The sequence below is a fragment of the Cryptosporangium minutisporangium genome (assembly GCF_039536245.1).
Classification (GTDB): domain Bacteria; phylum Actinomycetota; class Actinomycetes; order Mycobacteriales; family Cryptosporangiaceae; genus Cryptosporangium; species Cryptosporangium minutisporangium.
The window spans coordinates 167290-282168 of the sequence record NZ_BAAAYN010000011.1 but is presented as its reverse complement, the minus strand read 5'-3'; the positions used below and the strand labels follow the sequence as shown (position 1 = coordinate 282168).

General features: G+C 71.5%; 100 protein-coding genes and 2 pseudogenes (2 of these 102 cut by a window edge). 59 read left to right on the top strand and 43 right to left on the bottom strand.

The genetic code is table 11. The features are described from left to right. The 7 genes from ABEB28_RS09530 to ABEB28_RS09500 all read left to right on the top strand — a co-directional run. A protein-coding gene (locus tag ABEB28_RS09530) for an alpha/beta fold hydrolase (protein WP_345727618.1) crosses the window boundary here: on the top strand, nucleotides 1–571 show its 3' portion. It extends 230 nt beyond the left edge of the window; only the last 571 of its 801 coding nucleotides appear in the window; its start codon lies beyond the left edge, outside the window; its stop codon occupies nucleotides 569–571. 62 nt (nucleotides 572–633) lie between these two features. Continuing rightward, a complete protein-coding gene (locus tag ABEB28_RS09525) occupies nucleotides 634–1296 on the top strand; it encodes a TetR/AcrR family transcriptional regulator (protein WP_345727617.1) in 663 nt (220 codons plus the stop codon). A gap of 158 nt (nucleotides 1297–1454) precedes the next feature. Further along, entirely contained in the window at nucleotides 1455–2984 is a 1530-nt protein-coding gene (locus tag ABEB28_RS09520; RefSeq protein WP_345727664.1) for an MDR family MFS transporter, read from the top strand. A 194-nt stretch (nucleotides 2985–3178) separates the two neighbouring features. Then, nucleotides 3179–6328: an efflux RND transporter permease subunit gene (locus ABEB28_RS09515; protein ID WP_345727616.1), complete on the top strand. Its 3150-nt coding sequence runs from the start codon at nucleotides 3179–3181 to the stop codon at nucleotides 6326–6328. Nucleotides 6329–6436: 108 nt separating this feature from the next. After that, nucleotides 6437–8662: a TRAP transporter permease gene (locus ABEB28_RS09510; RefSeq protein WP_345727615.1), complete on the top strand. Its 2226-nt coding sequence runs from the start codon at nucleotides 6437–6439 to the stop codon at nucleotides 8660–8662. Then, nucleotides 8659–9675, top strand: a complete 1017-nt coding sequence (locus ABEB28_RS09505; protein WP_345727614.1) for a TAXI family TRAP transporter solute-binding subunit — start codon at nucleotides 8659–8661, stop codon at nucleotides 9673–9675. The genes ABEB28_RS09510 and ABEB28_RS09505 overlap by 4 nt, the downstream gene beginning before the upstream one ends. A gap of 486 nt (nucleotides 9676–10161) precedes the next feature. After that, nucleotides 10162–10578 (top strand): RpiB/LacA/LacB family sugar-phosphate isomerase, encoded by a 417-nt coding sequence (locus tag ABEB28_RS09500; protein ID WP_345727613.1) that lies wholly within the window; start codon nucleotides 10162–10164, stop codon nucleotides 10576–10578. 150 nt (nucleotides 10579–10728) lie between these two features. Here the strand turns inward: ABEB28_RS09500 and ABEB28_RS09495 are convergent. Then, nucleotides 10729–11280, bottom strand: a pseudogene (locus tag ABEB28_RS09495) (EamA family transporter); the annotation flags it as partial. Between the two features lie 385 nt (nucleotides 11281–11665). Here ABEB28_RS09495 and ABEB28_RS09490 point away from each other — a divergent pair. Together ABEB28_RS09490 and ABEB28_RS09485 are read left to right on the top strand one after the other, a co-directional pair. After that, the gene (locus ABEB28_RS09490) at nucleotides 11666–12559 is read left to right on the top strand and encodes a LysR family transcriptional regulator (RefSeq protein ID WP_345727612.1); all 894 of its coding nucleotides are present in this window, start codon (nucleotides 11666–11668) and stop codon (nucleotides 12557–12559) included. A 12-nt stretch (nucleotides 12560–12571) separates the two neighbouring features. After that, a complete protein-coding gene (locus tag ABEB28_RS09485; protein WP_345727611.1) occupies nucleotides 12572–13267 on the top strand; it encodes an adenylate kinase family protein in 696 nt (231 codons plus the stop codon). On the opposite strand, the gene ABEB28_RS09480 is transcribed toward ABEB28_RS09485, so the two are convergent. Both ABEB28_RS09480 and ABEB28_RS09475 read right to left on the bottom strand, forming a co-directional pair. After that, nucleotides 13262–14011 carry an SDR family NAD(P)-dependent oxidoreductase gene (locus ABEB28_RS09480; RefSeq protein ID WP_345727610.1) on the bottom strand — a complete coding sequence of 250 codons (750 nt, stop codon included), beginning with the start codon at nucleotides 14009–14011 and terminating at the stop codon, nucleotides 13262–13264. The genes ABEB28_RS09485 and ABEB28_RS09480 overlap by 6 nt on opposite strands. A 5-nt stretch (nucleotides 14012–14016) precedes the next feature. Beyond that, nucleotides 14017–15549: a long-chain-fatty-acid--CoA ligase gene (locus ABEB28_RS09475; RefSeq protein WP_345727609.1), complete on the bottom strand. Its 1533-nt coding sequence runs from the start codon at nucleotides 15547–15549 to the stop codon at nucleotides 14017–14019. 156 nt (nucleotides 15550–15705) lie between these two features. Here ABEB28_RS09475 and ABEB28_RS09470 point away from each other — a divergent pair, with 156 nt between their 5' ends. Further along, nucleotides 15706–16392, top strand: coding sequence for a TetR/AcrR family transcriptional regulator C-terminal domain-containing protein (locus ABEB28_RS09470; protein WP_345727608.1), 687 nt, complete (start codon nucleotides 15706–15708; stop codon nucleotides 16390–16392). Nucleotides 16393–16431: 39 nt separating this feature from the next. On the opposite strand, the gene ABEB28_RS09465 is transcribed toward ABEB28_RS09470, so the two are convergent. Next, the gene (locus tag ABEB28_RS09465; protein WP_345727663.1) at nucleotides 16432–17238 is read right to left on the bottom strand and encodes a TetR/AcrR family transcriptional regulator; all 807 of its coding nucleotides are present in this window, start codon (nucleotides 17236–17238) and stop codon (nucleotides 16432–16434) included. On the opposite strand from ABEB28_RS09465, the gene ABEB28_RS09460 reads away from it, so the two are divergent. Genes ABEB28_RS09460 through ABEB28_RS09450 form a run of 3 tightly spaced genes read left to right on the top strand, consistent with a single transcriptional unit; the run spans nucleotide 17209 to nucleotide 20558 of the window. Next, on the top strand, nucleotides 17209–18366 hold the full coding sequence (locus ABEB28_RS09460) for an acyl-CoA dehydrogenase family protein (protein ID WP_345727607.1): 1158 nt from the start codon (nucleotides 17209–17211) through the stop codon (nucleotides 18364–18366). The two genes, ABEB28_RS09465 and ABEB28_RS09460, sit on opposite strands and share 30 nt — an antisense overlap. A 45-nt stretch (nucleotides 18367–18411) precedes the next feature. Further along, a complete protein-coding gene (locus ABEB28_RS09455; protein WP_345727606.1) occupies nucleotides 18412–18783 on the top strand; it encodes a DUF2203 domain-containing protein in 372 nt (123 codons plus the stop codon). Between the two features lie 11 nt (nucleotides 18784–18794). Further along, nucleotides 18795–20558, top strand: coding sequence for an acyl-CoA dehydrogenase (locus tag ABEB28_RS09450; protein WP_345727605.1), 1764 nt, complete (start codon nucleotides 18795–18797; stop codon nucleotides 20556–20558). Here ABEB28_RS09450 and ABEB28_RS09445 read toward each other — a convergent pair. Continuing rightward, nucleotides 20555–21220 carry a DUF6308 family protein gene (locus tag ABEB28_RS09445; RefSeq protein WP_345727604.1) on the bottom strand — a complete coding sequence of 222 codons (666 nt, stop codon included), beginning with the start codon at nucleotides 21218–21220 and terminating at the stop codon, nucleotides 20555–20557. The two genes, ABEB28_RS09450 and ABEB28_RS09445, sit on opposite strands and share 4 nt — an antisense overlap. Nucleotides 21221–21372: 152 nt before the next feature. On the opposite strand from ABEB28_RS09445, the gene ABEB28_RS09440 reads away from it, so the two are divergent. Next, nucleotides 21373–22377, top strand: coding sequence for a glutathione S-transferase family protein (locus ABEB28_RS09440; protein WP_345727603.1), 1005 nt, complete (start codon nucleotides 21373–21375; stop codon nucleotides 22375–22377). Between the two features lie 15 nt (nucleotides 22378–22392). Here ABEB28_RS09440 and ABEB28_RS09435 read toward each other — a convergent pair whose 3' ends face one another. After that, nucleotides 22393–23328, bottom strand: a complete 936-nt coding sequence (locus ABEB28_RS09435) for a lytic polysaccharide monooxygenase auxiliary activity family 9 protein (RefSeq protein WP_345727602.1) — start codon at nucleotides 23326–23328, stop codon at nucleotides 22393–22395. A gap of 318 nt (nucleotides 23329–23646) precedes the next feature. Between ABEB28_RS09435 and ABEB28_RS09430 the strand changes: the two genes are divergently transcribed. Continuing rightward, nucleotides 23647–24693, top strand: a complete 1047-nt coding sequence (locus tag ABEB28_RS09430) for a LacI family DNA-binding transcriptional regulator (protein ID WP_345727601.1) — start codon at nucleotides 23647–23649, stop codon at nucleotides 24691–24693. Nucleotides 24694–25192: 499 nt separating this feature from the next. Here the strand turns inward: ABEB28_RS09430 and ABEB28_RS09425 are convergent, their stop codons facing one another. The 9 genes from ABEB28_RS09425 to ABEB28_RS09385 all read right to left on the bottom strand — a co-directional run bounded on the left by ABEB28_RS09425 (nucleotide 25193) and on the right by ABEB28_RS09385 (nucleotide 35837). Beyond that, nucleotides 25193–26131, bottom strand: a complete 939-nt coding sequence (locus ABEB28_RS09425; RefSeq protein ID WP_345727600.1) for an MBL fold metallo-hydrolase — start codon at nucleotides 26129–26131, stop codon at nucleotides 25193–25195. Between the two features lie 225 nt (nucleotides 26132–26356). Continuing rightward, the gene (locus ABEB28_RS09420) at nucleotides 26357–27196 is read right to left on the bottom strand and encodes a hypothetical protein (protein ID WP_345727599.1); all 840 of its coding nucleotides are present in this window, start codon (nucleotides 27194–27196) and stop codon (nucleotides 26357–26359) included. A gap of 228 nt (nucleotides 27197–27424) precedes the next feature. Further along, on the bottom strand, nucleotides 27425–28744 hold the full coding sequence (locus tag ABEB28_RS09415) for an SRPBCC family protein (protein WP_345727598.1): 1320 nt from the start codon (nucleotides 28742–28744) through the stop codon (nucleotides 27425–27427). After that, a complete protein-coding gene (locus tag ABEB28_RS09410) occupies nucleotides 28744–30117 on the bottom strand; it encodes a vWA domain-containing protein (protein ID WP_345727597.1) in 1374 nt (457 codons plus the stop codon). The genes ABEB28_RS09415 and ABEB28_RS09410 overlap by 1 nt, the downstream gene beginning before the upstream one ends. Continuing rightward, nucleotides 30110–30985, bottom strand: a complete 876-nt coding sequence (locus tag ABEB28_RS09405) for an AAA family ATPase (protein WP_345727662.1) — start codon at nucleotides 30983–30985, stop codon at nucleotides 30110–30112. The genes ABEB28_RS09410 and ABEB28_RS09405 overlap by 8 nt, the downstream gene beginning before the upstream one ends. 98 nt (nucleotides 30986–31083) lie before the next feature. Continuing rightward, nucleotides 31084–32091 (bottom strand): XdhC family protein, encoded by a 1008-nt coding sequence (locus ABEB28_RS09400; protein ID WP_345727596.1) that lies wholly within the window; start codon nucleotides 32089–32091, stop codon nucleotides 31084–31086. Beyond that, the gene (locus tag ABEB28_RS09395; protein WP_345727595.1) at nucleotides 32091–34487 is read right to left on the bottom strand and encodes an aerobic carbon-monoxide dehydrogenase large subunit; all 2397 of its coding nucleotides are present in this window, start codon (nucleotides 34485–34487) and stop codon (nucleotides 32091–32093) included. Before ABEB28_RS09395 ends, ABEB28_RS09400 begins: the two co-directional genes overlap by 1 nt. Next, nucleotides 34484–34957 carry a (2Fe-2S)-binding protein gene (locus tag ABEB28_RS09390; protein WP_345727594.1) on the bottom strand — a complete coding sequence of 158 codons (474 nt, stop codon included), beginning with the start codon at nucleotides 34955–34957 and terminating at the stop codon, nucleotides 34484–34486. Before ABEB28_RS09390 ends, ABEB28_RS09395 begins: the two co-directional genes overlap by 4 nt. A 1-nt stretch (nucleotide 34958) precedes the next feature. Next, nucleotides 34959–35837, bottom strand: a complete 879-nt coding sequence (locus tag ABEB28_RS09385) for an FAD binding domain-containing protein (protein ID WP_345727661.1) — start codon at nucleotides 35835–35837, stop codon at nucleotides 34959–34961. A 104-nt stretch (nucleotides 35838–35941) separates the two neighbouring features. On the opposite strand from ABEB28_RS09385, the gene ABEB28_RS09380 reads away from it, so the two are divergent. Next, complete coding sequence (locus ABEB28_RS09380) at nucleotides 35942–36901, top strand: LysR family transcriptional regulator (protein WP_345727593.1); 960 nt, start codon at nucleotides 35942–35944, stop codon at nucleotides 36899–36901. A gap of 60 nt (nucleotides 36902–36961) precedes the next feature. Here ABEB28_RS09380 and ABEB28_RS09375 read toward each other — a convergent pair whose 3' ends face one another. Together ABEB28_RS09375 and ABEB28_RS09370 are read right to left on the bottom strand one after the other, a co-directional pair. After that, nucleotides 36962–37525 carry a DUF3558 family protein gene (locus ABEB28_RS09375; protein ID WP_345727592.1) on the bottom strand — a complete coding sequence of 188 codons (564 nt, stop codon included), beginning with the start codon at nucleotides 37523–37525 and terminating at the stop codon, nucleotides 36962–36964. Between the two features lie 156 nt (nucleotides 37526–37681). Then, on the bottom strand, nucleotides 37682–38527 hold the full coding sequence (locus ABEB28_RS09370; protein ID WP_345727591.1) for a dioxygenase family protein: 846 nt from the start codon (nucleotides 38525–38527) through the stop codon (nucleotides 37682–37684). An 88-nt stretch (nucleotides 38528–38615) separates the two neighbouring features. Here ABEB28_RS09370 and ABEB28_RS09365 point away from each other — a divergent pair, with 88 nt between their 5' ends. Continuing rightward, the gene (locus ABEB28_RS09365; protein WP_345727590.1) at nucleotides 38616–39116 is read left to right on the top strand and encodes a MarR family winged helix-turn-helix transcriptional regulator; all 501 of its coding nucleotides are present in this window, start codon (nucleotides 38616–38618) and stop codon (nucleotides 39114–39116) included. Nucleotides 39117–39203: 87 nt separating this feature from the next. Here ABEB28_RS09365 and ABEB28_RS09360 read toward each other — a convergent pair whose 3' ends face one another. Both ABEB28_RS09360 and ABEB28_RS09355 read right to left on the bottom strand, forming a co-directional pair. After that, nucleotides 39204–39488 (bottom strand): metal-sensitive transcriptional regulator, encoded by a 285-nt coding sequence (locus ABEB28_RS09360; protein ID WP_345727589.1) that lies wholly within the window; start codon nucleotides 39486–39488, stop codon nucleotides 39204–39206. A gap of 36 nt (nucleotides 39489–39524) precedes the next feature. Next, nucleotides 39525–40502 (bottom strand): peptidase associated/transthyretin-like domain-containing protein, encoded by a 978-nt coding sequence (locus ABEB28_RS09355; RefSeq protein ID WP_345727588.1) that lies wholly within the window; start codon nucleotides 40500–40502, stop codon nucleotides 39525–39527. Between the two features lie 209 nt (nucleotides 40503–40711). Here ABEB28_RS09355 and ABEB28_RS09350 point away from each other — a divergent pair, with 209 nt between their 5' ends. Both ABEB28_RS09350 and ABEB28_RS09345 read left to right on the top strand, forming a co-directional pair. Next, entirely contained in the window at nucleotides 40712–41146 is a 435-nt protein-coding gene (locus tag ABEB28_RS09350; RefSeq protein WP_345727587.1) for a DUF2243 domain-containing protein, read from the top strand. After that, entirely contained in the window at nucleotides 41143–41925 is a 783-nt protein-coding gene (locus tag ABEB28_RS09345) for a cytochrome c oxidase assembly protein (protein ID WP_345727586.1), read from the top strand. The genes ABEB28_RS09350 and ABEB28_RS09345 overlap by 4 nt, the downstream gene beginning before the upstream one ends. Here ABEB28_RS09345 and ABEB28_RS09340 read toward each other — a convergent pair. Beyond that, nucleotides 41910–42509 (bottom strand): sulfite oxidase-like oxidoreductase, encoded by a 600-nt coding sequence (locus ABEB28_RS09340; protein WP_345727585.1) that lies wholly within the window; start codon nucleotides 42507–42509, stop codon nucleotides 41910–41912. The genes ABEB28_RS09345 and ABEB28_RS09340 overlap by 16 nt on opposite strands. 141 nt (nucleotides 42510–42650) lie before the next feature. On the opposite strand from ABEB28_RS09340, the gene ABEB28_RS09335 reads away from it, so the two are divergent. From ABEB28_RS09335 to ABEB28_RS09325, 3 genes are all read left to right on the top strand, one after another. After that, a complete protein-coding gene (locus ABEB28_RS09335) occupies nucleotides 42651–42944 on the top strand; it encodes a hypothetical protein (protein ID WP_345727584.1) in 294 nt (97 codons plus the stop codon). Next, on the top strand, nucleotides 42941–43453 hold the full coding sequence (locus tag ABEB28_RS09330) for a GAF domain-containing protein (protein WP_345727583.1): 513 nt from the start codon (nucleotides 42941–42943) through the stop codon (nucleotides 43451–43453). The genes ABEB28_RS09335 and ABEB28_RS09330 overlap by 4 nt, the downstream gene beginning before the upstream one ends. A 63-nt stretch (nucleotides 43454–43516) precedes the next feature. Further along, nucleotides 43517–45613: a sensor histidine kinase gene (locus tag ABEB28_RS09325; RefSeq protein WP_345727582.1), complete on the top strand. Its 2097-nt coding sequence runs from the start codon at nucleotides 43517–43519 to the stop codon at nucleotides 45611–45613. Here ABEB28_RS09325 and ABEB28_RS09320 read toward each other — a convergent pair. Continuing rightward, nucleotides 45579–46748: a saccharopine dehydrogenase family protein gene (locus ABEB28_RS09320; protein WP_345727581.1), complete on the bottom strand. Its 1170-nt coding sequence runs from the start codon at nucleotides 46746–46748 to the stop codon at nucleotides 45579–45581. The genes ABEB28_RS09325 and ABEB28_RS09320 overlap by 35 nt on opposite strands. 136 nt (nucleotides 46749–46884) lie before the next feature. Further along, nucleotides 46885–48627, bottom strand: coding sequence for an MDR family MFS transporter (locus ABEB28_RS09315; RefSeq protein WP_486323377.1), 1743 nt, complete (start codon nucleotides 48625–48627; stop codon nucleotides 46885–46887). A 367-nt stretch (nucleotides 48628–48994) separates the two neighbouring features. Between ABEB28_RS09315 and ABEB28_RS09310 the strand changes: the two genes are divergently transcribed. The 5 genes from ABEB28_RS09310 to ABEB28_RS09290 all read left to right on the top strand — a co-directional run bounded on the left by ABEB28_RS09310 (nucleotide 48995) and on the right by ABEB28_RS09290 (nucleotide 55718). Then, nucleotides 48995–50968, top strand: a complete 1974-nt coding sequence (locus ABEB28_RS09310; RefSeq protein WP_345727660.1) for an MDR family MFS transporter — start codon at nucleotides 48995–48997, stop codon at nucleotides 50966–50968. 154 nt (nucleotides 50969–51122) lie between these two features. Continuing rightward, complete coding sequence (locus ABEB28_RS09305; RefSeq protein ID WP_376981542.1) at nucleotides 51123–52217, top strand: sugar ABC transporter substrate-binding protein; 1095 nt, start codon at nucleotides 51123–51125, stop codon at nucleotides 52215–52217. Between the two features lie 69 nt (nucleotides 52218–52286). Beyond that, nucleotides 52287–53069, top strand: coding sequence for an ATP-binding cassette domain-containing protein (locus ABEB28_RS09300; protein WP_345727578.1), 783 nt, complete (start codon nucleotides 52287–52289; stop codon nucleotides 53067–53069). Between the two features lie 8 nt (nucleotides 53070–53077). After that, nucleotides 53078–54502 (top strand): sugar ABC transporter permease, encoded by a 1425-nt coding sequence (locus ABEB28_RS09295; protein ID WP_345727577.1) that lies wholly within the window; start codon nucleotides 53078–53080, stop codon nucleotides 54500–54502. A 7-nt stretch (nucleotides 54503–54509) separates the two neighbouring features. Beyond that, the gene (locus ABEB28_RS09290) at nucleotides 54510–55718 is read left to right on the top strand and encodes an ROK family protein (protein ID WP_345727576.1); all 1209 of its coding nucleotides are present in this window, start codon (nucleotides 54510–54512) and stop codon (nucleotides 55716–55718) included. A 32-nt stretch (nucleotides 55719–55750) separates the two neighbouring features. On the opposite strand, the gene ABEB28_RS09285 is transcribed toward ABEB28_RS09290, so the two are convergent. Further along, nucleotides 55751–56731, bottom strand: a complete 981-nt coding sequence (locus ABEB28_RS09285) for a TIM barrel protein (protein WP_345727575.1) — start codon at nucleotides 56729–56731, stop codon at nucleotides 55751–55753. Nucleotides 56732–56888: 157 nt separating this feature from the next. Between ABEB28_RS09285 and ABEB28_RS09280 the strand changes: the two genes are divergently transcribed. From ABEB28_RS09280 to ABEB28_RS09230, 11 genes are all read left to right on the top strand, one after another. Beyond that, nucleotides 56889–57767 carry a transketolase gene (locus tag ABEB28_RS09280; RefSeq protein ID WP_345727574.1) on the top strand — a complete coding sequence of 293 codons (879 nt, stop codon included), beginning with the start codon at nucleotides 56889–56891 and terminating at the stop codon, nucleotides 57765–57767. Then, a complete protein-coding gene (locus ABEB28_RS09275; RefSeq protein WP_345727573.1) occupies nucleotides 57764–58726 on the top strand; it encodes a transketolase family protein in 963 nt (320 codons plus the stop codon). Before ABEB28_RS09280 ends, ABEB28_RS09275 begins: the two co-directional genes overlap by 4 nt. Beyond that, nucleotides 58710–60233 carry an FGGY family carbohydrate kinase gene (locus tag ABEB28_RS09270; protein ID WP_345727572.1) on the top strand — a complete coding sequence of 508 codons (1524 nt, stop codon included), beginning with the start codon at nucleotides 58710–58712 and terminating at the stop codon, nucleotides 60231–60233. Before ABEB28_RS09275 ends, ABEB28_RS09270 begins: the two co-directional genes overlap by 17 nt. Beyond that, entirely contained in the window at nucleotides 60230–61003 is a 774-nt protein-coding gene (locus tag ABEB28_RS09265) for a DUF2291 family protein (protein WP_345727571.1), read from the top strand. Before ABEB28_RS09270 ends, ABEB28_RS09265 begins: the two co-directional genes overlap by 4 nt. Next, nucleotides 61000–62562, top strand: coding sequence for a sugar ABC transporter ATP-binding protein (locus ABEB28_RS09260; RefSeq protein WP_345727570.1), 1563 nt, complete (start codon nucleotides 61000–61002; stop codon nucleotides 62560–62562). The genes ABEB28_RS09265 and ABEB28_RS09260 overlap by 4 nt, the downstream gene beginning before the upstream one ends. Further along, on the top strand, nucleotides 62559–63683 hold the full coding sequence (locus tag ABEB28_RS09255) for an ABC transporter permease (RefSeq protein ID WP_345727569.1): 1125 nt from the start codon (nucleotides 62559–62561) through the stop codon (nucleotides 63681–63683). The genes ABEB28_RS09260 and ABEB28_RS09255 overlap by 4 nt, the downstream gene beginning before the upstream one ends. A gap of 61 nt (nucleotides 63684–63744) precedes the next feature. Beyond that, on the top strand, nucleotides 63745–64734 hold the full coding sequence (locus tag ABEB28_RS09250) for a D-ribose ABC transporter substrate-binding protein (RefSeq protein WP_345727568.1): 990 nt from the start codon (nucleotides 63745–63747) through the stop codon (nucleotides 64732–64734). A gap of 64 nt (nucleotides 64735–64798) precedes the next feature. After that, nucleotides 64799–65785, top strand: coding sequence for a sugar-binding transcriptional regulator (locus tag ABEB28_RS09245; protein WP_345727567.1), 987 nt, complete (start codon nucleotides 64799–64801; stop codon nucleotides 65783–65785). An 89-nt stretch (nucleotides 65786–65874) separates the two neighbouring features. Next, the gene (locus ABEB28_RS09240) at nucleotides 65875–66270 is read left to right on the top strand and encodes an ATP-binding protein (protein WP_345727566.1); all 396 of its coding nucleotides are present in this window, start codon (nucleotides 65875–65877) and stop codon (nucleotides 66268–66270) included. A gap of 54 nt (nucleotides 66271–66324) precedes the next feature. Beyond that, entirely contained in the window at nucleotides 66325–67092 is a 768-nt protein-coding gene (locus ABEB28_RS09235; RefSeq protein ID WP_345727565.1) for an MBL fold metallo-hydrolase, read from the top strand. 173 nt (nucleotides 67093–67265) lie between these two features. Next, entirely contained in the window at nucleotides 67266–67688 is a 423-nt protein-coding gene (locus ABEB28_RS09230; protein WP_345727564.1) for an SHOCT domain-containing protein, read from the top strand. Here the strand turns inward: ABEB28_RS09230 and ABEB28_RS09225 are convergent. Further along, nucleotides 67685–68086 (bottom strand): nitroreductase/quinone reductase family protein, encoded by a 402-nt coding sequence (locus tag ABEB28_RS09225; RefSeq protein ID WP_345727563.1) that lies wholly within the window; start codon nucleotides 68084–68086, stop codon nucleotides 67685–67687. The genes ABEB28_RS09230 and ABEB28_RS09225 overlap by 4 nt on opposite strands. Before the next feature lie 462 nt (nucleotides 68087–68548). Here ABEB28_RS09225 and ABEB28_RS09220 point away from each other — a divergent pair, with 462 nt between their 5' ends. Then, entirely contained in the window at nucleotides 68549–71314 is a 2766-nt protein-coding gene (locus ABEB28_RS09220; protein WP_345727562.1) for a hybrid sensor histidine kinase/response regulator, read from the top strand. Here ABEB28_RS09220 and ABEB28_RS09215 read toward each other — a convergent pair. From ABEB28_RS09215 to ABEB28_RS09175, 9 genes are all read right to left on the bottom strand, one after another. Next, complete coding sequence (locus ABEB28_RS09215; RefSeq protein ID WP_345727561.1) at nucleotides 71311–71670, bottom strand: hypothetical protein; 360 nt, start codon at nucleotides 71668–71670, stop codon at nucleotides 71311–71313. The genes ABEB28_RS09220 and ABEB28_RS09215 overlap by 4 nt on opposite strands. A gap of 64 nt (nucleotides 71671–71734) precedes the next feature. Continuing rightward, nucleotides 71735–72379 (bottom strand): nitroreductase family protein, encoded by a 645-nt coding sequence (locus ABEB28_RS09210; RefSeq protein ID WP_345727560.1) that lies wholly within the window; start codon nucleotides 72377–72379, stop codon nucleotides 71735–71737. Nucleotides 72380–72425: 46 nt separating this feature from the next. After that, on the bottom strand, nucleotides 72426–73511 hold the full coding sequence (gene galT / locus ABEB28_RS09205) for a galactose-1-phosphate uridylyltransferase (protein WP_345727559.1): 1086 nt from the start codon (nucleotides 73509–73511) through the stop codon (nucleotides 72426–72428). A 19-nt stretch (nucleotides 73512–73530) separates the two neighbouring features. Further along, nucleotides 73531–74331: a DeoR/GlpR family DNA-binding transcription regulator gene (locus ABEB28_RS09200; RefSeq protein WP_345727558.1), complete on the bottom strand. Its 801-nt coding sequence runs from the start codon at nucleotides 74329–74331 to the stop codon at nucleotides 73531–73533. Then, nucleotides 74321–75496 carry a galactokinase gene (galK, locus tag ABEB28_RS09195; protein ID WP_345727557.1) on the bottom strand — a complete coding sequence of 392 codons (1176 nt, stop codon included), beginning with the start codon at nucleotides 75494–75496 and terminating at the stop codon, nucleotides 74321–74323. Before galK ends, ABEB28_RS09200 begins: the two co-directional genes overlap by 11 nt. Before the next feature lie 23 nt (nucleotides 75497–75519). Further along, nucleotides 75520–77589, bottom strand: coding sequence for a beta-galactosidase (locus ABEB28_RS09190; RefSeq protein WP_345727556.1), 2070 nt, complete (start codon nucleotides 77587–77589; stop codon nucleotides 75520–75522). Nucleotides 77590–77667: 78 nt separating this feature from the next. After that, complete coding sequence (locus ABEB28_RS09185; protein WP_376981548.1) at nucleotides 77668–78600, bottom strand: carbohydrate ABC transporter permease; 933 nt, start codon at nucleotides 78598–78600, stop codon at nucleotides 77668–77670. Beyond that, the gene (locus ABEB28_RS09180) at nucleotides 78597–79571 is read right to left on the bottom strand and encodes a carbohydrate ABC transporter permease (protein ID WP_345727555.1); all 975 of its coding nucleotides are present in this window, start codon (nucleotides 79569–79571) and stop codon (nucleotides 78597–78599) included. Before ABEB28_RS09180 ends, ABEB28_RS09185 begins: the two co-directional genes overlap by 4 nt. A 5-nt stretch (nucleotides 79572–79576) precedes the next feature. Continuing rightward, complete coding sequence (locus ABEB28_RS09175) at nucleotides 79577–80887, bottom strand: ABC transporter substrate-binding protein (RefSeq protein WP_345727554.1); 1311 nt, start codon at nucleotides 80885–80887, stop codon at nucleotides 79577–79579. Between the two features lie 420 nt (nucleotides 80888–81307). On the opposite strand from ABEB28_RS09175, the gene ABEB28_RS09170 reads away from it, so the two are divergent. Then, complete coding sequence (locus ABEB28_RS09170; protein WP_345727553.1) at nucleotides 81308–82840, top strand: AMP-binding protein; 1533 nt, start codon at nucleotides 81308–81310, stop codon at nucleotides 82838–82840. A 279-nt stretch (nucleotides 82841–83119) separates the two neighbouring features. Here ABEB28_RS09170 and ABEB28_RS09165 read toward each other — a convergent pair whose 3' ends face one another. Next, complete coding sequence (locus tag ABEB28_RS09165; protein WP_345727552.1) at nucleotides 83120–83767, bottom strand: alpha-ketoglutarate-dependent dioxygenase AlkB; 648 nt, start codon at nucleotides 83765–83767, stop codon at nucleotides 83120–83122. Between the two features lie 157 nt (nucleotides 83768–83924). On the opposite strand from ABEB28_RS09165, the gene ABEB28_RS09160 reads away from it, so the two are divergent. Both ABEB28_RS09160 and ABEB28_RS09155 read left to right on the top strand, forming a co-directional pair. Further along, nucleotides 83925–84749, top strand: a complete 825-nt coding sequence (locus tag ABEB28_RS09160; protein ID WP_345727658.1) for a class I SAM-dependent methyltransferase — start codon at nucleotides 83925–83927, stop codon at nucleotides 84747–84749. Next, entirely contained in the window at nucleotides 84746–86059 is a 1314-nt protein-coding gene (locus ABEB28_RS09155) for an MATE family efflux transporter (protein ID WP_345727551.1), read from the top strand. The genes ABEB28_RS09160 and ABEB28_RS09155 overlap by 4 nt, the downstream gene beginning before the upstream one ends. A gap of 31 nt (nucleotides 86060–86090) precedes the next feature. Here the strand turns inward: ABEB28_RS09155 and ABEB28_RS43080 are convergent, their stop codons facing one another. Continuing rightward, entirely contained in the window at nucleotides 86091–87026 is a 936-nt protein-coding gene (locus ABEB28_RS43080; RefSeq protein WP_425558927.1) for a WD40 repeat domain-containing protein, read from the bottom strand. Nucleotides 87027–87033: 7 nt separating this feature from the next. On the opposite strand from ABEB28_RS43080, the gene ABEB28_RS43075 reads away from it, so the two are divergent. Further along, nucleotides 87034–87693, top strand: coding sequence for a pentapeptide repeat-containing protein (locus ABEB28_RS43075; RefSeq protein WP_425558926.1), 660 nt, complete (start codon nucleotides 87034–87036; stop codon nucleotides 87691–87693). 185 nt (nucleotides 87694–87878) lie between these two features. On the opposite strand, the pseudogene ABEB28_RS43070 reads toward ABEB28_RS43075, so the two are convergent. Beyond that, nucleotides 87879–88691 (bottom strand): annotated as a pseudogene (locus tag ABEB28_RS43070) (Hsp70 family protein); the annotation flags it as partial. Between the two features lie 378 nt (nucleotides 88692–89069). Between ABEB28_RS43070 and ABEB28_RS09145 the strand changes: the two are divergent. From ABEB28_RS09145 to ABEB28_RS09130, 4 genes are all read left to right on the top strand, one after another. After that, on the top strand, nucleotides 89070–90008 hold the full coding sequence (locus ABEB28_RS09145; protein WP_345727549.1) for a DMT family transporter: 939 nt from the start codon (nucleotides 89070–89072) through the stop codon (nucleotides 90006–90008). Between the two features lie 222 nt (nucleotides 90009–90230). Continuing rightward, nucleotides 90231–91781, top strand: a complete 1551-nt coding sequence (locus ABEB28_RS09140; protein ID WP_345727548.1) for a DHA2 family efflux MFS transporter permease subunit — start codon at nucleotides 90231–90233, stop codon at nucleotides 91779–91781. Nucleotides 91782–92093: 312 nt separating this feature from the next. After that, the gene (locus ABEB28_RS09135) at nucleotides 92094–93278 is read left to right on the top strand and encodes an acyl-CoA dehydrogenase family protein (protein WP_345727547.1); all 1185 of its coding nucleotides are present in this window, start codon (nucleotides 92094–92096) and stop codon (nucleotides 93276–93278) included. Continuing rightward, entirely contained in the window at nucleotides 93275–94414 is a 1140-nt protein-coding gene (locus ABEB28_RS09130; RefSeq protein ID WP_345727546.1) for an acyl-CoA dehydrogenase family protein, read from the top strand. The genes ABEB28_RS09135 and ABEB28_RS09130 overlap by 4 nt, the downstream gene beginning before the upstream one ends. Before the next feature lie 143 nt (nucleotides 94415–94557). Here the strand turns inward: ABEB28_RS09130 and ABEB28_RS09125 are convergent, their stop codons facing one another. Beyond that, nucleotides 94558–95559 carry a toprim domain-containing protein gene (locus tag ABEB28_RS09125; protein ID WP_345727545.1) on the bottom strand — a complete coding sequence of 334 codons (1002 nt, stop codon included), beginning with the start codon at nucleotides 95557–95559 and terminating at the stop codon, nucleotides 94558–94560. A gap of 85 nt (nucleotides 95560–95644) precedes the next feature. Between ABEB28_RS09125 and ABEB28_RS09120 the strand changes: the two genes are divergently transcribed. Next, a complete protein-coding gene (locus ABEB28_RS09120) occupies nucleotides 95645–96499 on the top strand; it encodes an acyl-CoA thioesterase (RefSeq protein WP_345727544.1) in 855 nt (284 codons plus the stop codon). Between the two features lie 161 nt (nucleotides 96500–96660). Further along, nucleotides 96661–97284, top strand: a complete 624-nt coding sequence (locus ABEB28_RS09115; protein ID WP_345727543.1) for a hypothetical protein — start codon at nucleotides 96661–96663, stop codon at nucleotides 97282–97284. Nucleotides 97285–97293: 9 nt separating this feature from the next. Here ABEB28_RS09115 and ABEB28_RS09110 read toward each other — a convergent pair whose 3' ends face one another. After that, nucleotides 97294–97764: a nitroreductase/quinone reductase family protein gene (locus tag ABEB28_RS09110; protein ID WP_345727542.1), complete on the bottom strand. Its 471-nt coding sequence runs from the start codon at nucleotides 97762–97764 to the stop codon at nucleotides 97294–97296. A gap of 49 nt (nucleotides 97765–97813) precedes the next feature. On the opposite strand from ABEB28_RS09110, the gene ABEB28_RS09105 reads away from it, so the two are divergent. Then, nucleotides 97814–98290, top strand: a complete 477-nt coding sequence (locus ABEB28_RS09105; protein ID WP_345727541.1) for a MarR family transcriptional regulator — start codon at nucleotides 97814–97816, stop codon at nucleotides 98288–98290. A gap of 31 nt (nucleotides 98291–98321) precedes the next feature. On the opposite strand, the gene ABEB28_RS09100 is transcribed toward ABEB28_RS09105, so the two are convergent. Further along, nucleotides 98322–98798, bottom strand: a complete 477-nt coding sequence (locus tag ABEB28_RS09100; protein ID WP_345727540.1) for an Lrp/AsnC family transcriptional regulator — start codon at nucleotides 98796–98798, stop codon at nucleotides 98322–98324. A 93-nt stretch (nucleotides 98799–98891) separates the two neighbouring features. On the opposite strand from ABEB28_RS09100, the gene ABEB28_RS09095 reads away from it, so the two are divergent. The 3 genes from ABEB28_RS09095 (at nucleotide 98892) to ABEB28_RS09085 (ending at nucleotide 102315) form a co-directional block, all read left to right on the top strand. Next, nucleotides 98892–100559, top strand: coding sequence for an alpha-keto acid decarboxylase family protein (locus ABEB28_RS09095; protein WP_345727539.1), 1668 nt, complete (start codon nucleotides 98892–98894; stop codon nucleotides 100557–100559). 127 nt (nucleotides 100560–100686) lie between these two features. Continuing rightward, nucleotides 100687–101838, top strand: a complete 1152-nt coding sequence (locus ABEB28_RS09090) for an MFS transporter (protein ID WP_345727657.1) — start codon at nucleotides 100687–100689, stop codon at nucleotides 101836–101838. A gap of 69 nt (nucleotides 101839–101907) precedes the next feature. Next, nucleotides 101908–102315: a PPOX class F420-dependent oxidoreductase gene (locus ABEB28_RS09085; protein WP_345727538.1), complete on the top strand. Its 408-nt coding sequence runs from the start codon at nucleotides 101908–101910 to the stop codon at nucleotides 102313–102315. On the opposite strand, the gene ABEB28_RS09080 is transcribed toward ABEB28_RS09085, so the two are convergent. From ABEB28_RS09080 to ABEB28_RS09070, 3 genes are all read right to left on the bottom strand, one after another. Continuing rightward, nucleotides 102316–103053, bottom strand: coding sequence for a glutamine amidotransferase (locus tag ABEB28_RS09080; protein WP_345727537.1), 738 nt, complete (start codon nucleotides 103051–103053; stop codon nucleotides 102316–102318). It abuts the gene before it with no gap. Between the two features lie 72 nt (nucleotides 103054–103125). Then, on the bottom strand, nucleotides 103126–104373 hold the full coding sequence (gene ilvA, locus ABEB28_RS09075) for a threonine ammonia-lyase IlvA (protein ID WP_345727536.1): 1248 nt from the start codon (nucleotides 104371–104373) through the stop codon (nucleotides 103126–103128). A 42-nt stretch (nucleotides 104374–104415) separates the two neighbouring features. Further along, nucleotides 104416–106062: an FAD-binding dehydrogenase gene (locus ABEB28_RS09070; RefSeq protein ID WP_345727535.1), complete on the bottom strand. Its 1647-nt coding sequence runs from the start codon at nucleotides 106060–106062 to the stop codon at nucleotides 104416–104418. Nucleotides 106063–106309: 247 nt separating this feature from the next. Here ABEB28_RS09070 and ABEB28_RS09065 point away from each other — a divergent pair, with 247 nt between their 5' ends. Continuing rightward, nucleotides 106310–107326 carry a 2-dehydropantoate 2-reductase gene (locus tag ABEB28_RS09065; protein ID WP_345727534.1) on the top strand — a complete coding sequence of 339 codons (1017 nt, stop codon included), beginning with the start codon at nucleotides 106310–106312 and terminating at the stop codon, nucleotides 107324–107326. Between the two features lie 231 nt (nucleotides 107327–107557). Here the strand turns inward: ABEB28_RS09065 and ABEB28_RS09060 are convergent, their stop codons facing one another. Next, nucleotides 107558–108109, bottom strand: coding sequence for a MarR family winged helix-turn-helix transcriptional regulator (locus ABEB28_RS09060; RefSeq protein WP_345727533.1), 552 nt, complete (start codon nucleotides 108107–108109; stop codon nucleotides 107558–107560). Between the two features lie 58 nt (nucleotides 108110–108167). On the opposite strand from ABEB28_RS09060, the gene ABEB28_RS09055 reads away from it, so the two are divergent. From ABEB28_RS09055 to ABEB28_RS09035, 5 genes are all read left to right on the top strand, one after another. Beyond that, nucleotides 108168–108953: a helical backbone metal receptor gene (locus ABEB28_RS09055; protein ID WP_345727532.1), complete on the top strand. Its 786-nt coding sequence runs from the start codon at nucleotides 108168–108170 to the stop codon at nucleotides 108951–108953. Between the two features lie 102 nt (nucleotides 108954–109055). After that, nucleotides 109056–112307 (top strand): fused isobutyryl-CoA mutase/GTPase IcmF, encoded by a 3252-nt coding sequence (icmF, locus tag ABEB28_RS09050; protein ID WP_345727531.1) that lies wholly within the window; start codon nucleotides 109056–109058, stop codon nucleotides 112305–112307. Between the two features lie 58 nt (nucleotides 112308–112365). Next, entirely contained in the window at nucleotides 112366–113646 is a 1281-nt protein-coding gene (locus ABEB28_RS09045) for an NsdA family TPR-like regulatory protein (protein ID WP_345727530.1), read from the top strand. A gap of 204 nt (nucleotides 113647–113850) precedes the next feature. Further along, a complete protein-coding gene (locus ABEB28_RS09040; protein ID WP_345727529.1) occupies nucleotides 113851–114501 on the top strand; it encodes a toll/interleukin-1 receptor domain-containing protein in 651 nt (216 codons plus the stop codon). Continuing rightward, nucleotides 114498–114879, top strand: partial view of a hypothetical protein gene (locus ABEB28_RS09035; protein ID WP_345727528.1) — the 5' end (the start) only. Its footprint extends 1949 nt past the window's final position; the window shows 382 of its 2331 coding nt (coding positions 1–382); the start codon lies at nucleotides 114498–114500; its stop codon lies beyond the right edge, outside the window. The genes ABEB28_RS09040 and ABEB28_RS09035 overlap by 4 nt, the downstream gene beginning before the upstream one ends.

Here is a 114879-nt window from a genome sequence, read left to right as displayed (position 1 = left end):
CGACATCGCCGCGCTGATCGCGCACGCCGGGGGCCACGCAGCGCTGTACGGCATGTCGTCCGGGGCCGCGCTCGCGCTGGATGCCGCGGCGCGCCGTCCGGCGGTCGCCCGGGTCGCCGTCTACGAGGCGCCCTTCATCGTCGACGACACGGCCCGGCCGCACCCCGATGACCTCCAACCCCGGTTGGAGCGACTGGTCCTGACCGACCAGCGCGACGGCGCCGTCGAGCTGTTCCTCACCGAGGCGGCCGGAGTGCCGCGCGAGGCCGTGGCCGGCATGCAGCAGGCGCCGGGTTGGGCCGCGATGGAGAGCGTCGCGCACACGCTGGCGTACGACATCGCGCTGCTGGAGGGCACCACCACCGGGGAGCCGCTGTCGCCGCAGCGCTGGGCCGCGGTGACCGTCCCCGTGCTGGTGCTCGACGGTGGCGCCAGCCCGCCGTCGATGGCGAGCGCCGCGAACGCGCTCGCCGGTGTTCTGCTCGACGCACGGCGGCGCACGCTGCCGAACCAGACCCACGACGTCGACCCCGAAGTCCTCGCCCCCGTCCTGCGCGAGTTCTTCCGCTGACCTGACTTATTGCAGACGATAAAGATTTGCAGTGTCTGCAAGTTCGGCCTACCGTGGGTTGCATGAACGCCGCCGACGACAGCCCCGCCTCCACGGGGCTCCGTCTGCGGAAGAAGCAGCAGACCCGAACGGCGCTGGCCGATGCGGCGCTGCGCCTGGTCGCCGAGCGGGGCCTCGACCACGTCACGGTCGAGGAGATCAGTGCCGAGGCCGACGTCTCGGCCCGCACGTTCTTCAACTACTTCGCGACCAAGGACGACGCCGTCTTCGGGTCGATGCTGGAGGGCGGCGACCGGATCCGGGACTCCGTCGTGGCGGCGCCGCCCGAGCTGGCGGTCTGGGCCGCGGTCTGGTCGGCGTACCGCGACGAGGCGGCGCTGCTCGAGACCGATGCGGAGCGCCTGCGGCTCCGGATGACCGTCTGCAGCCAGAACCCGCCGATGCTGGCGCGGCTGGTCGAGGGCGGCGCGGCCGCCGAACTCGCGCTCGCCGAGGCGATCGCCGGTCGGCTCGGCGTCGACCCGGCCGTCGACGGGACCCCGCTGCTGATCGCCGCGACGGCGGGCGGCGCACTCCGGGTCGCGATGATGCGTTGGGCTTCCGGAGCTGGCGACCGTCCCCTCACCGCGCTCGTCGACGAGGCCTTCCAGGCCCTCGCCGCCGGCCTCGCCCCGGCACCGGCCGGCGGCGCGGCGTCCGCTGACGACCTCGCGGCCGGGCGCTGACCGGCCCGGCCCACTTCCCGCCCCACCAGAGCCCGACGTGGCCGCGAGCCACCCACCGGACGAGAGAGAAACGCGTGACCACCACCAGCCCGCAAGGGCACGCTGACCCCGTCACCCCACCGCCGGACGCCCCGGAGTTAGCCGCCGGAACCGAACGCATGTCCCGGCGCGGGATCCTGCAGGCCCTGTCCGGCCTGATGATGGGCCTGTTCGTCTCGATCCTCGCGTCGACGGTCGTCTCGAACGCGCTCCCGCGGATCATCGCCGACCTGGACGGCAGTCAGTCCGTCTACACCTGGATCGTCACCACCGAGCTGCTGGCGATGACCGCCACCGTGCCGCTCTGGGGCAAGCTCGCCGACCTCTACAGCAAGAAGCTGCTCATGCAGCTGTCGCTGGTGATGTTCGTGGTCGGCTCGCTGGTCGCGGGCCTGACGCCCAACGTCGAGGTGCTGATCTTCAGCCGGGTGATCCAGGGCATCGGCGCCGGTGGCGTCACCGCGCTCGCCTTGATCGTGATGGCCGCGATGATCCCGCCGCGGGAGCTGGGCCGCTACTCCGGGATCTTCGGCGCGGTGTTCGGCGTCGGCACGATCGCCGGACCGCTGATCGGCGGTCTCCTGGTCGACACGTCCTGGCTGGGCTGGCGCTGGTGCTTCCTGATCGGGGTGCCCTTCGCCGCGATCGCCATCGTGCTGCTGCAGCGGACGCTCGACCTGCCGGTGGTCAAGAAAGACGTGAAGATCGACTACCTCGGCGCGTTCCTGATCACCGCCGGCGTCTCGACGCTGCTGGTCTGGTCGACGCTGGCCGGTGACAAGTTCGCGTGGGCCTCCGCGTGGACCGCCGGGCTGGTCGCGCTGGCGCTCGTACTGCTCGCCCTGTTCGTGCTGGTCGAGTCCCGGGTGCCCGAGCCGATCATTCCGCTCGGCGTGTTCCGCAACCGGACGGTCACGCTCACCACGGTCGCGAGCGCGCTGGTCGGCGTAGCGATGTTCGGCGGGACCGTGTTCCTCTCCCAGTACTTCCAGATCTCGCTCGGTAAGTCGCCGACCGTCGCGGGCCTGATGAGCCTGCCGCTGATCTTCGGTCTGCTCGGGTCGTCGACGATCGCGGGCGGCCTGATCACGAAGTACGGCAAGTGGAAGATCTACCTGCTGATCGGCGGCGTCGTGATGGTGGCCGGCATGGGCCTGCTCGGCACGATCGGGGCGGACACCAGCGTGCTGCTGCTCTCGGTCTACATGTTCGTGCTCGGCGTCGGTGTCGGTCTCCTGATGCAGAACCTCGTCCTGGCCGCGCAGAACGACGTTCCGGCCCGCGACCTCGGGGCCACCACGTCGGTCCTGACGTTCTTCCGCAGCCTCGGGGGTGCGATCGGCGTCAGCGCGCTCGGGGCGGTGCTCGCCAACCGCGTGAGCACGCTGTCGGCCGAGAAGCTCGGCCCGGCGGCGTCCGGCGGCGACGGGGCCGCCGAGGTCCCGGACCTCACGACGCTGCCGCCCGCGGTGTTGACCGTGATCCAGGACGTCTACGGGGAGGCGACCGCCGACATCTTCCTCGTCGGCGCGCCGATCGCGGCGTTGGCGCTACTCGCCGTAGTGTTCGTCAAGGAGAAGCCGCTGGCGACGCTCAGCGGCGACGAGCGCCTCGCACGGGAACAGGCCGGCGTCGGCGCCGGGCACTGACCCGGTCCGGAGCGTCCGAGCCACAGGCCGGGCGCTCCGGCCACGCCGCGTAGCCCGCCTCCGCGGGCTGTGGCTGACTACCGGCCGGGGCCTGCTGACGTCCATTGCAGGGCGGAAGCAGACTCCGACCGCCGGAGCAAGGCCCGGCGCGTCCGGGATCCCATTTGTCGTGTGCCGATCGGAGAAGCACCGCCATGTCCTTCCTGGCCAGGTTCAGCCTCGCCAACCGGGCTCTCATCGCGTTGATCACGATCGCGGTCACCGCGTTCGGGCTGATCGCGATCCCGGCGCTCAAGCAGCAGCTGCTGCCCTCCTTGGAGATCCCCGCGGCGTTCATCACCGCGCAGTACAGCGGTGCCTCCCCGGACGTCGTCGAGAGCCAGGTCACCGAGCCGATCGAGGACGCCGTACGCGGCGTCGCGGGAGTCACCGGGACCACGTCGAACTCGCTGGAGGGCTTCGCCACCGTCCAGGTGGAGCTGGAGTACGGCACCGATATCGGGGCGACCGTCAACAAGCTCCAGCAGGCGCTCGACCGGGCCCAGCTGCCGGCCGACGTCGATCCGTCGATCCTCTCCGGGGGCACCGACGACCTGCTGCCCGCGGTTGTGCTCTCGGCGTCCGGCGGCGACACCGCAGCGTTGGCGCAGAAGCTGCAGAAGACCGTGCTGCCGGAGCTCAACGGCATCGACGGCGTCCGTGAGGCGTCGTTGACCGGCGCACCGGACAAGACCGTCGTGATCCGCCCCGACCTGACGAAGCTGGCCGCCGCCGGGCTGACGCCGCAGGCGATCAGCGCCGCGATCAGCGGCGGTGGCACCGCGGTCCCGGCCGGATCGGTCGCTTCGGGCACCCAGGCACTGACGGTTCAGGTCGGCGGCGCCTACTCGTCGCTGGACGACCTCGAGAATCTCTATCTCACGCCTACCTCGGGCTCGGGCACCGGGACCGACGCGGGCTCCGGGACGACGCCGGCCGCATCGGTCAAGCTGGGTGACATCGCGTCCGTCGAGTCGGTCGAGACCCCCGCGACGTCGCTGACCCGGACGAACGGCAAGGAGAGCCTCGGCATCAGCGTGACGATGACGCCGGACGGCAACGCCGTCGACATCTCGCACGCGATCAGCGACCAGCTCGACGACTGGACCGAGGCGCTCGGTGACGGCGCCGAGCTGACGATCGTCTTCGACCAGGCGCCGTTCATCGAGAAGTCGATCAGCAGCCTGGCGACCGAGGGCGGCCTCGGCCTGGTGATGGCCGTCATCGTCATCCTGGTGTTCCTGCTGTCGGTTCGGTCGACGCTGGTGACCGCGGTCTCGATCCCGCTCTCGGTGCTGATCGCGCTGATCGTGATGTGGGCCGACGGCCTCTCGCTCAACGTCCTGACGTTGGGCGCGCTGACGATCGCGATCGGCCGGGTCGTCGACGACTCGATCGTGGTCCTGGAGAACATCAAACGGCACCTGGGCTACGGCGAGGAGAAGGTCACCGCGATCTTCAACGGCGTCCGCGAGGTGGCCGGCGCGGTCACCGCGTCGACGCTGACCACGGTCGCGGTGTTCCTGCCGATCGCGCTCGTCGGCGGCTTGGTCGGCGAACTGTTCCGGCCGTTCGCGATCACCGTGACCGTCGCGCTGCTGGCCTCGCTCGTCGTCGCGCTGACGATCGTCCCCGTGCTCGCCTACTGGTTCCTGCGGCAGCCGGCCAACACGTCGGACGCTGAGGCGGTCCGCGCAGCGGCCGAGGAGAAGGAACGCCGCGGGCTGCTGCAGCGGATCTACGTGCCGGTCATCGGCTTCGCGGTCCGACGTCGCTGGACGACGATCGCGATCGCGATCGTCGTGCTGATCGCGACGCTCGGCATGGTGCCGTTCCTCAAGACGAACTTCCTCGACCAGTCGGGGCAGAACACGCTCAGCCTCACCCAGACGATGCCGGTGGGCACCGGCCTGACCACCACCGACGCCGCTGCGAAGAAGGTCGAGGCGGTGCTCGCGGACTTCCGCGCCGACGGCGACCTGGAGTCCTACCAGGTGACGATCGGCGGCGGTGCGTTCCCGGGGGTCGGCGGCTCGGGTAACCAGGCGAGCTACCAGCTCACCGTGAACGAGGACGAGGACACCGCAGAGGTCCAGGAGGAGATCGAGGAGAAGCTGAACGCGCTGTCCGACGCCGGTGAGATCGAGGTCGGCAGCGCACAGTCCGGCGTCGGCGGCAGCGAGCAGCAGGTCGTCGTCCAGGCGGCGGACGAGGCGGCGCTGCGGACGGCCACCGAGGCCGTCACGAAGGCGATGGAGTCCGTCGACGGGCTGGACGACGTCAGCAGCGACCTCGCGGAGAGCACGCCGCGGGTCGACGTGTCGCTCAAGGACCAGGTCGCGGCGCGGTACGGGCTCACCGAGGGCACGCTCGGCCAGATCGTCGCGGCGGCGTTCCGCGGCACGCCGGCGGGTCAGGTCGTGATCGAGGGCGTCGAGCAGCCGATCACGGTGCTCGCCGCGGCGCCGCCGGCCACCGTCGAGGCGGTACGGGCGATCCAGATCCCGACCGCAGCGGGGGCCGTCCGGCTGAGCACGGTCGCGGACGTCCGGACCGAGCCGGGGCCGGTCGAGATCACCCGGATCGACGGCGCCCGCAGCGCGACGGTCAGCGGGACGCCGAGCGGCGACAACCTCGGGACGATCACCGCGGACCTGCAGAAGAAGCTGGACGCGCTGGACCTCCCGGCGGGCGCGAGTTACACGCTCGGCGGCGCGTCGGAGGACCAGGCCGAAGCGTTCCAGCAGCTCGGGCTCGCAGTGCTGGCGGCGATCGCGATCGTCTTCATCGTCATGGTGGCGACGTTCCGCAGCCTGATCCAGCCGCTGATCCTGCTGGTGTCGATCCCGTTCGCGGCGACCGGTGCGCTGCTCCTGCTGCTGGTCAGCGACACCGCGCTGGGCGTCCCGGCGCTGATCGGCATGCTGATGCTGGTCGGCATCGTGGTCACCAACGCGATCGTCCTGATGGACCTGGTCAACCAGTACCGGCGCGACGGCATGCCGGTCGTCGAGGCGGTCGTCGAGGGTGGGCGGCACCGTCTGCGCCCGATCCTGATGACCGCTGCCGCGACGATCTTCGCCCTGATCCCGATGGCCCTCGGCCTCACCGGCGAGGGCGGCTTCATCTCGCAGCCGCTGGCGGTCGTCGTCATCGGTGGTCTGATCAGCTCGACGCTGCTGACGCTGGTGCTGGTGCCGGCCCTCTACACGCTCGTCGAAGGCCGTAAGGACCGGAAGGCCGAGAAGCGTCGTCGGAAGGCGGAGGCCGCCGCCGCGCGGGAGCCGGAGCCCGCGCACTCCTGAGGGCGCCGCTACCCCGCCGTCGACCGGTCGGCGGGGTAGCGCTTTTCCGAGCAACTACCGTCGAAACAAGACATCCGCGTAGATGTCCGTAGTTGGTAGGGTCCCGGCATGGCCGCCCCTCCGACCGCGGCGCCGGAGCTCGTCGTGCGCGACGAGGAGCAACCGGCGCGGCGTCTGGCTGGACGGCTCGGCCTCGCGGTGTCGGCCGCCAGTGCTGCCGTCACGCTGTTCGCGGTCTACCAGGCGCTCCGGCCGCTCCCGCAGGGTGGCCAGTTCTACTTGATCCTCTTCCTCGCGGCCGTGCTGCCGCTGGTGTTCCTCTCGTACCGCAGCCGTGCCCGAGCCACCGGGGACCGTCCGTCCGTTCCGGACTGGGTACTGGCCGCGACCGCGCTCGTCGTCGGGGCCTACCCGGTCCTGGTCGGCTACGACGCGTTCCTCGACCGCCAGGGCCTGCTCGATCCGCTCGACGTCGCTGCCGGCAGCGTCCTGCTCGTGCTGCTGCTCGAAGCCTGCCGGCGGACGACCGGATGGGTGTTGCCCGCCGTCTGCCTGCTGGCGCTGGGGTACTGCTACTACGGGGGATACCTGCCGCAGTCGTGGTCGATCGCCCACGCGGGGCTCGACGCCGACCAGATCATCGACGCGCTCTACAACTCCGGCAGCGGCTTCTACGGCACCCCGCTGGACGTCGCCGCCACCTACATCGTGCTGTTCACGCTGTACGGGGCGGTGCTCAGCCACTCCGGCGCGGGGCGGTTCTTCGTCGACCTGTCGGTGGCCGCGTTCCGCCGTTCGCGCAGTGCGGCCGGGCGTACCGCGGTGGCGGCGGGGTTCCTGCTCGGCACGGTCTCCGGGAGCGGCACCGCGACCGCGGTGAGCGTCGGCGCGGTCACCTGGCCGATCCTGCGGCGGGCCGGCTATCCGGCGGAGCACGCCGGCGGCATGCTCGCGGCGGCCGGGGTCGGCGCGATCCTCTCCCCGCCGACGCTCGGCGCGGCCGCGTTCATCATCGCCGAGTACCTCGACGTCTCGTACCTGGCGGTGCTGGGTTGGGCCACGGTGCCGACCCTCCTCTACTACCTGGGGATCCTGCTCGCGGTCGAGATCGACGCCCGCCGGTTCGGCGTCCGCGCGGTGGAGCTGGCCGCCCGATCGCCGTGGCGCCTGCTGGCCCGGTTCGGGTATCACTTCGCGTCGCTCTTCGTCATCCTGCTGTTGCTGTTCCTGGGCCGGCCGGTGACCGAGGCGGTGCTGATCGCGACCGCCGTGGCGTTCGGCCTGTCCTTCCTCGACCGGTCGGCGGCCCTGACGCCGCGGCGGCTGTCCGCCGCCTTCGCCGAGGGCGGCCGGGGCGTGCTCACGGTGACCGTGGTCTGCGCCGCCGCCGGGATCATCACCGCGACGATGACGAAGACCGGTCTCGCGGCGCAGACCGCGTCCCTCCTGGTGGACGGGGCACGGTCGATCGTGGACGACCCCGTCGCGACGCTCGCGCTCACCGCCGTGCTGGCGGCGGTCGCGCTGGCACTGTTGGGGCTGGCGGTGCCGGTCACCGCATCGTTCATCATCGGCTGGGTCGTGATCGGACCGGCGCTGCTGGAGCTGGGCGTCCCGGCCGCGGCCGCGGCGATGTTCGTCTTCTACTACTCGGTGCTCTCCGAGGTGACGCCGCCGACCGCGCTGGCTGCGGTGGGCGCCAGCGCGGTGACCGGCGGGTCGGCCATCCCAACGATGTGGCAGGCGCTGAAGTACGCGCTGCCGGCGTTCCTGGTGCCGCTCGCGTTCGTGCTGACCGACGCGGGCGAGGGGCTGCTCGGCCTGGGCGGCACGCTCTCGGTCGTGGTCGCGACCGCGGTCGCGGCGCTCGGTGTCACCGCGCTGGCGGCGGCGACCGGCGGGTGGGTGCTGGGCGTCGGCCCGGTGGGCCGGGTCGGCCGAGGGCTCGCCGGGCTCGCCGCGCTGCTGCTGCTCTACCTGCGACCGGTGCCGGTCGCAGTCGGCTCGGTACTGCTCGCCGCGGCGGTGGCTGCGGCGCTGGTGACCCGCCGTCGTGCTTCTGCTCCCAGTTCGGCGGACGCTGTTCCGCGCGCGTCCGTGGGCACGGGCGCTGCGGCGGGGGGCGAGGTGCCGGCGGGGGACGCGGTGGCGGGTGACGCGGTGGCGGCGGAGGCGTCGGCCGTGAGGTCGGGGGACGCCGTGGAGCGTGCGGCGGCTCCCGCGCCTGGCGGGTCCAGCGGGGCGGCGCAGAGTGCGGCGTCGTCCGGGGCGGCGTCGGCAGAGTCGGGGGACGACGGGTCGGACGACGGGCGCAGACCAGGAGGCGTGGCATGAAGCGACGATGGATTCGGCTGGTCGGGAGCGCGGTGGCGCTCAGCGTCGGCGCGGCGAGTTTGGCCGGTTGCGGCGGGCGGCGGGACGAGGCGACGACCGACGACGCGGACGCCCCGGTGACGTGTGAGGTCGAGAAGGACACCCGGATCAGCATCGCCACCGGGAACGCGACCGGCGTGTACTTCGCGCTCGGCAACGCGTACGCCGCGCAGATCGCGTCCGCGACCGGGGGCCGGGTGAAGGCCACCGCCGCGGAGACCGGAGCGTCGGTGCAGAACATCCAGCAGCTGGTCCGCGGTGACTACCAGGTCGCGTTCTCGCTCGCCGACAGCGCCGCCGATGCGGTCGCCGGCGAGGGCGCCTTCGACAGCGGACCCCAGCCGATCCGCGCGCTGGCCCGCATCCACACCAACTACACCCAGGTCATCGCCCGAACCGGCACCGGCATCTCCCGGGTCGAGGACCTCCGAGGGAAGCGAGTCTCGACCGGCTCGCCGAAATCCGGCACCGAGGTGATCGCCAACCGGCTGCTGGAGTCCGCGGGCCTCGACCCGGCGAAGGACGTCCGGGCGCAGCGGCTGGACCTCGCCAAGACCGTCGACGCGATGAAGAGCGGGACGATCGACGCGATGGTGTGGTCAGGTGGGCTCCCGACGCCCGGCGTCACCGACCTGTTCACGACCGCGCGGGACCGGGTCACGTTCGTGGACATCACCCCGCTGCTGCCGGCGATGCGGAAGATCAGCCCGGAGTACGAGCAGGCGTCGATCCCGGCCGCCACGTACCGGACGCCCGCTGCGGTGCCGACGATCGCGGTGCCGAACCTGCTGCTGGTCGAGGAGACGCTCGACGCGAACCTGGCGTGCGTGCTCACGAAGGCACTGTTCGACAAGCTGCCCGCGTTGGTGGCGGCGAACAAGGCCGCCGAGGACATCACGCTCGAGTCCGCACGGAGCACCGAGCCGGTGAAGCTGCACCGTGGCGCCCAGAAGGCGCTGGACGACCTGGGCTGAGCAGATTTCCGGGAAGTCCGCCCCCCGCCGCGCTCACCTTCGCCTGGGAGGACGTTCACACGCGCCCTGCCGGGTCGCCGCCGAGGTGACTGCGGTTCTGCCGGCTCGCGGCTGGCAGGGGCGGCCGGGGTCAGGCGAATGCACCCACACTCTTCCTGCTGGACGACCTGCCTACGGGTCCCACTGCCGTGCTGAACAGCCGTCGGGGCGGTGCCCCAGCGTGCCACGCGGGGGAGGGCTGTTGCCGGAGGCACGCATCGGGGGCCCCGCCACGCCTACGGCACCCACGCCGCGCAGCGCGGAGGCGGAGCAGCGCGGCGGACTTCCCGAAAGGCGGCTCGCGCGGGTCACGGCGATCCGTGGGTGGCGTTCGGTGGTGCGAACGTGGCGCAGCTGGTGGGGCTGCGTCCGCGGGCCAGCGCTGGGCTTCCCGGAAATCCGTGATCGGCGGCGGCGTCGACGACTGGCCCGAACTAGTCTCAGATCATGCGGATCGCGTTCGCGGCGGACGACACCAACGAGTGCGTAGACGCCGTCCGGGACTTCCTGGCGAAGGACCACGAACTCGTCACGATCGAGGACTCGTGGCCGGTGATGTCACGCCGGGTCGCCGAGGCGGTCGTCGCCGGGCACGCGGACTACGGCGTCCTCATGTGCTGGACCGGCACCGGAACCGCGATCGCCGCGAACAAGGTTCCCGGGGCGCGGGCCGCCACCGTGGCGGACGCGTGGACGGCCCGTGGGGCGCGACTCTGGAACGACGCCAACGTCGTCGCGCTGAGCCTCAAACGGTTGGCGCCGGACGTCGCGGTCGAGTGCGTGACGGCGTTCCTCTCCGAGCCGGAGCCGGATCCGGACGAGGCGGCGAACATCGCCCTGCTCCACGACCTCCCCGACGCCTGACGCTCCGGCCGCCCCGGTGGCTGCGCCCACCCCCGCTGGTCGCCCGCCCGACGACACGGGCCGCGGCGCCGGGCGGCCCGTCGACGCGGGCATCCCGGACGCCGCACGTCCCGGCCGCGGCTCGGCGGTGACGCCGACGCCGGCGAGCACCACCAAGCCGATCGCGAGCACTTGCGGAAGCGTCAGCGCCTGCCCCAGCACCAGCCACCCGGCCAGCGCCGCCACGGCCGGTCCCAGGCTCATCAGCACGCCGAACACGCGCGGCGGGAGACGACGCAGCGCGAGCAGGTCCAGCGCGTAGGGCAGCGCGGACGACAGCACCCCGACCACGCACCCGAGCGCGAACGCCGTCGGCTCGAACCCGGTAGCGACTCCGATCGGCCCGACCGCGATCGCCGCCACCACCGCGGAGAGGGCCAGCCCGGACAGCCCTCCGCCGTCGGCGTCCCCGAGCCGTCGGTTGAGCACGATGTACCCGGCCCAGCACGCCGCGGCCACCAGCGCGAGGAGGATCCCGACGGCGTCCGGGTCGCCGAGGCCACCACCCAGCAGGACCACGCCGGCGAGCGCGCAGGCCGCCCATCCGGCGTCCCGCCACCGCCGGGACAACGCCAGCGACAACCCCAGCGGACCGAGGAACTCGATCGTGATCACCGCACCCAGCGGGAGCCGGTCCAGCGCCAGGTACACACACGTGTTCATCGCGGCGGTCAGCAGCCCGAACGTCACGGGCGTCCGCCATCGGCCCAGACCGGACGCGCGCCCGCCGTCCCGGGCCCCGCCCGCCGCCGAGGCGCTCCCACCGCGCCCCGCCGCGGATGCCTTTCCGCGCGCCACCGCCCGCGCGACCCCCGCCGCGATCCCGAGCGCCGCGGCGGCCCCGACCAGCCGGGCGGCGACCGTCCCCAGCGGCCCCAGCGCTCCGAACAGGGTCGCGGCCAGCGCGGCCCCGAACTGCAGCGAGCACACGGCCGCGAGCACCAGCCCGACCCCTTCGCCCGTCGTCCGTCGTGTCATGCCGCCGACGCTGCCAGCACGGGACCTCGGTCCGGAAATACCTTTTCGGCAGCACTTATGCTCGGCCGGCATGGACGTAGAACTGCGTCACCTGCGTGCGCTGGTCGCGATCGTCGAGGCGGGCACCGTCACCGCCGGCGCGGCCCGGCTGGGGATCGCCCAGCCCGCGCTCTCCCGGACGCTGCGCCAGTTGGAGAACCGCGTCGGCGCGACGCTCGTCGACCGCTCGACCCGTCACCTGGAGCCGACGCCCCGCGGGCAGGCGCTCTACGACCGGGCGCGGGTGATCCTCGCGGCGGTCGACGACGCGCTGGCGGAGGCGGTCGGGTCGCGTCCGCTGCGCTTGGGGTACGCCTGGGCGGCGCTCGGTAGCCACACGACGCCGCTGCTGCGCGCGTGGCGCGACGCCCATCCGGACGTCCCGGTCGAGGTTCATCGGGTGGACACGCTGACCGCCGGGCTCGAACGCGGGCTGGTCGACGTCGCCCTGCTGCGGTCGCGGCCGGAGGACGCCGGCGTGCGTGGGTATCCGCTCTACCGCGAGCCACGGCTGGCCGCGCTGCCCGACGTGCACCCGCTGGCCGGCGCGGGCGTTCTGGAGCTCGGCGACCTGAGCGACCAGACCATCGCACTCTGCCCCCCGATCGGCACGACGAGCCTCGACCTGTGGCCGGCCGACCGGCGTCCGACGGCGGTGGTCGAGGTGGGCAACGTCGACGACTGGCTCAACGTCATCGCGTCCGGAGGAGCGGTTGGCGTGACCGCGGCCGGAACCCGGCACACGCACCCGTACCCGGGCGTCGTCTACCGGCCGCTACGCGGGGTCGAACCGATCACGGTCTACGTGGCGTGGGCCGACGGCCCGGCCCACCCCGCGCTGGCCGACTTCCTCACTCACGTGCGCGACGTCGTCGCGCAGCCCGAGCGAGCGGCGCGCACGCTGGCGGTCCTCCCGCCGGGGTGAGAAGGTCCGACCATGCGCAAGTACGTGATCATGGGAGTCCAGGGCAGCGGGAAAGGCACCCAGGCGACGATGCTCGCCAACGATTTCGACCTGGTCCAGGTCAGCGTCGGCGACATGCTCCGGTGGCACGTTCAGCACCACACCAAGATCGGGGCCCAGGTACGCCGGACCGTAGCCACCGGTGAGCTGGTCAACGACGACCTGGTGGGTTCGCTGGTCCGGAACCGGCTGGAGCAGCACGACTGGAACTTCGGCTTCATCATCGACGGGTTCCCGCGTAACCGGCCGCAGGCGGAGTTCTTCCTGGAGAGCTACGACATCGACGGCGTGATCCACCTGGAGCTGCCCGACGACGAGGTGCGCCGCCGGGTGCTCAACCGACGGCTTTGCACCCGCTGCGGGATGGACTACAACCTGATCGCCCACCGACCTCAGGTGGAGGGCCGGTGCGACGTCTGCGGGGGCGAACTGGCCACTCGCGAGGACGACGCCGAGCACGCGTTGGAGGCCCGGCTGCGCGACTACCACACCAAGACGAATCCCGTGCTCGAGCTGTTCCGCCGCAAGGAGTTCGTCGTCTCGATCGACGCGCGGCCGGACAAGATCATGGTCCAGCGGCAGATCCGGACCGAACTGGGCCTGCCGATCACCCGCGGTCCGGAGAACCGGCCCCGCAACGTGGTGGAGAATCCGCCGCAGAAGTCATGACCCCTCCGGGTCGTGGCCGAGCGCGGTGCGTCCACCGTCGACCGGCAGCACGACCCCGCTGACGAAGCCGGCGTCCGGACCGAGCAGGAACGCGACCGCGGCGGCCACCTCCGAGGCCCGCGCCACCCGGCCGAGCGGGTGCAGCCGGGCCATCTCGGCCTCGACCTCCGGGTGGGCGGCGACGTACTCCCGGTAGCGCGCGGTGTCGACCGACCCCGGCGCCACCACGTTCGCCCGAATGCCCTCCGGGCCGTACTCCACCGCGACCGCCCTGGTCAGGCCCTCGATCGCGGACTTCGCGGTGACGTAGGGCAGCGAACCGGGGACGGCGAGCCGCGCCTGCCAGGACGAGATGTTCACGATCGAGCCGCCGGCTCCGCCGAGCCGGAACCGGCGCACCGCGACCGTCGAGCCGACGACGACCAGGTCGACGTTGCGTCGGATCGCCGCCGACACGTCCTCGGTGGACGCCGCGTGCAGCGACAGGTCGCGGAACACCGCCGCGTTGTTGACCCAGCCGGTCAGCGTCCCGAGCTCGGCCGCGACGTCGGCGGCCCGCTCCATGGCGAGCTCGTCCGACGCGTCGGCAGGCACCGCGACCGCGCGCGGGTGCTCGGCGGTCCACTGCAGCGCGACGGCGTCCCGGTCGACGGCGGCTACCGCGCCGCCGTCGTCCAGGAGCCGTTCGACGATCGCCCGGCCCAGGCCCTGCCCGGCGCCGGTCACCACAAAGGAGTCCGTCATGCCTCTCAACGGTACTGCTGGCGCAACTCCCGCTTGAGCACCTTCAGGCTCGGGCCCAGCGGCAGCTGGTCGACCACCTCGACGCGGCGCGGGTACTTGTGCCGTCCGAGGTGCTCCTTCGCGAACTCGACCAGAGCGTGGGTGTCGAGCGGCGTCTCGGTCGCCGGGTCGGCGACCACTACCGCGCAGATCTCCTCGCCGTGCACCGGGTCGGGCACCCCGATCACCGCGGCCTCGGACAGCCCGGGGTACCGGAGCAGCACCTCCTCGACCTCCCGCGGGTACACGTTGAACCCGCCGCGGATGATCAGGTCCTTCTTGCGGTCGACGATCGTGATGAAGCCCTCGGCGTCCTTGGTGCCGAGGTCGCCGGTGCGGAACCAGCCGTCGACGAGCGCCGCCGCGGTCGCCTCCGGGTTGCCGAGGTACCCGCTGAACACGTTGTGCCCGCGGATCACGATCTCGCCGAGCTCGCCGGTGGGCAGCAGCTCGATGCGTTCGTCGATCTCGGCCCGGGCGATCTCCACGTCGATGCCCCAGAGCGAGTGCCCGACCGAGCCGGCCTTGGTGCCGAAGTGCGGCTGGTTCACCGACGCGGTCGGCGACGTCTCGGACAGCCCGTAACCCTCGTAGACCGGCGTGCCGAACGTCTTCTCGAACGCTTCCAGCACCGGGACCGGCAGCGACGCGCCACCGGAGACCGCGATCTTGAGCTGGGGCAGCTCGGGCAGGTCGCGCGCCACCTCCACCAGCCGGACGTACATCGTCGGCACGCCGTGGAACGTGTTGACGTTCTCCCGCCGCATCAGCGCGATCGCGTCCGCGGCGTCGAAGCGGGGGAGCAGCACGACCGTCGCGCCGACCCGCCACATCGTGTTCAGGCTGACCGTCTGCCCGAACGAGTGGAAGAGCGGCAGCGCGCCCAGCGCGATGTCGTCCGGCCGGGCGTCGTTCGCATCGAACGCGTTGACGGTCGCGTTGAGCACCATGTTCAGGTGGGTGAGCACGGCGCCCTTCGGGCGGCCGGTGGTTCCGCTCGTGTAGAAGATGACCGCTGGGTCGTCCGCCTGCCGGCTGAGGTGCAGCGGTAACGGCTCGGCGTCGAGGTCTTCGAAGCGGGGGACGCCGTCCAGCTGCGGCACCGCTGGCCCGAGGGTGAGCGTCCGGACGCCGACCGCGGCCCCGGCGGCCAGCCCGACCTGCGCCACCGCGACGTGGCAGAGCAGCAGCGTCGCCCCGGAGTCGCGCAGGACGTGCTCGACCTCCTCGGCCGAGAGGAGCAGGTGCACCGGGACCACGACGCCGCCCGCGGCGAGGATCGCGTAGTAAGCCCGGGGGAACTCGGCGGTGTTCGGCGCCATCAGTGCGACCCGGTCACCGGGGCGGACCCCGGCCTCCACCAGCGCGGCGGCCTGCGTGCGCACCTGCTGCCACATCTGCGCGAAGGAGATTCGCTGCTCGCCCTCGATCAGCGCGAGGTGATCGGGACGGCGGCGTGCCGATTCGGCCAGGATGCTGGCCAGCGAGAGGGTCGTCATGAATCGGAAGTTAGCAGCGCTAGTTTCTCGTCGGACGTTTTCCCGCCGAACTGCCCTGCAAAGATGGGGTCCATGGCTCCCGCTTCGCGGGGCCATGGCCCGATCCTGCTTCGGCTGATGTCGGTCGGCAGATCCACCGGCGCAGAGGAGTTGCCTATGGCGCGCCCCCGCCGACCGCTGCTGAGCCGCGAGCGCATCGTCGCCGCTGCGCTCCTACTGGTGGACGCGGAAGGCCTGGACGCGCTCTCCACGCGACGGCTGGCCGGCGAACTGGGGGTCAGCGGACCGTCGCTCTACAACCACCTGGCCACCAAGGAAGAGTTGCTCGACGCGATCGTCGACACCGTGGTCGGCGAGGTGGACATCTCGATGTTCGCGACGCTGGCCGCGCCCGGCGGCGGGGTCGGCTGGCGGGCCGCGCTGCACGCGTGGGCCCACTCGTACCGGGCAGCGCTGGCCGCCCACCCGAACATGGTCCCGGTGCTGGCGCAGGGGCCTGGGCACCGCCCGAACGCGCTCCGGCTCGCCGACGCCGTGTTCGGCGGGCTGGTCGACGCCGGGTGGCCGCGCGGTCAGGCCACCCGGATCGGGGCGCTGATGCGGTACTTCGTCACCGGCTCGGCTCTGGGCTCGTTCGCGCGCGGTTTCCCGGACGACGCTCGGGTGTACGCGGGTCGGTACCCGCACCTCTCCGAGGCGCACCTGCTCGCCGACCACCAGCGCGCGATCGACGACGGCGCGTTCGAGGCAGGTCTGGAAGCGCTGCTCGACGGCCTCGAACTCCGCTACTCCCGCCTGGTCGGCGCCCGTCCGCCCGCCGCCGCGCCCGGCAGCGCCGACTGACGCGCCACCCGAGGGGCGACCCTGGAGTGCAGCTCTGCGTCAAGCGGTGGTGCTGTGGGGGCCCGGTCGGCGGTAGCGGCGCGGGCGGTACTCGACGACCGTGAGCGCGATGCCCACGTACCGGTCGATAAGCTCGGTCAGCGGCACTGGGCCGTCGGGGCGGTACCACTGGGCGACGGCATTGCAGGCCGCGATGATCGTGCGGCGCGCGTCGTCGGGCTGCGGCGTGCGGAACAGCCCCTGTGCGACGCCGTCGGCGATGACCTCCCGGAATCGGCCGGTGGCCTCCGCCTGCCGCGTGCGCAGTGCCGCGTGCTGCTCGGCGTTGAGGCTCCGGCCCTCGGTGAGCTCCAGCTGGCTACTCCCGCGTGGCCCGCTGCGGAACCGGATCAGCGCCTCGACCAGAGCCTCCAGCCGCTCGGCTGGATCGTCGCCGACGCGCGCCAACGCGTCGAGGCAGGCCTGGTCGTAAACCTCCATGCCCTCGTCGAGCAACGCGTAGAGCAGCTCCTGCTTGCCGCCGTAGTAGTGGTACAGCGCCGACAGGCTGACCGCGGCGCGCTGCGCGATGTCGCGGATCGATGCGCTGCCGTAACCGCGCTCGGCGAACTCCACTCGGGCGGCGGCGAGCAGCGCTTCGTGGCCGGGTGGCCGGAGCGGGGTGGTGGGCAGGGTTACCTCCTGATTGCGGACGGTCAGCCTAACGCTTGTTCGCTCACTCGGGCTTTTCCAGTGCCTTCGTTCCGCTGGACAGCGCCTAGTACCCGGAAGTAACTTAACGAACGTCCAGCGGGTTACCTGAGAGGACGACGCGCCGTGCGCCGAACCGTATTCAACGAGGACCACGAGGCGTACCGCGCCACGATTCGCGACTTCATCCAATCCGAGGTCGTGCCGGTCTACCCGACGTGGGAGGAGGCCGGCCACCCGCCGCGCGACTTCTACCGGCGCCTCGGCGAGCTGGGCGTCTTCGGCATCGAGGTGCCCGAGGAGTACGGCGGCGCGGGCGAGCACAGCTTCAAGTTCTCCGCGGTCACCAGCGAGGAGCTGGCCAAGGCCGGGGTGAGCTTCGGCGGTTCCAGCGTGCACACCGCACTCTGCCTGCCCTACCTGCTGGCCTACGGCAACGACGAGCAGAAGAAGCGCTGGCTGCCGGGCTTCGTCAGCGGCGACATCATGACCGCGATCGCGATGACCGAGCCCGGCACCGGCTCGGATCTCGCCGGCATGAAGACCACCGCCAAGCTCTCGCCGGACGGCACCCACTACGTCCTCAACGGTGCGAAGACGTTCATCACCGGTGGTGTGCTCGCCGACCGCGTCCTCGTCGTCTGCCGGACCGCCCCGGCGACCAAGGAGGACCGCCGCGGCGGCTTGAGCATCCTCGTCGTCGACACCAAGAGCGAGGGCTACCAGGTCGGCCGCAAGCTGGAGAAGCTCGGCCTCCGCACGTCCGACACCGCCGAGCTCTCCTTCACCGACGTCAAGGTGCCGGTCGAGGACCTGCTCGGCGAGGAGGGCAAGGCGTTCTCCTACCTGACGCACAACCTCCCGCAGGAGCGGCTCGGTATCGCGGTCGGCGCGTACGCGCAGGCGGCGGCGGCCGTGGGGTTCGCGCTGGCGTACGTCCGCGAGCGCACCGTGTTCGGCCAGCCGGTGGCCGGCTTCCAGAACACGAAGTTCGTGCTCGCCGACTGCCAGACCGAGGTGGAGGCCGCGCAGGCGGTCGTCGACCGTGCGCTGGACGCCCACGACCTCGGTGAGCTGACCGCGGCCGACGCCGCGAAGGCGAAGCTGTTCTGCACGGACGTGGCGTCCCGGGTGATCGACAAGTGCCTGCAGTTGCACGGCGGCTACGGCTACATGCTCGAGTACCCGATCGCCCGCCTCTACGCCGACAACCGCGTCAACCGCATCTACGGCGGCACCAGCGAGGTCATGCGCACCATCATCGCGAAGTCGCTGGGGCTCTGAGGGCACGGCCCAGGCGCCTGAGGCGCCTGGGCCTAGGCTCCGTGCATGAGTCTGTTCACGCCTGCCGAAGCGCGCGAGGAGCTGGACCGGTTGCTGCCGGTGCTCGACGAGATCGTCACGCTCCGGGCGGACGCCGCTGAGCTGGCGGCCGCCGTCCAGCTGAACGGGCCGCCCACCGACCTCGGCGGGCTCCCGGAGTTCAAGGCGGCGCAGGCCCGGCTCGACGAGCTGATGACGACGGTGCAAGAGACCGGTGCGGAGCTGAAGAGCCTCGCGCCGCTGTTGATCGACTTCCCGGCCGACCTCGACGGCGTGCCGGTACTGCTCTGCTGGCTCGAGGGCGACCGCAGTCTCGCCTGGTACCACCGCACGGATCTCGGATTCGCGGGCCGGAGGCCCCTACCTCCCGACGACTAAGGAGATCGCCGATGGCGTCGCTGCTGCTGTCGAGGCGTGACCTGGACTTCCTGCTCTACGAGTGGCTGGACGTCGAAGCGCTGACCAAGCGGGCGTACTACGCCGACCACTCGCGGGACACGTTCGACGCCGCGCTGGACCTGGCGCAGGAGGTCGCGACCGAGCACTTCGCGACCCACAACAAGCGCGCCGACGCCGAGGAGCCGCAGTTCGACGGCGAGCGCGTGACGATGATCCCCGAGGTCAAGCAGGCGCTCGACGTCTTCGCAGAGACCGGGCTGCTGGGCGCGGCGCTCCCGGGCGACGTCGGCGGCGGGCAGCTGCCGGGCGTCGTCGCGCGGGCGTGCTTCGCCTGGTTCCAGGCGGCGAACGTCGGCACCTCGGCCTACCCGTTCCTGACGCTCGGCAACGCGAACCTGCTGCTCACGTACGGCAGCCCGGAGCTGGTGGACCGATACGTCCGCCCGATGCTCTCCGGCCGCTTCCACGGGACGATGTGCCTCTCCGAGCCGCAGGCCGGCTCCTCGCTGGCCGACATCGTGACCCGCGCCGAGCCCCAGGACGACGGCACCTACCGGCTGTTCGGCAACAAGATGTGGATCTCCGCCGGCGACCACGAACTGGGCGAGAACATCGTCCACCTGGTGCTGGCGAAGATCCCCGGCGGGCCGGCAGGCGTCAAAGGCATCTCGCTGTTCGTCGTGCCGAAGTTCCTCCCGGACGGCGCGCGGAACGACGTCGTCCTGGCCGGTCTGAACCACAAGATGGGCTACCGGGGCACCACCAACACGATGCTCAACTTCGGTGAGCAGGGCGCCGGGGCCGTGGGGTACCTGGTCGGGGAGCAGCACCGCGGCCTGACCTACATGTTCCACATGATGAACGAGGCGCGGATCGGCGTCGGAGGCGGCGCGACCGCGCTCGGGTACACGGGGTACCTCAAGGCCCTCGACTACGCGCGCAGCCGTCCGCAGGGTCGTCCGGTCGCGGCGAAGGACCCGCAGGCCCCGCAGGTGCCGATCATCGAGCACCCGGACGTCCGGCGGATGCTGCTGGCGCAGAAGTCCTACGTGGAGGGCGCGCTCGCGCTCAACCTCTACTGCGCCCGGCTGCTGGACGAGGAGCGGACGGCTCCGGAGACCGCTGACCGGGAGCGGGCCCACCTGCTGCTCGACGTCTTGACGCCGATCGCGAAGAGCTGGCCGTCCCAGTGGTGTCTGGAGGCCAACAACCTGGCGATCCAGGTGCACGGCGGGTACGGCTACACCCGGGAGTACGACGTCGAGCAGCACTACCGGGACAACCGCCTGAACCCGATCCACGAGGGAACGCACGGCATCCAGGGCCTCGACCTGCTCGGCCGGAAGGTCGTCATGCAGGGCGGCGCCGGCCTGGGACTGCTCGGCGCGACGCTGGGGGAGACCGTGGCGCGCGCCGTCGCGGCCGGTGGTGAGGCGGCAGCGCTGGGCACTGCGCTCGCGGCGGTCGCCGAGCGGATCGGGACGGTGACGGCCACGCTGTGGGGGACCGGTGACCCCGAGGTCGCACTGGCCAACGCGTCGATCTACCTCGAGGCGGTCGGGCACACCGTGGTGGCGTGGATGTGGCTCGAGCAGTTCCTCGCCGCGGACGGGCAGGAGGGCGCGTTCTACGACGGCAAGCGCCAGGCCGCTCGGTACTTCTTCCGCTACGAGCTCCCCAAGACCGCCCCTCAGTTCGGCCTCCTGGCGTCCCTGGACCGCACCACCCTCGACACCGACCCCGCCTGGTTCTAACTGGCGGCCTCCACCGTGTCCTCGTAGCCGTGCATCCAGACCGCGGCGTCGAGGATGCGCAGCAGGCTGATGTCGGAGACGCCGCCGATCTCGTCCCGGATCGAAGCCAGCGACTTCGCCCGCTCGGGGTCCTGGTGGAACCACGTGTGCAGGCAGTGGGTGATCTCCCGCGGCTTACCCAGCACGCGCGCCACCACGATGTCGTAGCAGGGCAGCAGGTGCGGCCGCTTCCGGGCCAGCAGCTTGGTGGCGGTCATCCGGCCCAGGTGCGGGAAGTCGTCGCTGAGCAGCATGCTCGCGAGCGTCCCGGCGGCGGAGGCCGCGTCGATCTCCGATTTCGGGGCCTCGTGGAGCGGGGTGTGCGGGATCCGTCGCAGCAGCGCGGACAGGCGGTTGGCGTGCGTCTCCAGGATCGCGATCGCGGACACCGGCTTGATGTCGGTCCCGAGGCAGCGCACCGCAGTGAGGTCGGCCGCGGTGAACTGATGCGCGACCTCGGGACGGTCGCCGCCGCCGTCGAGGCGCTCGAACCGGGCGCCGGTGTACAGGTCGGTGTTGAAGTACCGGCCGACGTTGACGATCGCGGCCGCGCGGAGATCTCCGTAGACGAACCGGTCCAGGGTGTGGTGCGCGAACTGGTAGTCGGGTGAAGTCTCGGACACGCTGTCACCTGCGCTCTCGGTACTGAACCGGTCCGGGCCGGCACTCACGTCCAATATAAGTGTGTATTTCCGTTTTAGGCGAGACGTAGCGGATGCGAGGCGCACCGACGGCGGCCTACGGTCGCGGCAGAGCGACGAGGAACGGAGCCCTCATGAGCACCACCGGAACGCAGGAGAAGGAGTTCGAGCGCGCGCCGAACCATTTCACCGACCGGGTCGGATCTCCCGATTGGCCGCTCGAGCCCGGGCGGTACCGCCTGGTCATCAGCCGGGCCTGCCCGTGGGCGAGTCGCGCGGTCATCGTCCGGCGGCTGCTCGGGCTCGAGTCGGCGCTCTCGATGGCGATCGCCGATCCCATACAAGGCAAGCACGGTCAGGACGAGCGGAGCTGGCGGTTCACGCTGGATCCGGACGGGCGGGACCCGGTGCTCGGCATCGAGTTCCTCGGCGAGGCGTATTTCGCGCGGGAGCCGGAGTACGACGGCGGTATCAGCGTTCCGGTGATCGTCGACGTGCCCAGCGGCAAGCTGGTCACGAACGACTATCCGCAGATCACGCTGAACCTGGAGATGGAGTGGGCCCCGCTGCACCGACCGGGCGCGCCCGACCTCTACCCCGAGCCGCTGCGGGACCAGATCGACGAGGTCAACGACGCGGTGTTCCGGGACGTCAACAACGGCGTCTACATGGCTGGCTTCGCCACCCGCCAGCGGTCCTACGAGCGGGTCGCCAACCGGCTGTTCGACCGCCTCGACGCACTGGAGGAGCGGCTAGCGGCCCGCCGGTACCTGGTCGGCGACACGATCACCGAGGCGGACATCCGGCTCTGGGTGACGCTGGTCCGGTTCGACGCGGTGTACCACGGCCACTTCAAGTGCAACCGCCGCAAACTCACCGAGTACCCGGCGCTCTGGGCGTACGCCCGCGACCTGTTCCAGACGCCGGGCTTCGGTGACACGGTCGACTTCGACCACATCGCCCGGCACTACTACCAGGTCCACCGGAACATCAACCCGACCGGGATCGTGCCGATCGGCCCGGACTTGCGGCTGTGGCTGACGCCGCACGGCCGGGAGGAACTCGGTGGCCGGCCGTTCGGCGACGGAACACCGCCCGGCCCGGTACCGCCTGGCGAGACGGTGCCTCCGATCGGCTGACCAGGGCGAACGGCGTCACCCACGGCGGTGGCGGGGGCGCGGGCGGTAGTACAGCGCGAGCAGGCCGATCGTCCCGATGACTCCGAGCGTCGCCGCGATACCGGCGATCAGCGGCCATCGGGACCCGCCCGCCTCCGCCGCCGGCTCCTGCGCGGCGACCGGCGACGGTTCGAGTTCCTCGGCGGCGTCCGGCACGCCGCCGGCGGCCGCGGTCGGTTCGTCGCCGTCGCCGGCGCTCCCGCCGTCGGCCGCTACCGCGGTGGGGCTCGACGCTTGCTCGCTCGGACGGGCCTCGGTGGTCTTCTCCGTGCCGATCGACGGCTGGAAGACGACGTCCGAGCAGGAGTAGTAGGTGTCCGCCGTGCTGGAGTTCTGCCAGATCGTGTAGATGACGTGGCGCCCGGCACGTCCGGCGGGCAGCCGCCCGGGCAGCACGTAGGCGTTGCCGGTGCGGCGCGGGTCGGTGACCGAGAGGAACGGCGCGGACTCCAGGTCGGCCCAGCGCAGCCGCTTCCCCGGCTGGTATCCGGGCTTGGTGACGTAGAGCCGGAACGTCCCGGCGTGCGGGATCGTCGTGCGGTACCTGAACGTGAACGCGGCGCCCGGCGTCACCTGCGTCGCCGGCCAGTCGACGCGGGGCAGGTCGAGCCCGGCGTACTGGGCCAGGCCGCCGCTGCAGAGCTTGCCGTTCGGGATCCTCGCGCGGTCCCGGCCGTTCACGCCGGCCACCCGCAGGTTGTCCCAGGCCGCTGCGGCGCCCGGCTCGCTGGCCGCGATCGCGGCCCGGCACGCCGCCGACCGAGCGGCCTTCCCGCCCTCGGTGCCGCACGCAGCGGCCCGGGAGACCGGAGCGGTGAGTGCGCCGTGTGCCGAGGCCGCGCCGGCCGGCAGGGACAGCGCGATCAGCACCCCGAGGAGCGCGCCGACGGCGGCCATCCGGAGCTTGTTCACCGGTGAACCCTCCTCCACCAAGGCAGCCACCACCGGAACAGGCGGTCGCCTACTCTGGGTACGCGCCGGGGCTACGAGGGGTTCACCGAGTCCGCGGCCGGCTCCCGGCGGAGCCCCATAACCCGTGGTATTGACAGCGACCTCCCACGTGCGCGGTACTGTGTCGTCGACATTGAGAAAGCGCTCTCTCTGAGCCTCGGTGCGGTGCTGGGCGGCTGTAGTCCCGGATCTGTCGCAAAGAGACGGTTGGGCGCACCTCGGATCCTCGGCCGCTGTGGTCAGGGCGTTCCGGTGGGCGTCGGAGATCGGGGGTGACGGGTGGCGAACGGGGTGCGCTCCGGCTGGGGTCCGCGGCCGACGCTGGACGCGGTGGCCGAGCTCGCGGGGGTGTCGCGAGCGACGGTGTCCCGGGTGGTGAACCAGTCTTCGAAGGTGGGCCCGGAGGTCAGGGCGCGAGTCGAGGACGCGATCCGCACGCTCGGATACGTGCCGAACCCGGTCGCCCGCAGCCTGGTGACCCGCCGGACCGACGCGGTGGCGCTGGTGGTCGGTGAGCCGTCGAACCTGGTGATGACCGACCCGTGGCTCTCCCGGTTGATCCTCGCCACCAGCCGAGAGCTCGGCGACGCCGGGCGTCAGGCCGTGCTACTGCTGACGGGGGGCGACGACGATCACGACCGGATCGCGCGGTACCTCGCCGGCGGACACGTCGACGGAGCGATCGTGCTGTCCGTGCACCGCACCGATCCGCTCTTGACGGCGCTGCGCGACCTCCCCGTCCCGGTGATGTTCGGCGGGCATCCCTGGGTCGACGACCTCGGAACCGCCGGATCGATCGACGTTGACCAGCGCGACGGCGCGCGACGTGCGGTCGAGCACCTCGTCGGCCTGGGACGCCGCCGGATCGCGACGATCACCGGGTCCCTCGACCAACGTGCGGCCGTCGAACGTCTGGACGGCTATCGCGGCGTGCTGGAGGGGTACCGGGAGTCGCTCGGCGAGCCGGACCCGGCGCTGATCGCGCACGGCGACTTCACCCGCGCGGGCGGTGAGCGCGCGATGGCCGAGCTGCTGGACCGTGCGCCCGACCTGGACGCGGTGTTCGCGGCCAGCGACCTCACCGCGGCCGGCGCACTCGGGGTACTCCGGCGCGCGGGTCGGCGGGTTCCCGACGACGTCGCGGTGATCGGCTTCGACGACCTGGAGGAGGTCGCGGCGTGGACCGAGCCGCCGCTGACCACCGTGCACCAGCCGGTCGGGGGGTTCGGGCGGCGGCTCGTCGAGGCGCTGCTGGAGATGTTGAGTGGTGGCGAACCGGTGCGGGAGGTTCTCCCCGTCCACCTAGTACTCCGCGCCTCCGCCTAGTGGGCGGTGGGCGGCCCGGTGAGGACGACGCTGCCCGCCGTCTCGCTCGGTTGTGACCAAAGCACGGTCACGGCCCTTGTGGGCGGCCCGGTGAGGACGACGCTGCCCGCCGTCTCGCTCGGTTGTGACCAAAGCACGGTCACGGCCCTTGTGGGCGGCCCGGTGAGGACGACGCTGCCCGCCGTCTCGCTCGGTTGTGACCAAAGCACGGTCACGGCCCTTGTGGGCGGCCCGGTGAGGACGACGCTGCCCGCCGTCTCGCTCGGTTGTGACCAAAGCACGGTCACGGCCCTTGTGGGCGGCCCGGTGAGGACGACGCTGCCCGCCGTCTCGCTCGGTTGTGACCAAAGCACGGTCACGGCCCTTGTGGGCGGCCCGGTGAGGACGACGCTGCCCGCCGTCTCGCTCGGTTGTGACCAAAGAACGGTCACGGCCCTCGCTGCGACGGAGGGGCAGCGCCGCCCTCACCGGGCTCCAGGTCCGTAACGCCGCTGGCGGGCTAGGCGTAGCAGGTCAGGGGCTTGCCGCCGTTGAAGGTCACCATGTCGCCGAGGACCTGGGGGATGTCGAGCGGCGTGCCGAGCGGGAGCCCGTCGAGCTCGGCGTAGGCGCGGTGCAGGTTGCCGACGATGCGCTCGCTGTCGGTCCACTCGGCGTACCGGCCGAGGTCGGTCTCCCGGGCGGCGTCCAGCGGGGAGAGCCCCGCGTCCTTCGCCGCCCGGGCGGTGTCCTGGACGAAGTGGAGGTACTCCAGCACGGTGCCGACGATCTCCGGGCCGCACACCGGCCCGTGCCCGGGGACGATCGTCGTCGCGCCCAGCGGGGCGATGACCTCGCTCAGCACGCTGATCGACCCCGCCACCGAGCCGGACATCAGGAACGGCGTGCCGCCGTTGAACACCAGATCGCCGGCGTAGAGCACCGATCGCTCCGGCACCCACACGATCGAGTCGTTCGTGGTGTGCGCCGGGGTGCCGACGTGCCGCACTTCGCAGCGGAGGTCGTCGACCCAGAGCGTCACCCCCTCGCGGTAGGTGAGGAACGGCGCCGCGGTCGGGAGCGTGCCCATGTCGAACGGCTCCCAGACGGCCTGGACCGGGGGCAGCCCGCGGAGCACCTCGTCCCGGGTGGCCTCGTGCGCGACGATCGCCGCCTCCCGGAACAGGGCGTTCCCCACGGTGTGATCGGGGTGGCTGTGGGTGTTCACCAGGACGCGCATCGGCTGGTCGGTCACCGACGTCACCGACTCGCGGAACGCGCGGGTGCGGCGTTCGGTCGCGCACGCGTCCACCAGCGTCACGCCGTCACGGCCGACGAGGAAGCCGGTGTTGTTGATGAACCAGCTGCCGTTGGGCTGCACGTACGCGTACAGCCCGCCGCCGAGATCCTCGATCCGGGCCGCGTCGATTCCGACGTGGTCGTGCGGTGACGTGCTCACTCCCGCTCCCTCCGGTTGCGGTGGAGCCGGCCGGACCCGGCTCCACCGCTGGCACCGTAGCGACCGCCGAGCCGGCCGTGCCCCGGAAACGCTCCGGGTCGCTCCGCGAGGGCCGGAGGCGAGACACGCCGCCGCAGGTGACGGTTCGTTTCGCCGCCCTCGGAGCGGCTCATCCCACAGTCGCCGGGGGCGGCTCGCTTCGCCGTGGCCGGGTTACCAGGCGCGTCACACGGAGGCCCGGTCACCTGCCAGGCTCGCCTCCTCCTCGGCGGGCCGGGCGCGAACGCCGGGGATCTCGCCGGCGGTGTCGGGGTGGCCGAGACCGTAGGCAGCGGTGTCGAGGCCGCGTCCGACCAGGCGCCACCGTGCCGGTGGGAGCGACAAGCGGCGCGCCGCCGCGGTGGATCGGTGGGTCGCGGTGAGCCGCTCCAGCGCCATCGCGGCCGCACCCCGGCTCGAGTGGACGCTGATGTGGTCGGACACCGTGCCGTATTGGTCGACCAGCCCTTCGATGGTCAGCACCCACACCGCCGAGCGGTACTCGTCGCGGGCGACCAGGTACCGCGCCTCCAGATCGCCGCCGGGAGTGCAGCCCAGCCGGTCGACGGTGTCGAGGACGCTGTGCGACAGCCGTAACTGGACCAGGCGGCGATGGGTGTGCAGTTCGGTGGCGCCGACGGTGGCCGCCAGTTCGCCCAGCGGCGTGCTGCGGCGCCAGGCCTCGATGAGGATCGAGTCGGCCGCCGGCGTCCAGTACGTGCCATTGCTGTGGGCCCGCCGGGACGCCCGCCAGTCGTACGCCGGGGTGCTGGTGAGCTGTTCGCGGAGCCAGTTCTCGGCGGCCGCCCCGCGCAGCGCGAGAGCGGGCGGGGTCAGCAGGCGCAGCGCGCCCCGGACGGCGCCCGTCGTGCGTTGGAGTTCTTCGGCGATCTGATCGACGCTCGAGCCTGCGGCCAGCGCGGCGACCACGGTGGAGTACTCCTCGTCGGTCCAGGGTTCGCCGGAACGCCGGGCCAGCACGCGGATCGGGGTCGCCTGGTCGTTGACGGTGCCCTGGGGAGTCATGAGTGTCGTCCCTCCGTCGTGGGATCAGCGACCGCCGAACAGCGGCCACTGACCTCTACGTTAGAACAGGGGTACGACAAAAACGCGGCCGTCGCCGGGGCGTCGCGAACCTCGTTGGGTGGTCCGGTGTGGAATTTCGACGACGCACCGGCGCCGTTCACCGAGGTCGTCCGGTCCGGACCGGAAGGGCGGAGAGGCCCGGCCGGCGATCGGCCGGGCCTCCCGGGGTCAGCTCGCTCGGCGACCGCGGCGCTTGCCGAGGAGGTAGGCGAGGAAAGCAACGATCGCCAGCAGTCCGAAGGCCTTCTTGGGCTCGCGGAGCTGGGCCTCCGCGATCGCCCGCGCGAGTGCGAGGGCGTCCAACGCGTTGTCGTCCGCCGCGGGTGGCGTGAACGTCGCGGCGGGACGGCTCGGTGCGGGGTCGGCCGCCGGCGGGCGCGCCGCCACGCCGACCGCGGCCGGGCGGCTCAGCGTGGTCGCGCCCGATGCGGGCTCGGCCGCAGTCGAGTCGGTCGGGGTGGTGCCGGCCGGGGCCGGGCCGCCGTCCGCGGCGATCGGCTCCGCGGGGGTGGCCCGGGGGAAATCGCCCGCGATCTCCGCCGCCGGTGCGTCCGCAGCGGCGGCGGCCGGGGCCGGGGAGCCGTCGGCGGCCACGGGCGGGCTCTCCACCACGCTGCCGTTGGCGGAGGTAACGTCGCCGTGCGCGGTCGCCTTCGCGGCGGCGCGCTTCCGCGGCGCGGCCTTCTTCGCGGGCGTTCCGCTCGGCGTGGCATCGCTGCCGGATCCCGCCCTCGGGGCCTCCGGAGACGCTGCGGCCGTGGACCCCGTGTCCTCCGAGGGGGTGGCGTCCGCTCGGGCGGACTTCGCAGCCGGGGCCTTCGGCGCCGCGGTGTCCGAGGTGGTGGCCTTGCCGGCCTTCGCCGCGGTGGACTTCGCGGCTGTGCTCTTCGCGCCCGTGCCCTTCGCGCCGGTCGTCTTCGCGGCGGCAGGCTTCGCGGTGGTCTTCCTCGCCGCGGTGGCGCCCGCGGCCGTGTCGGAGGGCGCGGCGGTGCCCGCCGTCGCGGTGCTGGAAGCTGCGGTGGCAGCCGTGGCCGGGGCGTCGCCGGCGGCGAGCATGGCCTGTAGGTTCGTCGCGAACTGCGCCATCATCTGCTCGGTGACGGTGTTGATCACGCCCTGACCCATCGCCGCCGCCCGGCCGGACAGGTTCACGTTCGCGGTCACAGTGCCGTGCGTCGTGGTGCCGTCGGAGGTCAGCGCGAGCTGCGCGGTCGCCTCCGCGGTGCCCTGCCCGCGGGCCTCCTTCGCCTTGCCGCGCAGCGTCGCCCGGTGCTCTTCCGGGTGCCGCTCGACCACCTCTAACTGGCCCTTGTACTGCATGGTCACCGGACCGAGCTTGATCTTCATCCCGACCTGGTAGGCGTCCTCGGAGAGCGTGTTGAGGACCTGCGCACCGGGCAGGCATGCCGCGACCCGCTCGAAGTCCATCAACGTCGACCAGACCTGGTCGATCGGGGCTGTCACGTCGAACGCGCTGTCGAGCTGCATCAGCGATATCCCTTCTGGAGGTTCGGTCCAGGCCGGCTCGGGGAGCGGGGGCCGCATGCGGCGACCGCGGCGGCAACCTCGTTCAGTGCGGCCAGGCTATGCCCGCTCACGAACGCGTCGCAGTACGGGAGCGCCGCGGCCATGCCACCGACCTTCGGTGCGTAGCCGGCGGCGGCCTTCCGCGGATTCACCCAGACGATCCGGTGCGCGACCCGGCGTAACCGTGCCATCTGCGCGGCGACGTCGGCGGGCTCGTCCTGGGCCCAGCCGTCGGAGAGTACGACGACGACCGCGCCGCGCGCGAGCCCACGGCGTCCGTGGTCGTCCAGGAACCGCCGCAGGGCCTCGGCCAAACGGGTGCCCCCGGCCCAGTCGGGCGCGGCCTCGGCGGCGCGCCGCAGCGCGAGATCCGGGTCGCGAGCGGCGAGTGACCGGGTCAGCCGCGTCAGCCGGGTGGCGAACACGAACGCCTCCGCTCGTGCCCCGGCCACCCGCCTTCCGCCGAAAACACAGCCGTGCAGCAGCGCGAGGAACACCCTGGTGTAGGGCTCCATCGACCCGGAGACGTCACAGAGCAGCACGAGCGGCCGCGGGCGGCGCCTACGGCGCCGATGCACGAGTGCGACCGGATCCCCACCGGTCTTCCGGGCGGCCCGTACGGTGCGGCGGACGTCGATCCGCTCGCCGTTCTTGGTGGACGCCCGGGAGCGGCGGGTCCGGCGGAGCGGCGTGGCGAGGACGAGCCGCCGGACGAGTTGCCGGACGGCGTCCACCTCGTCGGCGGTGAGCTCGGCGAACGCCGTGTGCTGGAGCCGCTCGGTCGCCGAGGCCAGCGCAGGCACAGCACGGGGCTCCCCGGGTTCGTTCCCGGCGGACGACGAGCCCGCACTTGCCCCGGACGGTGCCGGCTCCGCGGGACGGTTGTCCGGGGGCGCCGGGCGGGTCTCCGGCGTGGTGTCGGGCAGCGGCGGTGCGTTCGGGTCGCCGCGCGAGTCGGCCAGGTCCACCGGCGGAGCGTCGTCGCCGAAGACACCGGCGAACACCGCGTCGAACGCGGCTACCTGGGTGGCGTCGGACACCAGCGTGGTGCGCGCCGTCCAGTAGAGACGGTCCCGGGACGACGGCGGCACCAGCCGGAGCGCAGCCGCGAACCGGGCGGCGCGGTCGGTGCCCGCCGGGACGCCGCCGCGGTGCAGCGCGTCGACGAACCGGACCGCGAGCGCTGCCGGCTCCACCGCGAGACCGCCGGGGACGACGCGCGTCCCGCCGGCCGCGGGCACCTGCCCCGGGCGGTGGTCACCGGACGTGCGGACCTGCCCCGGGCGGTGGTCACCGGACGTGCGGTGGTCGCCCCGGGGGTCCCGGTCAGGCACGGGACGACCCGGTGAGCCAACCCAGGCCCTTGGCGCGGACCAGCTCGAGGTCCTCGCGGCTCTTGAGCACCGACCCGAGCGTGGTGACGGCCAGTTCCGCCGGGACCGCGTCCAGCCGGGGGACCCCGAGCAGCGTCAGCGCCGCGACCCAGTCCACGGTCTCCGCGATCCCCGGCGGCTTCTCCAGGTCGAGGCCGCGCATCCGGACGACCGCCGCGGTGGCGTCCAGCGTGAGCGGCAGCGCGCTGTCCGGCACGCGGCGTCGCACGATCTCAGCCGCCCGATCCGGAGCGGGGTAGTCGATCCAGTGGTAGAGACAGCGCCGTTTCAACGCGTCGTGCAGGTCCCGGGTGCGGTTGGAGGTCAGCACGACGATCGGCGGGTGGACGGCGGTCACCGTGCCGAGCTCGGGGATCGTGACGGCGGCCTCGGCGAGGAGCTCGAACGTGAACGCCTCGAAGTCGTCGTCGGCCCGGTCCAGTTCGTCGATGAGTAACACCGCAGGGCGGGGCCCCGGGTGCTCCAGCGCCGCCAGCAGCGGACGTCGCAGCAGGTAGTCGCGGGTGAACAGATCGTTCTCGGCGAGCCGCTCGTCCCGCGCCTCGGCCATCCGGATCGCCAGCAACTGCCGGGGGTAGTTCCACTCGTAGAGCGCCTCGGCGGCGTCGATGCCCTCGTAGCACTGGAGCCGGACCAGCGGCGTGTCCAGCGCGCGGGCCAGCGCCTTCGCCGCCTCGGTCTTGCCGACGCCCGGCTCGCCCTCGAGCAGCACCGGCTGCGGTAGCCGCACGGCGAGGAAGAGCGCGGTCGCCAGCCCGGGATCGACCACGTAGTCGGCGGCATCGAGCGCGCCGATCAGCGAGTCGATGTCGGGGAACGCGGCCGCGACCTCCGGGGCGGCGCCGGCCCGCGCGGCCCCGGAGTGCGGTGGGACGCTCGCGTGCGGCCCGGACCCCGCGCCGGCCGTCACCCGCGGTCCGCCTGGGCACCGGCGCTCGCGACGTACCGCCGCCGGCAGCCCTCGGCACAGAAGTACACGGACTCGCCGTCCGCGCTCGCCGCCCGGAGGGCGCCCGGCACGACCGCCACGGTCATCCCACAAACAGGATCGATCGCCGTTGGTGCTTCCGACTCCAGCACCGCGAGCGGGACCGTGCCCGGCGGCACGACCGGCGGCGCGCTTCCGGAGTCCGCGGTGCTGGGCACGGCACTGCCGGTTGCGGTGGTTCGCGGGGCGGCGTCGATATCGGGATGAGCAACCACGACGGCGGGAGAGGCGGGCCGCGACCGGAGTGCGACGATCTCGGCGAGGATCGAGAGCGCGACCTCGGGCGCGGTCCGACCGCCGAGGTCGAGCCCGGCGGGCGAGTGCACCCGGGCGCGCTGCTCGTCGGTGACCTCCAGCGAGGCGATCACCGTCGCACCGCGCTTGCGCGAAGCCACCAGGCCGACGTACGGGACGCCGGCCCGGAGGGCGCTCTCCATGGCCGGCTCCTCGTCCCGCCCGTGCGACGCGACGACCACCGCCGCCGCATCGTCGGGCGAGCCTCCGAACTCCACGGCGAACCCCAGCGGCGTGCCGAGTTCGGCCAGCGCCGCGCCGATCGGCGTGCGACCGACGACGACCAGCCGCGGCGCCGGGCGACGCGGCTCCAGGAAGATCTCCAGGCTGCCGCCGGACAGGCACGGGTTCGCGACCGTCACGGCACCGTCCTCGACCCGGGTGTCCGGAGCGCCCGGCTCGATCCGCAGCAGCAGCGGGTCGCCGGTGCCGAGCGCCGCCAGCGCGTGCACCCGGACCGACGACTCGGCGCAGGACCCGCCGACGAAGCCCTCGATGGCTCCGTCGGCGCGGACCAGCGCGGTGTCCCCGGGGTGCGCGCTGGCCGGCTTGCCCGCGCGCACGACGGTGGCTTGGACGAACGGTTGCCGTGCGCGAGCGAGCTCGGCCGCACGTTCTGCGATGGACGGCATCAGATCGGCGGCGTGGCCCGGCCCTGCATCGCCGCCCACACCCGGTCCGGCGTGCACGGCATGTCCAGGTGGGTCACCCCGTACGGGGCCAGCGCGTCGACCACGGCGTTCACCACGGCCGGCGGCGAACCGACGGTCGCGGACTCGCCGATGCCCTTGGCGCCGATCGGGTGGTGCGGCGACGGGGTGACCGTGAAGTCGGTCTCCCAGTCCGGCACCTCCATCGCGGTCGGGATCAGGTAGTCCATGAACGACCCGCCGAGGCAGTTGCCCTGCTCGTCGAAGCCGATGAACTCCATCAACGCCATGCCGACGCCGTCGGTCAGGCCGCCGTGCACCTGGCCCTCGATGATCATCGGGTTGATCCGGGTTCCGCAGTCGTCCACCGCGATGAAGCGGCGCACCTTCACGTGCCCGGTGCCGGGGTCCACGTCGACGACGCAGATGTAGGCGCCGTACGGGAACGTGAGGTTCGGCGGGTTGTACGTGACCTCGGCGTCGAGGTTGCCGTCGATGCCTTCGGGCAGCTCGACGGTGCCGTGGGCGCCCATCGCGATCTCCGCGATCGACTTGCCCTGCGACGGGTCGCCGGTGACGAACCAGCGGCCCTTCTCCCACTCCAGGTCCTCCGGGCGGACCTCGAGCATCGCGGCGGCGATGTGCTTGGCCTTCTCCCGCACCTTGCGGGTGGCGAGCGCGACCGCACCGCCGCTGACCGGCGTCGACCGGCTGCCGTAGGTGCCCAGCCCGAACGGGGTGTTGTCGGTGTCGCCGTGGACGACCTCGATGTCCTCCGGCGGGATACCGATCTCCTCGGCGACGATCTGCGCGAACGTCGTCTCGTGGCCCTGTCCCTGGGTCTGGACGGAGAGACGCACGACGGCCTTACCGGTCGGGTGCACCCGCACCTCGGCGCCGTCGGCCATGCCGAGACCGAGGATGTCCATGTGGCGGCGAGGGCCGGCGCCGACGGTCTCGGTGAAGAACGAGATGCCGATGCCCATCAACTCGCCGCGCTCGCGCTTCTCGGCCTGCTCCCGGCGCAGGTCGTCGTAGCCCGCCCGCTCCAGCGCGACCTGCATCGTCTTCTCGTAGTCGCCGGAGTCGTACTCCCACCCGGTCTTGTTCGCGTAGGGGAACTGCTCGGGCCGGATGAAGTTCTTCCGCCGCAGCTGAGCCGGGTCCATCTGCAGCTTCGCGGCGAGCACGTCGACCATGCGCTCGATCAGGTACACCGCCTCGGTAACCCGGAACGAACACGCGTAGGCGACGCCGCCCGGCGCCTTGTTCGTGTAGACGCCGGTGACCTTGCAGTACGCGGCCTGCAGGTCGTAGCTGCCGGTGAAGATGTGGAAGAACCCGGCGGGGTACTTGGTCGGGTTCGCGCTGGCGTTGAACGCGCCGTGGTCGGCGATGACGTTCGTGCGGACCGCGAGGATCTTGCCGTCCTTCGTCGCCGCCACGTCGGCCTGCATGATGTAGTCCCGGGCGAAGCTGGTCGACATCAGGTTCTCCGACCGGTCCTCGACCCACTTCACCGGCTTGCCGGTGACGATCGAGCCGACGACGGCCAGGATGTAGCCGGGGTAGATGCCGACCTTGTTGCCGAAGCCCCCGCCGATGTCCGGGCTGATCACCCGGATCTTGTGCTCGGGCAACCCGGCGACGAGCGCGAACAGCGTCCGGTGGGCGTGCGGCGCCTGGGTGGTCTCGTAGAGCGTCAGCTTGCCGTCGATCTGGTCGTAGTCGGCGATCGCGCCGCAGGTCTCCATCGGCGCCGGGTGCACGCGCGGGTAGACGACCTCTTCGCTGACGACGACGTCGGCGTTCGCGAAGACCGCGGCGGTCTCGTCCTGGTCGCCCGCTTCCCAGTCGAAGATGTGGTTGTTCGTCTTGTTCTCGAGGTCGTCGCGGATCACCGGCGCGTCGGCGTCCAGCGCCTTCCGGACGTCGACGACCGGCTCCAGCACGTCGTAGTCGACGTCGATCAGCTCGAGCGCGTCGCGGGCGGCGTACCGGTCCTCGGCGATGACGAACGCGACCTCCTGGCCCTGGAAGCGCACCTTGTCGGTGGCGAGCACGGCCTGGACGTCGTAGGAGAGCGTCGGCGCCCAGGCCAGGTTGAGTCCTTCGAGGTCGGTGCCGGTGATCACCGCCAGCACCTTCGGGTGGGCCAGCGCCTCGGTGGTGTCGATCGAGAGGATCTTCGCGTGCGCGACCGGCGAGCGCAGGATCGCGCCGTGCAGCATTCCGGGCAGCACGATGTCGTCCAGGTAGCGGCCCTTGCCCCGGATGAACCGGGGGTCCTCCTTGCGCTGGAGGCGGCCGAAGCCGATCGGGCGGCTCTCGTCCCCGGCGGCGGGGTTGGTCTCGCGGGGCTGTTCCAGGATCGTCATGCCTGCGCGCCTTCCTGGTTCTTGGCCGCCCACTGCACCGACCGGACGATCGTCGAGTAACCCGTGCAGCGGCAGATCTGACCGGAGATCGCGCTCCGGATCTCGGTCTCGTCCGGGTCGGGGTTGCGGTCGAGCAGCGCGCGGGCGGTCATCATCATGCCGGGGGTGCAGAACCCGCACTGCAGGCCGTGCTCGGCCATGAAGCCCTGCTGGACGGGGTCGAGCGTGCCGTTCTGCGCCAGGCCCTCGACCGTCCGGATCTCCCGTCCGGCGGCCATCGCGGCGAGCACCGTGCAGGACTTCACCGGCTCGCCGTCCATCAGCAGGACGCAGGTGCCGCAGTTGCTGGTGTCGCAGCCCCAGTGCGTGCCGGTCAGCCGGAGGGTGTCGCGGACGAAGTGCACCAGCAGCGTGCGGGGCTCGCACTCGGCGGTGACCTCGGTGCCGTTGACGGTCAGTGTGATCTGCATGTCAGCCCTCCTCGCCCGCGGCGCGCTCGGTGGCCCGGCGGAGCACCCGCCGGGTCAGTTCCGCGGCGAGGTGCCGCTTGTAGTCGACGGGGCCGCGCTGGTCGGCGACCGGGTTGCAGTCCTCGGCGGCGATCGCGGCCGCCGCGTCGAACAGCTCGTCGGCCGGGCGCTGCCCGAGCAGGCGTTCCTCGGCGCGGGTGGCGGTACGACCGTCCAGGCCGACCGAGGTCAGGCCGATCGCGGCGTGCGTGATCGTCCCCTCGGGGCTCAGCGTGATCGACGCTCCGGCGGCGGCGATCGCCCAGTCACCGACCCGCCGTTCGACCTTCTCGTACGCGCTGCCCGACCGGGGGAGCACCGGGAAGCGGATCTCGGTCAGCAGCTCGTCCTGGGCGACCGCGGTCTCGTACGGGCCGCGGTGCATCTCGGGCATCGTCAGCACCCGTTCGCCGTCGAGTCCGCGGATCACGACCTCGGCGCGGAGCACCTCGCAGACGGTGGAGAGGTCCTCGGCGGGGTCGGCCTGGCAGAGCGAGCCGCCGATCGTGCCGCGGTTGCGGACGATCGGATCGGCGATCACCTTCTCGGCGTCGGTCACGATCGGGAAGAGCCGCGCGATCAGGTCGGAGGCCAGGAGGGTGGCGTGCCGGGTCAGTGCTCCGATCCGGACGGTGCCCCCGTCCTCGACCAGGTAGTCCAGCTCGAACAGGTCGTTGATGTCGATCAGCCACTCGGGCCTGGCCAGGCGCAGCTTCATCATCGGCAGCAGGCTGTGCCCACCGGCGATCACCCGCGACTCGGGGCCGTGTCTCTGTAACAAGGAGAGGGCGTCCTCGACGCTCTCGGCCCGGGCGTAGTCAAAGGGAGCCGGAACTTGCACCTGGGTGCCTCCACATCGGGGGATGGGGTTTCCGGGGCCGACCTTGTTACCGGCGTTCACGAGTGTCAAGGTCGTCATAAGCGAATGGTTAAGAGGTGTCGCCGATGACCCTGAGCCAGCTGCGTACCTTTGCGTTGGTCGTCCGGCTCGGATCGCTGCGGGCGGCCGCGGCCGAGCTCGGGGTCAGCGAACCGGCCGTTTCAGCAGCGGTGGCAGCACTGCGGCAGGAATTGGGTGATCCGCTGTTCGTCCGGTCCGGCGGCGGTATCGCGTTCACCCCTGGCGGGCGTCGGCTCGCCGCGCACGCGGAGGAGATCGTCGGCCTGGCCGAGCAGGCTCGGCGCGAGGTGGCCGAGACCCGCACCGCGACGACGTCCCTGCGGACGGCGGCGACCAGCGACTTCGCTGAGCACGCCGCGGGCGCGCTGCTCGACGCGTTCAGCCGGCGGCTGCCGGACTGTGCGGTGGACCTGGCGGTGTCCGACGGTGCGGCGCTCGCCGACGCGCTCAACCGACGGGCCGCCGACGTCGTGCTCGGTCCCCGGCCGCGGACCGGTGGGGACGGTGGTCTGGACGCGGTGCCGTTCCTGCGGTACCAGCGGATCCTGGTCGCCGCGCCGGACCATCCACTGCACGACGAGACGCCGTCGCTGGCGGCGGCGCTGCGGCACGTGTGGCTGACCGGGCCGGTCGGCCTGGAGGAGCTGGCCGAGGAGGGGCGCTGGCTGGCTCGCCAGTCGGCCTGGCCGGACCTGGTGCGGTTCCCGACCGAGACCGAGGCGGTGGCGGCCACCCGGGCCGGTGACGGGGTGATGCTCGCGCTCGGGCACGTCGTCCGCGCCGACCTCCGGCAGGGGACGCTCGTGCGGGTGCCCGTCCCCGGAACACCGGTGCAGGGACTCTGGTACGCCACCGTGCTGGGGCGTGGGCGGGCGAGTGCGGCGGCGCGGGCGCTGCAGGAGTTCGTGACGACGCCGGGCGCGACCGCCGCGATGCTCGCGCCGCCGGGAGGGACGCCGTCGGCCCCACGCCGCCCCCCGGTGCACGTCGCGCTCTGGAGCTAGCGGCGAATGAACGCGGATCGGGCGGCCGGTAGCGCGCCCGATCCGCGTTCGTTCCGGGCGTCAGAGCTGGTTGATGATCTTTTCGGCGGTGGCGGTCGCGACGGTCTGGTTGCCGGCGTCGTCGGTCGAGCCCGTCGCGTAGACGTCGATCGACAGCTCGCCGGTGCGGACGAACAGGTGGCCGGAGGACGTGTACGCCTCGTCCCCGATCCCGTCGACGTCGACCGCCTCGGGGTCGCGGATCGCGAAGTCATCGGCGGTGGTGGGCGCGAGGAACACCGCGAGCACGCCCTCCTCCAGCTGCCACTGGCAGGTCCGGGTCGCTCCCGAACCGGCGTTGTCGCGGTCGATCTGGGTGATCTCCCGGGACGTCAGCGCGTTGACGTCGGCCGGAGTCAGCAGCTCGCAGGGGTTCGGGACCTGCCCGTCGTCCGCGGCCGGGGCGGCGCTGGCCGTGGCCTCGCCGGTGGGCTGTGTCGACGAGGTCGTCGGACCGGAGGACGTCGGCCTGGGCGACGGCGGTGCGTCGTCGGTGGAGACGTCGATCGAACCGCACCCGGTGAGCGCGAGCAGTCCGGTGGCGGCAGCGGCGGCGAGCAGAGTGCGGAGGGTCCGGGGGGTCATCGTGCGTACTCCTTCGGAGTATGGATGGCGGCCTCGGAGTGCTGCCGGCCGGTACGCACAGGTTCCCGTTCTGCGCCGCCGGGGACGATTGGCGAAGCGACGTCCGGACTGTTCGTCGGATGACATAACCGCCCATCCGTCTCGGGAGTAACAGCCTCAGGCGGCCTGGAACGACCGTTTGGCCAGGCCCATGAAGTAGCCGTCGACGGTCGTGGTCACCGGCGCCTCCGGGTCGTCGGCCGCGCCCAGCGCGACGAAGAGCGGTGTGAAGTGCTCCGGCGTGGGGTGCGCGTACGGCATCCCCGGCGCACGGTCCCGGAACGCCGACAGCTCCTCGACGTCGCCGCGGCCGAGCGCGTCCGCGGCCCAAGCGTCGAACTCCGCCGACCAGCCGGGCGCCGTGGCGTCCAGGCGGTAGTCGCGGAGGAACCGCAGGCCGTGCGTCATGAACCCGGACCCGATCACCAAGACCCCCTGTTCGCGCAGCGGGCGGAGCCGCTCGCCGAGCGCGATCAGCCGCGCCGGGTCGTGCGTCGGGATGCTCATCTGGAGCACCGGCACGTCCGCGTCCGGGTACATGACCTTGAGCGGAACCCAGGCCCCGTGGTCGAGCCCACGGTCGCGGTGCTCGTGGACGGTCTCGGTGTCGGGTAGTACCGAGAGCAGCCGGGTGGCCAGGTCGCTCGCGTCCGGGGTGTCGTATCGCATGCGGTAGTACCGCGGGTCGAAGCCGCCGAAGTCGTAGACCGGTGTGGTGTGGGCCTGCGTGCTGCTGACCGAGAGCGGCGCCAGCTCCCAGTGCGCCGAGACGATCAGGATGGCCTTCGGCTTCGGCAGCGACCGGGCCCACGTGAACATCTCGTCCATCCACGTGGCGTCCTCGAAGAGCGGTGGTGCGCCGTGGCTGAGGTAGATCGATGGCAGGGCGCCGTCCTCGGGCGTCCACAGCCGGTGCGGCCCGGCCGCTGCGGCGTTCTCCAGGTGAGTCGCGAACGGGTGCATGGCGGGGCCTCCGACAACAGGTAGTTGATCTCTCAACTAAGTTACCGCAGTAAAGTTGAAGCATCAAGTTATGACGTACACTGGGGCCGTGACCAGCTCGCCCGACCCCACCGCGACGCCGCCGTGGCTCGACCCCGACCAGCAGCGCACGTGGCTGCGGCTCGCGGGGCTTCTGATCAAGCTCCCGGCCGCGCTCGACGCGCAGCTCCAGCGCGACGCGGGCCTGAGCCACTTCGACTACATGGTGCTCTCGCAGCTGTCCGAGGCGCCGAATCGCACGCTCCGGATGAGTCAGCTGGCCGAGCTGGCCAACGGGTCGCTGTCCCGGCTGTCGCACGTGGTCAAGCGCTTGGAGCAGCGCGGCTGGGTGCGGCGGCAGCCGTGTCTCGAGGACGGCCGGGCCACGAACGCGATCCTCACCGAGGACGGCTACGAGAAGGTCGTGCAGACCGCGCCCGGGCACGTGGCGACGGTCCGCTCACTGGTCGTCGACCCGCTCACCCCCGACGAGCTGGCGCGGTTCGGCGATCTGGTCGGCACGCTGCTGGCGCGCGTCGATCCGGACGGCGACTGCCCCGGCCAGGACTGAGCGCGACGGGCGTGGTTGTCGGATCCTCGCTCTCCGGGGGTCCACGATGCGACAACCACAAGGCGCTGCGGGCAGCGGCGCTCGGCGTCAGGATCGGACGAGACGCGCGATCGCGTCGGAGGCCTCCCGGACCTTCGCGTCCGCCTCCGGGCCGCCGTTGCGGGCGGCGTCCACCACGCAGTGCGCCAGGTGCTCGTCGAGCAGGCCCAGTGCGACCGACTGCAGCGCTTTGGTCGCCGCCGACACCTGGGTGAGGATGTCGATGCAGTACTCCTCCTGATCGACCATCCGCTGCAATCCGCGGATCTGCCCCTCGATGCGGCGCAGTCGCTTGAGGTAGGCGTCCTTGTCGGCGATGTAGGCGTGTGCCACGGCCGCCGTCCCTTCGTCGTCCGGTTCGATCGCCCCCTACTGTACCCCCCCAGGGTACTGACCGCCCGAGGCCGGCCCGGCCGCGCCCGGCGGGACGTCGAGCAGGTCGACGGCGAGGTTGATCGCGCCCAAGTAGGCGTCGCCGTAGCGGGCGAGCGTCAACAGTGTGGACTGCTCGAACAACGCGTCGGACGCGTTCCGCGTACTGCGGGCGTCGCGGGGCCGGTACGGTGCCGCCGCGTAGACCCGGTCACTCACCGCGTCGTCCAGGAACAGCTGCGTACTGAGCACGGTCCGCCGGTCGCGGTAGACCTTGGCGTGCAGATGCGGCGCCCGCCCGACGTACCAGCCGGGGTAGATCGTCGTGAAGCGCACGACCCCGCTCCGGTCCGCGATCTGGGCGCCACGCAGGTACGTGCTCTCGTCGCCCGGCTGCGCCTCGGCGTCGCCGCGGCTGTAGGACCCGTCCGACGTCCGGTTCGCGTAACCCATCGGATCGGCGGTCGGGTCACCGGCCGGCAGTTCGACCCCGAGCGGATTGGGCCAGCCCAGCGGCGGGCCGGGCGGCGCCGGCCGGGTCGGCGGTGCCGGTCGTCCGGGCCGCGTCTGCCCTTCGACGCTGCGGCCCGCGCCCTCGAACCCCGAGTACCGGCCGGTCGCGTCGCAGTTCCACACCTCCACGACCGCACCCGGCACCGGCCGGGCTCCGCAGCCGGCACCGTCCACGACGCGCAGCGCGAGTTGGAGCGTCGTGCCCTGGCGGCTCTCCCGGATGTCGCTGCGCAGCCGGTCGACGTCGAACCAGTACGGGCCCTGGGCGAGCTGCCGGGACGGGCGGCAGGTCCGCGCGGCGCCCAGCAGCGCGAGCGTCGCCGCCTCCACCGGGATGTCGGTCGGGGGTAGCCGCGTCTCGCCGCGTCCACCGGCACCGCATCCGGCCAGCCCGGCCAACCCCGCCGTGCCGGCGCCGGCCAGCCCGAGCGCACCGACGGTGAGCGCTCGGCGTCTGCTCATCCGGCGACGGAGATCCTGCCCCATGTGAAAACCCCCAGTCTGACGCGTCTCCGGCGAAACGAGATATGCCGGGAGAATTCGGCCGCGCTGGGGGGAGTGTGGCCGAAGTGACCCACTTGGCGCGGCCCCGTGCGGTGTCCCGTTTGCGGACGTTCGCAGGGGGAACCGGAACCGGACCACACGCCCGCCGCCGGAAGAGAGGGTGACCGTTGGACCGCAACGTGCTGTCGGGAGCGCTGCTCGGCTTGGGAGTCGCCGCGTTCGTCGACGAGACGGTGTTCCACCAGCTGCTCCACTGGCACCACTTCTACGACAAGTCCACGGCCGCGGCCGGACTCGTCTCCGACGGCCTGTTCCACGCGGTCAGCTGGTTCGCCACGGTTGCCGCGCTGTTCCTGCTCGCCGACCTCCGGCGGCGCCGGGTGTTCGCCGCGCGGCGCTGGTGGGGGGCTCTGCTCGCCGCCGCCGGAGCGTTCCAGCTCTACGACGGGACGGTCCAGCACAAGCTGCTGAAGCTCCACCAGATCCGGTATCACGTCGACGTGGCGCCGTACGACTGGGCGTGGAACGTGATCGCGGTGCTGCTGCTCGGCGCCGGTGCCTTCCTGCTGGTAACGGCCCGCCGTACCCACTCGACGACGTGACGCACCACGATCCGGCCTCGGTGACCGGCCTGCTGCTGCTCGGCTCCGCGCTGGCGCTACCGCTGCTCTGTTACCGGTTGGCGGTCGGGGAGGCGAATCGCCGCCACGGCCACTGGCCTGGCCGGCGCAGCGGGTGCTGGGCGGCCGGACTCGCGACCCTCGGGCTGGGCGTCGCCGGTACCGGACTGCTGTCGGAGCACGGGTTCGTCCCGCACATGGTGTCCCACCTGCTCGTCGGCATGGTGGCGCCGCTGCTCCTCGCGCTCGCCGCGCCGGTGTCGCTCGCCCTCCGGGCGCTGCCGGTGGCGCGGGCCCGCACGCTGGTGCGCGTGCTGCGCTCGGCCCCGCTGCGGACGCTCGGCCACCCGGTCACGGCGGCGGTGATCAACGCGGGCGGTCTCTGGCTGCTCTACGCGACGCCGCTCTACTCAGCGGTCGGCAACCATCCGCTGCTCCACGTCCACCTGCTGGCCGCCGGTTACCTGTTCGCCGCCGCGATCCTCGGCACGCATCCCCGGCCGGCCGGCTTCCCGCTCCGGGCCGCGGTCCTCGTCGGGTACCTCGCCGCGCACGACATCCTCGCGAAGTACCTGTACGGGCACCCACCGGCCGGAGTGCCGACGGCGGACGCGGAGCTCGGCGCCCAGCTCATGTACTACGGCGGCGACGCGGTCGACCTCGTGCTGATCGTGCTGCTCTGCCGCGCCTGGTTCCGGACGCTCGCCCGCCGCGAGCAGCGGGCGCAGCAGGTTCCCGAGCGGGCTCAGTCGCCGTCGTAACGCTGCTCGCGCCACGGGTCGCCGTAGTCGTGGTAACCGGCGCGCTCCCAGAAGCCCTTCCTCTCGTCCGCGAGCAGCTCGAGCCGGGTCACCCACTTCGCCGACTTCCAGAAGTACAGGTGCGGTACGAGCAGCCGGGCCGGCCCGCCGTGCTCCGGCGTGAGCGGCTTCCCGTCGTAGGAGAACGCCACCCAGGCCTTGCCGTTGCGCAGGTCGGCCAGCGGAAGGTTCGTCGTGTAGCCGCCGTACGAGTGCACGAGGACGTGCGACGCCGACGTCCGCACGCCGTCGAGCAGCGTGTCGAGCGACACGCCTTCCCAGGTCGTGCCGAACTTCGACCACTTCGTGACGCAGTGGATGTCGACCGTCGGGGTGGCCCGCGGAAGTGCCCGGAACTCGTCCCAGGACCAGCGGTGGCGCTCTCCGGACTCGGTGCTGATCGTGAACTGCCAGGTGTCCGTCGACACCCGGGGCGTCGGCCCGGCGGAGAGCACGGGGAAGCCGTCGGTGACGTACTGACCGGGCGGGAGCAGGCCGTTCGCGGGCCGCCGTCGCCCCTGGAAGCCGGGAGAGAAGATCGCCACGCGGAGCTCCTGTCGTAGGCGGGTGGGGGACCTCAGTCTGCTCCTCCGCGTGCGCCACGTCTTCGGTCGGATGACTGCTCAGTTCGCCCGGTCCGCGGTCGACAGGGAGGAAGGCGTCAGACGGGGGAGAGGCAGCACCGCATGACCACGAACGCGAGCACGGTGGCCGGTCTGACCCGCCCCGATGTCGCCGAGGCCCGCCGCGCGGTGGACCGCATCTACGGCTCGCAGGCGGCCGGGATCTGGGCGGAGCTCCTGGTCGCCGCCGGGCTGGACGGCACCGAGACGGATCCGGCCGCGATCGACCGGCTGCTCGACGCGATGCGCTCGGCGGCTCCGGTCACCGCGCTCTGCGGGGAGGCACTGGCCATCCGGGTGGTGAGCTACGACCGGCTCGCTCAGGCGCACGAACTCGAGCGGAGCACCACCTCGTGAAGCAGCTCACCGACGCCGACCTCGACGCGTTCGCGTCCCTCGACCGGCTCCGGGCGCTCGCCGCCTACGACCTCGCCCACCCGGACCTGATCGAGGAGCTGGACGCGATCGCCGCGCACACCGCCGAGCAGATCTGCCAGCCGATCGCGTTGACCAACCTCGTGCTCGACACTGCCACGCTGGTGAAGGGTAGCTACGGGCTCGACGAGTACGGCGGCGCGCCCGGCGCGCCGATCGAGTGGTCGCTCTGCGTCCGCGCGGTACGCCCCGGCGGTGACTGCGTGATCCCGGACCTGACCCTCGACCCGGAGGAGCACGACAACCCGATGATCGCCATGGGGCTGCGCAGTTATGCCGGCACCCCACTGCGCACGCTGGACGGGCACGTGATCGGCGCCCACTGCGTCCTCGGCACCGAGGCTCACGACTTCACCGCGTCCGAGCTCGCGGTGTTGAGGACGGCGGCCGACGAGGTGGTCACCACGCTGGAACGGTACGGCCGGGACTGATTGAGCGCTAAAAGTGCTTTCCGGGCATTTCACTGATTAACTCGAGTGGTGAAGGGTCGAACGATGTCCGGGGCATGGGCCCGGACGCGCGATCTCCTGCTGCCGACCGCCGTGTGGCTGGTGCTCTGCGTGGTCGGTGTGGCGGCGCTGTCCTGGGCGCAGCGGTCGAGCCGGGACGACCTGGTGCAGCGGTTCGACATGCGGACGTCGCTGGGCAGCCAGTTCGTCGCCAGTTACGTCCAGGACGTGCTGGCGCGGGAGCGCACCCAGGCCGAGACCTTCCTGTCCGCGAAGACCGTCAGCGCCGCCGACTTCCGGCGCTCGGTAGCCACGTTCGGCTACCCCGCCGCCGTGCTCGTCGACGCCCAGGGACGGCTGCTGCACGTCGAGCCCCCGAACCCCGCGCTGGTCGGAACCAACGTCCTCGGGAAGTACGCGCACCTCCGGACCGCCACGCTCACCGGCGTTCCCGCGGTCTCCGCCGTGGTTCCGTCGGCCAGCGAGCGCGTCCCGGTGACCGCGTTCGCGATGCCGTTCGAGACCCGGTACGGGCGGCGGGTGTTCTCTGGTGCGGTCGAGGTGGCCCGCAGCCCACTCTCGGCCTACCTCGCGAAGGCGCTCACGATCCCCGACAACCGGGTGTACCTCGTTGACGGCGTCGGCCGGGTTGTCGCCTCGAATCGGGCGGTGACCAGCCAGAACAACAGTTTGGGCCGAGCCGAGCCGGCGCTAGCCCAGGCGCTGGGCCACCACTCGTCGGGGCGGGCCTCCGGCTCCTACCCGAGCGCGGGCGGCCACTGGACGTTCAGCAGCTACCCAGTGAGCGGTACCGGCTGGCGGCTGGTCGCGACCGTGCCGGACGTCTCGCTCTACGCGCCGCTCACCGGCGCGACGACCGGGGGCCGGGCCGGTCTGCTCACCGCGGCGGTCGTCGGCCTGGTGGCGGTCGTGATCGCCGCCCGGGGCGCACGCAGCCGCCGTGAGCTGCGGCTGAGCGAGGAACGTTTCCGGACGGTGTTCGACCGTTCGCTGGTGGGCATGGCGCTCGCCGACCTCACCGGCCGGTTCCGCCAGGCCAACGAGGCGTTCTGCGCCGTGCTCGGCCTCTCCCGGGAGACGATCGGGCAGCTCACCGTCGCCGACGTCACCCACCCGGACGACCTCCCGGCGACCGAGACCGCGATGCGCGAGACGCTGTCCGGGGGAGTACCCGGATTCACCTTGGAGAAGCGGTACCGGCACGCCGACGGCCACGCGGTGCACGCGGCCACGACCGTCACCCTGCTCCGCGACCTCCGGAACCAGCCGGTGCGGTTCGCGGTGCAGGTCGTCGACATCACCGACCGGAAGCGGCTGGAGGACGAGGAGGCCGCCGCCCGCGCCCAGCTGGCCCGCCACGCCGGCGAGCTGGAACGGATGAACGGCAACCTGACCGCCGCCCGCGACCGGATGACCGACTTCGTGGCGATGCTCTCGCACGACGTCCGGCAGCCGATCACCGGCATCCTCGGGTACGCCGAGACCCTCACCGACGACTGGGACCGCCTGCCCGACGCGCGCAAGCAGCAGTACCTGTTCGGGATCGCGGCGGCGGGTCAGCGGCTGAACCGCCTGGTCGAGGACATCCTCACGGTCGCGCAGCTGGACGCGGGTGTGCTCCTGCCGAAGACCACCACCGTCGAGCTGCGCGCGGCCCTGCACGATGCGGTGCTGACGCTCCCGCCCGACCAGGCCCTCGACGTCTCGGTCTCGGTGCCCGAGGGGCTGCTCGTGGAGGTCGACCCCGGCCACCTCCACCAGATCGTCACGAACCTGCTCGGCAACGCGGTCAAGTACGGTGCCCCGCCGTTCGACCTCGCCGCCCGCTCGCTCGGCCGCACGGTCGAACTCGTCGTCTGCGACCACGGCGAGGGCGTGCCCCCGGACTTCGTCCCGCACCTCTTCGACCGGTTCAGCCGGGCCGACACCGGGGTCGCGACGACGAAGCGCGGCACCGGGCTCGGCCTCTACATCGTCCGGACGCTCGCCGAGGCCGGGCAGATCGGGCTCGCGTACCGGCCGAACCGGCCCACCGGCGCCTGCTTCCTGCTGGACCTGCCCGCCGCCGCGACCGTGCGCTCCGGCGTCAGTCCTGCCACCGCCCACGGACGCGGAACGTGATGCCCGCGGCGTCCAGCCGCTCCACCAGCCGGTCACCCATCGCCACCGCGGTGGTGACCTGACCGGCGGTCTCCGGCAGCGTGTCGGTCGCCAGGCAGAGCGTCGCCTCGGCCAGCATGACCGCGGTGGACGCGTACCCCGGGTCACGATCGCCGCGGACCTCGGTGAGCACCCGCTGCCCGCCGCCGACGCCGGTGAACCGGAGCGAGAACCAGCCGGCCTCCCGCTGCTCCTCGGTCGGTCCCTCGCCGGACGTCCAGCGCTCCAGGATTCGCTTGCGCAGCGCCGGAACCTGCGCGGCGGCGACCAGCGCGCCGGTACCGGCGACCACCGCCGCCGCGTGCACCGGGGAGGGGAGCGCCAGGTACTGCGCGTAGCGGAAGTCCGGGCCGTAGCGGTCGAGTGCCGTCGCCGAGCGCGCGACGACCTGCGGGTCGAGTGTCGGCAGCGGCACCGTCCAGACGCTCACCGGGTGCGTGCGGGGCAGCGGACCGGTGAGGTGCACCCGACGGCCGTTCCCCCGGCTCTCGCGGCGTCGTCGTTCGCGGAACGCGCGTTGGGCCGCAGGCAGGTCGCCGACGGCTTCGACCAGCGAGTGCACGGTCCCGGCCGACGGTCGCCCGGATGCCTGCAGGAAGCTCTCCACCTGCAGCGGGACACCCTCCGGTAACTGCCCGACGGTGAAGTACGCACCGAGGTCGGCCGGGATGGAGTCGAACCCGCAGGCGTGCACCAGCCGGGCCCCAGTGCGCAGCGCGGTCTCGTGGTGGCGCAGGTACATCTCGTCGACGAAGCGGGGCTCACCAGTGAGGTCGGTGTAGTCGGTCCCGGCCGCCGCACACGCCGCCACCAGCGGCTCGCCGTACCGGACGTAGGGGCCGACGGTGCTGGCCACCACCCGCGTCGACTCGGCGACCGCGCGCAGCGACGCCGCGTCCGTCACGTCCGCCGGTAGCAGTTCGAGTTCCGCCCCGGCCGGACCGAGCCGGTCGCGCACCGCGGCGAGCTTTGTCATGTTCCGCCCGGCGAGGGCCCACCGGAGGCCCGCGGACGCGGAGGCGGCGAGGTACTCCGCGGTCAGGCCGCCGGTGAAGCCGGTGGCGCCGAACAGGACCAGGTCATACGAGCGTGCCATTGCCGGAGGGTATCCACAGTCCGGTGGTTTCGCACCGCGAAGGCCGACCCCGCGTGCGGGGCCGGCCTTCACTGCTTGCTCTCGACGCCCGGCACGGCACCGGAAGCGTCCGGCGCCGTATCGGCGCCCGGCCCTCCTACGGGCGGTCGTGCTCGGCCTTGCGCCGGGCCCCGCGCCGGGTCGCCTCGTGCCGTCCGGCCTCGTGCCGACCGGGCCGACGAGAGGTCCGCCGCGGAAGCGTGCTCACCGCCGCCGGAGCCGGAGCGGCGGCGACGCCCACGGGTCGCGGCTCGTCGGCGACGATCGGAGCCCGTACCGGCGCCGGGTCCGCCCCGTTCTCGACCTCGCTCGCGGCGGCCGGAGCCGCCGGGGTGGGGGCCGGAACCGGCTCCGCGTTGCTGGTGCGCAGTGCGACCTCCCGGATGAACAGCACCGCGACGAACGCGAGCAGCGCGAACGGGGCGGCGACCAGGAAGACGTCGCCGGCCGCGTGGCCGTAGGCGTCCATCACGACCGTCCGGACCGGGGCCGGCAGCGCGTCCAGGTCGGGCAGGCTGCCGCTGTCCCCGCCGGTCGACGTCACGCCGATCGCCCGGAAGCCCTCGGCCAGGTAGTCGGTGACCTTGTGGCCGAGCACCGCACCGAGTGCCGAGACGCCGACCGCGCCGCCCAGGCTCCGGAAGAACGCCACCGTGGAGCTCGACGTGCCCAGCTCGCTGACCTTCACCGTGTTCTGCACGGCCAGCACCAGGTTCTGCATCGTCATGCCGAGACCGACGCCGATCAGCGCCATGAAGAGCGCCAGGTGCCAGTACGGGGTGTCGGCCCGGGCCGTTCCCATCAGCGCGAAGCCGACGGTGACCAGGAACGCGCCGGCCACCAGGAACCGCTTCCACTTCCCGGTCGCGGTGATGATCTTCCCGGAGAGCGTGGACGCGAGGAACAGCCCGCCGATCATCGGCAGCGTCATCAACCCGGACGCGGTGGGGGAGTTGCCCCGGGCGATCTGGAAGTACTGGCTGAGGAACACGCTCGCGCCGAACATCGCGACGCCGACGAAGAGGCTGGCGACGGTGGCGAGCGTGACCGTGCGGTTCCGGAACAGCGCGAGCGGGATGATCGGCTCACTCGCCCGCGACTCGACCAGGACGAACAGCAGCCCGAGGACGAGGGCGCCGGGCACCATCAGCGCGGTCTGCCAGGAGGCCCAGGCGAACTCGTTGCCGCCGAGCGAGACCCAGATCAGCAGCAGCGAGACCGCCGCCGTGACCAGCGTGGCGCCGAGGTAGTCGATCTTGACCTTCCGCTTGACGACCGGCAGGTGCAGCGTCTTCTGCAGGACGACCAGCGCGAGCGCCGCGACCGGAACACCGACGTAAAAGCACCAGCGCCAGCCGAGCCAGGACGTGTCGACGATGACGCCGCCGATCAGCGGCCCGCTGACCGTGGCGACCGCGAACACCGCACCGAGGTAGCCCGAGTACCGGCCGCGCTCCCGCGGCGCGATCATCGCCGCCATGATGACCTGGGCGAGCGCGGTCAGACCGCCGACTCCGATGCCCTGGATCGTTCGGGCGGCGATCAGCTCGCCGATGTTCTGCGAGAGCCCGGCGAGGGCCGACCCGGCGACGTAGATGACCAGCGCGATCTGCACCAGCGTCTTCTTGCTCGTCAGATCCGCGAGCTTGCCCCAGATCGGGGTGGTGGCGGTGGTGGCGAGCAGCGTGCTGGTGACCACCCAGGTGTAGGCGGACTCGCCGCCGTTCAGGTCGGTGAGGATCGTCGGGAGGGCGTTGGTGACGATCGTCGACGACAGGATCGCCACGAACATGCCCAGCAGGAGACCGGTCAGGGCCTCGAGGATCTCGCGGTGCGACATCGGCCCCGCGGTCGGTGATGCTCCGGCGGCGGGCCTCGCCTCGGTAGCGGTCGTCATGCGTGTCCCCTCAGTTGGAGCGCAGCGCTCCCTCTCCGGGCGGACGGCCCTGCGGCTCGTGTCCGCCAAGCGCGGGCCCCGGTGTCGAGCGGCCCAGCGTTATGTCCTTGACGCATGCAACTTTATCGCAGAAGTTGCTTGCAGCAACTTATAAACCGTGTGACGTGCCCGACCCGGAGGCTCCGCATCACTGTTCGGTGCGGCGGGAAACGCGTGATCAAGGAACGTGCTATACGGGACTTATGCGGCTTAACAGACAGGTCTCGGTCGCGTGACCGCGGGTGACGTCGCGACGGGCCGGCCCCCGACGATGTCGCGCACCCAGATGAACCTGGTCTTCACCACGATCCTGCTCGGCATGCTGCTGGCGGCGCTCGACCAGACGATCGTCTCCTCGGCGCTGCCCACGATCGTCGCCGACCTCGGTGGGGCCGGGCACATGGCCTGGGTGGTCACCGCCTACATGCTCACCGAGGCCGTCGCGTCGGTGCTGGTCGGCAAGTTCGGTGACCTGTTCGGCCGGAAGGTGATCTTCCAGCTCTCCGCGATCCTGTTCGTGCTCGGGTCGGCGGTGGCCGGGGTAGCGCACAACATGACGCTGCTCATCATCGGCCGCGCGATCCAGGGCATCGGTGGCGGCGGCCTGATGGTGACGGCGCAGGCGCTGATCGCCGACGTCATCCCGCTGCGCGACCGCGGCCGGTACCAGGGTGCGCTCGGTGCGGTGTTCGGTCTGACCACGGTGCTGGGCCCGACGCTCGGCGGGCTGTTCACCGACCACCTGTCCTGGCGCTGGTGCTTCTACGTCAACCTGCCGGTGGCGGTCGTGATGGTCGTGATGGCGGCCAGGACGATCCCCTCGGTGACGATCGCGACCAAACCGCTCATCGACTACCTGGGCATCGTGCTGGTGACGCTCGGCGTCGTCTCGCTGATCCTGGCGCTGGAGTGGGGTGGGGACGAGTACGGGTGGACCTCGCCGGTGATCCTCGGCATGTTCGGCTGCGCGGCCGCGTTCCTCGTGTTGTTCGCCTTCGCCGAGAAGAACGCCGCCGAGCCGATGCTGCCGCTGCGGCTCTTCGCTAACCCGGTGTTCACGGTGTGCTCGGTGCTCAGCTTCGTCGTCGGGTTCGCGATGCTCGGCGCGATGACGTTCCTGCCCTCCTACCTGCAGTACGTCGACGGTGTCTCGGCGACCGGCTCCGGCTTCCGCACGCTGCCGCTGATGGCCGGCCTGCTGATCATGTCGATGGTCAGCGGCTCGGTGATCAGCCGAACCGGCAAGTACAAGGCGTTCCCGATCGCCGGTACCGCGGTGATGGCGGTGGGCCTGTTCCTCATGTCGACGATGAACCAGCACACCGGCGTCGCGCTGGAATCGCTCTACATGTTCGTGCTCGGCGCCGGGCTGGGCCTGGCGATGCAGGTGCTCACGATCGCGGTGCAGAACACCGTCGCCTACGGTGACCTCGGGACCGCGACGGCGGGCGTCACGTTCTTCCGGACGGTCGGCAGCGCGGTCGGTACCGCGGTGTTCGGGACGCTCTACTCCAACCAGCTGTCCGCCGAGCTCACCGGTGCGTTCGCGGGGTCGCCGGGGGTGTCGAGCGCTGTGGTCACCGACCCGGCGGCGCTGCACGATCTCCCGGCAGCGCAGGCCGAGCCGTTCGTCACCGCGTACGCCGAGGCGATCAACCACGTCTTCACCTGGGTGGTGCCGATCGCGATCGTCGGGTTCCTGGTCTCGCTCTTCCTCAAGCAGGTGCCGTTGCGGGACACCGCGCGGGCCGGGGCGACCGACGTCGGCGAGGGTTTCGGAACCCCCGACACCGCGGACGCCGACCGGCAGCTGGAGCGCACCGTGGCGCAGCTGATCCGGCGCCTCGCCCCCACCGCGGCGCCGTCGGTCCTCGCTGGGTCGGGGACCGCGCTCAGTCCGGGACAGGCGTGGGTGGTGGGCCAGGTCCACTTGCGCGGACGCCAGGGAAGCCCGCCGACGCTGGAGGAGGTCGCGCTCGCCCACCGGGTTCCGCCCGACGTCATCGCGCCGGTCTTCGCGCAGGCGGTGCAGGACGGGCACCTGCGCGCAGAGGGCGGTGGGCTGGCGCTCACCGAGGCCGGAGCGGACGCGTTCGCGCAGATCACGGCGGCGTGGCGGCGGTGGCTGGACACCCAGCTCGACGACTGGGACACCACCGATCCGGCCGACCGCGCTCGTCTCGATCGGGCGATCGACGCCCTAGCCGACAGGCTATTGGAGGAAGAGACCGCCGCCCGCGCGTGACGCTGTGGCCGGCCGTGCGTCCGCGTCGGCGGCGGTAACGGATCCGTAACGACCTCTTCACGGGCAGCACCCGGCCCCTATATGTTCCCGGCCACAACAAAGTCTGGCGTCGGTGGCCGGCGTCAGTCCCTTCTAGGGGGAAGGCGGGAGAGCTATGCGTATGCGTGGGCTCGGAATGGTCGCCCTCGGTGCCGTCACTGCGCTCGTCCTCGCGGCATGCGGCAGCGACGACTCGTCGTCGGACTCGGCCGACACCGACTCGGCGGTCAAGGGCAAGGTCGGGGTGATCCTTCCGGACACCCAGTCCTCGACCCGCTGGGAAAGCTTCGACAAACCCTTATTGACCAAGGCGTTCGAGGAGGCGGGGGTCGAGGCCGACATCCAGAACGCGCTCGGCGACAAGAGCAAGTTCGTCTCGATCGCGGACGGGATGATCCAGGACGGGGTGTCGATCCTGGCGATCGTCAACCTCGACTCCGCGACCGGCGCCCAGGTCGAGAGCAAGGCCAAGGCCGCCGGTGTGAAGACGATCGACTACGACCGGCTGACGCTCGGCGGCTCCGCCGACTACTACGTCTCGTTCGACAACGTGAAGGTCGGCGAGCTCCAGGGCCAAGGCTTGGTGGACTGCCTGACCGCGGCGAAGAAGACCAACCCGTCGGTCATCGAGCTGAACGGCTCTCCGACGGACAACAACGCGACGCTGTTCAAGCAGGGCTACGACTCGGTGCTGGACCCGAAGTACAAGGAGGGCTGGAAGAAGGTCGGCGACCAGAGCGTGCCGGACTGGGAGGCCGCCAAGGCGGTCACGATCTTCGAGCAGCTGCTCACCGCCGCGGGCGGCAAAGTGGACGGCGTCCTCGCCGCCAACGACACGCTCGGCAACTCGGCGATCACCGTGTTGAAGAAGAACGGCCTCCGGGTGCCGGTCACCGGTCAGGACGCCTCGGTCGGCGGCCTGCAGAACATCCTCGCCGGTGACCAGTGCATGACCGTCTACAAGCCGATCAAGGAAGAGGCCGAGGGGCTCGTCAAGCTCGCGGTCGCGCTGCTGAAGAACGAGAAGGCGGAGACCACCGGCACCGTCCGCGACGACCAGGGCAAGCGGGACGTCCCGTCGCTGCTGCTCACCCCGAAGCCGATCACCAAGGAGACGGTGAAGGACGTCGTCGCCGACGGCTTCGTCACCAAGGCCCAGCTGTGCACCGGCAAGTACGCCGCGCTCTGCACCGAGGCCGGCGTCGTCTGACCCCCTCGCACCGGTGGGTGGAGGACCCACCCACCGGTGCGCCCAGTCGTCCCGCCCGAAGGAGGTCTCGTGGCCGACACCCCCATTCTCGAGTTACGCAAGGTCAACAAGAGCTTCGGCCCGGTCCAAGTCCTGCACGACATCGACCTCTCGGTACACGCCGGCGAGGTGACCGCCCTCGTCGGCGACAACGGGGCTGGCAAGTCGACGATCATCAAGTGCATCGCGGGCATCCACCACGTCGACTCCGGTGAGTTCCGGTTCGAGGGCAACCCGGTGACGCTGAGCAGTCCGCGGGACGCCGCCGCGCTCGGCATCGAGATCGTCTACCAGGATCTGGCGCTCGCCGACAACCTCGACATCGTCCAGAACATGTTCCTCGGACGCGAGTCCAAGACCCGCCTCCGGACGCTCGACGAGGGCGCGATGGAAGCCCAGGCCAGGCGGGTGCTGGCCAGCCTGTCGGTCCGCACGGTGAAGTCCGTGCGCCAGCCGGTGAGCAGCCTCTCCGGCGGGCAGCGGCAGACGGTGGCGATCGCCAAGGCCGTGCTCTGGAACTCCCGGATCGTCATCCTCGACGAGCCGACGGCCGCGCTCGGCGTCGCGCAGACGCGACAGGTCCTCGACCTGGTGCGGCGCCTGGCGGACCGCGGCCTCGGCGTCGTCCTGATCTCGCACAACATGAACGACGTCATCGAGGTCGCCGACCGGATCGACGCGCTCTACCTGGGCCGGATCGCGGCCGAGGTGCGAGCGGCGGACACCTCGGTGGGCCAGGTCGTCGAGCTGATCACCACCGGCCGGTCCGGCGACCTCGGACTCTCCCGCGCCACGGCCGACGCGAACCTGTGAGGCTTCCCATGACCGACACCACGCCCGCGCTTCGCGAGCTTCCGGACGCCGACGCCCAAGCCTTCGCCGCGGACGTCGGCCCCCGCACCCTCCTCGAGGCGTTCCGCGCCTACGTCGCCCGGGTGCGGGGCGGCGAGAGCGGCGCGCTCCCGGCCGTGCTCGGCGCGGCCCTCCTCGTCGTGATCTTCGCCAACACCAGCGACGTCTTCCTCAGCAAGGGCAACTTCGCGAACCTGCTGCAGCAGGCGGCGCAGATCTCGGTCCTCGGCATGGGCATGGTGTTCGTGCTGCTGATCGGGGAGATCGACCTGTCGGCAGGAACCGCGGGTGGGGTGTGCGCCGCGGGAATGGCGCTGGCGCTCAACCAGGACGGCGACCTCCGGCTGGCGCTCGGTACCGGCGTGTTCGTCGTGCTGATGCTGATCATGGCCGCCACCGTGGTGCTGGCCGCGCTGTCCCGGCTGTGGATCCCGGCCGTGATCATCGCGCTCGGGATCGTCGTCGCCGTGGCGCAGCTGGGGTCGACCCAGCTGCTGGCGATGTTCCTGTCGGTGGCGGTGGGCACGTCGATCGGCACCCTGATCGGGTTCCTGGTGGCCCGGATCGGCATCCCGTCGTTCATCGTGACGCTGGCCCTGTTCCTCGCCTGGCAGGGCGCGCTGCTGACGTTCATCGGCACCGGTGCGGCGATCCCGACCCGCAACTACGACCTGGTCAACAACATCGAGAACGGCTACATGCCAGTGGTGTTCGCGTGGGTGGTGTGGGCGCTCGCGATGGTGGCGTACCTCGGCACCACCGCACGCCGCGCGATCACCCGGCGCCGGGCCGGGCTGTCGGCCGAACCGCTGGCTCTGGTGTTGGTCCGGGCGGGCGCGCTCACCGCGGTGACCGGGCTGGCCGTCTTCGTGCTCAACCAGGACCGCTCGCGCACGGTATTCGCGAAGATCCAGGGCGTGCCGTGGTCGGTGCTGCTGGTCGCGGTCGTGTTCGTCTTCTGGACGCTGATCCTGGCCAGGACCCAGTACGGGCGCTTCATCTACGCGGTCGGCGGTAGCAGGGCGGCCGCCCGCCGGGCCGGTATCGACGTCGCTCGGGTGCGGATGTCCTGCTTCATCATCTGCTCGGGCATGGCGGGGCTGGCCGGGATCATCGGCGCGTCGTACCTGGGTGGCGTCCCGTCCGACTTCGGGAAGAATACGGACGTCCTCTACGCTGTGGGAGCCGCCGTGATCGGCGGCACCTCACTGTTCGGCGGACGAGGGAAGATCCGTGACGCGATCATCGGCGCGATCGTCATCGCGATGATTCCGAACGGGTTGAACCTGATCCCGAACATCAGCTCGGCGTACGTCTTCCTCGTGACCGGCCTGGTGCTGCTGGTGGCCGCCGGCGCCGACGCGCTCTCCCGCAGGCGTCCTGCGGAGGACTGACCCCACGGTGCCCCGCTCCACGGTTGTGCGTCCGGACGAGATCCGGCGACACAATCTCAGCCAGGTACTGCAGCAGGTCCATCGACGCGGTGCGTTGACCAGGGCGGAGCTCACCGCGTCGCTCGGGCTCAACCGCAGCACGATCGGTGACCTGGTCGGTGACCTGGTGCGGCGGGGCATGGTGGACGAGCGCGTGCCGGGTGGCGGCGAGAAGGCCGGGCGCCCGTCGCACGTCGTGGCGCCCCGGTCGGACGGGCCGTACGTGCTGGCCGTCGAGGTCGAGGTGGAGCGCATCGTCTCGGCGGCAGTGGGGCTGGGCGGCCGGGTCCACGTTCGGCACGAGACGGTCGTCGCCGAGCCGAGCCCGGCCGCGGTCGTCGCCCAGATCGCGCGGGACGCCGCCCGGCTGGCCGCGCAGATGCCGGCGAGCGCAACGCTGGTCGGCGTCGGGGTGAGTGTTCCCGGCACGATCCAGCGCGCGGACGGGCTGGTGGTCCATGCGCCGAACCTCCGCTGGCGGAACGTGCCGCTCGGGGCGAAGCTGCGGTCGCGGCTCGGGGACGGCCTGGACGTGCGGATCGGGAACAACGCCAACCTCGGCGCGCTCGCCGAGCACCAGCGCGGTGCCGCGCGGCAGCTGCGCGACGTCGTCTACATCGTCGGCTCGGTCGGCGTCGGCGGCGGAGTGATCGTGGACGGCGCCGAGGTGTACGGAGCCGGGGGGTACGCCGGCGAGATCGGCCACATCATGCTGAGCCCGGACGGACCGGAGTGCCACTGCGGGAGCAACGGCTGCGTCGAGACCTATATCGGCGAGCACGCGCTGCTGGCGGAGGCGGGGATCGAAGCCGACGCGTTCGGCCCTGCCGCGGTCGCCGCCGTGCTCGCCGACGCCGAGGCGGGCAGGCAGCCGGCGGCCGGTGCGGTGGCGACCGTGGCGACCGGCCTCGGCCGCACCCTCGCGATCCTGATCAACGTGTTCAACCCGGAGGCGATCGTCGTCGGGGACACGCTGGCCGAGATCCTCCGGATCGAGCGGGAGCGAATCGAGCGTGAGGTGGCGCGGAGGGCGATGGCCGAAGCGCGCGGCGCCGCCGCCCTACTGACGCCGGCCCTGGGCCGCGACGCGTCGTTGATCGGCGCGAGCGAACTCGCTTTCCAGTACGCGCTGACCGCCCTGATCGCCCGGGACCGTGCACACTCTTCGCCCGGATAGGGGAGAAAACTGTGCACGGCCCCACCCGCCCACTACGGGAGGGTGCTGAGGAGCGCCTTGCGGACGATCTTCTGTGCGGCGAGCGCGTCCTGGGCGCTCTGTGCGGCGCGGAGCGCGTCCCGATCGACCAGGTCCAGCGCACGGTGGATCGCGCGCATCACCTCGATGCCGTCCCGCGCCGCCTCCACCTGGTCCTCGCGGAACGGGAACTGGTCGAGCTGCCAGACGCCGTCCCACCCGCAGTCGCGCAGCGTCCAGAAGAACTCGAACGTCTCGGTGAGGTGCACCGACCCGACGACCATGTCGTCGTCCCAGCCGCGGAAGTTGTCGTTGACGTCGATCGCGAACAGTCGGCCGCGGGAGATCGCGAGCCGGGCGGCGTCCGCCGGTGACTCCCCGCCGTAGAGCGAGTGGCCGAAGTCGAGCAGGATGCCGACGTTCGGCAGCCCGATCTCCTCGATGCCGAGCAGCGTCCGCGCGACCCCGGAGAACACCATCCGGTTCCGCGGCTCGCGCGGCTTGTACTCGATCGCGAACTTGAGGTCCGGGAAGTTCGTGGCCAGCTCCCGGACCCCGTCCAGCGACAGCTTCCACAGCTCCGCGTAGTCCGCCTGGAACGGATAGTCCCACCCGTCCTGCCCCGGCCAGAGCTTGACGTAGTCGCAGCCCAGTTCCCGCGCCACCTCGGCACCCGCGGAGATCAGCTCGATCGCTTCCCGCCGCACGGCGGCGTCCGGGTTGGTGAACGCCCCCTTCACGAACTTCCGGGTGTAGATCTCCGGCGTGATCGCGATCGCGCGCAGATTGTTGCGCTTCAACGCGTCCGCGACGTCGGGGACCGGCAGGTCGACGGGGTTGAACGGGTACGTCAGGTCGACGACTGAGAGCGAGCCCACCTGGCCGGCCCGGTCGATCGCCTCCAGCGTGGTGACCGGGGGACCATATCCGTCCGTGGCGTAACGGTCGACGTACTGCCCGAAGTGCCAAATGCCGGCACCGAATAACGGCTCCATCTGAATATCCATTCATAGCCGAATGGGAGTTTCGGTCAACGTAGTTTCCGGCAGATTTCCTGTCAACGGTGGCCTGTGGTGAAGAGATGCTTGACGAATCGCCGAGTCTCGCCTCAGGCTATCGGTATGCACATTCGAACCGGAATAGATATTCACCATGTTAGTGGCTGACCCGCCGCTGGCAGCGGAGTACCGGGACCTTCGTGTGCGGCTCGCCGACGCGACGGTCCAGGAGAAGGTGGCCGAGCTGCAGAAGATCTCGCTCGCCGTGCGTCGGAGTGTGGTCGAGATGATCGCGACCGCCAAGCTTGGACACATCGGCGGCGACTTCTCGGTCACCGACATCCTGGTGACCTGCTTCGCCGGCGTGCTGAACCTGGACCCCACGCGCCCGCTCCGGGAGGACCGCGACCGGTTCGTGCTGTCCAAGGGGCACTGCGCGGCGTCCCTCTACTCGACGCTCGCCTACTGCGGCTTCTTCCCGCGCAGCGAGCTGGCGACGTTCATGGCGCCGCTCTCCGCGCTCAACGGCCACCCCAACCGGGTGAAGGTGCCGGGCGTGGAGACGAACAGCGGCCCGCTCGGGCACGGCTTCCCGGTCGCCACCGGCGCCGCCCTCGCCGCGAAGCTCGACGGCGCGTCCTGGCGCACGGTCGTCGTCCTCGGCGACGGTGAGATGCAGGAGGGCAGCAACTGGGAGGCGGCGATGACCGCCAGCCACTACGAGCTGGCCAACCTCACCGCGATCGTCGACCGCAACCGCCTCCAGCAGGGCGCCCGCACCGAGGACACGAAGTCGCTCGAGCCGTTCGGTGACAAGTGGCGCAGCTTCGGGTGGGAGCTGCGGGAGGTCGACGGGCACGACCACGCCGCGCTGCTGCAGGCGCTGGAGCCGTCGACCACCGGCAAGCCGGTCGCGATCGTCGCCCACACGATCAAGGGCAAGGGCGTCTCGTTCATGGAGGACCGGGTCGAGTGGCATCACAAGGTGCCGTCGCCGGAGCAGGTCCGCGCGGCCCTGGAGGAACTCCGATGAGCATCGTCACCGACGCCACCACGTACGACTGCCGCCAGGCCTTCGCCGACGAGCTGATCCGGCTCGCCGAGGCCGACGAGCGCATCGTCGCGGTCTGCAACGACTCGGTGGGCTCCAGCAACCTCGTCGGTTTCCGCGAGCGCTTCCCGCACCGGCTGATCAACGTCGGCATCGCCGAGCAGGACCTGGTCGGCGTCGGCGCCGGTCTGGCCAACGGCGGCAAGATCCCGTTCGTCTCGGCCGCGGCACCGTTCCTCACCGGGCGTGCGCTGGAGCAGATCAAGGCCGACGCCGCCTACAGCAACACGCACGTCGTCCTCTGCGGGCAGAGCCCGGGCATGGCCTACGGCGAGCTGGGGCCGACGCACCACTCGATCGAGGACCTGTCCTGGATGCGGGCGGTCGCGGACCTGCCGGTCGTCGTCCCGGCCGATCCCGAGCAGACCCGCGCGGCCGTGCGCTGGGCCGCGGCCAACCCCGGCCCGTCGTACCTCCGCATACCCCGGTTCAAGGTCCCCGCCGTGACGCCACCGGACGCCCCGTTCGGACCGGGCATCGCCAACACGCTCACCGACGGCGACGACGTCACGGTGATCGCGGTCGGCACACTGGTCTCCCGGGCGCTGGCCGCCGCCGAGCGGCTGCGCGCCGAGGGCATCGGCGTGCGCGTGATCAACATGCCGTTCGTCGACCCGCTCGACGTCGACGTGGTGCTCGCCGCCGCCCGGGAGACCCGCGGCATCGTCACCGCGGAGGAGGCGACGGTCAGCGGCGGGCTCGGTGCCGCGGTCGCGTCGCTGGTCGTCGCGGAGAGCCCGGTGCGGATGCGCATCCTGGGTGTCCCCGGCGTGTTCGCGCCGACCGGGAGCGCCGAGTTCCTGCTCGAGCACTTCGGGCTGACCACCGACGGCATCGTCGCCGCCGCCAGAGAGCTGCTCGGCCATGGCCTCCACTCCTGATCCCCTGATCCTCGCGATCGACCAGGGCACCAGCGCCACCAAGGCGCTCCTGGTCGATGTCTCCGGCGCCGTCGTCGGCTCGGCGTCCGCGCCGCTCGCCACGGCGCATCCGCGCCCCGGCTGGGTCGAGCAGGACCCGGCCGAGGTCTGGGAGAGCGTGCGCCTCGCGGTCGCGAACTGTGTTCCGGGCGAGGACGCCGGGCGCGTCGTCGCGGTGGGTCTCAGTACCCAGCGCGAGTCGCTCGTGCTCTGGGACCGGGTGACCGGCGATCCGGTCGGCCCACTGCTCGGCTGGCAGGACCGGCGCACCGCGGACCGATGCGCCGAGCTACTGGCCCAGGGCGCCGGGCCGCTGGTCGCCGCCGTCAGCGGCTTACCGCTGGACCCGATGTTCTCCGCGCTCAAGGCGCAGTGGCTGCTCGACACGTACGACCCGGACCGGCGGCGCAGCCGGACGGGGGAGTTGTGCCTCGGGACGGTCGACTCCTGGCTGCTCAGCCGCTTCTCGCCGGAACACCGGACCGAGATCGGCAACGCGTCGCGCACCCAGCTGCTCGACGTCCGGACCGGGGCCTGGGACGACCGGTTGCTGGAGCTCTTCGGGGTGCCGGCCGCCGTGCTGGGCGAGGTCACGCCCTCCGACGGTCCGTTCCCGGCCGCGTGCGGCCTCGCGCCGTTGCCGGACGGTGTGCCGGTCCGGGCGGTGCTCGGCGACTCGCACGCCGCGCTGTTCGCCCACGCCGGCTGGCGTCCGGGCGTCGTGAAAGCCACCTACGGCACCGGATCCTCGGTGATGGCCGTGGTCGACGGGCACTCCGAGATGGAGCACGGCCTGTGCCTGACGGTCGGCTGGCAGCACGGGGGCCAGGCGCCGACGCTCGCGCTGGAGGGCAACATCCGGTCCTCGGGGCGGACGCTCACCTGGCTCGCCGACCTGTTCGAGACGTCGACGACCGAGTTGCTGGCGGCCGCGGGGTCCTCGTCCGACGGGGTCGCGTTCGTCCCGGCGTTCGGCGGGCTCGGCGCGCCCTGGTGGGACGCCGACGCGGTGGCCACCGTCAGCGGCCTGACCCTCGGCACCGGGCGTCCGGCGCTGGCCCGGGCCGCGGTCGAGTCGGTCGCCTTCCAGGTCGAGGACGTCGTCGCGGCCGTCGAGGCGGTCAGCGGCCCGATCGGGACGCTGCTCGCCGACGGCGGGCTGTCCCGCAGCGCCACGGTCATGCAGGCCCAAGCCGATCTGTCCGGGCGGGCGGTCCACCGGGCGGACGAAGCCGACCTGTCCGCGCTCGGCGCCGCGCGGCTCGCCGGAGTCGGCGCCGGGCTCTGGAGCGTCGACGAGCTGGCAGCCCGTCCGCGGAACAGCACCGCGTTCCGCCCCACGACCTCATCCGAGCAGCGTCGGGCCGCGCAGGCCGGCTGGCACGCGGCGCTCGCCAGGGCGCGTGCCCAGCCGCTGGCCGACTTCCCGGCCGACACCCCGCAACCCGCCTCGAGGAGGCTTCCGTGACGCAGTCATCGCCGACCGAGTCACACGCCGAGGCGCCGGCCCCCGCGTCGGAGCAGGCACCCGCCCCGGACGCCGTGGCGCCCCCGCCGCGGGCCTCGGCACACACCCGGGCGTCGGGCGGCCGTGCGGTCCGCACCCGGCCGACCCGCAGGGTGCGGCTCGTCCAGGCCGCGGTGGTCGTCGCCGTGCTCGCCGCGATGGGCCTGGCCACCGAGTGGCGCTCGGCCGACGCTCCGGCGACGAAGGCCGCGGCCGAGCAGCAGTTCGACCCCGCCGCCTACGGCAAGGAGACGTTCGGCAAGGTCGCGCCGCTGATCGAGGAGAACGCGGTGCCGCTCACCGAGCTGGTTCCCGCGCTCCGGGCCGACGCGGACGCCGCCGGCGCGAAGTACGGAAAGCGCGAGGGCAGCAGCCCGTACAGCTTCCCGGCCAGCGCCGAGGGCACCGGCGGCGAGCTGAACGGCAGCCTGCTCTCGCTCACCGTCGAGGGCCTGCCGCCGGGCACCCAGGTCTGGGTCCAGGTCGGCCCGGCGATCACCGGCACGTCGCTGCGGGACGCGACCGGGACGATCAAGTTCGGCGACTTCCTCAACCAGGTCCAGTACGCCGACGCCGGTACCGCGCTGAACAACGAGGTGCGGACGCAGGTTCTGGCCGGCACCACGCCGGCGACCCTTACCGGCAAGAAGATCTCGGTCGTCGGTGCCTTCACCTTCCTCACCCCGGAAGTGGTCACGCTGACCCCGGTGAAGTTCGAGGTCACGCCGTGAGCGCGCCGGTGCTGACCGGGTCGGCGATCACCAAGGTCTTCGGCGGGACGCACGCGCTCAAGGGCGTCGACTTCGCCGCCCGCGCCGGGCGGGTGACCGCACTGTTCGGCGAGAACGGGGCGGGCAAGTCGACGCTGATGAAGATCCTGGCCGGCATCGAGACGCCGACCACCGGCCACATCGCGGTCGACGGCGAACCGGTCGTCTTCACCTCGGCCCGAGCCGCGGCCGACACCGGGATCGTCATCATCCACCAGGAGCTGAGCCTCTGCGCGAACCTGTCCATCGAGGACAACCTGTTCCTCGGGCGGGAGCGCGTGACCGCCGCGGGCGCGGTCGACCGCAAGGAGGAGCGGACGCTCGCCGCGGGCATCCTGCGCCGCCTGGAGGAGGAGATCGACCCCCGGACGCTCGTCGGTGAGCTGCGGCTGGGGCAGCAGCAGCTGGTCGAGATCGCCCGCGCACTGCTGCAGGACGCCCGGGTGCTGATCATGGACGAGCCGACGTCCGCGCTCTCCGAGCCCGAGGTCGAGGTCCTGTTCCGGATGATCCGGGAGCTGACCGCCGACGGCGTCGCGGTCGTCTACATCTCCCACCACCTCGACGAGGCGCTGGAGATCGCCGACGACGTCGTCGTGCTGCGGGACGGCGCGCTGGTGGCCACGGCCGAGGCGGACGACGTCGACCTGGGCTGGATCGTGCGGCAGATGGTCGGCCGGGACTCCGAGTCGCTCTTCCCGGACCGCGACACGGTGCTCGGCGACGAGCTGCTCACGGTCTCCGACCTGGTCGTGCCGGACCCGGCGAACAACGACCGGCTCGCGCTCGATGGCATCTCGCTGCGGGTCAGGGCCGGTGAGATCGTCGGGCTCTACGGGCTGATGGGGGCCGGGCGCACCGAGCTGCTCGAAGCGCTCGCCGGTCGGATCCCGATCCAGTCCGGCTCGGTGGAGCTGGCCGGCGAACCCCTCACCGGCCACCAGAGCATCCGGGATCGGATCGCCCGCGGCGTGATGCTCGTGCCGGAGGACCGCCAGCGCGACGGGCTCGTCCAGACGATGACCGTGGGGGAGAACCTCTCGCTCGCCGGCCTGCTCGCGTTCGTCAAGCGGCTGTTCCTCTCCCGGGAACGCGAGGACACCGCGGTCACCCGCACGATCACCGACGTCACGGTGAAGACGAGCAGCCCGCGCTCGCCGATCGGCGCGCTGTCCGGCGGCAACCAGCAGAAGGTCGTCATCGGCAAGGCGCTGCTCACCGACCCGAGGGTGCTGCTGCTCGACGAACCCAGCCGCGGCGTCGACGTCGGCGCGAAGGCCGACGTGTTCGCGCTCATGGCCGAGCAGGCCCAGCGCGGCCTCGCCGTGCTGTTCACCACCTCCGAGGCGGAGGAGGCCCTGCACATCCCGGACCGGCTGCTGGTCCTGGCGCGGGGCCGGTTCGTCGGCGAGTTCCGCCGCGGCGCGCTCACCCGCGAAGAGCTGATGAGCGCCGCCGGTGGCGTCTTGCCCACGACGTCCGCCGCCCCATCGTCATCGAAGACCGGAGAGGCGTCATGAGTACCGCGACGGTTCCACCTCCCACCAGCGAACGCCGCGAAGCGGCAGCCTCGGCCGCCGCACAGGCCCACCGCCTGCGCCTGCTCAACGTGGCGTTCGAGGCGCGCGCGTTCATCGCGCTCGCGGTGCTGATCATCGTCTTCAGCCTGCTGTCGGACACGTTCCTCACCGTGACGAACGTGATCACGATGACGAAGCACGTCGCGATCAACGGCATCCTGGCGCTCGGCATGCTGCTGGTCATCTTGAAGGGCGGTATCGACCTCTCGGTCGGCTCGATCGTGGGCCTGTCCGGCGTGGTGGCCGGCGAGCTGCTCGGTGGCGTGACGCTCTTCGGCGTCGTCGCCTACCCGCCGGTGTGGGTCGTGATCCTGGTGGCGATCGCGGTCGGAACGCTGGTCGGTGCGATCAACGGCGTACTGGTGACGCGATTCAACGTCGCACCGTTCATCGCGACGCTCGGCATGCTCTACGTAGCCCGCGGCGCAGCGCTGCTGATCTCCGACGGCGAGACGTACCCGAACCTCGGCGGCGACCCGGAGCTCGGTAACACCGGGTTCGACTGGCTCGGCACCGGCAAGCTGCTCGGCATCCCGGTCTCGATCTACCTGCTGGCGCTGCTGGCGATCGTGATCACGGTGCTGATCCGCAAAGCGCCGTTCGGCCGGTGGCTCTACGCGACCGGCGGCAACGAGCGGGCGGCCGAGCTGTCCGGCGTGCCGGTGCGCCGGGTCAAGACGCGCGTCTACATGATCTCCGGGGCGTGCGCGGCGCTCTCCGGGTTGATCATCGCGTCCGAGCTCACGTCGGCCGCCCCGCAGGCCGGCGAGACGTTCGAGCTGAACGCGATCGCCGCGGTCGTCATCGGCGGCGCGGCCCTCTCCGGCGGACGCGGCAACGTGCGCGGGACGCTGGTCGGCGCGTTCGTCATCGGCTTCCTCGCCGACGGCCTGGTGAACCTCGGCATCTCGACGTTCTGGCAGATCCTGATCAAGGGCGCGGTGATCGTGCTGGCCGTCGTCCTCGACCAGGGCCAGCAGCGATTCCAGAAGCGTGGCGCCGCGGCGGCGGCCGCAGCCGAGACCGCCCCGGCGCCCGCCGCGAAGGCTCCGGCCTCCTGATCCGCGAGGCCCCCTCAGACCACCCGTTCGAACCCCCAACCCTCACTGCGGAGGTATCCCCATGTCCCTCAGACTGCGCCGTTTGGCCGCAGCCGGACTCGCTCTCTCGCTCGGCGCGTTCGCGCTCGCCGGGTGCGGCGGCGACGACAGCGACTCGAGCAGCGGCGACGCGAGCAGCGACGCCGGTGGTCTGATCGCGATCATCACGCCGTCCCCGGACAACCCGTTCTTCAAGGCCGAGGCGGACGCCGCCGCCGCGAAGGCCAAGGAGCTCGGCTACGAGACCTCGGTCGCCTCCCACGACGACGACCCGAACAAGCAGAGCGAGCTGATCGACGCCGCGATCTCCCGCAAGGCGAAGGCGATCATCCTCGACAACGCCGGCGCCGACGCCTCCATCGGCCCGGTCACCAAGGCCAAGGACGCCGGAATCCCGGTGTTCCTGATCGACCGGGAGATCAACAAGACCGGCGTCGCCACCGCGCAGATCGTCTCGAACAACGCCCAGGGCGCGCAGCTGGCGGCGCAGGAGTTCGTCAAGGGCATGCAGAGCAAGGGCAACTACGTCGAGCTGACCGGCAAGGAGTCCGACACCAACGCGGGCGTCCGGTCGAAGGGCTACGCCGACGTCATCTCGCAGTACCCGGCGATGAAGCGGGTCGCCCAGGTCAGCGCCAACTGGGACCAGCAGGAGGCGTTCACCAAGATGGAGACGATCATCCAGCGCAACCCGAACATCCAGGGTGTGATCGCCGGTAACGACACGATGGCGCTGGGCGCGGTCGCGGCGCTGAAGGGCGCAGGCCTGATCGACAAGGTCGTGGTGGTCGGCTTCGACGGCAGCCCGGACGCGATCGCGGCGATCAAGGCCGGCGAGATGCTCGCGACCGCTCTCCAGCCGGCGGCGCTCGCCGCGGAGCAGGCCGTGGAGCAGGCCGACAAGACGATCAAGGACGGCAAGTCCGGTCAGCCGGAGAAGCAGTCGATCGACTGCGAGATCGTCACCAAGGCGAACGCGGACCAGTTCGGCGTCTTCGCCCGGAAGTCCTGAGACTCGGGCGGCCCCGCGNGGGGGGCCCCGCCCGCGGCGATGGATACACTCGCGCTGAATAGATATGAGGGGGACTCAGATGCCGGTCACCGGCGTGCGCACCGCGGGCGCCGAGCAGCTGCGGATGCTGGCCAAGGTCGCCCGGATGTACCACGAGCAGGGCATGCGCCAGCCCGAAATCGCCGCCCAGCTGAACATCTCGCAGCCGCGCGTCTCCCGGCTGCTCAAGGAGGCGGCCACCCGCGGCATCGTCCGCACCGTCGTCGTACTGCCGCCGGGCGTCCACATCGAGCTGGAAGAGCAACTGCAGCAGCGCTACGGCCTGCGGGACGCGGTCGTGGTCGACACCGACGGCTCGAACGGGGACGTCATCCCCGCGCTCGGTGCGGCCGCCGCCGTCTACCTGGACGCGACGCTCAAGGGCGGCGACGTCATCGGCATCTCGTCCTGGAGCGAGACGCTGCTCGCCGCGGTCGACGCCATGCACCCGAAGCACACGCAGGTCGCCGACCGGGTCGTGCAGATCGTCGGCGGGGTCGGCAGCCCGGAAGCGCAGGTACAGGCCACCCGGCTGACCGGGCGCCTGGCCGAGCTGACCGGCGCGCGGCCGGTGTTCGTCCCGTCGCCCGGCCTGGTCGGGACGCCCGCGATCCGGCGCGCGCTGACCCAGGACGACGCGGTCGCCGCGGTGATGGCGCAGTGGAAGGAACTGACCGTCGCGCTCGTCGGGATCGGCAGTCTGGAGCCGTCGCCGCTGCTGCTGCAGTCGGGCAACGCGGTGGCCGCGGCCGACCAGGACGAGCTGCGGGCGCTCGGCGCCGTGGGGGACGTGTGCCTGCGGTTCTTCGACGACCACGGACGCCCGGTGAAGTCGCGGCTCGACCAGCGGGTGGTCGGCATCACCAGCGCGGACCTGCGGACGATCGAGCGGCGGGTCGCGGTGGCCGGGGGAGAGCAGAAGCTGTCCGCGATCCGGGCGGCGTTGCTCAACGACTGGGTTAACGTCCTGATCACCGACGTCGACACCGCCGAGCGCCTGATCGGCAAATAGGACGGTCCGATTCGTTTCCGGCGAAGCTGCACCGGATACTCCTGTCGTAGGTGGGGACAGAGAGGCGAGCGGTGGAGGTGGTCCGTCCGATGAGTATCGAGTGCGAGCCGACGGCCCAGCAGCTGGACGAGGCCCACGAACCGACCGCCACGGCGACCGCCGAAGTGCGCGGCTCCGTCCGGGCGCTGCTCGCCCAGTGGCGGATCGCCGGGACCGCGGCCGAGGACATTCTGCTGGTGGTGCACGAGATGGTCGCGAACGTCGTCGACCACGCGCGGACGCCGTTCCGCCTGGCGATCAAGCTGTGTGACTCGTTCGTGCAGGTCTCGGTGCAGGACGCGAGCCGGCGACCGATCGTCGTCCGGCCGCTCGACCCAGAAGCCACCCGTGGGCGCGGTCTCCGGCTGGTCGGCGCGATCGCCGACCGCTGGGGCTGCTCGGAGGAGCGCGACGGCAAAACGGTCTGGGCCGCGATCCCGGTCTGAGTGAGGCTGCTGCTACGGTCGCAAGCCCAACCGGGCTCTGGGATCGGAGCGGACATGGGTGCACCGACGGTCACCGAAGTCGCGAAGGGCGTGCATTTCGTCGAGGGTGATGCGGTCAACTGGGTCGTGCTCGCCGACGGCGACGCGGTGACGCTGATCGACGCGGGCTACCCCGGCGACGTCGACGCCGTCCGGCAGTCGCTGGATCTGATCGGCTACCGGCCCGATCAGATCGCCGCCGTGCTGATCACGCACGGACACATCGACCACATCGGCTCGCTGCCCGCGCTGCTCGGTGGAGTGCCGAACCACATCCCGGTGTACCTGTCGTCCACCGAGGTGCGGCACGTCCACGGCGAGTACCGCGAGCAGGCCACACCGCTCGACGTCGTGCGCAACGTGCACCGCCACGGGTTTTTCGGCTGGTCGATGCACGTGGTGCGGGCCGGTGGGACCAAGCACGTCACGCTCCCCGACGCGATGCCGTTCCCGTCCGGCGGCCTCCTCGGTCTGCCCGGCCGTCCGGTGCCGGTGCCGACGCCGGGCCACACCTCCGGCCACACGTGCTACCTGGTGCCGGACGTGGGCGTGATCGTCACCGGCGACACGCTGGTGACCGGTCATCCGACGTCCCGGCTCGAGGGGCCGCAGCTGCTGCTCCCGCTGTTCCACCACGATCAGCAGCAGACGCTGGAGGCCCTGGACACGCTCGAAGCGCTCGACGCCGAGATACTGCTGCCGGGCCACGGCCCGATGTACCGCGGCTCGCTCCGCGACGCCGCTGCCCGCGCCCGGGAGCAGGGCTTCGCCGGAAGCCACTGAGTCGCCGCGTTGCCTGCGCGGGCCGTCGTGGCCGTCCTCGATCCCCGCACCGCGAGCTCGGAACCACTCGTAGCGGATGAGGCGGAGACGACCCGGATCCGCTGGACTGGGAGACAGGAGATGACTCCACGCGCCGCCGACGTGTTCAGCGGCGATTCCGAAGGGTGTCCATCGTGTTCGATGACAACGGCTCGTTCCTGCTGGCGATGTTCGAGTTCTTCATCTTCTTCGCCTGGTTCATGTGCCTCTTCTGGGTCTTCGGCGACCTCTTCCGCAGCCGGGACCTCGGCGGCTTCGCCAAGACGGCGTGGGCGCTCTTCCTGATCATCCTCCCGATCCTCGGCATGCTGGTCTACATGATCGCCCGTGGCAACGGCATGACCGAACGTGCAGTCGCAGCCCGCGCCGAGGCGCAGAAGCAACAGGCTGCCTACATCAGGTCGGTGGCGGCGCCGAGCGGCGGCACGTCGAGCCCGGCGGACGAGATCGCCTCGGCGAAGGCGCTGCTCGACTCCGGCGCCATCAACGAGAGCGAGTTCCAGACGCTGAAGGCCAAGGTGTTGGCGACGAGCCGACCGCCGGCCGAGGTGTCTTAGACCGCCCGCGTGAGCCGGAGGATCGGGATGACCCGATCGGTCTTGCGCGCGTAGTCGGCGAAGCGTGGTTGGTCGACGAGGATCTGCTGCCACGCTTCGTCCCTGCGGGGACCGTGCAGCTCCTCGACCTGGGCCTGGACGGTCTGGCCGCCGTACTCGAACCAGACCTGGTCGGGGTGGGCTTTGACGTTGTGGTACCAGGCGGGGTGCTGCGACTTCCCGCCGTTCGTGCCGGCGATCAGCCAGGCGTCGTCACCGTCGGCGACGCGCGCCACCGGAGACTGTCGCTTCTCTCCGGACTTCGCACCGACCGTCGTCAGGTACAGCAGATCCATGCCCATGAACCGGTCGCCGCTGCGCCGGTGCAGCTTGATCATCAGGTTCTTGAGGAGTCCCATCGGGCCTTTCTACTCCTCGGCGCGCGACTTCTTCCTGGATCGAGGCGACTAGGCGGAGTTCTTCCGGCGCCGACGGAATGCAGCAGCCCGGGGTAGGCCGCGACGCGTGGACGGCTCGGACGAGAGGCTGCTCCGGATCCGCCAGCCGGCGTCGATGAGCGTCGCGCCGAGGACGGTGGCACTCACCGGGGACGGTTCCCGGGCCACCACCTCCCGGAGGAACTGCTCGGCGCCCGGGAGCCACCGAGCCGCTCCTCCGGCGGAATGCTCGGACGGAGCGCCGAAATGCTTCAGGACGCGGGGTCCTCGCCGATGGGCTGACGAGTGCCGTTCGGGTGCTCTTCGGGAGCGGCTGCACGCCGTTCATCGGACGAGGGGGCAGCGCTGGCTGGCGCGGGGACGGCGTGGACCACCGCGGGTCCGGGCGGAGCGCCGTCCGAACCCCGGCGTTCCGTGTTCACCGTGCCCCGCCTCCGGCTGACCGTCGGCCGCCTGCTCGCGCTCGGCTTCGTGCTCGCGATGGTGGCGCTCGCGGTCATCGGGCTGAGCGCCTCCGTGCGCATCGGGACGCTGCTCCGCGACCGGGAGCCGGTGGACCAGAGCTACGACGTGCTGCACCGGATCGAGACGGTCCGCGAACGCTTCCTGGACGCCGAACGCGGCCACCGGGGGTACGTGATCACCGGCCGGGCGAGCTACCTCTACCCGTACCAGCAGGCGATCAGCCGGGTCCCGACCGACCTGGCGGACCTGCGCACGGCCGTCGCCGAGAACCCGCGCCAGCAGCGGGCACTCGACGCGCTCGACGTTCCGGTGCAGGTCAAGCTCGCGGTGATGGCCGAGATCGTGGAGCTGCGCCGGACCAGCGGATTCGAGGCGGCGCGGAGCTTCACGGTGTCCGGCCAGGGCTCGGCCGCGATGATCCAGATCTTCGCCCGCTTGGACCTGATGCGCGCCGAGGAGCTCCGGCTGCTGGACGAGCGTCAGGCGGCGAGCGAGCAGAGCGCGCTGCGTACCCGGGCGCTGATCCTCTGGGGCTCGACGGCGGCGGTCGTGGTGTTCGGCCTCGGGGCGTGGTGGGTGACGAGACGAGTCACCCGGCCGATCGCGGAGGTGACCGCCGCGGCGAACCGGATCATTGCCGGTGATCTGTCCCGCCCGGCCGAGGTGTCCGGCCCGGTGGAGCTGGAGCGGATGGGCCAGGCCGTCAACACGTCGATCGAGGTGATCTCGCGGGCCCGGGACGAGGCCGTCGCCGCGGCCGCCGCCAAGTCCGCGTTCCTCGCCACGATGAGCCACGAGATCCGCACACCGATGAACGCGGTGATCGGCATGACGGGGCTGCTGATGGATACCGACCTCGACAACGAGCAGCGGGAGTTCGTGAAGACGGTCCGGGACTCCGGTGAGGCGCTGCTCGGGATCATCAACGACATCCTGGACTTCTCCAAGATCGAGTCCGGTGAGCTGGAGCTCGACGACGGCCCCTTCGACCTGCGTGAGTGCATGGACAGCGCGCTCGCGCTGGTCGCCCTGGACGCCGAGCGGAAAGGGTTGGAGCTGGTCGGCAGCCTGGACGCGGGTACGCCGCCGATCCTGCGCGGCGACGTGACCCGGCTGCGGCAGATCATGGTGAACCTGCTCAGCAACGCGGTGAAGTTCACCGCCCAGGGCGAGGTCGTCCTCGCCGTCCGCGGCCGGCGTCTGGACGAATCGCCGGACGGGCCGGTCGAGCTGACCGCCGAGGTGCGGGACACCGGGCCCGGCATCCCGGCCGACCGGATGGACCGGGTGTTCCGGTCGTTCGCGCAGGTCGACTCGTCCACGACCCGGGTCTACGGCGGGACCGGGCTGGGGCTGGCGATCAGCCGTCGGCTGGCGCACGCGATGGGCGGCGACATCGCCGTGGTGAGCGAGGTGGGTGTCGGCTCGACGTTCACGCTCACCGCCCTGCTGACCGGCTGCGCGGACGCCGAGCTGCGTCCACCGGACCATGCGGCGCTCAGCGGGGCCCACGCGCTGATCGTCGACGACAACGCGACGAACCGGCGCGTGCTGCGGCTGCAGCTGACCGGCTGGGGGATGCGCTGCAGCGACGTCAGCTCGGCTGCCGAGGCGCTGGAGCTGCTCCGGGCCTCGGCCCAGTTCGACGTGGCCGTTCTGGACATGCACATGCCGGAGATGGACGGGGCGCAGCTGGCCGCCGCACTCCGCGCCGGGGAGGAGACCGCCGGCCTGCCGCTGATCCTCCTGACCAGCGTCGCGTGGCGGCCCGGCCCGGACCAGCAACGGCTGTTCGACGCGGTGCTGACGAAGCCGGCCCGGGGCGGGGTGCTGCACGCCACGCTGGCTCGCACCCTCGCCAGGGCTCAGCCGGTCCGGGAGGACGTCGGTGCACCGGCCGGCCCGGTCTCGACGCCGCTACGGGTGCTGCTGGCCGAGGACAACCCGGTGAACCAGAAGGTCGCGCAGCTGATGCTGTCGAAGCAGGGGCACCTGGTGGACACCGTCGCCGACGGGCTCGAGGCCGTGCAGGCCGTGCAGCGCGCGCCGTACGACGTCGTCCTGATGGACGTGCAGATGCCGACGATGGACGGGTTGGAAGCGACCCGCCGGATCCGCGCGGGGCTGCCCGCGGACCAGCAGCCGCACATCGTCGCGATGACCGCGAGCGTGCTGGTCGAGGACAAAGCGGCCTGCCGCGCGGCCGGCATGGACAACTACCTGCCGAAACCGGTGCGCGCCGACGACCTGCGACGACTGCTCGACGACCTCGCCCGTGACCGGGTGGAGGCCTTGGCCGGGGACGCCGGGGAGGAGCCCGGACCGCGGGCGACCGACGACCGGGAGCGGCGCATCCGGGAGCGGTTCGCCGAGTTCGCCGGGCCGGACCCGCTCGACGCCGAGAAGATGCTGCTCGTCGAGATGGTCAGCGCGTTCGTCCGGACCGCCCCCGAGACGCTGGCCGATCTCCGCGACGCCCTGCGGGCCGGGGACTCCCGGGCGGTGGCCGAGCGAGCGCACAAGCTCAAGGGTTCCGCGGACAACATCGGGGCCGCGGCGCTGGCGGCCGTCTGCGCGAGCCTCGAGGAGATGGCCACCCTGGGACGGCTGTCGGCCACGACCGACCACGACCCGGCGCTCGCGCAGGCCGCCGACGAACTCGACCTCGCCCAGCGGGTGCTGTCGACGCTGATCGCCGAGATGGCGCCCGCCGGGCCTGCTTAGAACGCGAACGGGCCCTCGGGGGTGTGTTGTCGGAACACCAGCGCCCAGTCCGCACCCTCCCAGGTGTAGAGCGAGGTGATCCAGGCCCGGTAGTTCGACAACCAGCTGCCGTCAGCGGACGCGTGGTACTGGATCAGCACGCTCCCGCCGTCGACGAGAAGCAGACGCGGTTCGGAGAGCTCGTAGGTGAGCGGCTCGTGCTGCTCCCAGCGGACGATCAGCTCGTCGCGGTTCATGACACCGTTGGGGAGCACGACGTAGCCGTCGGCGGTCATGTGGCGGGCGTAGAACCCTCCCGCTCGGCCTTCGCTCAACTCCTCCCAGAAGTGCCGTTCCAGCTTCCAGGCTTGATCCATCGTCGCGCTCCTTCTCCCTCTCCGGCGAGTCTAGACAGCGCTCTGACGAATCGCGGGCGATCGGTCACCAGCCGTCGACGTGCAGAACCTCGTCCAAGGGCTGCCGAGCAGCGGGTTTGAACGTCTCGCCGGTGTAGTACGCGGTGGGGATCAGTGCGCCCTGTGCGATCCCGTCCGGGATGCCGAGCAGCTGGGAGATCGCCTCCTCGTGCCGCAGGTGCAGCGTCGTCCACGCGGAGCCGAGGCCGCGGGCGCGCGCGGCGAGCATGTAGCTCCAGGCGGCAGGCAGGAGCGAACCCCAGAGCCCGGCCTGGTTGCCCGCGCCGAGCGATCCGGCCCGGATGCACGGCAGGACCAGCACCGGCACCTCGGCCATGTGGTCGGCGAGGTACTGCCCGGAGTCGCCGATCCGCCGCTGGACCGCCGCCCGGTCCGGATCGTCGGCGTAGAGCACCCCCGCCGAATGGCCGGACGCGATGTACCGCTCCCAGGAGTCGGCGTAGTAGTCGGCGATCGCCTTGCGCTTGCCGGGCTCGGTGACGACGACCCAGTGCCAGTCCTGGCGGTTGGAGCCGCTCGGCGCCTGGAGAGCGATCTCCAGGCACTCGCGGACGAGCTCCATCGGCACCGGCCGGGTGAGGTCGAGGCGCTTGCGGACGCTGCGGGTGGTGGTCAGCAGCTCATCCGGCGTCAGTGGCAGAACGGTCATGGTCGGAAGGCTAACCGGACCGTACGACCGTCCTGCCGACCGGGAGCTACCGGTCCTCGCCGCGCAGCGCCGCGGCGGCCCGCTCGGGCGCGATGTCGTTGATCCACACCGCGGCGCCGGACTCCGAACCCGCCAGGTACTTGAGCTTGCCCGGCGCGCGCCGGATCGAGAACACCTGCAGGGACAGGTGCCACTGGTCCCGGTCTTGGCGGGTGGGGGCCTGCTGCCAGCCCGCGATGTACGGCGCGGGCGTATCGAAGAGGCCGTCGAACCGGCGCAGCACGGCCGGGTAGAGCTCGGCCAGCTCGGCCCGCTCCGCCTCGTCCAGCGCGGGCAGGTCCGGGACGTGCCGGTGCGGGACGATCATCACCTCGTAGGGCCAGCGCGCGGCGAACGGCACGTACGCGGTGAAGTGCGTCCCCTTCTCCACGACCCGGGCACCGTCGGCGTGCTCGGCGGCGAGCTGGGCGCACTGCAGGCACTCGCCGGTGGTCTCGTGGTAATCCCGCAGCGACTGCCGGATGCGCTCCATCCGGGGCGGCACGAACGGGTACGCGTAGATCTGCCCGTGCGGGTGGGAGAGCGTGACGCCGATCTCCTCGCCCCGGTTCTCGAAGCAGAACACGTACTCGACGCCCTCGATCCGGCCCAGCGCCGCGGTCCGGTCGGCGAGCGCGTCGAGCACCGTGCGGACCCGCGCCGCCGGCAACTGGGAGAACGAGCCGTTGTGGTCGCTGGTGAAGCAGACGACCTCGCAGCGCCCGTGCCCCGGCTCGGTGTGGAACAGCCCTCGACCGGTCAGCGACGACGCCCCGGTCGCCGCGGTGGAGAGCGAGGGGAACCGGTTCTCGAACACGACGACGTCGTAGTCGGACGCCGGGATCTCGGTCTGGTGTCCGTCGCGGGTGGGGCAGAGCGGGCACTGGTCGGTCGGCGGCAGGAACGTGCGGCTCTGCCGATGCCCGGCGATCACCACCCACTCACCGGCCAGCGCGTCCCACCGGCGCTCGGAGGTGCTGGTCACCGCGGGCAGCCCGCGCTCGTCGACGGCGGATCGGTCGGTGCCGGGGGCGTCGTCGAAGTAGAACAGCTCCCGTCCGTCGGAGAGGTTGATCTCGGTGATGTTGCTCATGTGCGGTCCTCGACGACGGTTACTGGACGGCGGGGTGGTCGGCAGCGGCGTCGACGACGATGAGCTCGCCGACGGCCTCGGCCAGGATGTCGTGCGCGGCCGGGGGGAGGCCGCTGTCGGTGATGAGGACGTCGGCGGTGGAGAGCGGTCCGAAGTCGGCGAGCCCGACGATGCCCCACTTGGTGGAGTCGGCGAGCACGACCACCTCGCGCGCGCTGTTGATCAGCGCTCGATTGGTCTGGGCCTCGGCGAGGTTGGGCGTGGTGAGCCCGGCCACCGCGTCCATGCCGTGCATGCCGAGGAACAGCTGGTCGACGTGGAGCGACGCGATCGACTGGTCGGCGACCGGCCCCACCAGCGCCGCGCTGGGCGTCCGTACTCCACCGGTGAGGATGACCGTGAAGCCGGCCCGGGGCGCCTGGGCCTCCAGGATGTCGGCGACCGTCGTCGAGTTCGTCACCACGGTCAGCTCCGGGATCGCGGTGATGTGCCGGGCCAGCGTCCACGTGGTGGTGCCTGCGGAGAGCGCGATCGCGGTGCCCGGCGTGATCAGCTCGGCCGCGCGCGCGGCGATCGCCTCCTTCGCCGGCTGCTGCAGTGCGCTCTTCACCGCGAACCCCGGCTCGTCGGTGCGCCGGGAGTTGGCCAGTACCGCGCCGCCGTGCACTTTGTGGAGCACGCCGGCCTTGGCCAGCACCTCCAGGTCGCGCCGGACCGTCATGTCGGAGACACCGAGCAGCTCGGTGAGGTCGCTGACCCGCACCCCGCCGCCGCGGCGGATCTCCTCGACGATGCGCGCCTGCCGCTGACTAGCCAGCATCGGGCGCCCCCGATGCGTTCGTGTCGACCGGTGGCTGCCGGGGTGGCTCGGCCCCGGAAGGGTCCACGGCGTGCGCACCGGCGGCGGGCGCGGTGACGAAGGTCCGCGGTGCGGCGAAGCCGTGTGCCGCCGCCGCGTCCGCCGCGGCGCGCGCCGCGGCGGCCACCGCGTCGTTGTCGACCAGCGCGATCACGCACCCACCGAAGCCCCCGCCGGTCATCCGGGCGCCGTGGGCGCCTGCGGCCAGCAGCGCCTCGACGAGGACGTCGACCTCCGGCACCGTGATCTCGAAGTCCTCGCGCATCGACGCGTGCGAGGCGGTGAGCAGCGGCCCGATCTCGCGGATCTGCCCCGCGTCCAGCCGCGCTACGACGTCGGTGACCCGGGCGTTCTCGGTGACGATGTGCCGCGCCCGCTTCACCAGGACGTCCCCGTCCGGCTCGGGCGCCAGCTTCGCCAGCGCCTCGTCCAGACCGTCGAGGGTCACGTCCCGCAGGGCGGAGACGCCGAGCACCGACGCCGCCTGCTCACAGGCCTTTCGGCGAGCCGCGTACTCGCCGTCGGCGTGCCGGTGGGGGGCGTTCGAGTCCACCACGAGCAGGGCGAGTCCCGCGTCGTCCAGCGCGAACCGGACCGGCCGCACGTCGAGCGAGCGCATGTCGCAGAAGAGCACGGATCCGGCCTCGCCGAGCATGGAGGCCAGCTGGTCCATGCCGCCGGTCGGCGCGCCGACGAAGCCGTTCTCGGCCTTGCGGGCGACCGCGACCAGCTCGCGCGGGGACAGCCCGAGTTCCAGCAGGTCGTTCGCGGCCGCCGCGACCGAGCAGGTCAGCGCGGCGGAGGAGGACAGCCCGGCACCCAGTGGGACGTCGGAGTCGACCGTGACCGTCAGGCCGGGCAGGTCAACCCCGAGCGCCCACAGGACGCCGGCCGGGTAGGCGGCCCACCCCTGGACACCGTCCGGGGCAAGGCCCTCGACCGGCACCTCGACCGGCTCCGACTCCTGCGCCGAGACGAACCGGAGCAGCCCGTCCGGCCCGGGCGACACCGTCGCTCTGCAGCCGAACTCGATCGCCAGCGGCAGCACGAAGCCGTCGTTGTAGTCGGTGTGCTCGCCGATCAGGTTGACCCGACCCGGCGCCAGCCAGCTGGCTGATTCGCGCATGCCCACTGTCCTTTCCAGACCTCTCAGGGGACCAACGAGATCACGGCCACCGCACCGGCACCGACCTCGTCGGTCTCGGCCCAGTCGAGGCCCGTGAGCAGGTTCTTCCCCCGCACCGGCAGGGCAACCGCGGAGTCGGAGTGGTTGATCGCGAAGAGGTACCGCGCGGCCGGGGTCCCCCCGCCGACCCGCTCCACGACGTCCAGCCCCGCCGGCCACTCGGCCAGCGGCAGCACCGGCTCGACGCGTGCGGTCCGCAGCAACCGGCCGACCAGGGCGGCATGGCTCGCCCCGTCCAGCCGGGTGCCGAGGTACCAGGCCTCGCCGTTGCCGACCGCGTTGCGGGTGAGCACCGGCCGGCCCGCGAGCGGGCCGTCTCCGTAGCTGGCGAGCACCTCCGCCGTGGTGGCGGTCGCGGCCTCGGCCCAGAGCGTGCCGATGCCGGCGGCCTCCAGGCCGTCGATCCGGACGCTGTCCCCGGCGAGCAGCGGGTTGAACTCCTCCACCCGGACGCCGAGCAACTCGCGGAACGCGCCCGGGTAACCACCGAGCCGGACGTGGTCGTTGTGGTCGACGATCCCGGAGAAGTAGGTGACGAGCGCGGTGCCGCCCGCCTCGACGAACTCGGTCAGGTTCGGTCCGGCCTCGCCGCCGGTCAGGTACAGCGTCGGCACGATGACCAGCCGGTACGCCGAGAGGTCGTGGTCGGGGTGGACGAAGTCGCAGGCGACCCCGCGCTCCCACAGCGCCCGGTGGAACCGCCGCAGCTCACCCAGCCCGGTGACCTCGACGCTCGGGTGCGAGTCGAGCTCGATCGCCCACCAGCTCTCCCAGTCCACGGTGATCGCGACCTCGGCGCGCACCGTCGACCCGGCGACCTCGGCGAGGTTCTCCAGGTCAGCGCCGAGCTGCGTGACGTCGCGCCAGAGCTGGGTGTCGGTGCCGGCGTGCGGTACCAGCGCGGAGTGGAACTTCTCGGCACCGGCCTTCGACTGCCGCCACTGGAAGAACAGCGCACCGTCGGCGCCCCGGGCGGTGTGGGTGAGGCTGTCCCGCCGGAGCTGGCCGGGGAGCTTCGCCGGGTTGCGCGGCTGCCAGTTCACCGCCGACGTCGAGTGCTCCATCAGCAGCCAGGGCTGGCCACCGGCGAGCGACCGGATCAGGTCGCCGGACATCGCCAGGTCGTGCGTGGCGTCCGTCTGCGGCGACACCTCGCCGAAGCCCGCGGCGATCCGGTAGTGGTCGTTGGAGATCAGGTCCTGCTCGGCTGCCCAGGCCCAGTAGTCCAGCGGCTTGAAGAACGTCATGAAATTGGTGGTGACCGGCACCGGGTTCCTAGCGGACACCTCGCGGAGGATCTCCGCCTCGGCCCGGAAGCAGTCCAGCAGCTCGTCCGAGGAGAACCGCCAGAAGTCCAGCTGCTGGGTCGGGTTCGCGAACGTGTTGTAGGCCGGGGTGCGCGGCGGGATGACCTCGGCCCAGTCGTAGTAGCGCTGGCTCCAGAACGCGGTTCCCCAAGCCTCGTTGAGAGCGTCCAGGGTGGAGTAGCGCTCGCGCAGCCAGGCGCGGAACGCCTCGGCCGACGCGTCGCAGTAGCAGTGCCAGTTGTGGCAGCCGTACTCGTTGTGGACGTGCCACATGGCCACCGCCGGGTGCTCGGCGTACCGCTCACCGATCGTCCGGGTCAGCCGGGCGGTCGCCGTGCGGTAGTCCGACGACGACGGGCAGAACGCCTGCCGCGCCCCGTACCAGCGCCGCTGGCCGTCCGCGTCGACCGGGAGCGAGTCCGGGTACCGGCGGGAGAACCACGGCGGCGGCGTGGCCGACGCGTTGGCCAGGTCGACCGCGATGCCGTTGTCGTGCAGCAGGTCCAGGACGCGGTCGAGCCAGCCGAAGTCGTACTCCTTCTCGGCGGGCTCGAGCTTGGCCCACGAGAAGATGCCGACCGAGACCAGGTTGACCTTGGCCTCCCTCATCAGCGCGACGTCCTCGAGCCACACCGACTCCGGCCACTGCTCGGGGTTGTAGTCGCCGCCGTAGGCCAGCTTGCCGCCGAGGCGGGCGGTGACCGCCCGCAGGCCCGCGTTACGCATTGAATTCTTTTCGACCGACTCGAACGGAGATTGTTCAGCCTGTGGCGATACCTGAGGTTGAAAAGAGTTCATCGTTTATCAACCCTTGTTGGAGCCGAGAGTGAGACCGGCGACGAACTGGCGCTGGAGCGCCACGTAGATGGCGAGTACCGGAATGGCGGTGAGCAGCGCGCCGGCCGCGATCAGGTTGTCGTTCTGCGCGTACTGGCCGAACAGGTTGTTGATACCGGTCGTGACCGGTAGCCGGTCGCCGGTTTGGATGAACAGCAGGGCCCAGAAGAAGTCGTTGTAGACCCAGATCACCTCGAGCGTGGCGAGCGCGGCCAAGGCCGGGCGGCACAGCGGGAGGATGATCTTCCAGAACTGCTTCCAGACGCCGGCGCCGTCGACCATCGCGGCCTCGGTGAGCTCGCCGGGCAGCGCCTTCATGTAGTTGCTCAGGACGAACGTGCAGAAGCCGACCTGGAACGCGATGTTCGCCGCGATCACGCCGTAGTACGTGTTGAGCAGCGACCCGGAGTCGCTCACCGAGTACGGCAGCTCGAAGTGCTTGTAGAGCTGGAACAGCGGTGCGGCGAGGATCTGCTGCGGCAGCAGGTTTCCGGCGGTGAACAGGATCAGCAGCGTGATGTTGAACCGCCACCGGAACCGGGAGACCGCGAACGCCACCATCGAGGCGAACACGAGCGTGAGGACGACCGCCGGGATCGTGATGATCGCCGAGTTCAGGAAGTAGTTCGAGAACCCGCCCTGGTTCCACGCCTGGGCGTAGTTGTCGAAGTTGAACGACCCGCCGGTGCTCAGGTAGCCGTACTTCTGGGTGTCCTTCTCCGGGCGCAGCGACGTGTAGATCGTCCAGACCAGCGGGATCATCCAGAGCACCGCGGTGATCGTCAGGAACGAGTAGCTGAAGATCCGTCCGCCGCGGCTCACCTTCGGGCCGCTGTGAGTGGACTTCGACGGGGCGATCGGCGTTGTGGTCTCCCCGGTCGGCTCGGTGAGCACGGTCATCGCTCCTCCTCCTTCCGGAAGGTCTGCCAGAGGTAGGTGACGATCGGTACCAGGGAGATCACCAGCAGCACGGTCGCGATCGCGGCGCCGACGCCGATCTGGGTGCCCTCACCGACCAGGTTCTGGACGACGAGCGCGGAGAGCAGTTCGAGGCCGTTCGTGCCGCGGTTGATCACGTAGACGATGTCGAACGCGCGGAGCGCCTCGATGACCGTGATGACGACGACCACGATGTTGATCGGGCGCATCGCCGGGAAGACCACGCGGAAGAACGTCTGGACCGCGTTGGCGCCGTCGATCTGAGCGGCTTCGCGCAGCGACGGATCGACGCCCTTCAAGCCGGCCAGGTACAGGATCATGATGTAGCCGACGTGTTTCCAGGACGCCGCGACGAGCGCCGCCCAGAGGTTGATGCTCGAATCGCCGAACCAGTCGATCTGGTCTTCGGTGCCCGCGGTGCCGAGCACGCTGTTCAGCAGACCGCCGTCCGGGCTGTAGATCAGGTGCCAGATGATGCCGACGAGCGCGAGCGAGAGCATCACCGGGACGAAGAAGATGCTCTGGTAGACCCGGGACCCGCGGAGGTTCTGGTCGAGCAGCACCGCGATGAACAGGCCGAGCGGAGTGGCGAGCACGGCCAGGAAGACCAGCCAGATGACGTTGTGCCAGACCGCGGGCCAGAACGGCGGGTACTCCCCGGTGATGAACTCGTAGTTGTCCAGCCCGGCCCAGTTGACTCCGCCTGGCTGGTCGATGTCGGTCCGCGCGTCGGTGAACCCGAGCAGGACCGAGAACAGCGCCGGCCCCCAGACCAGCAGCAGCTCGATCAGCGTCGGGATACCGACCATCAGCCCGAGGACGAGCTTGTCCCGCCCGGTGAGACGGCGAAGCTTCTTCCGTTTCCCGCCGGTCGTGGAGCGCTGGGCCGGTGTGCTGGGTGTGGCCACTGTGGCCTGGGGGGTCGTCGTCATGCCGATCAGCTGCCGTAGATCTGCTTGGCCTGCGCCTCGAGACCCTTGGTCACGGCGTTGACGTCACCGTCCTTGAGGAACTCCTGGAAGGCCGGGAGCGCGGCGTTGTTCGCGAACGCGGGCTCGGCGTCCCGGTCGAGGAACTGCGAGATGTTCTTCGCCGAACCGATCACCTCGGCCGACTTCTTCTGCAGCGCGGTGTACTTGTCCGTGCTGGCTTCCTTGGACGCGGCGACGTTGTTGGGGTCCTCGGACTGGTAGACGTCCTGGGCCTCACCGGACGCGAGGAACTCCATGAGCTTGCGGGCGCTGTCGTTCTCGCCGCCCTTCTTGCTCAGGATGAAGCCGTCGATCGGGGCCTCGACCGCGTCCGCGCCGACGTTGCTGTCGAGCTCCGGGAACGGGAAGAAGTCGATGTCGGTGTCGCCCTTGGGCCACTGCTGGCCGACGAACGTGCCGAGCAGGTACATGCCGGACTTCTTCTGGACGACGGTCTGCGCCGCCTCCTGCCAGGTGCGGCCGAGCGCGCCGGCGGCCTGGTAGGGGAAGAGCTCCTTCCAGGTCGTGAAGACCTGCTTGACCTTCGCGTCCTCCCAGCTCTCCTTGTGACCCATCAGGTCGATGTGGAACTGGTAGCCGTTGAGGCGCATGTTCAGGTAGTCGAACGTGCCGAACGCCGGCCAGCCGTCCTTGTCGCCGAACGCGATCGGGGTGAGCCCGTCGGCCTTCATCTTCTTGGTCAGCGCGATGAGCTCGTCCCAGGTCTTGGGCTCGGTGTAGCCCTTCTCCTTCCAGACGCTCGGCCGGTAGAACCAGCCCCAGGGGTAGTTGTAGTTCGGAATGAAGTACTTCTTGCCGTCGTCGGCGGTGGAGGCCGTCTTGAACGCGTCGGAGAAGTTGCCGCCGACCTTCTCCCAGACGTCGTCGATGTCGGCGAGCAGGCCCTGCTTCGCGTACGACTTCATGCGGTAGCCGGCGAACCACGTGAAGACGTCGTCCGGGCTGCCCTTGAGGTAGTTGTTGATGTTGTTCTGGAAGTCGTTGTGGGGAACCGTGTTGATCTTGACTTCGAGATCAACGGAGTCCTTCGCGGTCTTCATCATGGCCGCGAACGCCCGCTTCGGCACCTCGTCGGAGCCGTTCGAGCCGAACGTGACGGTGCCGGTACCACTGCCCGAGCCGCTGTCCGCGCCGGTGCACGCCGCCAGGAGCGGGGACGCCGCGATCCCGACAGCGCCGAGCCCGAACGCGCGGAGAACGGAGCGACGGTTCATGCCGCTCTGGTTGACCAGGGAGTCAAGCGAAGGGGTGGGCATCAGTGCGCCTCCTTGCCGTGTGGATCACGACGGGATCCAACATTAGTGCGCACACTTCACCAGAACCCATCGGGGCCGTCAACGGGCGCCGGTAACGTTTGCGCAACACGCGACAACTCTTCGTAAACAGTTAGTGACCAGCTGAAGGTTTGAAGGGTGAACTGCCTCACTGGAACGAGCAACGTCGGATTTGTCCCTTGTCGATTTTTGGGTGGATGTTGTTGCGCTCACAGTGACCGTCGGTAAGGCAACACGGTGCGACGAGTCGGCGCGGTCCGATGACGTCCAGGGCGGACACCGCGGTTCCGCTTGCGCTGTGCCGAGCGGCGCGCGAGCCTGGCGCTACGCACCGGGCTGGGCCCGATCGGGCGGCCGCCGGAGCGGAGCGCAACGGTGGGCTCGATGTCGCGGAGGTGGTCGGTGTTCTATCCGCTCAACGTGAAGGACTTCCTCGACCGGGCCGAGACGGTGTACCCGGACCGAATCGGCTTCGTCGACGAGCCGAACCAGCCGGCGCCGTCGCTGGGCAGCGTGACCTACGGCCGGCTCGCCGCGATGGCCCGCCACCAGGCGGCCTGGCTGGACGGGCTCGGTGTGCCGGTGGGCGGTCGGGTGGCGATCGTCTCCCACAACGCCGGCCGGATGCTCACCTCGCTGTTCGGCGTCTCCGGATGGGGCCGCATCCTGGTGCCGATCAACTTCCGCCTGGGCGCCGACGAGATCTCCTACATCGTCGGGCACTGCGACGCGGACGTGCTCCTCGTCGACCCGGAGCTGCGCGGGTTGTTGGACAGCGTGACCGCGAAGCACACGGTCGTGCTGGGTGAGAACGACGCGGAGATGTTCGGCCACGGGTCCGACGTCTCTCCTCGCCCCTGGGAGGGCGACGAGAACGCGACCTGCACGCTGAACTACACGTCCGGCACCACCGCCCGGCCGAAGGGGGTACAACTCACCCACCGGGCCAACTGGCTGAACGCCACCGTGTTCGCGCTGCACACCGGCGTCACCGACCGGGACGTCTACCTGCACACGCTGCCGATGTTCCACGCCAACGGCTGGGGAATGCCGTACGCGATGACCGGACTGGGCGTGCCCCAGGTGGTGCTGCGCAAAGTGGACGGCGCAGAGATCCTGCGCCGGGTGCGGGACCACGGCGTGACGCTGGCGTGCGCGGCGCCCGCGGTGTTGAACGCGGTGCTGGAAGCTGCGGAGTCGTGGGACGGCGAGATCCCCGGGCGGGACCGGATGCGGGTGGTCCTCGCCGGCGCGCCGCCGCCGACCCGGACGATCGAGCGGATCCGGTCCGACCTCGGCTGGGAGTTCATCCAGATCTACGGCCTGACCGAGACCGCCCCGCTGCTGACGATCAACCGGATGCGGGCGGAGTGGGACGACCTCGACCCGTCCGAGCAGGCCCGGTTGCTCGGCCGCGCGGGCGCGCCCGCGATCGGCGTCCGCCTGGCCGTGGACGCCGGTGGGGAGGTGCTGGCGCAGACCAACCACAACCTGGACGCCTACTGGGAGAACCCGGAGGCGACGGTCGAAGCTCAAGCCGGCAACTGGTTCCACACCGGGGACGGTGGGGAGTTCTCCGACGGCTACCTGACGATCACCGATCGGAAGAAGGACGTGATCATCTCGGGCGGCGAGAACGTGTCGTCGATCGAGGTCGAGGACGTGCTCAACTCGCTCCCGGCGGTGCGCGAGGTGGCGGTGATCGGCATCCCCGACGAGAAGTGGGGCGAGCTGGTGACGGCGCTCATCATCACCGACGGCACGCCGGTGACGGCCGAGGACGTGATCGCGCACTGCCGGGCGCGGCTGGCCGGGTACAAGTGCCCCAAGCGGGTCGAGTTCGTCGACGCGCTGCCGCGTACTGCTACGGGCAAGCTCCAGAAGTTCAAGCTCCGCGAGCCGTTCTGGAAGGGCCACACCCGCCAGGTGCACTAGGGTCGCGCCGACTTCTCGCGACCACCGCCCGCGCGCCCCGGGTGGCGGTGGCGCGCGGGTGGTTTTCGGGAAGGCCGCGTCTGCGGTGGTGCGGCGAGGGCTCGGGACGGCGAATTGTGGCCGTGCGGTGGCGGGCGGCCGAGGCGCGCGCCCTGCATACCCCCAGCCACCGGAGGGTGGGTCAGCAGCCACCTACGGCGGGGCGGGACGTCACGGCCGGTGGCGGGGGACGCCGGTCGCGGAAGGGACCGGCGTTCACCCGGCAGGCGTCGATAGGGATCAGGCCACGTCGACGGGGCGGAACTGGACGCTGACGCGAGGGCCTACGGCGCGGGCGGTTTTCGGGACCGCGTGCTCCCAGGTGCGCTGGCAGGACCCGCCCATCACGATCAGGTCGCCGTGGCCGACCGGGAACCGCAGGCTGGCACCACCGCCGCGCGGGCGCAGCAGCAGGGGTCGCGCCGAGCCGAACGAGACGATCGCGACCATCGTGTCGCTGACCGCGGAGCGCCCCAGCGTGTCGCCGTGCCAGGCGACGCTGTCCCGGCCGTCGCGGTACAGGCACATCCCGGCGGTGACGAACGGCTCGCCCAGTTCGTCGGCGTAGTAGGCGGAGAGCTCCTCGCGCGCTTCGGTGAGCAGCGGGTGCGGCAGCGTCTCGGAGCCGCCGTACCAGCGCAGCAGCCGGGGGACGGCGACCTCGCGGTCGTACATCTCGCGGCGCTCGGCGCGCCAGTCGACGTCGGAGAGCAGCGTCTGGAACACCGCGTCGGAACCGCGGACCCAGCCCGGCAGATGGTCGACCCAGGCGCCCGCGGAGAGCGGATGACGGCGGATGCGGCCGGCCAGCGGGCCGAGCCGAGCGTCCGTGTCGGCGAGCTCCAAGATCGACGGCTGGTACGCAATGAACTCTTTTCGATCGGCCACTGCTGAGGTCGCGCGACCTCCAGGAAGAGCGGAGATCGAAAAGGGTTCATTTGCAGTCATGTGATCACCCTACTGCATTCTTCGAACGCGCGTGCGAACGACGCGGTCTCGGAAACATCGCTCGTGCGCGTATGGCACGGTGCTCGGTGTGACGGACATCGACGACTACCGCGAACTGAACCGAGCGAGCTGGGACGACCGGGCGGCGGCCCACGCGGCCTCCCAGGACTACGCGGTCGACCGCTTCCGGGTCGACCCGACGTTCCTCAGCGACGTCGTGCAGTTCGACCTGCCACGCCTCGGCGACATCACCGGTCTGGACGGTTTGCACCTGCAGTGCCACATCGGCACCGACACGCTGTCGCTGTCCCGGCTGGGCGCCCGGATGACCGGCCTCGACTTCTCCGGGGAGTCGCTGGCGCAGGCCCGGGAACTCGCCGCGGCGACCGGCGCGCCGATCGAGTACGTGCAGTCGGACGTGTACGAGGCGGTGGAGGTGCTCGGCGCGGAGCGGTTCGACCTGGTGTTCACCGGGGTCGGCGCGCTCTGCTGGCTGCCGGACGTGCGGCGCTGGGCCGGGGTGGTCGCGCGGTTGCTCCGGCCGGGCGGTCGGCTGTTCATGCGGGAGGGGCATCCGGTGCTCTGGGCGCTGGACGACGCCCGCACCGACGAGCAGCTGGTGCTGGAGTACCCGTACTTCGAGCGGGACGAGCCGCTGGTCTGGCACGACGAGGGCTCCTACGTACAGACCGACGCCCACTTCACGAACAACAAGGTGCACAACTGGAACCACGGGCTCGGTCAGGTGGTCACCGCACTCCTGGACGAAGGGCTGACGCTGACCCAGCTGGTCGAGCACGACTCGGTTCCGTGGGAGCCGTTCCCCGGCCGGATGGAGAAGGTCGACGGCGAGTACCGGCTGACCGACCGGCGCTGGCGGGCGCCGCTGACCTACACGGTGCAGGCCACGAAGCCACGGTGAGCACGGCGTCGTCCGAGGACGCCTCGGCCGGGCGGGTCGTGCGGCTGGCGGCGTCCGCGTTCGTCGTGCTCGCGGCCGAGCCGCTGTTCCTGCTGGTCGACACCGCGGTCGTCGGTCACCTCGGCCGGGTCGCGCTGGCCGGTCTCGGCGCCGGCGGCACGCTGATGGGCCTGCTGGCGATCGTCGGCACGACGCTCGCCTACGGCACCACCGGCCGTGCAGCCCGGTGGTTCGGCGCCGGGCAGCGGGACGCCGCGGTCGGCGAGGGGGTCCAGGCCTCCTGGTTGGCGCTGCGGCTCGGCGGTCTCGGGGTGGTCGCCGGTCAGCTGTCGGCCGGGTGGGCGACGAGAGCGATCGCGGGGGAGGGGGAGGTCGCCGCGGCCGCCGAGTCGTGGCTGCGGATCGCGATCCTCGGCCTCCCCGGGATCCTGCTGGTGTTCGCCGGGAACGGCTGGCTGCGCGGCGTCCAGGACACCCGGACGCCGGTCGTCGTCGTGGTGGTCGCCAACATCGTGTCGGCGGTGGTCTCGCCGGTGCTCGTGTACCCGGTCGGGCTGGGGCTGGAGGGGTCGGCCTGGGCGAACGTCCTGGCGCAGTGGCTCGGCGGCGGCTTCTGCCTGTGGGCGCTGGCGCGGGAGCGGGTGCCGCTGCGACCCCAGTGGTCGGTGATGCGGCGGCAGCTGGCGGTCAGCCGCGACCTGGTGGTGCGGTCGGCGGCGTTCCAAATCGCGTTCCTCACCGCGGCCGCGGTCGCCGGGCGTGCGGGTGCGGCACAACTCGCCGCGCACCAGGTCGGCCTGCAGCTGTGGAACCTCGCCGCGCTGCTGCTGGACTCGTTCGCGATCGCCGCTCAGTCGCTGGTGGGAGCGGCGCTCGGCAGCGGGGACGTGCGGTCGGCGAAGAGCACGGCCTGGCGGGTGAGCCGCTTCGGTGTGGTGGCGGGGTTGGCCTTCGCGGTGGTGTTCGCGCTCGGATGGTTCGTGGTGCCCTACGTGTTCACCGACGATCCGGCGGTGCGGACGCAGCTCGGGGTGCTGTGGCCGTTCCTGGTCGCGATGGTGCCGGTCGGCGGCGTGGTGTTCGCGCTGGACGGCGTCCTGCTCGGGGCGGGGGACAACGCGTTCATCCGAAACGTGACCGTGGGCTCAGCCTTGCTCGGGTTCGTCCCGGTGACGCTGGCGACGGCCGCGCTCGGCTGGGGCCTGGCCGGGGTCTGGGCGGGGCTCGCCGTGTTCATCGTGGTGCGGTTCGTCGGCATGGTGTGGCGGATCCGCTCGGGTGCGTGGGCGCGGGTGGGCGCGTCGCTCTGATGCGGGGGCCGCGGGCGGGGCGGCCACATTTCTAGAGGGGCCAGACGCGGGCGGTGGTGTCGTGGCTGCCGGTGATCAGGTGGTGGGCGTCGGGGGTGAACGCCAGGGAGGTGAGTGCCGCCTCGTGGCCCTTGACCGGCGGTGCCAGGACGCGGCCGGTGCTCGTGCTCCACAGCCGCGCGGTGCTGTCGGCGCTCCCGGTCGCCAGCGCCCGCCCGTCCGGGCTGAACGCGACCGCGGTGACCGCACCGGCGTGCCCGGCCAGGCGCTCGGAGACCGGCCGGCCGGTGTCGGCGCCCCAGAGCCGGGCGGTGCCGTCGACGCCGCCCGTCGCCAGGAGCCGACCGTCCGGACTGAACGCGACCGCGTGCACCAGGCCGTGCCCGGTGAGCGACGCCAGCTGACGGCCGGTGGTGACGTCCCAGATCCGGACGGTCTCGTCGAAGCTGCCGGTGGCGATCCGGCGGCCGTCCGGGTGGAACGCGACGGCCCGGACGACGTCCGTGTGCCCCCGCAGCGTGCCGACGGTCTCGCCGGAGCGGACGTCCCAGATCCGGACGGTGGAGTCGAAACTGCCGGTGGCGAGACGGCGGCCGTCGGGGTGGAACGCGACGGCCCGCACCATGTCGGTGTGGCCGGTCAGGGTGGCCAGCTCGGTGCCGGCGGCCGGGTCCCAGATCCGGACCGTCCGGTCGTCGGCGACGCTGGCCAGCCGCGAGCCGTCCGAGCTGGCCGCGATGCCGTTGATCCGTCCGGAGTGGCCGGTCAGGTTGACGATCCGGCGTCCGGTGGGCAGCTCCCAGATCCGGACGGTGCTGTCCGCGCTGGCGGTGGCCAGGCGGGTGCCGTCCGGGCTGATCGCCAGCGCGGACACGGCCTCGTCGTGGCCGCGGAGCTCGATCGGGTCGCCGGGCTCGAACGTCGACCGGATCTGCGGTGGCGCGAACGCCGGAGGCTGCCCACTCACCGGCGCAGTGCCGCTCACGGGGGCGGCGCTGACGGGCGTGGCGCTCACCGGGACCGCACTGACGGGGGCCGCGCTGACCGGGGCCGCACTGACCGGGGCGGCACTGACCGGGGCGGCGCTGACCGGGATCGGCGCGGGTGGGGCGCCCGGTGCCGACGGCGCGGACGGGCTGGGCGCCGACGGCGCGGACGGGCTGGGCGCCGACGGCGCGACCGGGCCCGCCGGGCCGCTCGGCAGCGGAACGACGATCGGGGCGGGAGCGGTGAACGGGGCCGGCGCGGCCTCCGCGGCGCGGACGTCACGCTCGCCGCGCGCGATCCCGGGTGCCGCCTGCGGCTCCGGCGCACGGTGCTCCGGCGCACGGTGCTGTGGCGGTTGCCACGGCCCCGGGTGCTGGGGCGGGCGACCGTGCGCCGGCTGCGGCGGGAACGGCGGACCGGACCGCGGCACCGGCTGCGGGTACGCCGGGGGAGCGGCGTGCTGCCCCGGGTACGGCGGGGAAGGCGCGTGCCGCGCCGCGTGCGGTGGTGCGGAGTGGGGTGCCCCGTGCGGCGGTGCCCCGTGCGGCGGTGCCCCGTGCGGCGGTGCCCCGTGCGGCGGTGCCGACTGCGGCGGTGCCGAGTGCGGCGGTGCCGAGTGCGGGCCGGGGTACTGCGGTCCCGGGTAGGGCGGCGCGGACTGCGGCCCGGGGTACGGCGGCGCGGACTGCGGCCCGGGGTACGGCGGCGCGGACTGCGGCCCGGGGTACGGCGGCGCGGACTGCGGCCCGCGGTACGCCGGCGGGGCGGAGTGCGGCGGTGCGACCGAGGACGGTGGCGCGTCGAACGCCCGAACCCGCAGCGCCCCCTCGGCCACGATCAGCTCCGGCTGCTCCAGGACGGTCGCCGGCACCCCCAGCGTCCGGTGCAGCAACGTCGCCACCAGCGGAATACGGGTCGACCCACCGACCAGGAACACCGCCGAGAGGTCACCGGGCGTGATCCCGGCCTCCCGCAGCACACCCTGCACCGACACGAGGGTGCGCTCCAGCAACGGCCGCACCAACTGGTCCAGCTCCGCGCGGGTCAGCGGCACCTCGTCGTCGATCAGCGGCACCGGGATCAGCGTCGACGCCGCCGAGGAGAGCAGCTCCTTCGCGGCCCGCACGTCGTCCTGCAGCAGCCAGCGCGCCCGACGCTCGGCGGGGGTCTGCGGCGACGTCAGCGCCCGCCACGCGTCCGGGTTGCGCTTCTCGACCACCGACCCCAGGTACTCGAGGATCGTGTGGTCGATGTCGAGGCCGCCCGCGTCCACCAAACCGTCGGTCGCCCGGACGTCGTACCCGGTCGAGGTCCGGCGCAGCACCGTCGCGTCGAACGTGCCGCCGCCCAAGTCGTAGACGAGCGCGTTGCCGCCGACCGGTAACCGCGCGCCGTGGACCTCGGCGAACGCAGCCGCGGCCGCGACCGGTTCGGGCACCAGCCCGACCGCGTGCGCCGGCCAACCGGCACCGGCCGCGGACCGACGGAGCAGGTCGCGCCGTGCGCTGCCCCAGACCGCCGGGTGGGTGATGCGGATCTCGCCGGGTGCCGCCTCGCCGGTGACCCGCCGGGTCTCGTCCGCGACGCGGCGCAGCACGGCCGAGAAAAGGTCGGTGACGCCGAACTCGCCGGCGCCGAGCAGCACGACCCCGTCGTCGATCCGGCGCTTGGGGTTGGGCTCGAAGCCTTCGGGGTGCAGTCGTGCGGTGTGTAGTGCGGCCCGCCCGACCAGCAGCTCCTGGGCCGGCGTCGCGCACACCGCGGACGGCAGCTGCGGCTGACCGTCGACGAGCAGCGGGTTGACCCGGCCGTCCGCCCTGGCGAGCACCGCCACCGTGTTCGAAGTGCCGAAGTCGATCCCGAGCCGAGTCCCTGCTGCCGCCACGCCGACACCATAGGCCGCCGTTCCGGTGCCCGGAGCCCTACCCGGTGTCCGGTACTCGACTGTTCCACCGCGCGCGGAACCCGATTGGCCAACGCCGTTTCGTCACTTACCGTGGCGTCTTTCACGAGGGAGGTCGCTGTGTCCCGGCGAGGGTGGTTGCTGTTCGTCATCATGAGCGTCCTGTGGGGCGTCCCCTACCTGATGATCAAGGTTGCGGTAGAGGGCGTTTCGGTCCCGATGGTGGTGTTCGCGCGCACGGCGATCGGCGGCTTGCTGCTGCTGCCGCTCGCGTTGCGCGGCGGGGGGATCCGCCGGGTGCTCAAGCACTGGCGTCCAGTGGTCGCGTTCACCGCGCTGGAGATGATCGGTCCCTGGTTCTTCCTCACCGACGCCGAGCGGACGCTGCCCAGTTCGCTGTGCGGGCTGATCATCGCGACGGTTCCGGTCATCGGCGCGATCGCGGTTCGGGCGACCGGTGGCACCGAGCGGCTCGGACGGGCGCGGTGGATCGGCCTCGCGGTGGGCCTGGTCGGCGTCGCGATCCTGGTGGGTCCGAACCTCAGCGGCGGGGACGCCTGGCCGACCATCGAGGTGCTGTTCACCGCGCTGGGGTATGCGATCGCGCCGCTCATCGTGGCCCGCTACCTGAACGACGTCCCCGGGCTGCCGCTCACCGCGGTCTCGCTCAGTCTCGCGGCGATCGTCTATGCCCCGGCGGCGATCGTGACGTGGCCCGACGAGCGTCCGGAGCCGCAGGTTCTCTGGGCGCTGGCGGGTCTGGGGCTGCTCTGCACCGCGGTCGCGTTCGTGGTCTTCTTCGCGTTGATCCGGGAGGTCGGCCCGGCCAGGGCGACGGTCTTCACCTACGTCAATCCGGCGGTGGCGGTGCTGGTCGGCGTCCTGGTGCTGGACGAGCCGCTCACCGCGCTGATCGTGGTCGCGTTCGGTGCGATTCTGCTCGGCTCGGTGCTGGCGACGTCGCGCGACGCACCCGCTCCGGTGGCCCCCGTGGCGGAGCCGCTCGATGCACCCGAGCCGCACCGGGGCGAGAGCCAGGGCGAAACCCGGGTGGGGTAGTTTCACGAACGTGGCGAAGTTTGGGTGATGCAAGTAACTGGGCGGCACGGAATAGCCACCAAAAACTCGCGGTTGCTTCACTCCGGTATCGGTCGCCGGACGAGTTGTGCGGTTAATTCCATTTCTGTTCAGTGCATCGATGCAGTAGACACGGAAACAGGCTGTCCTGCGCCCACTGCGGATCAGCACGAGAGACCAGATTTTTGTGAGGGGTACGGGCTCATGGCAGACGTGACCGCGGCGGCCAACGACGACAAGATCACTCCGGACATACTCAAGGTCGCCGGGGTAGTCGTCCTCGGCGCCATCATGTCGATCCTCGACATCACGGTTGTCAACGTCGCGCTACCGACGTTCCAGGTCGAGTTCGGCGAGCCAGGCGCGCCGCTCGACTACGCCCAGGTGGCGTGGACGGTCACTGCCTACACCCTGGCGCTCGCCACGGTGATCCCGCTCACCGGGTGGGCGGCCGACCGGTTCGGAACCAAGCGGCTCTACATGGCCGCGGTCGCTTTGTTCACGCTCGGCTCCGCGCTCTGTGCCGCCGCATGGAGCATCGAAGCGCTGATCGGCTTCCGGGTGCTCCAGGGCCTCGGTGGCGGCATGCTCATGCCGCTCGGCATGACGATCATGACGAAGGCGGCCGGCCCGAAGCGCATGGGCCGTCTGATGGCGATCCTCGGCGTTCCCATGCTGCTCGGTCCGATCGGCGGCCCGATCCTCGGCGGCTGGCTGATCGACGCCGCGAGCTGGCACTGGATCTTCCTGATCAACCTGCCGATCGGTGTCGGTGCCCTGATCTACGCCTGGGTGGTGCTGCCGGCCGACACGGCGCAGCCGTCCGAGTCGTTCGACTTCGTCGGCATGCTGATGATGTCGCCGGGCCTCGCGCTGTTCCTCTACGGCGTCTCCTCGATCCCGGAGGCGGGCACGGTCACCGCGAACAAGGTCTGGATCCCGGCGCTGATCGGCATCCTGCTGGTCCTCGCGTTCGTCGTCTACTCGTTCAAGCCGAAGCACCCGCTGCTCGACCTGCGGCTGTTCCGCAACCGGAACCTGACGGTCAGCGTCATCACGATGTTCCTGTTCGCGGTGGCGTTCTTCGGTGGCCTGCTGCTGGTGCCGACGTACTTCCAGCAGATCCGCGGTGAGTCGGTGCTGTGGGCCGGTCTGCTGGTGGCTCCGCAGGGGCTCGGCGCGATGTGCACGATGCCGATCGCCGGTGCGCTGTCGGACAAGATGCCGGTCGGGCGCATCGTGCCGATCGGTCTGATCGCGATCATCATCGGTATGGCCGGCCTGACCCAGATCACCGCGACCACCTCGTACACCATCCTGATCGCGTGGCTGTTCGTTCTCGGTCTCGGTATGGGCCTGACGATGATGCCGATCATGACGACCGCCCTGCGGACGCTGACGAACCACGAAGTCGCGCGCGGCTCGACCCTGCTCAACATCACCCAGCAGATCGCCAGCTCGGTCGGTGTCGCGCTGATGTCGGTGCTGCTCACCAACGGGCTCAAGGACGCGGAGCTGGCGCTGCTGGCGATCGCCGCCCAGAAGGACCCGCAGCTCGAGCAGCAGCTCGGTGGGCCGGAGGTCGTCGCAACGGGTCTGGAGCAGGCCGCGGCCGCGTTCGCGGACACCTACTGGGTGGCGTTGGCGCTCTGCGTGGTCACGCTCGTGTCCTCCCTCTTCCTGCCGCGGAAGAAGGAGGAGACGCACCTCCTCGACGACGAGGCAGAGGGCGCCCCGCCCGTCATGATGCACTGAGTGGGCCGCCCGCCCAGAACGACGCTGACAGGCGAGCGCGAGACCTTGAGTATGAACCAATACGAGGCGGTCTCGCGCTCGACTGCCACCGTCGCCCTGGACGGGCTCCAGGTCCGGGCAACGACACGCGCCTGGCGGCGCTTGATGAGCAAGTACTGGTTGCGGACGTTGTGCGCGTGATCGCCCCTCCACGGGAACCGTGGAGGGGCGATTTGCGTCCGGGTGGGCGAGAAGGCGGTAGCTGCACGAGAAGCGTCTGTTAACTTCGGCGCACGGGTAGTGATCTGCCCGGCATCGGGAGAGGAGACGCTGATGTCCCCCGAGGAGCTCACCGCCGCGATCGACACGCTGATACGCGACCATCCCCCCACCACCACCGACCCGCACGACTTCCTCGGCGCCCGCTTCGACGCGGGCCTGGCATGGGTCTGGGTCGACCGGTCCGACGGTGGAAGCAAGGCCGCCCCCGCGTTACAGGCGCTGGTCGAGCAGCGGCTCACCGCGGCCGGCGCACCCCACCCCGGCGCTTACAACCCGATCGGCATCGGGATGTGCGGCCCGACCCTGCTCGCCCACGGAACCCCGGAGCAGCGCGCGAAATACCTGCGGCCGCTGTTCACCGGCGAGGAGGTCTGGAGCCAGCTGTTCAGCGAGCCCTCCGCCGGTTCGGACGTCGCCGGGCTCGCGACCCGCGCCCGGCGCGACGGCGACGAGTGGATCCTCGACGGCCAGAAGGTCTGGACGTCCTACGCACACCTGGCCCGCCGTGGTCTCATCCTCGCGCGCACCGATCCCGACCTGCCGAAACACCAGGGCATCACGGCGTTCGTCGTCGACCTGCACGCCCCCGGCGTCGAGGTCCGACCGCTGCGTCAGATGACCGGCGCGGCCGAGTTCAACGAGGTGTTCTTCGACGGCGTGCGCGTTCCCGACAGTGACCGGGTGGGCGACCCCGGCGCCGGCTGGCGGGTCGGCACGACGACGCTGATGAACGAGCGGGTCTCGCTCGGCGGCGCGCTGGCCGTACGCGCCGAACCCGGCAGCGACATCCTCGACGGCTACCGAGTCGCCGCGTCCAAGGGCGAGGGCAACCCGGTGCGCCGCGACGAGGCGGTGCGGCTCTGGATCGAGGCGAACGTCAACCACCTCACCGCGATCCGTGCCGCCGCCGGCGGCAACCGCGGCAAACCCGGGCCGGAGGGCTCGGTCCTGAAACTCACCACCGCCGAGTACAACCGGCGGGCGGCGGAGTTCCAGGTGGACCTGCTCGGCGCCGCCGGTGCGCTGGTGCCCGGCTACGAGGTGCGCCAGCCGACGCTGCCCTACGGCAGCAGCGGCATACCGGCCACCACGACCTGGTTCCTGCGGACCCGGGCCAACACGATCGAGGGCGGGACGTCCGAGATCCTCCGCAACATCCTCGGTGAACGAGTGCTCGGCCTGCCCGGCGACGTCCGGGTCGACAAGGGCGTCGCCTGGAAGGACGTACCGCGATGAGCGCTCGCGCGACGATCGGAAACTCGGCGAGCGCCGGGGTCTTCTCCGAAGAGCAGGAAGAGCTGCGCCGTACGGTCCGGACGTTCCTCGAGCGGACGTCGCCGGAGGCCGCGGTCCGCCGGCTGATGGAGACCGACGAGGGTTACGACCCGGCGGTGTGGAAGCAGATGGGGGAGCAGCTCGGTCTCCAGGGGATCCACGTCCCGGAGGAGTACGGCGGCGCCGGGTTCGGCTTCGTGGAGCTCTGTTTGGTGCTCGAAGAGATGGGCGCCACCCTGCTCCCGGCCCCGTTCTTCGCCTCCGCGGTGCTCGCGGCCGAGACGCTGCTGCTCTCCGACGACGAGGACGCGAAGAAGGAGCTGCTGCCCGGCATCGCGAGCGGCCAGACGATCGCGACGCTGGCGTACGCGAACGACACCGGGCGGCCGGACGGTGCGGTGGAGGCCACCAGCACCCCGTCCGGGTACACGCTGACCGGCACCCGCCACTTCGTGCTGGACGGTGCGCTGGCCGACCTGATCCTGGTCGTCGCGTGCGCCGACGCCGGTCCGTCGGTGTTCGCGGTCGAGAAGGGCGCGGCCGGGCTGTCGGCGGTTCCGCTGTCCACCATGGATCTCACCCGCAAGCAGGCCGACCTCTCGTTCGACGGCACCCCGGCTCGGCTGATCGGCGCGGAGGGCGCGGCGGACGGCGTCCTGGACCGGGTGCTGTGGATGGCCTGCGTCGCGCTGGTGAACGAGAGCGTCGGCGGCGCCAGGGCGGTGCTGGCACAGGCGACGCGGTACGCGACCGAGCGCCTGCAGTTCGGCCGCCCGATCGGGTCGTTCCAGGCGATCAAGCACCGGTGCGCGGACATGCTGGTCGCGGTCGAGGGCTCGCGTTCGGCCGCCTACCACGCCGCGGCGATGGCGCAGGCCGACGATCCGTCGCTGCCGGTCGTCGCGTCGATGGCGAAGTCGTACGTGGGTGAGGCGTACTTCTCGGTCGCGGCCGAGAACATCCAGGTGCACGGTGGGATCGGGTTCACCTGGGAGCACCCCGCTCACCTCTACTTCAAGCGCGCCAAGGCGTCCCAGCTCCTCTTCGGCGATCCCCTTCACCACCGTTCCGTGCTAGCCGAGAGGTTCGGCCTGTAGTGCACGGTCCGCTGAGAGCGACGGATGACAGGCGAGCGCGAGGCCTTGAGACCACAGCCGAGGTCGCGGCGGCCTCCCGCTCGACTGTCCCCGACGCTCTCAGCGGGCTCAAAGTTCAAGCAGTTGCACGCGCCCGAGGCGCGTCAGGGATAGATGTGCTCGAAGACGGTGGTGCCGTCGAATCCGAGTCGGACGCTCAACGAGCGGGCGATCTCGGGGAGGAGCGGGGCGTCGCGCTCCACCCCGCGGCGTAACAGCGCTCCCGCGGCGCGCAGCGCGGTCACCCGGCCCTCCACTTCGTCCAGCCGGCGTCCGTCCAGCCGGGCGTCGACCAGCGCGGCGAGCAGCGAGGTGCGTGACTCCCGGAACAGCCGGTCGGCGCGCCGCGGCCCGTGTCGAGCGACCAACGCGGCCGGGTCGGTACCCGGCGGCAGCACGACCGCGTCCACCGGCCCGTCCCAGTCCCGGAGCAGGTGGTAGCCGCGGTCGGCGGCGCGCCGCCCGGCGTCGTCCGGATCGAAGCAGAGCACCACCGGCGTGCCGGGAGCCACCGTGGCGGCGAGCAGCGCGACCTGGCCGGTGGCGAGGGCCGTCCCGCACGTGGACACCGCCGCCAGGCGTCGTCCGTCCGGGCCGGCCGGGAGCCGCGCCAGCGCGACCGCGTCGGCCGGCCCCTCGACGATCACCACCGCGCCCGGAGGCCGCCAGGCCGACGCGAGCACCTCGGCGAGGGCGTAGAGGTGGTTGCTCTTGGTGTAGATCGGGGTCGTGGCGCTGTTGCGGTAGCGCGGGACGCGGGGGTTACCCGACAGGTCGCGGCCGACGAACGCGCGGACCTGGCCGTTCCGGTCGCGGACCGGGAACATCACCCGGTCGCGGAACGCGTCGAGCAGGCGACCCCGGGGTGCGATCGCCAGCCCGGCGGTGACCAGCTCGTCGTCGGTGAAGCCGAGCCGGCGCAGGTGGTCGCGCAGCCCGGTGCGGGCCGGCGGCGCGTACCCCAGTCGCCACGGACGGGCACGCGCGAGTGCGCGCGGGATGCCCCGGCTGCACAGGTAGTCCACCGCCGGGCCGCCGGGCAGTCGGGCGAGCTGACCGGCGTAGTAGGCGGCCGCGCGCTGGTGCGCCTCGACCAGGCGGTTCATGCGCACATTGTCGCCGGACACACGTACCCGCTCGTAGCCATTCGGAGCGGGACACATAGGGTGGGGCGGGCGGAAGAGGAGATCAGTGGCGACCATCCATGAGGTCCTGGAGATCGAGCGGATCGAGGACGACATCTTCCGGGGAAGTACCCCGGACACGTTCCTCCAGCGGACGTTCGGTGGCCAGGTCGCGGCGCAGGCGCTGGTGGCGGCTGTGCGGACGGTTGCCGAGGGGTACACCGTGCATTCGCTGCACGGCTATTTCATCCGCCCCGGTAAGCCGGAGATCCCCACCGTCTACCTGGTCGACCGCATCCGCGACGGACGGTCGTTCGCCACCCGCCGGGTCACCGGGGTGCAGGGCGGCAAGGCCATCTTCTTCATGTCGGCGTCGTTCCACGTCCAGGACGAGGGGCCGGAGCATCAGGACACGATGCCGGACGTCCCGTTCCCGGAGGACCTGCCCGACCCGACCGGCCTGCAGGGTCAGATCGCGGCCTGGCATGCCCGGGAGTGGCCGGACTGGGATCTGCGGCAGGTGCCCGCCGACTCGGTGGAGCGGGTGCCCGGCGTGGCCGCGCAGCAGCAGGTGTGGATCCGCTACCGGCACAAGCTGCCCGCCGACCCGGTGTTCCACGTCTGCGTGCTCACGTACCTCAGCGACATGACGCTGCTCGGGTCGGCGCGGGTGCCCCATCCGGACGCGAACACCCAGGGGGCGTCGCTCGATCACGCGCTCTGGTTCCTGCAGCCGTTCCGCGCCGACGACTGGCTGCTCTACGACCAGACCTCGCCGGCCGCCGGCTTCGGCCGGGCCCTGACCCAGGGCCGGATCTTCGACCGGCAGGGTCGGCTGGTGGCGGCGGTGACGCAGGAGGGCCTGATGCGGTACGAGCGCGAATCGGACGCTCGCGGCGCGGTCGACGTCGGCCAAGCCTGACGCCGCCCACCTGATCGACCGCATGTGGACGCTACGACCGCGCGCGTAGCGTCCATATGGCGTTGTGGACGCCCGGCGAGAACAGGCCGATCTTTACGCGGCGCAGGGGCGGGTACTCCGTATCTCGACAGAGCAGATATCGAGACACACGGAGGCCGACAATGTCGACCGGGCTGATCATCACGCTCGTCGTGATCGTGCTCCTCGCGCTCATCGTGGCCGCGGTCGTCCTGCCGCGCCAGCGCCGTGCGAAGGCCAGGAAAGCAGAGCAGCGTCGTCTGAAGGCGCAGGAGCACCTCGAGGAGTCGAAGGCCAAGGCCGCCCGCGCCGAGGCCGAGCGGGCCGCCGCGCAGCAGCAGGCCGCGCAGGCGCAGGCTCGTCGCGCCGAGGTGGAGCAGGAGCTGGCCCGCGAGGAGCGGGAGGCCGCCGAGCGGCGCCGTCGCGCGGACCAGGAGCACGCCGAGGCCGAGCGCCTCGCCCAGGAAGCCCGGCGGCTGTCGCCCGACGTCGACGTCGTCGGCGCTCCCGGTGACCACCGCATCCAGGACCAGGACGCCGCCCTCGACGAGGCCCGCCGTGAGGACACCGTTCACGCCGACCGCGCTAGCCGCCGCGAGGACGTCCGTGACGACCACCGTGACGACCGCGTCGTGACCAACGACGCCGACGTCCGCCAGGACCCGGACCGCGAGGTCATCGTGGAGGACGCCGAGACCCGGGAGCCGATCGGCCGGAGCAAGCTCGGCAAGCTCGGACGGTTCCGCCGCGAGCACACCACGCACTGACGCCCCGTTTCATCCGGCCCGGGAGCCCTCGTGGCTCCCGGGCCGTTCGCTGTCCACTCGGAACACCGCGACCTGGTCCGCGGCCGCTGCGAACTCGTCCGGGTCGGCGCCGCGCACGAGCCCGATGCGGACGAAGAACGGCACACCGTGCGGTACCTCGGACGGGAACGCGTGCATCACCGCACGGCGGAGGTCGGGGTCGGTGACCTCGGTCAGCCGCACCGGCTCGGTGCGGCGTCCGTGGGCCAGCGTGCCGACGCCGGCCGCGCGGACGTTGCGTGCCCACTGGGCGTCGACGAGGCCGGCGATCACGTAGCGGTGACCGTTCACCCGCAGCGGGGAGATCGGGGTGGCGCGCGGCTTGCCGGAGACGCGGCCCGGAACCGTGAGCACGTGGATCGTGCCGAGCCGCAGGTTGGCCCGGTTGAGCGCGCGGACGACGCGGTTGGCCGTCGGGAGCCAGCGGGGGAGCGTGGTCATGAGATTCCTTCGGTTCTCGAAACGTTTTGCTCACGGTAGGCTCTTTCGAGTGTCGAAGCAATCGTCGGACGGGCGGCAAGACCTGATCGACCGGGCGGCGCGGGCCGCCGCGGAGTTCGGCGCCGCCGCGGGCGCGGTCGACGAGCAGGCGTGCGCCGTGCTCGGCATCAATCCGACCGACGCCTCGATCCTCGCCACGCTCGCCGTCCGGGAGCGGCTCACGGCGGGGGAGGCGGCGACCGCGGTCCGGCTGAGCCCCGCCGCGACCAGCACCGCGATCCAACGACTGGCCGCCGCCGGCTACCTCACCCGGACGCCCGACCCGGCCGACCGGCGCCGGGCGGTGCTCGTGCTCACCGAGACCGCCCGGGAACTCATCGCCGCGATCTACGAGCCGATCGGCACCGAGGGCACGGCGCTGCTCGCCGAGTACACCGACGAGGAGCTGCGGATCGTGACCCGGTTCCTGGAGCGCGGGCGCGCGCTCCAACTCGCCCACGCCGACCGCGTCCGCGCGATGCGCTAGGTACCCGCGGTCGCCGCGTCGGCGGGGCGGCTTACGTGAGGGCTCGCTCCAGCAGGGGGCGCATCCGGCGGGGGATCAGCTCGCGAGCGGCCAGGCTCGTGCTGGTACGCATCACGCCGTACGCCCCGACGATCTGCCGGGTCACCCGGTGCAGATCCTCGGGGTCGGTCGCCACGACCTGCGCGATCAGGTCGGCGTCGCCGGTCACCGCGTGGAGCTCCAGTACCTCGGGGATCGCCGACAGCGCCTCGACGGTCGGGTCGAGCTCGCCCTGGCTGATCTCGATCGAGACGAACGCGAGCAGCGAGTACCCCATCGCCGCACGGTTGAGCCGGCTGGACGGCGGTGCGAGCGACCCGTCGGCCTCCAGCCGTCGCTGCCGGCTCTGCACCGTGTTCCGGGCGAACCGCAGCTGCTCCGAGAGCGCGGTGGTGGTCGCCAGCGGGTCGGCGTCCAGGGCCAGCAGGATGGCGGCGTCGGTCCGGTCAACGATGCGCGTTTCGCTCAATCTTCGCTCGCCCCCGGCGTCAACATTAAGCATTTTGCTCAGTGAACCGCGTACATCTTGTCGTTCTGCATTCTGAACGGCAACTTGACGAGCATGGGCGTTACACGTGAGGTCACTGTCGCGACGTATCTGGCCGAGCGTTTACGGCAGCACGGGGTGGCGCACCTGTTCGGCGTCCCCGGTGACTTCAACCTGGGGCTGATCGACGGCCTGCTCGCGGGCGGTCAGCAGCGCTGGATCGGCTCCCCGAACGAGCTCAACGCCGGATACGCGGCGGACGCCTACGCCCGCCGCCGAGGACTCGCCGCGCTGGTGACGACGTACGGCGTCGGCGAGCTGAGCTGCCTCAACGCGATCGCCGGCAGCTACGCCGAGCAGGTGCCCGTCGTCCAGATCACCGGCGCTCCGGCCACCAACGCAGGCGGGGCGCTGCTCCACCACACGCTGGCCGACGGCGACCTGGGGCACTTCGCGCGGGCGTACCGCGAGGTCACCGCGGCGACCGAAGTCCTGACGCACGAGAACGCCGCGTCGCAGATCGACGACGTCCTGGCCACCGCCCTGGCGACGTCCCGGCCGGTCTACCTGAGCATCCCGGTCGACGTCGCGGACGCCCTGGTCGACGCGCAGCGGCTCGCGACTCCGGTCTGGTCCGCCCCGGTGGACGCACCGGCGCTCGCCGCGTTCGCCAACGCCGCGCGGGCGCTGCTGCGGGCCAAGGACGGTCAGGTGACGGTGGTCGCCGGCCACGAGGTCGAGCGCCGGGGCGCCGCCCGGGAGCTGCGGGCACTGGTCGAAGCCGGTCCGCTGCCGTTCGTCACGCTGGTGTCCAGCAAGGGATGCCTCGACGAGGACCACCCCTGCTTCGCCGGTGTCTACTGCGGCGACCTGGGCGTCAAATCCGCGCGGCGCGCCGTCGACCAGGCGGCCGTCCTGATCACGGTCGGCACGCTGATGACCGACGTGGTCGCCGGCATGTTCACGGCCCGCGAGGACGTCGCGCACACGATCGACCTCCGCGGAACCACCGCGTACGTCGCGGGGGAGCGGTTCGAAGGCGTGCCGATGCGCGCGGCTCTGGCGGCGCTCACCGGCCTGGCCGGGGAGTACGCGACGCTGCCTGCCGCCGGGCTGCCGGCCTCCGCCGTTCTCGGACGCCGCGCCGAGGACGAGCACGCGCCGGTCACCGATGCGCTGACCCAGATCTCGCTCTGGGAGAGCCTGGAGGAGTGGCTGCCGGCGGGGTCGACGCTGCTGGCCGAGATCGGAACGGCGTTCTGGGGTGCGGTCAGCGTGACGTTCCCGGCCGACACCGCGTTCGTCGCCCAGCCCGTCTGGAGCTCGATCGGTTACACCCTGCCCGCGACGCTCGGCGCCGGGCTGGCCGAGCCGCACCGTCGGCCAGTGCTGGTGATCGGCGACGGCGCGGCGCAGATGACGGTCCAGGAGCTGGGCACGATGGCGGCGAACGGCCTCGCGCCGGTCGTGATCGTCGTGAACAACGCCGGGTACACGATCGAGCGCGCGCTCCGGAACCCGGAGGCGTCCTATCACGACATCACGCCGTGGAACTGGAGTGGCGTGGTGCGCTCGTTCGCGCCGCAGGCCTACACCTACCGCGCGACCAGCAGGCGGGAGCTGCGGTCCGCACTCACGGCGGCGTCGGCGGCGCCGGACCGAATGGTGTTCATCGAGGCCGTGCTGCCCGCGCACGACACGCCGCCGATGCTGGCGCGCCTCGCCGCGGCCGCGCAGGGCTAGNAGCGTTGTGCGTTCCGGCAGGGCATAGGTCGCCGGAACGCACACCGCTCGGCGGAAAAGAGCTGGCGCCGCATGCGACGATCGCGGCATGCGACGACATTGATCCACTGACACGTTCGCGCGGCGCATCCAGGCGCTCGCGTTCCTCGACGAGCTGATCCCCCTCTACCCGGTCTACGCGCTGCTGTTCGCGGACGCCGGGATGACCGGCGGGCAGATCAGCGTGCTGTTCGGCCTCTGGTCGCTGACCGCGTTCGTGCTGGAGGTGCCCTCCGGTGCGCTCGCCGACCGCGTGCCCCGTCGGCACCTGCTGGTCGCCTCCCAGGTGCTGCGTGCCGTCGGGTTCGCGTCCTGGGTGGTGTGGCCGACGTTCGCCGGGTTCGCGCTCGGCTTCGTCCTCTGGGGCGCGGCGGGCGCGACGTGGTCCGGTACCTGGCAGGCGTTCGTCTACGACGAGCTCGCCGCCCACGGCGTCGCCGACCGGTACGTCCGGGTCGTCGGCCGCGCGGAGGCGCTCGCCGCGGGCGGCGCCCTCGTCGGCACCGTGCTCGCCGCACCGCTGATCGCCCTCGGCGGCTACGCGCTGACGGGGTGGGCCTCCGTCGCCGTCTGCCTGGTCGCTGCGGCGATCGCGTCCCGCCTGCCACTGCCACCTGCTTCGGACGCCGAGGACGCCGACGCCGAGGGCGAAGCCGACGAGGGTTACCTCGCGACGCTGCGGGCCGGCGTCCGGGAGGCGCTGCGGGACCGGGCCGTCGGGCGGATCGTGCTCGTGGTCGTCGTGCTCAGCGGCGTCACCGCGGTGGAGGAGTACTTCGGGCTGCTCGCGGTCGACTTCGCCGTACCGCCGGTCGTGCTGCCGTTGCTGCTGCTCGCCCCGGCCGTGGGGTACGCGGTCGGAGCCGAGGTGGGCGGCCGTCTCGGTGGTCTGTCGCCGCGGCGGCTCGCCGGAGTGGTGGCGCTGGGTGGCGTCGTGTTCGCGGCCGGCGCGCTCGTGCCGCACCCGGCCGGGTTCGTCGGGATCGCGGTCGGCTTCGCGCTGCTCGAGTGCGCGATCGTCGTCGCCGGGGCCCGGCTGCAGGAGACACTGACCGGGCCGCGCGCCACCGTGACCTCGGTGTCTTCGGTGGGGGAGGAGGTCGTCGCGATGCTCGTCTTCGGGGTCTTCGGGGTGGCGTCCGGGGTGGTGCCGCTGTCGGCGCTGGTCGCGCTCGCCGTCGTCCCCGTGCTCGCGGTAGCGCTCCGCGTCCCGCGCTGGATCCCGAGCGCGGCACAATAACAAGCCCAACAGAAATAGTCTGCAACAAAACCTTCCGCTTAGGATCTATCCAGGGATAGAGTTCCGGCCATGACAACGACGCTCAGCTCGGACGTCCGGGCACTTTTCGACGCGAAGAACTTCGCAACGCTGGCGACGGTCAACCCCGACGGGTCGCCCCAGACGAGCGTCGTGTGGGTACTCCGGGACGGCGACGCGCTGCTGATCTCGGTGATCAGCGACCGCAAGAAGGCGCGGAACGTCGCCCGCGACCCCCGGGTCAGCGTCGCGATCCACGACGCCGACAACCCGTACACCGCCGCCGAGGTGCGCGGCGTCGCCGAGCTGCTGCCGGATCCGGCGAAGGAGCTACCGGCGGCGCTCTCGCAGAAGTACCTGGGCATCGACCCGCCGAACGAGTCCGCCGACCAGATCCGCCTGACGATCCGGATCACGCCGACCGTCGTGCACTATGCCGCTTTGAGGGGCAGCGCCTAATCATGGGATAGCCGCCGTGCGGGCGTGCTGCTCGACGAACGCGCGCAGCACGGCCGGCGGGTACCGGACGTCGCTGCGGTAGGCCAGGGCCTTGATCTCGTCGGCCTCTTCCGGCTTGAAGTAGCCGGCGTACTTGTACACGTCGACGCGGGTGCAGAGGCCGTCGGCGTCCAGCTCGGGGTGGAACTGGGTGGCGTAGACGTGCCGTCCGATCCGGAACGCCTGCACCGGGCAGCTGGGGGAGCTGGCCAGCAGCACCGCGTGCGGAGGGAGCACGCTGATCGCCTCCTTGTGCCCGACGAACGCCTCGAACACCGGCGGGACGTCGCGGAACAGCGGGTCCGGCTCGACGACCGTGATCTCGACGGCCCCCACCGGCTCGCTGTACGTGCGGTCCACCACCGCGCCCTGCTGGCCGCCGAGCGTCCCGATGCCGTAGCACGCGCCGAGGAACGGGAAGTCGGCCTCGACGATGCGGGCGATCAGCGCGCCGAGTTCCGCCTCGACTCGCTGCTGCACCGGCGTCTTCGTGTCCTCCGGGTCGGAGACGTTGAACGGGCCACCGCCGAGCAGGATGCCCGACCAGTCGTCGAGGGCGACGTCGCCGAGCGGTGTCCGCTCGAGGCGGTGCCGGTGCAGGCTGCGCTCGTCCAGTCCGGAGAAGCGCAGGAACGCCGCGTACTCCTCGTCGGCAGCAGCGTCCTCGGCGCGGGTGGCCAGCAGCAGGAACGGTTTCACCGGCCCACCCTACGGGGCGCTGGCGTGTGCGCGTGGGACCGACGATCGGCGTGATCGGGCCTTGGCTGGGGCCTAGAGGAGGAACCGGAACAGCGGGCTGTCGCTCGCCACGCGCTCGATCCGGGGCGGTGCCTCGTCCATCCGCTTGAGCAGCGGCTCCAGGTCCTCCGGCCGGCCGAGCTCGATGCCGACCAACGCCGGCCCGGTCTCCCGGTTGTTGCGCTTGACGTACTCGAACAACGTGATGTCGTCGTCCGGGCCGAGCACCTCGTCGAGGAACCGCCGCAGGGCGCCCGGCTCCTGCGGGAACTCGACCAGGAAGTAGTGCTTGCGCCCTTCGTGCACCAGCGCCCGCTCGACGACTTCCGCGTACCGGCTCACGTCGTTGTTGCCACCGGAGAGAACGCAGAGCACGGTGGACTCCGGCTCGACGTCGAGCACGGTCCCCAGCACGCTCGGTGCCAGGGCACCGGCGGGCTCGGCGATGATCCCGTCGGACTGGTAGAGCGCCAGCATCTCGACGCACACCTGTCCCTCCGGCACCGTCATCAGCTCGGCTCCGAGCCCGGCGACCAGCGGGTACGTGACGTCGCCGACCCGCCGGACCGCCGCACCGTCGACGAACCCGTCCAGGTCGGTCAGCGGCACCGGCCCGCCCGCCGCCAGCGCCGCCGCCATTCCGGCCGCCCCGGCCGGCTCGACCCCGACCACCCGCACCGACGGGTAGCGCTCCCGGAGCCACGCCAGCGACCCGGCCAGCAGCCCGCCGCCGCCGACCGGGATCACCACCACGTCCGGAACGTCGTCGATCTGCTCGAACGCCTCCTTGAGTACGGTGCCCTGCCCGGCGATCGTCCGCGGGTCGTCGAACGCGGGCGCCAGCGTGGCGCCGGTGCGGGCGGCGTCCTGCGCGGCTGCCGCGGCCGCGTCGTCGTAACTGTCGCCGGCGATCACCAGCTCGATCGCGTCCCCGCCGAGGGCGGCGATCCGGTCCCGCTTCTGCCGCGGGGTCGGCCGGGGGACGAACACCTTTCCGCGGACGCCGAGCGCGGCGCAGGCGTACGCCAGGCCCTGTCCGTGGTTGCCGGCGCTGGCGCAGACCACGCCGCGCGCCCGGCTCTCCTCGTCGAGTTGCGCGATGAGGTTGTAGGCCCCGCGCACCTTGTAGGAGCGCACGACCTGGAGATCCTCGCGCTTGAGCCAGACCGAAGCGCCGACCCGCGCGGAGAGCCGGGCATTGCGCTCCAGCGGCGTCCGCGACACGACCGAGCCCAACCGGACCGAAGCGGCCTCGACGGCCTCCGCGTCAACTGTCGTCACACGTCGATTCTTCCCGTCCGGCGCGCGTCGCGCCGACCCGGGTCAGCCGACGGCCTCCGCGGCGGCGCGCCCGGCGGTCCGGCCGGAGAAGAGGCAGCCGCCGAGGAACGTGCCCTCCAGCGAGCGGTACCCGTGCATGCCGCCACCGCCGAAGCCGGCGATCTCGCCCGCCGCGTACAGCCCGGGCACCGGAGCGCCGTCCGCGCCCAGCACCCGCGAGGACAGGTCGGTCTGCAGGCCACCGAGCGTCTTCCTGGTGAGGACGTGCAGCTTGACGGCGATCAGCGGGCCTGCGCCCGGGTCGAGCATGCGGTGCGGTGACGCGACCCGGATCAGCCGGTCGCCGCGGTAGGCGCGGGCGCCCCGCAACGCGGTGATCTGCAGATCCTTGGTGTACGGGTTGGCCATCTCACGGTCGCGGGCCATCACGATCCGCTCGACGTCGGTCGCGTCCAGCAGCGGGGTGTCGGTCAGCTTGTTCATGCCGGCCACCAGCTCCGGGAGCCGGTCAGCGACCACGAAGTCCACGCCGTGCCGCTTGAACGCCTCCACCGGGCCGGGCGCCCCCGGCCGGACCCGCTGCAGCAGGAGGCGGATGTCCTTGCCGGTGAGGTCCGGGTTCTGCTCGGAGCCCGAGAGTGCGAACTCCTTCTCGATGATCTTCTGGGTGAGCACGAACCAGGAGTGGTCGTACCCGGTCTGGGCGATGTGCGTGAGGGTGCCGAGCGTGTCGAAGCCGGGGAAGAGCGGCACCGGCAGCCGCTTGCCGGTGGCGTCCAGCCACAGCGACGACGGGCCGGGCAGGATCCGGATGCCGTGCCCCGGCCAGATCGGGTCCCAGTTCGTGATGCCCTCGGTGTAGTGCCACATCCGGTCGCGGTTGACGACGCGCCCGCCCGCATCCTCGGTGATCCCGATCATCCGGCCGTCCACGTGCGCGGGGACGCCGGTCAGCATGCTTTTCGGCGGCGTGCCGAGCCGCTCCGGCCAGTTCTGCCGGACCAGGTCGTGGTTGCCGCCGATGCCGCCGGCGGTGACGATCACGATCGGGGCGCGGAGCGCGAAGTCGCCGACGACGTCCCGGCTGCTGGGTTGGCCACGGCGCACGTCGCTCGGGGCGAGGATGCTGCCGGCGACCCCGGTGACCGCCCCGTCGTCGGTGAGCAGCAGGTCGACCCGGTGGCGGAACTTCACGGCGACTCGGCCGGCGGCGCGGACCCGCCGGGCGAACGGCGCGACGATGCCCGGCCCGGTGCCCCAGGTCAGGTGGAAGCGCGGCACCGAGTTGCCGTGGCCGGTCGCGTCGTAACCGCCCCGCTCGGCCCAGTTCACCAGCGGGAAGAGACCGACGCCCTGCTGCCGCAGCCAGGCCCGCTTCTCAGCGGCGGCGAAGTCGACATAGGCCTCGGCCCAGCGGCGGGCCCACAGGTCCTCGTCGTCGTCCCGGTCGAATCCCGCGGTGCCGAGCCAGTCCTGCCACGCCAGCTCGTGCGAGTCGCGGATGCCCATCCGGCGCTGCTCGGGCGAGTTGACGAGGAACAAGCCGCCGAACGACCAGAAGGCCTGGCCGCCGAGCGACGCCTCCGCCTCCTGGTCCACGAGGATGACCTTTCGGCCGGCGTCGGCCAGCTCCGCGGTGGCGACCAGCCCGGCCAGTCCGCCGCCGACCACGATGACGTCCGCGTCCATGTCCCTGCTCCCTCTCGCCTGGTGGACCTACCCTGCGTGGGGCGCGGCCGTAGGTCAACGACCTTGCGCGCGGTCAGCGCAGCACGTTTGTGAGTGGGTGATGAAACGCCGCCCGGTCAGCGCGTCGTGTGTTGTCATCAGCTGCCAATCGGCCGGTTGTCGAGGTGGATATTTACCGGTTCGGGATCCGAGACGGGCCCCGATGCGCACAATCAGGCACAGGGTCGGACCAGGGTGGAGGCAGCGGGTGGTGCGGGATCGGATCGCGGTGCTGGGCGCGGGCCTCGTCGGTCTCTACGTCGGCGGTGCGCTGCACGCCGCCGGTGCCGAGGTGAGCCTGATCGGGCGCGCCCGGATGCGCTCGTACGCCGAGGGCCCGTTGGCCCTCACCGACCTCGACGGCGGCCGCGTCGAGATCCCGGCCGGCGCGCTCGACTACGCGCTGGACGCGACCGCGCTGGCCGACGCCGGGCTGGTGCTGGTCACCGTGAAGAGCGCGGATACCGCGGCGGCCGCCGACGTCATCGCGGCGAATGCTCCGCAGCGGCCGGTCGTGCTGAGCCTCCAGAACGGCGTCGGCAACGTGGACGTGCTCCAGACCCGCCTCCCCGGGTACGAGGTGGTGCCCGGCATGGTGCCGTTCAACGTCGCGAGCCCGGAGCCGGGCCGGCTGCACCGCGCCACCGAGGGCGGGCTGATGGCGGCGCGGACCTCGGCGCTCGATCCGTGGCTGCCCGCGTTCGCGGCGGCGGGACTCCCGGTCACGCTGCAGGCCGACTTCGTACCGGTGCAGTGGGGAAAGCTGCTGCTCAACCTCAACAACGCGGTGAACGCGCTGGCCGGGGTGCCGCTGCGCGCGGAGCTGTCCCGGCGCCCCTACCGGCGGGCTCTCGCGTTGCTGATCGCCGAGGCGCTGCGGGTGCTGCGCGCGGCCGGGATCCAGCCGGCGCGGGTCACGAAGGTGCCGCCGCACGCGCTACCGACGCTGCTCCGGGTGCCGGACGCGGTGTTCGCCCGGCTCGCCGGTGCGATGCTGCGGATCGACCCGGAAGCGCGGTCGTCGATGTGGGAGGACCTGGCGGCGGGCCGTCGCACCGAGGTCGACCACCTCAACGGGGCGGTGGTGCGGCTGGCGCATCAGGCGGGCGTGCCCGCGCCGATCAACCAAGCCGTCGTCGACCTGGTCCACGCCGCGGAGGGTGGCCCGCTCCCGTCGTTCACCGGTGAGGAGCTCTACGCCCGCCTCGCGCGCGCCGACGGCTGACCCCACGCCGCGGCCTGAGCGTGCCCCGCGCGCTGGGCTAGCGCTCGTGCGCCGCCCACCCGCCCGCGCCGTGCGCTGGGCCCGCGCCCGGTGCTTTCCCGAATCTCGCCGCTCCGCGCCGCCTCACGGGCGGTTTCCCGAAAACCGTGCTGCCCACCCCCGGGAGAGGTGGCTTTCCCGAACATCCGCCCACGCGGCGCGGGCGGGTGGGCGCGTGGCGCGGCGGGCGGGTCAGGTGGGGGGGAGGAACGCGTTGGGCCAGGTGGCGGAGTGCTCGTCCGCCGGGAAGTCGCCGGCGTGCAGCCGGACGTCGCGGAGCAGGTCGTAGAGCGTCTTCATCTGCTCCGGGTCCAGCGCCTCGAGCGCGAACCGCACCTCGACCAGCGCCGCGGTGGCCCGCTCGGTGACCTCCCGGCCGGCGTCGGTGATCGCCACCAGCGTCGTCCGCCGGTCGGTCGGGTGAGGCTCGCGCCGGATGAACTGCTGCGTCTGCAGGCGGTCGACGATGTTCGTGATGCTCGTCGGGTGCACCATCAGGCGCTGGCCCATTTTGCTCATCGGGAGGCTGCCGTTCCGGCTGAAGCACAGCAGCACCAGCGCTTCGTAGCGCGCGAACGTCAGCTGCAGCGGACGCAGCGCCGCCTCGATCCGTCCGAGCAGCAACTGCTGCACCCGCATGATCGAGGTGGCGACCGCCATCGCGTCCGCGTCTTCCCAGCGGGCGCTCCACTTGCGGGCGGCCTCCTCGACCGGGTCGAACGGCAGAGAGCTCGGCGCGGCCATGGCTTGCAGGGTAACGGGGACGCCGCGGCCGGGCGGCACGGTGCCTACGGTGGTGATCATGGCGACATGCGTGGACGACCTGGGCGCGACGCTCATCGTGGCGGACGAGGTACGCCGGGTGGTCAGCCTGGTGCCCTCGCTCACCGAGACCGTCGCGGCGAGCCGCCGGGAGCTGCTGGTCGGCGTCACCGACTGGTGCTCGCACCCCCCCGACCTCGACCTGCCGCGGATCCGGGGAACGAAGAACCCGGACGTCGAGGCGGTCGTCGCGCTGCGGCCCGACGTGGTGCTGGCCAACCAGGAGGAGAACCGCGCCCCGGACCTGGATGCGCTGCGTACCGCCGGCGTCCCGGTATACGTCACCGACATCCGGACGGTTCCGGACGCGATCGAATCGCTGGGGCGGGTGCTGGCGCTCCTCGGGCTTCCCCGTCCGACGTGGCTCGAACAGGCAGCGGACGAGTGGGGAGCGCCGCTCCCGTCCGGTGGTGCCGCACCAGCGGTGGTCGTTCCGATCTGGCGGCGGCCGTGGATGGCGCTGGGCTCCGACACGTTCACCGGTGACCTGGTCGAGCGGCTCGGCTACCGCAACGTGCTCGGCGACAGCCCCGAGCGCTACCCACGGTTCGACCCGGCGGCGCTGCCCCCGGTCGACCTGGTACTGCTGCCCGACGAGCCGTACGCGTTCACCCCGGACGACGGGCCCGAGGCGTTCCCCGGGACGCCGTTCGCGTGCGTCGACGGCCGCTCACTGACCTGGTACGGCCCCAGCCTCGCGGGCGCCCGCACCCGCCTGCGCACGGCGATCGAGGCTCAGCGCACCCGCGCGAAGTCGTTGGAGTAGTACGCCGCCGATCGTCAGGGCTCGCCGAACAGCACTGGACAGACACGATTGGAAGTCAGATAGTAGGAAGTCAGAGTATTGGCACTCCGACGGGATGAGCTCATGGGCCCGGTACTGCACACCCCGGAACACCCTGTCCGCTTCGTCACGGCGTCCAGCCTGTTCGACGGCCACGACGCGGCGATCAACATCATGCGGCGGATCCTGCAGTCCCAGGGTGCGGAGGTGATCCACCTCGGGCACAACCGGTCGGTGCGCGAGGTGGTGACCGCCGCGATCGAGGAGGACGCCCAGGGGGTGGCGATCAGCGCCTACCAGGGCGGCCACGTGGAGTACTTCAGCTACCTGGTCGAGCTGCTGAACGAGCGGGGCGCCGGGCACGTCAAGGTCTTCGGCGGCGGTGGGGGAGTGATCGTCCCGGAGGAGATCGCGCTGCTGCACTCGCGCGGCGTCGCCCGGATCTTCTCGCCCGCGGACGGGCAGCGGATGGGGCTCGCCGCGATGATCAACTCGATGATCGCCGCGTGCGACTACTCCCTCGCGAGGCCCGCGGACGGCGCCACCGAAGGGAGCGCGGCGCCGGTGTTCGACCAGGGCGCCGCCCTGGACGGGCTGTTCACCGGCGCGAGCCGCGCCGTGGCCAGGGCGATCACCCTCGCCGAGGCCGGTGCGGTCCCCGACGACCTCGCGGACGAGATCCGCGCTCGCGCGCAGGCCCGCACCGTGCCGGTTCTCGGCATCACCGGCACCGGTGGCTCGGGGAAGTCGTCGCTCACCGACGAACTGGTCCGCCGGTTCCGCCTGGACCAGCAGGACAAACTCCGGATCGCGGTCCTCGCGGTCGACCCGACCCGCCGCCGCGGCGGTGGCGCGCTGCTCGGTGACCGGATCCGGATGACCGCCCTCGACGGCGACGTCGTGTTCTTCCGGTCGCTCGCCACCCGGCACGCGGGCCGGGAGCTCCCGGACGGCCTGGCCGGCGCGATCGAGACCTGCAAGGCCTCCGGGTTCGACCTGGTGATCGTCGAGACGCCCGGCATCGGCCAGGGCGACGCCGCGATCGTCCCGTTCGTCGACTTCTCGCTCTACGTGATGACGCCGGAGTTCGGCGCCGCGTCGCAGCTCGAGAAGATCGACATGCTCGACTACGCCGACGCGGTCGCGATCAACAAGTTCGAGCGGCGCGGCGCCGAGGACGCCCGTCGCGACGTCGCCCGCCAGCTGGTGCGCAACCGGGAAGCGTTCGGCGCGGCCTGGAGCGACATGCCGGTGTTCGGCACCAGCGCCGCGACGTTCAACGACGACGGTGTCACCGCGCTCTACCAGTTCCTCCGCGACGAGCTGGCCGGCCGCGGCTTGGACGTCTCCGACGGCGTCCTCCCCGCGGCGACCGGCAAGACCTCCACGTCCGCCGCGACCGTCGTCCCGCCGACCCGGGTGCGCTACCTCGCCGAGATCGCCGAGGACGTCCGCACCTACCACCACACCACCGCCGAACAGGTCGCCGCCGTCCGGCAGCGGGCCCACCTCGTCGCGGCGAAGGACGCGCTCGCGGCAGCGGGCGCCTCGACCGAGGACCTGCAACGCCTCCTCGACGCGGCGGCCGTCGACCCCGCCGCCGACGACGCGCTGCGCGCCTGGCCGCGGACCGTCGAGCAGTACTCCGGCGACGAACTCGTGGTGCGCGTCCGTGAGCGAGAACTCCACACCGCACTCCGAAAAGAGACGCTCTCCGGCACGAAGGTCCCCCGAGTCGCGCTGCCCCGCTACGTCGACGACGGCGAGCTGCTCCGGTTCCTGCGGGCGGAGAACCTGCCCGGCCGCTTCCCGTTCACCGCCGGCGTGTTCCCGTTCAAGCGCGAGGGCGAGGACCCGGCCCGGATGTTCGCCGGCGAGGGCGACGCGTTCCGCACCAACCGGCGGTTCACATACCTCTCGCAGGGGTCCGAGGCCACCCGCCTGTCGACCGCGTTCGACTCGGTGACGCTCTACGGCCGCGACCCGGACACCCCGCCGGACGTCTACGGCAAGATCGGCACGTCGGGTGTCTCGATCGCCACGCTGGACGACATGAAGGCGCTGTACGCAGGCTTCGACCTCACCGCGCCCACCACGTCGGTGTCGATGACGATCAACGGACCGGCGCCGACGATCCTCGCGTTCTTCCTCAACACGGTGATCGATCAGGAGCTGGCGAAGGCCGGGCCCGACGCCGATGTGGCAGCCGTCAAAGCCCGGGCACTGCAGACCGTCCGGGGCACCGTCCAGGCCGACATCCTCAAGGAGGACCAGGGCCAGAACACCTGCCTGTTCTCCACCGAGTTCAGCCTCAAGATGATGGCCGACATCCAGGAGTGGTTCATCCAGAACCAGGTCCGCAACTTCTACTCGGTGAGCATCTCCGGCTACCACATCGCCGAGGCCGGGGCGAACCCGATCAGCCAGCTCGCGTTCACGCTCGCCAACGGGTTCACCTATGTGGAGTCCTACCTGGCCCGCGGAATGGACATCGACGACTTCGCGCCGAACCTGTCGTTCTTCTTCTCCAACGGCATGGACGCCGAGTACACCGTGCTCGGCCGGGTGGCCCGGCGGATCTGGGCGATCGCGATGCGCAACCGCTACGGCGCGAACGAGCGCAGCCAGAAGCTCAAGTACCACGTCCAGACGTCCGGCCGGTCGCTGCACGCGCAGGAGATGCAGTTCAACGACATCCGGACGACGCTCCAGGCGCTCACCGCGATCTACGACAACTGCAACAGCCTGCACACCAACGCCTACGACGAGGCGGTGACCACCCCGACCGAGGCGTCGGTGCGGCGCGCGCTCGCCATCCAGCTGATCATCAACCGCGAGTGGGGGCTCGCGATGAACGAGAACCCGCTGCAGGGCTCGTACGTCGTCGACGAGCTCACCGACCTGGTCGAGGAGGCCGTGCTCGCGGAGTTCGACCGGATCGCCGAGCGCGGCGGCGTTCTCGGCGCGATGGAGACCGGGTACCAGCGTGGCCGGATCCAGGACGAGTCGATGCTCTACGAGCAGCGCAAGCACGACGGGTCGCTGCCGCTGATCGGCGTCAACACGTTCCTGCCGCCGGATGGCGGAGAGGAGACCGGGCCGGTCGAGCTGGCCCGCGCCACCGAGGACGAGAAGCGCTCCCAGGTCGAGCGGGTGCGCGCCTTCCAGCAGCAGCACCAGGCGGAGGCCCGGGAGGCGCTGCGGCGGCTGAAGGAAGCGGCGATGGCGGGCGAGAACGTGTTCGCGGTGCTGATGGACGCCGCCCGGGTGTGCAGCCTCGGCCAGATCACCGAGGCGTTCTTCGAGGTCGGCGGCGAATACCGCCGCAACGTCTGATCGCGGTCGCTAGTTTGGAGTACGGCGACGACGCACGGTGACGCGATGGCGGTGCTTCATGGGCGACCAGCGAGCGAACCCCTCGGGGTTCGGGGCGCGCTTGCGCCGACGACGCGAGGAGGCCGGGCTCTCGTTGGACGCGTTGAGCCGGATCACCGGTTACAGCAAGGGCTACCTGAGCAAGTTGGAACGAGGGGTGAAGAGGCCCAGCATCGAATGCGCGCGGCGTTGCGATCATCTTCTGAGCGCGCAGGGATCTCTCGCGTCGCTGGGTCCTAGTCGGCGCCCTCCTAGCGCGCTGCCGGAGTCGGCGTCGTCGATCGGGGAAATCTGGCGTCTGGAGTTGCGACCCGACGGCCGTGACTCCGTGATGTTGGTCGACGAGGCGTCGGATTCCACCGCCGAGACGGCGTTGCTCGGCTGGTCCCTCGATTCCGGGGTCGGTCGGTCGTCGGAGCCACCGCTGGCAGAGATCGGTCGTGTGCTCGAGGATCTCCGGACCATCGGGCACGGTTCGCGCCCCGCGCTCGTGATACCAATGCTCGTCGGAGGTCTGCACCTCTTGCGTCAGCTGGCCGGTCGAGCATCGGCACGGAGCAAGCGTGAGGTGCTGAGGCTGGCGACGCGGTTCGCCGATTACACCGGCTGGATGGCTCAAGAGACCGGTGACGAGCGTGCGGCGCTCTGGTGGACGGACTTCGCCATGGCGCTCGCCCGCGCCGCGGAGGACTCGGATTCTGCCGCCTACGCCCTCGTGCGAAAGGCCGAGCTGGCGCTCTACCGCGGCGACTGGTCCACGGCGATCAGCCTGGTGGAGAGCGCGCAACAGCACTCCCGTGACCCGGTAGTCCTCTCTATCGCGGCGCAGCGTGAGGCCCAAGGCCGAGCGCTCAGTGGAGACGAGCGCGGGTGCCGTCGTGCTCTGGAGCGCGCGCGTCGCACCGCTGCGGCGGAAGTGGGCCGGCCACCGCAACGAGCCTCCTACGGCAGTCACTCACTAGCCGATCCAATCGCGTTCGCCGCAGGCTGGAGCCTGTACGACCTCGGGCAGTCCGAAGCGTGCGTCGAGTTGCTCAGTGAGGAGCTGCAACGGTTGCCTGAGCACGCGCATCGGATGCGGGCCCGCTGCGCCGTCCGACTGGCCCGAGCCCTGGCGGGACAACACCGGGTGGCCGAGGCGTGTCTCGTCATCGACCCGGTGCTGGGGGAACTGATCGCAGTCGACTCGGCGACGATCCGAGTTGACCTTCGTGAGCTTTCGGTGACCCTGAATCGGTGGCACTCCCACGGTGCCATCCGCCGGATACAACCAGCATTGGCCCAAGCCCTGACGCACTGAGTGGTTGATCCCGAAAGGCCATGGAATCCGAATCGGCACGATCGCGGGTCGGCTTTTCGGACGGGACGGATCAGATTTCTGGCCGTTTCCCGCCGTTCAACCGGGAAACCTTCTTGTTGCCTCCGTCCAGGGCAGTCATTGTTGTCGCGTCCCGTGCTCTGGGTGCCGATGTCGCTACCCTGCGTTCTGCGGAGGTATGTCCTCGTGGCTGGAATCTTCCTCAACTACCGAACTAACGATGGAGGAATGGCGGCACGGCTACTGGATTCCCGCCTGACTGGCGTCTTCGGTCGCGAAAGCGTCTTCTTGGACAGCGAGTCGCTGCCGGCCGGTGAGGACTTTCGACCCTTTCTCAACCGGCGGCTGCAGACCTGCGACGTCCTCCTGGTCGTCATCGGGCCACATTGGCTCACGTTGCACGCTCCCGACGGGCAGCGGCTAGTCGATCGTCCCGACGACTTCGTCTCCATGGAGATCGCGGTGGCCCTGCAGCGTCCGATCAAGGTCATCCCGATCCTGTTGGACGGTGCACCGGATCTCGGCGCGGCGTCGCTCCCGGCGGAGATCAGTGATCTCGCGCACCGGCAGCGCAAATACCTGCGTGAGCGCACGTATGAGAGCGACCTTGACGACATCGTCCGGGTACTCCGCGGAATCCTCGGTGAGGAACCGGACGTCGAGGCTCGCAGCGGTCGGGGAGATGCGCGGGCCACTAACAGCCACAATCAGGTTTCCGGAAACCACAACTCCTTCGGCGATGTGACCGTCAAGGCTGACCGCAGCGCGGTGGCCCACGGGCGTGGCTCCAACGCCACCTACAACGAGCACCGAAAGAACCGGACGGATCGTCGGTGAGCGTCGAGGAAACGGCGGCATCCAGTGGTTCGCCGCCTGGAGATGACTCGGCACCGGCGCCGGAGGGGGGCGCCGGTGCCGGCGCGAACGGGGCGGGTGGCCCGCAGTCTCCGGCAGGGCCACCGTCTGCCGCCGCGGCGCGACCGGCGTTGGAGGCAGGCGGCGCGAACGCGAAACAGGCGAGTGAGTCGCCCGGGAGTGCCGCGGCCGCGTCTGGCAACGCATCCGGCAAGTCCGATGACGCCGTCCAGAACGACACCCAAATCGACGATTTCGCCCAGGCAGAGGACGCGCGCCGATCCGGCCGCAATCGCTTCGACCGGTCCGCGGCTGCCTTCGGGCCCGACGCGCAGTCGTTCTACTTCGAGAACGTCACCC

Bases quoted from the DNA above. Each gene is read 5' to 3' on its own strand.
- ABEB28_RS09525 (WP_345727617.1), top strand. From the start codon at position 634: ATGAACGCCGCCGACGACAGCCCCGCCTCCACGGGGCTCCGTCTGCGG.
- ABEB28_RS09520 (WP_345727664.1), top strand. From the start codon at position 1,455: ATGTCCCGGCGCGGGATCCTGCAGGCCCTGTCCGGCCTGATGATGGGC.
- ABEB28_RS09515 (WP_345727616.1), top strand. From the start codon at position 3,179: ATGTCCTTCCTGGCCAGGTTCAGCCTCGCCAACCGGGCTCTCATCGCG.
- ABEB28_RS09510 (WP_345727615.1), top strand. From the start codon at position 6,437: ATGGCCGCCCCTCCGACCGCGGCGCCGGAGCTCGTCGTGCGCGACGAG.
- ABEB28_RS09505 (WP_345727614.1), top strand. From the start codon at position 8,659: ATGAAGCGACGATGGATTCGGCTGGTCGGGAGCGCGGTGGCGCTCAGC.
- ABEB28_RS09500 (WP_345727613.1), top strand. From the start codon at position 10,162: ATGCGGATCGCGTTCGCGGCGGACGACACCAACGAGTGCGTAGACGCC.
- ABEB28_RS09490 (WP_345727612.1), top strand. From the start codon at position 11,666: ATGGACGTAGAACTGCGTCACCTGCGTGCGCTGGTCGCGATCGTCGAG.
- ABEB28_RS09485 (WP_345727611.1), top strand. From the start codon at position 12,572: ATGCGCAAGTACGTGATCATGGGAGTCCAGGGCAGCGGGAAAGGCACC.
- ABEB28_RS09480 (WP_345727610.1), bottom strand. From the start codon at position 14,011: ATGACGGACTCCTTTGTGGTGACCGGCGCCGGGCAGGGCCTGGGCCGG.
- ABEB28_RS09475 (WP_345727609.1), bottom strand. From the start codon at position 15,549: ATGACGACCCTCTCGCTGGCCAGCATCCTGGCCGAATCGGCACGCCGC.
- ABEB28_RS09470 (WP_345727608.1), top strand. From the start codon at position 15,706: ATGGCGCGCCCCCGCCGACCGCTGCTGAGCCGCGAGCGCATCGTCGCC.
- ABEB28_RS09455 (WP_345727606.1), top strand. From the start codon at position 18,412: ATGAGTCTGTTCACGCCTGCCGAAGCGCGCGAGGAGCTGGACCGGTTG.
- ABEB28_RS09450 (WP_345727605.1), top strand. From the start codon at position 18,795: ATGGCGTCGCTGCTGCTGTCGAGGCGTGACCTGGACTTCCTGCTCTAC.
- ABEB28_RS09440 (WP_345727603.1), top strand. From the start codon at position 21,373: ATGAGCACCACCGGAACGCAGGAGAAGGAGTTCGAGCGCGCGCCGAAC.
- ABEB28_RS09420 (WP_345727599.1), bottom strand. From the start codon at position 27,196: ATGACTCCCCAGGGCACCGTCAACGACCAGGCGACCCCGATCCGCGTG.
- ABEB28_RS09415 (WP_345727598.1), bottom strand. From the start codon at position 28,744: ATGCAGCTCGACAGCGCGTTCGACGTGACAGCCCCGATCGACCAGGTC.
- ABEB28_RS09400 (WP_345727596.1), bottom strand. From the start codon at position 32,091: ATGCCGTCCATCGCAGAACGTGCGGCCGAGCTCGCTCGCGCACGGCAA.
- ABEB28_RS09395 (WP_345727595.1), bottom strand. From the start codon at position 34,487: ATGACGATCCTGGAACAGCCCCGCGAGACCAACCCCGCCGCCGGGGAC.
- ABEB28_RS09390 (WP_345727594.1), bottom strand. From the start codon at position 34,957: ATGCAGATCACACTGACCGTCAACGGCACCGAGGTCACCGCCGAGTGC.
- ABEB28_RS09380 (WP_345727593.1), top strand. From the start codon at position 35,942: ATGACCCTGAGCCAGCTGCGTACCTTTGCGTTGGTCGTCCGGCTCGGA.
- ABEB28_RS09375 (WP_345727592.1), bottom strand. From the start codon at position 37,525: ATGACCCCCCGGACCCTCCGCACTCTGCTCGCCGCCGCTGCCGCCACC.
- ABEB28_RS09370 (WP_345727591.1), bottom strand. From the start codon at position 38,527: ATGCACCCGTTCGCGACTCACCTGGAGAACGCCGCAGCGGCCGGGCCG.
- ABEB28_RS09355 (WP_345727588.1), bottom strand. From the start codon at position 40,502: ATGAGCAGACGCCGAGCGCTCACCGTCGGTGCGCTCGGGCTGGCCGGC.
- ABEB28_RS09335 (WP_345727584.1), top strand. From the start codon at position 42,651: ATGACCACGAACGCGAGCACGGTGGCCGGTCTGACCCGCCCCGATGTC.
- ABEB28_RS09325 (WP_345727582.1), top strand. From the start codon at position 43,517: ATGTCCGGGGCATGGGCCCGGACGCGCGATCTCCTGCTGCCGACCGCC.
- ABEB28_RS09320 (WP_345727581.1), bottom strand. From the start codon at position 46,748: ATGGCACGCTCGTATGACCTGGTCCTGTTCGGCGCCACCGGCTTCACC.
- ABEB28_RS09315 (WP_486323377.1), bottom strand. From the start codon at position 48,627: ATGTCGCACCGCGAGATCCTCGAGGCCCTGACCGGTCTCCTGCTGGGC.
- ABEB28_RS09310 (WP_345727660.1), top strand. From the start codon at position 48,995: ATGTCGCGCACCCAGATGAACCTGGTCTTCACCACGATCCTGCTCGGC.
- ABEB28_RS09305 (WP_376981542.1), top strand. From the start codon at position 51,123: ATGCGTATGCGTGGGCTCGGAATGGTCGCCCTCGGTGCCGTCACTGCG.
- ABEB28_RS09295 (WP_345727577.1), top strand. From the start codon at position 53,078: ATGACCGACACCACGCCCGCGCTTCGCGAGCTTCCGGACGCCGACGCC.
- ABEB28_RS09285 (WP_345727575.1), bottom strand. From the start codon at position 56,731: ATGGAGCCGTTATTCGGTGCCGGCATTTGGCACTTCGGGCAGTACGTC.
- ABEB28_RS09280 (WP_345727574.1), top strand. From the start codon at position 56,889: ATGTTAGTGGCTGACCCGCCGCTGGCAGCGGAGTACCGGGACCTTCGT.
- ABEB28_RS09275 (WP_345727573.1), top strand. From the start codon at position 57,764: ATGAGCATCGTCACCGACGCCACCACGTACGACTGCCGCCAGGCCTTC.
- ABEB28_RS09270 (WP_345727572.1), top strand. From the start codon at position 58,710: ATGGCCTCCACTCCTGATCCCCTGATCCTCGCGATCGACCAGGGCACC.
- ABEB28_RS09255 (WP_345727569.1), top strand. From the start codon at position 62,559: ATGAGTACCGCGACGGTTCCACCTCCCACCAGCGAACGCCGCGAAGCG.
- ABEB28_RS09250 (WP_345727568.1), top strand. From the start codon at position 63,745: ATGTCCCTCAGACTGCGCCGTTTGGCCGCAGCCGGACTCGCTCTCTCG.
- ABEB28_RS09245 (WP_345727567.1), top strand. From the start codon at position 64,799: ATGAGGGGGACTCAGATGCCGGTCACCGGCGTGCGCACCGCGGGCGCC.
- ABEB28_RS09240 (WP_345727566.1), top strand. From the start codon at position 65,875: ATGAGTATCGAGTGCGAGCCGACGGCCCAGCAGCTGGACGAGGCCCAC.
- ABEB28_RS09235 (WP_345727565.1), top strand. From the start codon at position 66,325: ATGGGTGCACCGACGGTCACCGAAGTCGCGAAGGGCGTGCATTTCGTC.
- ABEB28_RS09225 (WP_345727563.1), bottom strand. From the start codon at position 68,086: ATGGGACTCCTCAAGAACCTGATGATCAAGCTGCACCGGCGCAGCGGC.
- ABEB28_RS09215 (WP_345727561.1), bottom strand. From the start codon at position 71,670: ATGGATCAAGCCTGGAAGCTGGAACGGCACTTCTGGGAGGAGTTGAGC.
- ABEB28_RS09210 (WP_345727560.1), bottom strand. From the start codon at position 72,379: ATGACCGTTCTGCCACTGACGCCGGATGAGCTGCTGACCACCACCCGC.
- galT (WP_345727559.1), bottom strand. From the start codon at position 73,511: ATGAGCAACATCACCGAGATCAACCTCTCCGACGGACGGGAGCTGTTC.
- ABEB28_RS09200 (WP_345727558.1), bottom strand. From the start codon at position 74,331: ATGCTGGCTAGTCAGCGGCAGGCGCGCATCGTCGAGGAGATCCGCCGC.
- galK (WP_345727557.1), bottom strand. From the start codon at position 75,496: ATGCGCGAATCAGCCAGCTGGCTGGCGCCGGGTCGGGTCAACCTGATC.
- ABEB28_RS09190 (WP_345727556.1), bottom strand. From the start codon at position 77,589: ATGCGTAACGCGGGCCTGCGGGCGGTCACCGCCCGCCTCGGCGGCAAG.
- ABEB28_RS09185 (WP_376981548.1), bottom strand. From the start codon at position 78,600: ATGACCGTGCTCACCGAGCCGACCGGGGAGACCACAACGCCGATCGCC.
- ABEB28_RS09180 (WP_345727555.1), bottom strand. From the start codon at position 79,571: ATGACGACGACCCCCCAGGCCACAGTGGCCACACCCAGCACACCGGCC.
- ABEB28_RS09175 (WP_345727554.1), bottom strand. From the start codon at position 80,887: ATGCCCACCCCTTCGCTTGACTCCCTGGTCAACCAGAGCGGCATGAAC.
- ABEB28_RS09140 (WP_345727548.1), top strand. From the start codon at position 90,231: ATGGCAGACGTGACCGCGGCGGCCAACGACGACAAGATCACTCCGGAC.
- ABEB28_RS09135 (WP_345727547.1), top strand. From the start codon at position 92,094: ATGTCCCCCGAGGAGCTCACCGCCGCGATCGACACGCTGATACGCGAC.
- ABEB28_RS09130 (WP_345727546.1), top strand. From the start codon at position 93,275: ATGAGCGCTCGCGCGACGATCGGAAACTCGGCGAGCGCCGGGGTCTTC.
- ABEB28_RS09125 (WP_345727545.1), bottom strand. From the start codon at position 95,559: ATGAACCGCCTGGTCGAGGCGCACCAGCGCGCGGCCGCCTACTACGCC.
- ABEB28_RS09115 (WP_345727543.1), top strand. From the start codon at position 96,661: ATGTCGACCGGGCTGATCATCACGCTCGTCGTGATCGTGCTCCTCGCG.
- ABEB28_RS09110 (WP_345727542.1), bottom strand. From the start codon at position 97,764: ATGACCACGCTCCCCCGCTGGCTCCCGACGGCCAACCGCGTCGTCCGC.
- ABEB28_RS09095 (WP_345727539.1), top strand. From the start codon at position 98,892: ATGGGCGTTACACGTGAGGTCACTGTCGCGACGTATCTGGCCGAGCGT.
- ABEB28_RS09085 (WP_345727538.1), top strand. From the start codon at position 101,908: ATGACAACGACGCTCAGCTCGGACGTCCGGGCACTTTTCGACGCGAAG.
- ABEB28_RS09070 (WP_345727535.1), bottom strand. From the start codon at position 106,062: ATGGACGCGGACGTCATCGTGGTCGGCGGCGGACTGGCCGGGCTGGTC.
- ABEB28_RS09060 (WP_345727533.1), bottom strand. From the start codon at position 108,109: ATGGCCGCGCCGAGCTCTCTGCCGTTCGACCCGGTCGAGGAGGCCGCC.
- ABEB28_RS09055 (WP_345727532.1), top strand. From the start codon at position 108,168: ATGGCGACATGCGTGGACGACCTGGGCGCGACGCTCATCGTGGCGGAC.
- icmF (WP_345727531.1), top strand. From the start codon at position 109,056: ATGGGCCCGGTACTGCACACCCCGGAACACCCTGTCCGCTTCGTCACG.
- ABEB28_RS09045 (WP_345727530.1), top strand. From the start codon at position 112,366: ATGGGCGACCAGCGAGCGAACCCCTCGGGGTTCGGGGCGCGCTTGCGC.